Below are 115,343 nucleotides of genomic sequence, written 5' to 3'. Positions count from 1 at the left end.
ACACTTCTCGGGTGAGTGGAAGTTGTCCCTTGGCGCCACTGAGTAACGAAACTTTGTGGCCAATGTAGGATACGGCGTTACTCTTACGAACAATGCCTACGTTATCGTCCGTGGGGACGGCAGGGCAATCACAGTCTTCTTTGTGGCGACAGGTTTTCATCTGTTTTCCGTAGGTCGCCTCCGCTTCAACATGCGTTGTATCGGCGACCAAGGTATCCTCAACCTCTAACACACCCTGCTTCAGGTTGAACGCAACGACCAGCCGTCGAGCCTTATCCCATAATCCGAAGTTTGTCATGATTTCGTCGAAGCGGGCAAACGAGCGGTAACTGGGGAGTTTGCCTGTAAACCCGCAAGCTTCAGCAAACAACGGGTTGGAGCGAACCTGTAGGTAGACACTCTCAGCCATGCTCTCAACGTATAGCAATCGGGCCAACTCGAACGCCCGCATCATAGGCATAAAGTCGTGAGGCTTGCGGCCTGAACGACTTCGCGTGACTGTCGACGTATTAACCGCCTGTTCCATTGGTGTGGGGAGTTCTAGCCCAAGAGCAGAGTTGGTGACGTTGCTGGTTCCGTCCGACCGATTTATCCGTTCCTCACGCAACGAGTCATATAGATGCCAGTAGTATTCCTGCTCAATATTTCGAAAGATGTCCCAAGGGAAAGTCAGTGCGGGGATAACAAACGGAACATCCATATACTGTTCCCATTGACGGGGAATCAAGGGGAAAGGAACCAAACCAGATTGCGCGTGTTGTGATATACTGGATTTCGCCATGGAGCTTCTCCTTTGTTGTGAATGGGTTTTGGTCGACTTAATTCTACCAAAAGAGGGTTCCGTGGCGTATTTATATCTAGCACCAACTCGACGATTTTCATCCACCATGATTTACCTTGTATAAACATTCAAATACTATCGATAAACATACAATTCACATGACTTGGATAGACCCATGGACTCTCTGAAACGCCTGTAATAAAGTTCTCTGATCATTCCGTTTTTCTTTGGCGAAATAAAGTGAGTCGTATCTTACATTCAAGATACCTGTTGTAACGGCAATTATTTAATTTTGGCACTGGCTCTTAGCAATTTAATTCAGCATGTTATGAAAAGCAGCTATACGTCTGACAGCTTCCTCCACGTCTTGCATTGAGACCGCATAAGAAAGGCGGATATTATTCGGGGCTCCAAAGGCTTCCCCTGGAACAGCTGCAACCAACTGTTTTTCCAGCAACAGTTCAGCATAGTCAACCGCTGTTTCAATGATCCGGTTTTCATACCGTTTGCCAAAAACTGCAGAGACGTTTGGGAAAACGTAAAATGCACCCTCCGGATTAAGGCAACTGAGTCCAGAGATCTGATTGAGCCCCTTTACTAAACAGTCACGGCGAGCATGGAACGCTTGAATCATAGTTGTGTCTAAGGATTGAAGTGCGGCGACTCCAGCCGCCTGAGACATGGTGGAGGGCGATCCAGTTCCATGGCTTTGCAGTGATGCAACAGCTTTAGCGAGATCGGGCGGGGCAGCTAAATATCCCAGCCTCCATCCAGTCATAGCGAAAGCTTTGGAAAAACCATTGACAAGCAGGGTACGATCGATGAGTTGTGGACAAGCTTCGGCAAAAGAAGTGAAAGCTACGTTGTAAACTAATTTTTCGTAAATTTCGTCTGAAACTATCCATGCAATGTGGTTCTCCAAAATTTCTCCAAGCAACGCTAATTCATTGCGGCTGTATACAGATCCAGTTGGATTGCAGGGAGAATTTAGCAAAACAGCTTTTGTTTTTTCGTTAAGCGCTGCCTGCAATTGCTGGGGTGTCATCTTAAAACCGCTCGATTCGTCTGTTTTTACAAAGACTGGGATACCACCAGCTAAGCGAATTTGCTCAGGATAAGAGACCCAGTAGGGAGTCGGAACTATCACTTCATCACCAGGATTGAGAATGGCCAAGAAGATGTTAAATAACGTATGTTTGGCGCCATTGGAAACAACAATTTGTTCGGGCGTATAGGTGAGATGGTTTTCTGTCTGTAATTTTTTGGCGATTGCTTGGCGTAATTCCGGCGTTCCAGCAGCAGCCGTATAGCGTGTTTTGCCATTAGCAATGGCACGAATGCCAGCTAAGGAAGCCGCGGTGGGTGTGTCAAAATCAGGTTCACCGACGCTCATATTGATAACAGGTTGGCCGGCTTGCAGCAAAGATTTTGTTTTAGCGTCGACACTCATGGTGGCGGATGGGGTTAATTGGCTGACGCGAAGGGATAGTCTATTCACCTCGGGCGGACTCCTCTCTATGAATTAGCGACATTTTAGCATAGAGAGGCGTCCTCGGGGTGAAAAGTGGTGGCTTGTATCTGAAAAGTAGAGAAAGTTCAGCCGCCGAACCAATGGCGCAGCCAAGGCAGCAGTCCTCTGGTTAGTTTTTGCACAGGTGTTTGCGGATGAGGATGCAATGGGCAAGATTCAACAGGCTCTGTGCCAGGCTGGAAATAATCCGTTTCTGTGCGACCACATTTATCCGTAGCTAATTTCCCCGAGAGGGGATCAATTTGGCGTGTAATAAGACCACTCGGCGGTGAGTACCAGGAGTAGGGCATATGCAATTGAGCCGTACTCATAAACTTGGCCCAGATCGGCGAGGCCAAGTGCGATTCCATCAGATTGAGCGGACGGTTGTCGTCGTATCCTACCCATACAGCACAGACTAAATTGGGGGTAAAGCCGACCATCCATGCGTCAGTGTCGGTTGTTCCTGTTTTTGCAGCAACTGGACCATTCAGATAATGGCTTACACTATAGCCAGTGCCGCCAGGCTGCATGACACTTCGCATCAAATCCGCCATTTGAAAAGCGACCTGTGGCGAGATGACTTGTTTGGCTGTCGGATTGGCGTGAATGTCTTCATTTTGCGTGGCTGAACGCACTTCTTCCACTGCGTAAGGTTCCACCCGTTTACCCCCGTTGGCAAGTGTAGCGTATGCAGTCGCCATTTGTAACGGACTGGTAGGGTATACACCGAGTGCAAGTGATGGCACGGAGCCCAAATAAGTGGTTATGCCCATACGGTGCGCTGTAGCCACAACTTGGCTGGGATTTACGGCAAGGTTGGTGCTGACAGCATAGATATTATCGCTTCGCGCTAAAGCCTCACGCAAAGTTAACGGCCGTCCAGCGTAAAAATCACCATAATCATGCACAGTATACAGGGCGTTTGCGCCTATCCCAGCAACAAAGGTTGTCAGTTCACTGTTGATTTGCCGGGCAGGTGACCAGTGCTGTTCAAGAGCCGTTGTGTAAAGCAATGGTTTAAAGGTCGATCCCGGTTGACGTTCGGCAAATACACGATTATACGGACTTGTCATGTACGATCTTCCACCAACCATGGCTCGAATCGCGCCAGTTTGCGGATCGAGAGCGACCAATGCGGCTTGTAAAGAGCTGTTTGCCGGCAAAGTGCTGCGAATGGCACGTTCAGCCGCCTGTTGCAGCAACGGATCGAGCGTCGTCATGACTTTGGTGCCGCCACGGTAGAGTTCATCGCTGGACAGGTGGTAGCGATGCGCCAACTCCTCCATGACGGTTGTTGTGAAGTAGGGAGCCTGATGCAGCGGTATATGGTGGGTGGCATAGTGCAATGGCTGGTTAAAAGCAGCGTTTGCTTGTTGCCAAGTGATATAGTGACAGGCCACCATCCGGTCGAGTACAATTCGCTGCCGTTCCTTGGCTGCGGCAGGATGTTCGATGGGAGAGAAGATGGCAGGTCCTCTTGGCAATCCTGCAATCATAGCAGATTCGGCAAGATTCAATTCTTCTACAGGTTTACCAAAATAGGTTTCAGCAGCTGCATCTACTCCGTAAGCCCCGTGACCGTAGTAAATGACGTTGAGATATTGGTTGAGGATGGTATCTTTCGATTCATGCATTTCTAGCTGAATTGCATACAACGCCTCACGAATTTTTCTGGAAAGTGTTCGCTGTTGTGATAAAAAAAGATTTTTAGCCAATTGCTGGGTTATGGTCGATCCGCCCTCAACGACATGTCCACTTTTAATATCAACAAGCAGGGCTCGTCCCAAGGAGGGCAAACTGAAGGCTCGGTGATGATAGAAATGAGCATCTTCTACGGCAAGTGTGGCTTCCTGAAGTGCTTTAGGTATTTCTGAAAGCGGCACATGTCTTTCAGTATTGGCAGTCCAACTCCAACTAGCGATGCGGGTACCGTCTGCCGCTTCAATTTCTGTCGGATCGGACAAACTGTCTTCTGGCAGGGGTGTGGCACGCAGTCCAAACAACAACAATGCGGTACCTGTAAAACCAGCCAGTAGTGGCCAAGCGACCATGAGAATTAGAGTTTTACGGTTTGGTTTACGCATTTTCGGCAGGCTGAATGAGTGCAACAACATGGATTGAGAAGCTCCTCTCTTCAAAAGCTGCAGTCAGCCGCAATGAATGGCGTGTAAGATTTACCAAATCTTCAACGGTATTATTTCCGCTTCAGGAAAAACTATGTAAGTTCTCTCGAGTGCCTCGGCAGGCGTATAGACAGCGCAGATGTTGGGTATCTTAAGAATCGTTCCCCCAAACTATCGAAGCGGGGTGGAGCAGTTGGCAGCTCGTCGGGCTCATAACCCGAAGGTCGCAGGTTCGAGTCCTGCCTCCGCAACCAAAGGGGTAAGAAAGCAAAAAACCGTCGACATTTGCTTAGAGTCGCAAAGTGTCGGCGGTTTTTTTGTGCGAAAATAGTCGCTTTTTCGCATAGGACATGCGGTTGATGAATACCGTCCAAATGTCGAATGGTGTAACATATCGTCATGTGGCTTCGTCTATATGGCAGCGACTGGTGAATGAGGAGAGATGTACAGTGCCACAACCCATAGAAGGAAAAAACCGCTATATGCCAGGACTGGATGGCCTGCGCGCCATATCGGTTCTCGCTGTTATGGCCTATCATTTGGGGATAGGTTTTGTTCCGGGCGGATTGTTGGGAGTAGGCGTTTTTTTTGTGCTCTCCGGCTATCTCATTACTGACTTGCTAATTGCAGAATGGGCTAGAAATGGGAAAATTGTCATGCGCCAGTTTTGGCTGCGGCGTGCCAAACGACTTTTACCTGCGCTTTTTACCCTGCTGGCTGCAGTATGGTTGTGGGAAATTTTTGTTACCCCTTCACAATTGTCATCTTTAGGTCAGGACACACTGGCCGCTCTCTTTTATGTCAGTAACTGGTGGTATATTTTTCACCATGTATCCTATTTTGCTAAATTTGGATCTCCTTCTCCTCTCACTCATCTATGGTCATTGGCTGTTGAAGAACAGTTTTATCTGATTTGGCCACTTTTGTTAGTGTTTGGATTGCGCAAAAAAAACCGGCGCAGTTGGCTCGTCTGGCTGACTGTGGTTTTGGCTACCGCTTCCGCGTTAGCTATGGCTCTTCTCTATCAACCAGGTTCTGATCCAAACCGGGTCTACTATGGAACGGATACCCGTGCTTTCTCTTTATTGATTGGAGCGTTGCTGGCTGTTATCTGGCCAAGTCGCAAACTCTCTTCAAAACTACCAAGTGCTTCCCGTTGGTTGCTGGATATTATAGGAGTTCTGGGATTAGCCGTGGTCATTTGGATGATGGTTGGCACGAATGAATATGAAACTTTTCTTTATCGCGGGGGTATGGTGCTTCTTTCGGTAGCTGCTGCTCTCGCTATTGCCGCCTTAGCTCATCCAGCGACGTTGCTCCATCGCCTGTTGGGAAGCAAACCATTGCGTTGGCTTGGTGTCCGTTCCTATGCTATCTACCTTTGGCATTATCCGATTATTGTCTTGACCACACCGAGTGTACAGACAGGCGGTTTTAATTATTGGCGAGCGGCTTTACAGGTTACAGCGAGCATCCTATTAGCGGCGCTCTCCTGGCGGTTTATTGAAGATCCGATTCGCCACGGGGCACTTGAACGAATGTGGAAGTCGTTCTTTGGCAAAGGAGGAGTCCATCGACGTGCTCATCCACATTCCCTGCGTCGCATTCTGACCGTGAGTAGCGTGGCACTCTTGTTGCTTGTCGGTGGCGTGTTTACTTCCTATCGACTGCGTGTGCATGCTGCTACTGCTCAGACAGAACTTCGCGATAGTCGACCCGTTCCAGTCAAAGTGACATCAAACCAAACCAAAGTGAAATCAAATCTCACAACCGCCGACGCGAATACTCAGAAGAAGAGTCTATCAGCAACCGACAGAACGAATTCAAAGACAGCTACCACAGCGTCCACAACATACAATCAAGGCGGTTCGTGGGTCATCGGATCGGGCGCTGGCGTCATTGCCGTTGGTGACTCGGTTATGGTAGACGCAAAACCTTATTTGGAAAAAATGTTGCCAGGCATTGTGGTTAACGGCAAAGTGGGTCGCCAGTTAATTGAAGCTGGACCTGTTGTGGATAAAATGCGAGCTGCAGGTGAAATTCAGAAAGCAGCTATTATTGAACTTGGTACCAATGGGCCATTCACCATGGGTCAGCTACAGGCCCTTTTGGCCGATCTCGGTCCTGTGTCCCACATTTTACTGGTCAACACTCGTGTACCTCGTCCCTGGCAGAACGTTGTCAATCAGATGCTGGCCTCGGAAGCTGCTGCCAATCCACGTGTCACACTGGTAAACTGGTATGCTGCAAGCCGTGGTGAAAACCAGTGGTTTTATCCGGATGGCGTGCACCTCAATCCGGTTGGAGCGTCCCATTATGCTGCTTTGATTGCCCACACTTTGCTCCATGTTGAACAGAGCGGTCATTGAAAGGTGTCCACTTCTCTTGCTTTTGGTATAATACGAGCGCATGAGAGGAGTGGGCATTATTGGCCAATTCAATGGAGCTTTGGTTTACAGAACTGCAAAACAGCAATCTGTCAATTGGTTTGCGTGTAAATCGGACTTTGCATAGCGAGCAGACAGAATTTCAGAGTCTCGACGTAGTAGAAACGGTACAGTACGGACGTATGTTGGTACTTGACGGTTGTGTCATGACAACTGACAAAGATGAGTTTGTCTATCATGAAATGCTTGCTCATGTCGGCCTGCATACGCATCCTGAGCCGAAAAATGTGCTAGTAGTGGGGGGAGGAGACGGTGGCGTCATTCGTGAAATCGTCAAGCATCCGGCTGTCGAACGAGCAGTGCTTGCAGAAATCGATGGACGAGTGATTGACATCTCTCGCGAGTACTTTCCACAGATTGCCCAAGGTTTAAACGATCCGCGTGTAGACGTTCAAGTTTGTGATGGCATCAAACATGTTCAAGAACACAAAGGAGAATATGATGTCATTTATGTGGACTCAACCGATCCCATTGGACCGGCTGTGGGTCTTTTTGCCAAGGATTTCTACCAGGCTGTCTATGACGCTCTTAAACCCGATGGATTGTTTGTAGCACAGACCGAATCACCTTTTGCCAATCAGGATCTCATTCGTCATGTTCACCGTGACGTACGAGATATTTTTCCCCACACCTATTTGTATCTAGCCCATATACCCACATATCCAACGGGAATGTGGAGTTTTACCATGGGCAGTAAGCAGTACAATCCGCTTGAGCCAGTGGCTTCGCGAGTGCGTGATACGAAATATTACACAACGGAAGTTCACAAAGCTGCGTTTGCCTTGCCGCCGTTTGTTCAGGAGTTGGTGCAAAAATGAGTGAATGGAATGTGCGTCAACCTTTGGATGCCGCGTACAGCGGCAATGTTTTTATCCAATCGTCTCCAGATTACAAAGCGGCTAAAGCAGTTCTCTATGGCATGCCTATGGATTGGACCGTATCATTTCGCGGCGGTACTCGCTTAGGGCCTGCTCGTATTCGTGAAGTTTCTGTGGGTCTTGAGGAATACAGTCCTTATCTCGATCGCGATTTGCGCGACATTACTTATTACGATGCGGGAGATTTGCCGTTACCCTTTGGCAATCCGCAGATGAGTGTGGAAATGATTTATGAGTACGTCTCGCGTCTATACGAGGATGGCAAATTTCCGCTTGGTCTTGGCGGGGAGCACTTAGTTTCTTGGGGTGCGATGCGTGCTGCCTGGGAAAAATATCCCGATTTGCGCGTCATCCATCTCGATGCCCATACGGATTTAAGAGATACTTATGAAGGCCAACCCTATTCGCATGCCACGGTGATTAAAAAAGTATGCGACGCGATTGGTCCAGAACGTGTGTATCAGTTTGGTATTCGCTCTGGCACGCGTGAAGAATTTCAGTATGCACGGCAACATACGCGTTTCTTTCCCTTTGAAGTAGCTGATCCGTTAGAATCTGTTTTGTCGGAGCTGATGGGTCATCCGGTCTATGTGACTTGGGATATTGACGTTTTTGATCCGGCTCATGCTCCCGGTACGGGAACTGCAGAGCATGGTGGTATTCATCCGCGCGAAGCATTTCGTATATTTCCTATGCTTTCTCAGTTGCGTGTCGTTGGCTTTGATTTGGTGGAGGTTTCTCCGGTCCTGGATACGAGTGAACAGACGCAAATTTTAGCTGCCAAATTGGTTCGTGAGGCTCTCTTGGCCTGTGTTTCACCATGAGCAGTTTTTATCTCGGCAGTCCATTAAAGAATGTTGTCCCATTGGTTTGGAGTCGCGGCGATGGCCAAAATTTAGAATCCTCTCCCGTACTGTCCGCTACTTGGGATTTTCGTTCCAATGCGCATTATTTGCGTTACTTTGAAGAAGCTCAAACGGAAGAGAGGAGCACTTTCGTGATACGTCAAGACGCCGTGACGGTGATTCGTCGCGGCGCTTATCTATGGAATTGCACTTTTGTGTCCGGACAAAAACAGTCTTCTACACTTTATCTCGGTGGCGAACCGTATTCGGTCGAAGTCAGGACTCGTCAATTGCTGGTAGATGTGAATGCTACTGGCGGGCAAGTTCAACTGTACTATTCCTGGGATTTTTCGGGAGAGGACAGCGAGATTTATCTACAGATATGTTTTGGGTCATGTGTGGTAAGGAGGAAGCAGCATGGATCAACATCGTGATCAGCAAGAATGGTTTAACGCAGTTCTTGATACGATGGATGAAGGCATCCATGTAGTGGACGCGCGAGGAGTGACGGTGGTATACAATCGGGCCGCCAGTCAATTAGATGGAGTGTCTGTAGGAGACGTGCTTGGTCGACATGTGCTCGATTCCTTTCCTTCTCTTGGTGAGGAAGGAAGTACGCTTTTACAGGTATTGAAAACGGGTCAAGCTCTGTTTCATAGAGCTCAGACGTTTACAAATATTCGCGGTGTTCAAGTACATACGGTCAATACCACATTGCCGATCCGAAGAGAAGGTAAAATTGTAGGCGCCTTAGAAATCAGTAAAGATTTTACTTATGTTAAACATTTGACAGACCAACTTTCTGCTTTACAAGAGAAGATGATTGGACGAAAACCTAAAAAACAGCAAACGGTAGGAGCACAATATCGTTTTTCAGATATAGTCACGACGGATGGACAAATGTTGCAAACGATTCGCCGGGCAGAACGGGCAGCGCGTAGCCAGTCCCCAATTCTTGTGTATGGTGAGACGGGCACGGGTAAAGAATTGTTGGTTCAATCCATTCATAATGCCAGTCGCCAAACAGGGGCGTTTTTAGCCGTCAATTGTGCAGCTTTGCCGCCATCCTTGTTAGAGTCTTTGCTTTTTGGAACGATACGAGGTTCGTTTACAGGTGCCGAAAATCGGGCAGGGTGGTTTGAACTGGCAGATAACGGTACTCTGTTTCTTGATGAGGTGCAATCATTGCCGCTTGATGTACAGGCAAAACTGTTGCGTGTTTTACAATCAGGAGAGTTCTCTAGGGTAGGAGATGCTCGACTTTTGCATACCAACGCACGAATTGTCGCTGCTATGAATGAATCGCCGGAAGGAGAGTTGGCAAAAGGTTCGCTGCGCAAAGATCTGTATTATCGATTGAATGTAGTGCGGCTTGATTTGCCTCCCTTACGCGAACGCGGTGAGGATATTCTGTTATTGGCTAGGCATTTTCTTGAAAAATGGAATCAACAGTTAGGGACCCGGGTGAAACGTTTATCAGAAGATACACTTGCTTTCTTTCAAACCTATCCATGGCCTGGCAATGTTCGCGAGCTTGAACACGTCATAGAGGCTGCGTTGAATTTGATGGATGGTGAAGTGCTGACACTCGCCGATTTGCCGCTTCAAATGCAGGAATCAGCTAGACAGTATGGATTTAGCATTCGAAAGGCCGAACGTCAGAAAGAAGAGTTAGCTGAATTTTCTTCTGCCGAAAAATCAGCAATAGACAAAGGGAGGCGTCTTTCGTCGTTTTCTTTTGCCGAAAAATCGGCAAGCCATGTAGAGCCGAGAACGACAGGGATAGAAAATGTATGGTCGCAATCAGGGTTTGAACAACTGTGGACTGCTTTGAACGAATCGGTGGTATTAGATGACGCACCTTCTCCTGCACTTCCAGAAGTTTTGCAATCGATTGAAAAAATCGTCCTCGAACGCGCGCTAGCCAGTTGCAACGGCAACGTTTTATCCACGGCTAAAAAACTTGGCCTTCCACGACAAACGCTTCAATATAAATTGCAAAAATTAGGACTTTCACACTGAGCGTAATCAGTTTTCAAGACTTTATCCCTATGTGATGTTAATCTTGGCACAGAAATTGCTTAATCATTCTATTGAGAAATTCGATAGCGCTTTCATATCTTGTCCATTCTGAAGGTTTAAGGAAGCGTGACGCGGGACCGTCTCCAGCGAGATGGTATAGGCCCGCAAGAGGAGGTGTTTGCCGTGGCTGATTCTCATCCCTTTGGATTGCATCGAGTGCTTGAGCCACAGGGAGTTATGCCTCAAGCAGCTTGGAAACTGGATAATCGAATGGAATGTGGGGTCAATGAGTTGCTGATTGATGTAGAGCGACTCAATATTGATTCCGCATCTTTCCGACAAATCTATGAGGAAGTTGGAAAAAATGAGCAAGCGATAGCTGCCAAGATGAAAGAAATTGTGGCCGAACGCGGCAAGCATCACAATCCCGTAACCGGATCGGGCGGAATGTTGATTGGCAGGGTGCGGGAAATAGGTTCCATGCATCCAGCGCGTCAGGAGCTTTCAGTAGGTGACAGGATTGCGACTTTGGTGTCATTGACATTAACCCCGCTTGCGCTGGAGGAAATTCTACAAATTGATGTGGCGAATGCTCAGGTCACCATTCGCGGTCAAGCGATTCTGTTTGCGACAGGTCTCTACGCCAAAATGCCGGACGATATTGAAGAACAGTTGGCCTTGGCACTTTTTGACGTTTGCGGGGCGCCAGCCCAAACAGCTCGCCTTGTACAGCCTGGTCAGACGGTTGTTGTTCTGGGAGCTGGCGGAAAATCTGGATTAACTGTCCTTGCGGCGGCCCGGCGAAGTGTACGAGACGGTATCGTTGTGGCAATGGATTATGGTCAACTCGCTTGCGAGCGAATACAGGCTCTTGGTAAAGCAGATATCGTGTTGGATGTGAGTGCGCAGGATGCGGTAGCTTGTTTAGCCAGTTTGGAACAGGCCTGGAATCAGCGATTTGGGCAAGCATTTAGCGGAGCTGATGTGGTTATCAACTGTGTCAATGTTCCTGGCACAGAAATGGCCTCTATTCTACCCTGCAAGGATGGCGGAACAGTCTACTTTTTCTCCATGGCCACGTCCTTTACAGCCGCTGCACTAGGTGCAGAGGGAATAGGCAAAGACATTCAGATGATGATTGGCAATGGGTATTGCAAAAATCATGCTGATTACGCTTTGAATTTGCTGCGTGCTGAACCTGTATTGCAACAAATTTTTCGTCAGAAGTTTGCGGTACACAGTCATTAATCGTTTCTCTCAACAAAAGTTCCAGTCGGATTGACTGCAAAATTTAAAATAGGGAGTGTTTTGAATGAGTGTTCTCGAACCCGTCAGTGCATATCGATATGGCAAGAAACAGCGTCATTATAAAGAGATTGAATTGTGGAAAGATGTGACGGAAGAACAATGGAATGATTGGAAGTGGCAATTGACACATACCGTCAATACCATGGAAGACCTGGCGAAAGTGATTCATTTGACCGAAGAAGAGATGGAGGGCGTGCGCCATGTCAAAGAGACAATCCCTCTGCGCATTACGCCGTACTATGCAATGATGATGGATCCGGATGATCCTAATTGTCCCATTCGTCTTCAAGCTGTGCCGCTTTCCAACGAAATGCAGCGTTCTCCATGGGATATGGAAGATCCCCTCGATGAGGATACGGACGCACCTGTGCTTGGATTGACGCATCGTTATCCCGATCGCGTTCTGTTCCTCATTACCAATCAGTGCTCGATGTATTGCCGTCATTGTACGCGTCGTCGTTTTTCAGGCGCTGTGGGTCATGCAGTGCCCAAACCACAATTGGATGCAGCCATCAATTATATTCGTAACCATCCGGAAGTGCGCGATGTTCTGCTCTCCGGCGGCGATGGCCTGCTTGTGAATGATCGTATCCTGGAATACATTATCTCCAGCTTGCGCGATATTCCGCATGTGGAAATTATCCGAATTGGCACGCGGGCTCCAGTTGTATTCCCGCAACGGATTACAGACAACCTTTGTAATATTCTAAAAAAATACCACCCAGTGTGGTTGAATACACATTTCAACCACCCGGACGAAATTACACCAGAGGCAGCCGAAGCCTGTAAAAAGCTAGCCGATGCAGGAGTGCCAGTAGGTAATCAGACAGTCCTCATGCGCGGAGTTAATGATTGTGTGCACATTATGAAAAAGTTGCTCCACGATTTGGTAAAAATTCGCGTTCGTCCCTATTATCTCTATCAATGTGATTTGTCAGAGGGCATTTCGCATTTTCGCACTACCGTTTCTAAAGGCATTGAAATTATGGAACAGTTGCGCGGACACACTTCTGGTTACGCGATTCCTACTTATGTGGTAGATGCTCCGGGAGGCGGCGGTAAGATACCTGTTCAACCGCAGTACATTATTTCACAAGGACATGGAAAAGTGATTCTGCGCAATTTTGAAGGAGTCATTACCACTTATCACGAACCGGTTTATGAAGATCAAGGCTGTCCGCCTACTTGTACGCACGATCACGCTAAAGACAATGATGAGTTGATTGGTGTGGCTCGCTTGCTCAATGATGTGCAACTCGCACTTGAACCTAAAGGACTCAAACGAGCGGAACGAAATCAGCACGGACATTGAGGGATGGCCAGTGGAAATCTACGACCGTGCTGTAGCTCACGGCTGGAATCGGATTGCTTTCATGGGAGCCAGTAAACATGCTGGTAAGACGACTGCCTTCAATGCTTTTTTGCAACAGGCAGCAGTCGCTGGCCGGGTTGTCGGACTTTGTAGTATCGGTGTGGATGGAGAACGCCAGGATGCGCTGATGGGTATAGATAAACCGCCTATTTTTGCCCCGCAGGGGGCGCTCCTGGCTACTGCTGAACGCGCACTTTTTGAAACTCAGTCGCTCGAATGGTTGGAGTCTACGGGCATTCGTTCTCCGCTGGGTGAGGTCGTCATAGTTCGAGCAGCAGAGACCACACAGGTGCTTTTGGCGGGAGTCCGTTCCCGGCAGCATATCAGCCGTGTGCTAGAGGGGTTTGCACGCTACCAGGTTGACATGGTACTGGTGGATGGTGCGCTGAATCGAATAGCGGCAGCATCGCCAGAACTGGTGGATGCTGTGGTATTAGCAGTCAGTCCCGTATCGGGATCGACACCTGATGCAGTTGCACAGGTGGCACTTGAACTTTCACACCGGTTTTTCTTGCCAGAAGTGCCTTTGGCATGGCGCAACGTATTGGATTCCGCTCATCAGCGAAGACAAGTGGCGCTCTATTTTACCACGGGAGAGTATCGAGAGTTTTCCGCAGATGCTGCAACTTTACACCCGGAGCAGCTTTTGGCTGATGCGAGGCTGGTTGCGCCTCTTCAGGCGCTTTATGTGCCTGGCGCTGTGCAGGATAAATTAATGGAAACCATTTTGCTTCAAAGACAAGAACCGATGACACTAATTGCTGCTCATCCTGCGCAGGTTTGGGTAAGTCGGCAAGTCTTGTTACCGTTTTATCGGGCAGGTCATCAACTCATGGTGATGCGAAAGCTGCCTCTTTTAGGCGTAGCCGTGAATCCTCACCATGTTTCCGGAGCAGACCTGCCGTTGGATGAGATGTTGCAGGCTGTATCTGCTGCATTGCCGGAAGTGCCTGTGTATCATGCCGCCTTGTCCATGGAGAGGAATGCGTGATGAATGAAAATATAATCTGGCGTTCTGTATCTCGTTCCTTTTTGGACGAGAAAACAGCTGAGAAAATCGGTTGGAAAGAAGTGTTTGCGGCGTGGCAGCCAGTGACAGCTGGCGGGGTGCGGTTTAAAGAAAATTTGCGGCCTTATTTACCGGGGAATGAAGTTGATCTACTCCATGTTCATGAGCTTTTGGCACTGGATTTGCAACGCATTTCGCCAGAAGAGTTGAGACGATGGAGAGAATGGCTCCGCCAGTTGCCCGATATTCAGCCACTGCTTGCTTCGCTTGCCTTAGATACGCTCGAATTGACGCCGAAAACGGCGCTTTGGTTGAAGCAAACTGTACAGTCAACGCTTCACCTGTTAAAAGAGTCGCAAATTCCGCCAGGATTGGACTATCTGACCATAAGCGACATGGAATCCTTGCTCAAACCATTTGGTCACCCGGAATTAAGTCATTTTGCTGTACAGCATTTGGCGGACTCCTTTTATCTGGAAGCGCAACACGAAGAGCGAGAGATTAAAAAAAAGTTGACCCAGTATCAAACGGAATGGTTGAAAACTCTTCAAAAACAAGGCTGGCCACTCTACCAACGGCCGGATAGCACGCTGATGCTCAGCTTGCCAGTTCATCGTGATCTGCTCGAACTCGTCAAATCTACTCCAAACTTGCGTGTATTGCGTGAAACACCGTTTGAAATCATCTTGCAAAGAGTGCCTGATGAGGTGGAGTCAGAGTTGCTTGTCGCTTGGGAGAATGCTTTCGCCAAGCTTCAACAAGAGACTGATCGACTGTTGGCCCAACTGACCGAACAGGTACAGAGGCAACTGCAAAGCTGGAACAGGTTAGCAGATGCCCTTCAGGAGATGGATATTCGTCTATCAAAAGTTGCATTGGCTCGAGTATGGCAGGGAGTCGTACCTAGTGTCAGCGAAAGATGGTCGCTTCGGGAAGCTCGCCATCCTCTTCTGGCTGAGCAACTTCAACAACAGGGGCGTTCTTTTGTAGCTATTGATTTACCGAATGTGGGAACTCTTAATGTGATAACGGGATCGAACATGGGCGGTAAGTCAGTAACGCTATGTGTCATTGCACTGATGCAGTGTCTGTTGCAGTATGGATTGCCAGTTCCGGCCGTATCCTTCACAGCTCCTCTATTGACGGGTGTGCGTTTGCTCTTTGCGGCTGGAACGCAGATGGAGCATGGCCTTTCAGCGTTTGGGCAGGAAGTTGTAGGATGGGGAAGTGTACTGGAAGAAGCGGAACATCAAGCGCTTTTGTTACTTTTTGACGAGCCCGGGTGTACCACAAATCCCCAGGAGGGGGAAGCGCTGGTGCACGGGTTACTTCATAAACTTTCCGGACTGCAGGACAGCATCGTTTTTCTGGCTTCACACTACGCTTCCGTGGCAGCTTATCAAGGAGCTGCGCATTGGCGTGTACGGGGGTTATCCTCGGTGCTGCACCAAGATATGCAAAATGCTACCTTAGCAGAGCGATTGCGATTTCTTGCCGCCGCAATGGATTACCGTTTGGAGCGGCGCCAGCCTGGCCAAGGCGTACAGGAAGCGCTGGAAGTGGCTAAATGGCTGGGGTTGCCTGATTCTCTGTTACAGGTGGCCCGGCGATATCAAGAAACTGAAGGACGGATGAACATATGACAGGAAAACTTCATTTGAATGAAGCCGAAATTCAAAGGGCCCGGCAGGCATCCAGTCAAATAGCTGATGATGTTACCGCTCAAGTCATGGAGCGTACCACGGTTGCTATTGAAAGAACAGTTCTGCGGCTGTTTGGTGTAGATGGAGTGGATGCCGAAGGCGTACCGCTTGCCAATGTGGTGGTCGATCACGCTCTATCCCGAGATCTCCTGGCGGGGGGTATTGCCTACCCATTTGTCGGTGCAATGATGGTGCATGGGATGACGGCGCAAGAACTTGCTGAAGCGATAGGCGCAGGAATGGTTCAATTAGGAACGGAAGATTTGCCCAATCGAGTTGATATTCAGGTCAAAGCAAGAGAGATGGCGCAATACGCATTGGATGGTATTGCTGCTAACCGTGAGAAACGCAATCAGTATCTTGGCCGTTTGGGAGAAGGGAAACAGCCATACATCTATGTCATTGTAGCTACAGGAAATATTTATGAGGATGTAGTTCAAGCCAAGTCTGCTGCCCGTCAGGGAGCGGACATCATTGCTGTCATTCGCAGTACAGGGCAGAGTCTGATTGACTACGTACCGTATGGGCCGACAACGGAAGGTTTTGGGGGAACTTATGCCACGCAGGCTAACTTTCGCATCATGCGGCAGGCACTTGATGAAGTGAGTGAGGAAGTAGGTCGTTATATACGGCTGTGTAACTATTGTTCAGGACTTTGTATGCCTGAGATAGCCGCTATGGGTGCTTTGGAACGCTTGGATGTTATGCTGAATGACGCTTTGTACGGAATTCTTTTTCGAGATATTAACATGCAACGAACGTTGTGTGATCAGGCTTTTTCTCGAATGATTAACGCTTATGCTGGAGTGATTATTAATACAGGCGAAGACAATTATCTGACCACTGCAGATGCAGTAGAGTCAGCTCATACTGTACTTGCTTCGCAATTTATCAATGAACAGTTAGCTCTACGGAGTGGCCTTCCCGAAGCGCAGATGGGGCTTGGGCATGCTTTTGAGATGAATCCCATGTTAGAGGACGGTTTTTTGTACGAATTGGCACAGGCGCAGATGGCTAGAGAAATTTTCCCTAATGCCCCGCTCAAATACATGCCGCCTACCAAACATATGACAGGAAACATCTTTCGTGGTCATGTCCAAGACGCTCTTTTCAATATGGTTGGTATTATGACACAGCAAGGAATTCAACTGCTGGGCATGATGACGGAACAGATTCATACTCCGCTTATCTACGATCGGCATCTGGCGATTGAGAGTGCAAAATATATTTTTAATAATGCAAGACATCTAGGAGAAGAAATTAATTTTAAAGAAGATGGAATCATTGTCCGGCGGGCTCATCAGGTTTTAGCAGAAGCGGTACAGCTACTGGAAAACATTGTGGATGTGGGACTTTATCAAGCATTGGCTTCAGGCATGTTTGCTGATGTCAAACGGACTGCCACTGGTGGTAAAGGATTATCCGGCGTACTGATGAAATCTGCAGACTATTTCAATCCATTTGCTGATGAATTGCGCGTGCGCTTAGGGATTACTGGGACTGTACAGCAAGAGGAGGTTCGGCGCGGATGATGGAGCAACTCGACTATCGAACGCAGATTGCGAAGCCAGACTATACGGCAATTCGTCCTTACGGGGACACGATGAATGACGGCAAAGTCCAGTTGAGTTTCTCTTTGCCCGTTCCGGACGGTCCTGAAGCTGTTGAAGCAGCCCGCCTGCTTGCTCTTAAAATGGGAATTGTCAATCCGAGTGTGGTTCATCACGAAGATATCGGAGAGAACTTTACTTTTATCGTTCTATATGGGAACTGTGTACACAGTGTCGACTATGCCCACATACAAGTTCCCAAAGTCGAGACGGAAGTGATGAATTTTTATGAAATTAATGAGTTTATCCGAACAAAAATTGGTCGTAAAATCACCATACTTGGAGCGTGTACAGGAACAGACGCACATACAGTGGGAATAGACGCAATTATGAATATGAAAGGTTACAACGGTGAGTACGGGCTCGAACGCTATCCGGAAATCCAAGCTTACAATCTTGGCAGTCAAGTAGAAAATGAGGAACTGGTTCGTAAAGCGATTGAACTGAAGGCAGATGCGCTGCTTGTTTCGCAAGTTGTCACGCAGAAGGATGTGCATCTTCACAATTTGAGCGCTTTAGTTGACCTTCTTGAAGCTGAAGGATTACGAGATAAACTGATTTTGGTTGCCGGTGGTCCGCGAATTACTCATGAATTGGCACTTGAATTGGGCTATGATGCTGGATTTGGTCCTGGCACTTTAGCGCCTGATGTAGCTTCTTTTGTAGTTCAGGAAATGGTTGCTCGTCATTTGCAGTAAAGTTTTTGTTCAGTCATGCATGCTGGGGTGGGAAATCGCTCATACTTTGAGTGCTGTTGAGTTGTTGGTCAGGCCAACACGCCGTCCGATTCAGTAGAGGGAAGAAGGCTATGTTATAGCGTTCAATTCTCAAAACTTGCCGAGGCGTCATCAAGAAGAGAGGTTCCTGAGTTGACCCATTCCCAGCTGATCTTATGGATCATGTTTATTTCCTCATGGTTGACAGTTTTGCTTTTTATGGATCGCGCGTCTTTAAAACGCTATATGCCAGTGACTCTATTCACCTGCTTTGTGATGAGCAATATTTTCATTATTGCTTTTCATTATCATTGGTGGAGTATACAACAATCGATTGTCCCATGGGGATATGTTATCAATGTCAGTTTTGCTTATGGATTATTCCCGGTGACGGTCTTGTGGATATATTATTTTACTTCGCACCGATTTTGGCAATATGTCGGTGTCAACCTAGTGATAGATTGGATTTATGTATATCTTATTTTTGATCGCGTTTTACCGTGGTTAAAAATTGCTAAATTTCGCTTGATGCAACCTTGGCAGTATTATCTCATTGTATTTGGATTATCGCTTCTCATTTATCTCTATGACGCATGGCAAAAACAAATTATGTTGTCTCCTCATCAAACGGTTTCCAAAGATTCTCGGATGCACAAGCCTGTTTTCCCCATTTTCATAGGGTTCAAGAGCAAATCACCTATAGAATAATGTTTTTAAGACAGCGTATCAAAAAAGTATTGTGATCGACAAAATTAGATATTGAAGCCGCTTTCATTAATTGATAGGATAAATATTAAGAAATTGTGCAATCGTTTGCATAAACATTGAGCATATTCTGCAAACGTTGCACTTAAACATGATGAACCATTTGTGGTTAGGGCGAGGGTAAAATGAGGATGAGGGAGAGAGTCACATTGAAATGGAAAAATTCCATGAGTTTGGCAGCTACGGTTGTCATGACGGCTGCGTTACCGCTCGTTGCTTCTGCCGGTACAGTCTATGCTAGTACAAGTAGCAATTCTGCGAGTGGCGGAGGTCAAACAACGCAATCCTCTAGCAGTGGAACTAGCTATGCCAGTAATCTTTCGAATAGTGGCACAAGTACACAGGCTACTACGTATGGAAGTACATACAGTACGAGTGCAACGGTACAAATTGTGTCAGGAAACGATTTTACTGCTGGTAAGGCAGCCACTGTCCAGCTTGATGTCTCTGGTATAGACTTGAGTGCATCGAATGTTCAGGTCACACTCGAGAATAGTGTCAATGGTACAATCAACGTGACGAATGACGCTACCGTAACTGGCCCCAATAGCATACTTTTACAACTTCCTGAAGGGGACGCAGGTGTAGGTGCGGGAACTTACACGATTACTGTGCAAAGCGGCAGTAGTGTTGCAAACACAACTCCAGGAAATGGTTTGCAAGTGTTGCCATATACGGATGCAAGTACTGTACAGTGGGACGGTATCTATACATCCGACAGTTCAAATTATGTATCTAATCCCAATCCTGCTGCGGGTCAGTCGGTGACCATCAGTATGCGAGCATACAGTGGAAACCTCAGCAAAGTGGTTCTCAATTGCTGGGACACAGCCGCCAACAAAGGTTTTCAAGTGGATATGACACCTGGGAAAACGTTTGGACCCTATCAACTTTGGTCTGCCACCATTCCTGCTTCCAATGGTGGAACCATCTACTATCGATTCGATATTTATGACGGAAGCAGTTTTGCCTGCCTTTCAGGTGACGGATTGCACACCTATGACGATACGAATCAAAACTTTCCTCTGCCGGTTGGTTCAGTTTCACTGTCTGAAATGGATGCCAACCCTGGAGACACATTGACAGCGAACGATCCGGTAGGCGATTTTTCAGGGAGTTCCAGTCAACCGAATCAGACGATGGTCAGTTTTATCAATGCAGATGGTCAGACAGTTGCAACCAGTCAAGGTTTTAATGCCGGATGGAGCAGTGTGCAATTTACTGTCCCGCAGAATTTACCAGATGGATTATATACGGTAGATTTAGATACAGTAGCGCAAGATGCGGATAGAGTTGTGAATGTTTCCTTAAACCGTTCAGCTACACTGCTTGTGGGACCACTTCCAGCTTGGATGAAGGCGTATTACCATGATTCGTTTAACACGTTTTATCGGTCGCCATTTGGTGCTGTTGCGGCTGGTACACCGATTACGCTTCGATTGCGCGGACCTGTCGATTTAAAAAGTGCTACACTCCGCCTTTGGGGTGCGACGGGCCAATCGGGTGAATTAGATCTGCCTATGCAACCTTTGCAAATGCCTGCTAGTCAAATTGAGCAGGAAGCTGGAGTCAGCCAAGCTACAGATTATAGCTGGTGGACGGTGACCATCCCTGCTTCCGATGTTCAAACACCAGGAACCATGTGGTATCAATTTGTTACCCAAACATCTAGTGGACAGACCCTATATTATGATGATAACGGATCGCAATTAGAGGGGCCCGGTGCGGTTGGTTTTTCATCGAATGGTCCAAGTTACCAAATTAGCGTGTTTGAAAAGGGATTTGAAACACCTGATTGGTTGAAGCACGCAGTCATTTATGAAATCATGCCTGATCGGTTCTATAACGGAAATATTGCTACAGATGAAAATCCCAAGACTCAAAAAGGGATTTATGTGAATGCAAATGGACAGGAGTCTTTAGGACCCATTGAGTTTCATCAACATTGGAGCAGTCCTCCTGATGATCCCAATATTCCGCCCTCCTCTAATCCAAGTATTGAGAAATTACGTGGTAACGGGCAGTGGAATATTGACTTCTTTGGCGGAGATCTTCAAGGTATTCAAGATAAGCTGGATTACCTGAAGAGCCTCGGTGTCAATACGCTCTATTTGATGCCTGTTTTTGAGGCTGAATCCAACCATAAATATGATACGGCAGATTTTATGAAGATTGATCCCGGTTTTGGTACACAGCAGGATTGGCTGAATTTGGTCAAAGCCGCTCATGCGAAAGGTTTTCATATCATTTTGGATGGCGTCTTTGAAGACACAGGTAGCGACAGCATTTATTTCAATAAATTTGGCAATTTTAAAACAACAGGAGCATGGCAGGCGTATCAAAGCAACCAACCCTCGTCGTCTCCCTACTATTCTTGGTATGAATGGACAGGTAATCCACAAAATCCGTACAACGGATGGTTTAATATTGATACGTTGCCAGAAACGAATACTTCTAACCCTGCATATCAGAAATTTATATACAGTGGGAAGAATTCAGTGGCAAAATACTGGATTGAGCAAGGTGCTAGTGGTTGGAGATTAGATTCAGCGGACAACAGTAACTTCAACACAGCTTGGTGGAGCGGTTTTCGCGATGCCGTCAAGTCTATCGATCCTAATGCTGCTATTATAGGTGAGATTTGGAATAATGCGACTAATGATAATGGCACAGACTGGCTGACCGGATCGACCTTTGACAGTGTCATGAATTATCAGTTCCGAAATGCAGTGATAGACTTTTTCCGCGGTAATTACAACGATGGCAATGAACAGCATCATGCAGTTGACGCAGCAGGGTTTAATCAACGTCTGATGCGCCTGTATAGCGAATATCCCAAGCAATCTTTCTATGCCATGATGAATCTGGTGGATTCGCAAGATACGATGCGTATTTTGACGATTCTTGAAAATGCACCACAACCAAGCGATATTTCCGCTTTGCAACAGGATTTGTATCAACCATCCGCTGCAGATGAACAAATCGGCATAGAGAAGCTAAAACTGGTTTCCGATCTTCAATTTGGTTTCCCAGGTGATCCGACCATCTGGTATGGAGATGAGGCTGGCCTGACTGGATACAAAGATCCACTTAGCCGTCGAACCTATCCGTGGAATCATCAAAACCTCACTCTTCTCAACCACTATCGCAAATTAGGTGCAATTCGCAAGGCAAACCCTGTGTTGCAGACAGGTGACTTCCAGCCACTCTATACGCAGGGCATGGTCTATGCTTTTGCTCGTACCATACGTGATGGACATGATGTGTTTGGCGATCCGGCTAATGACGCTTCTGCAATTGTAGCGCTAAATAATCAAAATCAATCTACCACAGTCAGCCTTCCTACCAAAGGTACGGTCGCTGATGGTACTCGCTTGCTCGACGAGCTGAATAACCAGTGGTATACAGTGGAGAATGGTCAAGTCACGTTGACCTTACAACCTTATCAGGGGGCTATTTTAGTAACACCTACACGTGTTCCGGTCGCTTATTTACAAGAGTCAGGTAATCAGAATCAAATTGCCTGGACACCTGTAGAAGGTGCAACAGGCTATCGGGTCTTTCGTAAAAATAGAGCGGGTCAGTGGCAACCCGTTGGTGGGCCGTTGTCTGCTAGCACACTCTATTTACCTGTAGAACGAGGGGCATATGCTCAAACATTCGCTGTAGAAGCGTTGTTTGGCCCTGGCCCATTGGCGGGACCACCAGTAGCACCGCCGGCTGGACCCAATGTTTCGGCAAGCATGCTTTCGTCTACAGTTGATTTGCCAGCTTTGCGCTTAACTGCGCCAGTAGTAAAGGGTACCCTGTTACGAGGGCAAGCGATTCTGAACATCAACTCGGTTCCCGGAGCTACTCAGTATGTGGTTTATGAAGAACAAGCAGATGGCTCATACATTCCTGTGCAAACTGTATCTGTGCCGGGGATTTCTCAGCAGCCGGGTCAACCGTCAATTCATCCGGGTGGTCCCTTGCAACCGGTTCAACCATCTATGAGTCCGGGTAATTCTATCTATCCGCCTGGCATTATGCCCAATCAACCACCCATCCGAGTGAATTTGGAAGTTCCTTCTGGGACTACTTCGGTCACTTATCGTGTGGCAGCTCAAAACGAAGATGGCCAGGCAGTAACGCAGCCATTTACCTTGACAAACCAATGATTTGGCAGATGCCTTGATGGATATTCCTTACGTGGCGCGGATTGATAGGCTTTCATCCATAGTTTGAGGGATTGATAAGTCACGAATCTCTCCTTTACCAAAAGATACTACTTGGCAGTCAAAAGTCGATTTCATTCTTCCACGGCCTCTCGTTGCATCGTGTCGGTCACATGTGCATACGCATCTGCAGTCATCGTGATGGAAGCGTGACCCAGGTGTTCAGATACAACTTTCAGGGGCACCTTTTCCATCAGCAAAAGCATTGCATGGGTGTGACGAAGGCCGTGGAAGGCAACAGGTGGTAAATTCCTCTTCAGCGCCGTTATATCATGTGTCCATCGTTGCTTGCAAACATGAGATTTGCGCGATTGTGGTGAACCGGTGGATAAGCCTCCTCTACAAGAATGGTGGGTTTTTGACTGGGAAAACAGGAACCGGATCGACGAATATCATGACTGAAGAATATCCACTGGAGTCATTTCATCGAGTGCTAAAGGATAACAGACTATCCACATGGGAGTTTGCGACATACGCAAGGCGTGCAAGACTGTGGACACCTACATGACAAAAGAGATAATCCAAATTCCCTCATAAAAAATCTTTAAGGTTTATCAATGTTTTGACAAAGAAGATACCTCACCGGACATAAAATTTACAACCTCATCTACTTTTTGAATCGGAGAAATAAAAAGAAGCACTTCGTCATCTTTTTGAAACACTGTTTTTCCATGAGGTACAAGCAGATTATTTTGTCGTTTAATTGAAACGATGACGGCTTCAGAAGGAAATCGCACATCTGCTAAGGATAGCCCAATCACTGGACTATTTTCTTTTAATCTGAGATTTGTGAATTGGCCTGAATTTTGATGAAGATCTTGAAGTTGTCTAATTTTCGCGTTCGATTCGGTTGAATAAATGGTATAAGCGTTATAAGCACGCACCACATCGCGTTCTGTGAGCATGCCAATGACTGAATGGTTGGTTTCGTCCATAACAGGTAAGAGTGGGAGATCGTAAAGTGAGAATAACCTCATAGCCTCTTCAAGACTTTGATGTTTTTGAATTGTGGGAGTTTGGTGGGTACTTAAATCATGTAAGGTAGCATTGGGTTTGTGTTGCTCAATGAGCGGACGAAGTGTTTCTAAGGTAACAATACCAGTTAGCTGATTTTTTTCGTTCAAAAGAACAGCTGCATGGTGACGAGAGGAGGTCAGCAGATGATAAGCGTGATCGACCGTATCTTGCTCAAACAAAATTAAAGCAACAGGTTCCATAGCTTGTGTAACTGAAATTTGTTCGGTGGGTCGTACTTCGTTACCACGCAGGATACGAATACCACGTCGGGCTAATTTTACCGTATACATGGAATCTCGCGTTAAAAGCCCATGTACTAAATAAGCCATAATGCAAGCAGCAATCACAACGGGTGTCAATTGATAATCTCCAGTTACTTCAAGTAAAATAGTGATAGCAACAAAAGGTGCTTGTGCCGCCGCTGCAAAAATAGCACCCATACCTGCAATTGCGTAAATTTCTGGATGAGGAATCCAATAGGGAAAAATGATTTTCAAAAAGTCCCCATACGAAGCACCGAGCATAGCACCAAGAAATAGGGAGGGTGCAAATACGCCACCCGAACCTCCTGAGCCAACAGTTGTGAGCGTAGCAATATATTTGAAAATCATCAGAAGAATGAGTGTACCCAGAGAAAGCTTGCCCGTTAGTGCTGAAAGAATACTCGGGTAACCAACTCCAAGAACTTGTGGCAGCATAAAGCCAATTAATCCAATTGTAAGCCCCCCTACAATGTTTTTCATCCAGAAAGGGACTTTCCATTTAGCAATCCAGTCTTCCGAGATAGTCAATCCTTTGGAGTAGAGAAGCCCAAATCCTCCTGCCAAAACGCCAAGAATAATCATAAATAATAGTGCAATTGGGTGAATGATAGGGTAGTGTGCGGTTGGCAGTACCGGATGATTCCCCATAAATACGTCAAATGTGGTTGCACCTGTGACAGATGCTAGAAAGACAGGCATGATGGCGCCAAAGGCGTAACTGCCAAGAATCACTTCCAGCCCGAAAAAACCACCAGCAATCGGTGCATTGAAAGTGGCGGAAATACCCGCAGCTGCTCCACAAGCCAGTAACAAGGAAATGTATTTATCTGTAAGCTTTAACGCTTGGCCGAGCACAGAGCCAAAAGCTCCGCCAATCAGTGCAATAGGCCCCTCTCGTCCGACAGATCCGCCACTACCTATAGTGATGGCGGGGGCGAGGATACCAAAAAAAGCTATTCGTGGACGAATTCTGCCGCCTCGTAATGCCAGAGATTCGAGTATTTGTGGTACGCCATGCCCCTTCACTTCACGCGCAAAATAGTTTGTAATGAATCCAACTAAGAGCAACCCTATCGCTGGAATGATTATGCGCAGAGGGGAATGGGTGACTTCAGGGGACACATGAAATAAAAGAAAAAACCAGTGAATCATAGCGCGAAACAAAATAGCGCCTAGACCCCCAATTATACCTACGAAAATGGAGAGAAGAAGTAAAAGCAAAGGTTCCCTATAGGGCTTGTTGAGCCAGCGAGAGATAATAGGGTCTTTTGCACTCACTGTTACAAACTGGTTATGCATGGGTTGATCATACACCTTCTTCTCATTTATGTTATGGAATTCTTTTTCTGATTTTTTTTGCATCACAATGTATCTTCAGAGTACAAATGTCAGTATATCAGAATCATTCAAGTTTCGCGTTCTTAGGCAGCCAGTTTCTCTTGATAGAACTGGGTAAATGAGTCATAAACTGCAGAATTACCATATCGATTCCGGTGTCGTATGTACGTTCCTGTAACTCCTTCGCCAGCCGGAGGTCAGACTTGCTCGCCTTGAAAAAGGACTCAATATCCCAACGCTTGTCATAGATGCGAATGACTTCATCGTCCAACAGACTTATATCCGTGGATAGCAGAGCCAGCCACTGACAAGAGAGATTCCTGTCTCGCACGAACACGATTTTTGCAGGAACGGGGTTCCCCTTTGCATCCTGTTCAATCGTGTCATCATGATGGAGTTAAGAATCTTTGCCCATTCACGGCCCTGTCAGCATCAGTTGTAAAATCTCCACTAGGAACCTGACATTCTCCCTGAGGGGGAGAGAATCTCGGGCGGGATCGAAAGACCATACGTGGATGGCTTTTTCAGTAGGAACCTGGAGCTTATCATCACATATCTACTAAAACTGTTGTCGAACCCTATACGGAATTTATCCGAAAACAGATGCGGGATGGTTGTGTGAATGCAGTTATCTTGTTGGATGAGATTCGGTAACAAGGATATATCGGGGGTGTGACGACGCTACGCAACTTTATGCGTCCATCTTTAGGCATGGGGGAGGATGTCAACTTTGTAAATTTGAAGGTCATTGGTATCAGTGATATGTGTGATTGTTGCTTGGACTTTCTGTGTATTTACAATATATATGTTTAAGGTGTACGTACACTCCAATAACTCTAAACATAAAAACAATCCATACATCGTTATCCTCTTATGAAATAAAATTAAGTCTTTTTTGGTCATAACTGCCGGATAGCGACGGAACCTAGCAGTGATTCGTCATCGCCGATTTTATCCTACACAGTGTTTGATATCCAATGAAATTTCCAATACGATTATGGAAACTGATTCGTACATATGTCCAGAAAAAACCGCTTACTTACCGCACGACAACTCGTGAAGGCCACAGGGAGTACAAATCTGATCCAGCAATTTGCAAGACAAGTCCTCTTCTGGCTCTGTGTACTTGGTCCCGCAACCAGCAAAAAGTTTTGGTACGACACGTATGGGAGGACAGCAAAGAGAGGGTCCAAGAGTACCGATTTAGTAAATCTGGGAAACGCCTATACAGACTCCGCATGCAAACCATTGAACGAGGTTTGCAGATGCAAAACAGCTTCATAGATACAGATATACGAGGTGCCGAGGCAGGGACAAAATGTTCAAATAGGCACTGATGACCGCTGTCTTTGAGAATATGAAAAAATCTCCTTTTACCTAGCAAAACGAGTTGGATAAAGGGAGATTCACATTTCTTATATATACAATTCTGTATAGATAAAACCACAAATATATTGCTTTAATTGAAAAAGACCAATCACAGTGGTCTTTTTCTACAGCCTGATTAACTATCTTATAGTTAATTTATTCTCGTCTTCGTACATATATGACTTTAACTACAATTGCTATAATTAATACGTTCACTAGGATCCATATTCCTGTAATAAAAATTCCCAGCAATTCATGTTGCAGATGTTTATATTCGTTAGTAACTAGCATTATATAATTAAATTGCATTAGTAAAGCAATCATTGCAATATATCTAGATATCCTAAGTTTTTTTCTGTTATTTGTTACTTTAAATGAAATTTTCAATATATTACCTCCATCGCCTATATGTAAACACATAACAGTTCACTTATATGTAGAATTGATTGACAATACCCTATTTTTCGAAAATTAATATTAACCTCTAAGAGTTGTTGTGGGATTTTTTAACTTTCTTAGAAAAATGCAGGTCTAAAATATGAATTACATATGAGAAACTAGTAATATCTAATAAAAGAGTACTATATACTATAGCTCTTGCCAATATAAGTATAAATGTAATTTGAATACTATTCAATATTGTTGCAAACGTAATGTGTTCTCTTAAGCCCCAGAATTGGATTTGAGTCTTTATCCCTTATCCACTAACCTGATTACAAGTCGTGGAGGGGATATTTTTATGCAGCGAAAGAGATACACGATGGATTTTAAACAGCAGGTTTAGCAGGAGGCAGCTGAAGTGGGAAACTCCTCCCAAGTTGCACGTCGTCACGGGCTTACTTCGAAGACGGTCTACGATTGAATGACACAGTCGAAGCATGCAGATTGGAAGAATACTGGAACTGAGTCGAAGAAGGTATCTGCTTATACCCATCGTCAAACGAGTTTAAAGAACTTGAGAACGAGAATGACAAGCTAAAGAAGATACTTGGCGAAAAGGACTTAGAAATTGAGATTCTGCGTGACCTGTAAAAAAAGCAATGAGTTTTTCACCAGCTTTTCCAGGGAAACTTCCTGTAGGAATGGTTTTGAATGGGACTAATGCAATCAACATAGATTCACATGGATCGGCCAATGCATTGCAAGTTAGATTATTCAATAAGTTGAGTGAAGGAAATGTTATGGTATATGAAATACATGGAGATGCTCGTATTATTGCCCCAAATGAAAAAATGGGGATAGACTTTAGGTGTGAAGTAATTTTGGCAAGTTGGAATACACTGTTAGCTCATTACGATCTAATCTTGTTTACTCTGATAGGATCACCATACAAATCGTATCTCAAAACAGTTTCTCTCCATATGTTGAAAATTTATTAAGCATCATTAAAAGATAGTTCGTCTGAAATTAGCAACTGCGGTGGTTAATTCATAATACTGCCGCAGTTGGTTGATCTCAATCGCTCATTAAGAGTAATTGCGTAGACACTCACGCTTATTGCAAGTGAAACGGTCCATTTTATAAAAAATAGTAGCCATTGGATATGATACAACAATTTAAATGTGTAAAGAATTCCATGAATCTATAAAAATATGTAAATAAAATACATTAGAAATCATGTAAACTGCGATTTAGCATCATAGTATAATGCATGTCATATCGATATACAGTTTAAAAGGAAAGGATGAACTATTTTGGAGAAAATAAAATCAAGGGTTCTAACTCGATTAATAGTTGTTTTTTCTCTGGTGAGCATGTTTGCCATCTCGGGATGTGGCACTCAAACATCGAATAAGAATGGTGATACTGGAGCATCTTCAACACAAAATACAAGCCATATTACACCAAAGACACAGGATGGACTAAGAGGCCTAGAAAATAAAGTTAATTTTCATGTGATTAGGCCAGATGTGAAGAGTGGATGGAGTGTTATGTCAGCAGTGATTACGCACGACCCAGGAAATGAGAAAGTAAATCAATTGTCGTTTTTTCTGCATAATAATTTAAATCATCAGACATTCAATGTTATTGAAATGGGCGGGTCGATTCATTTGGGAGATGGGACAAATATTAAAAAAGTAAATATCGATCATTATGAAATCAGAGAAATAACCAATAAGCATGGTGCTCTAATATCCGCTCAATTCATGGTTGATGGGACAACAGTGCAAGTGATGGAAATCGGCCAGAACTCACAAATCAATTCTCAAGAATCCATCTTATCTGCAATAAAGCTGTTTCTTCCGCAGAACCATTGACTTAGCACCAAAGTAACACCTAAATCCGTGACAAGTGCAACTGACTCTTTTGTTCGTAGTGAATGAACGGTATTTTGACCAGAACGACAGAATTACAGTCGTACGATTTCGTTTGAGGGCGATTCAAATCACTCCCGGTAATGCTCTCTTTAGGATATTGAAAACAGTTCTGGATGGCGGACGTATCATAGAAGAAGGTGCACGGAAGCACTTCTAGCAATCTGCGGCTGGTTCAGCTCGCGCTACACCATGGAGATGGAGCGAGGAACAGTTCAGTCAATACATATGTAAAGTTATCTAAGTTTGAAGGATAGTCGATATACTTGAACCGCTGCAATATCTGACTGAAAAGGAGTTAGAGAGATGGTAATGCTTCTAGAAACCCACAACTTGACAAAGCGTTTCAAACAACATGAGGCAGTGATGGACGTAAATCTCCGTATACCCCAAGGGTGCGTATACGGGCTACTAGGACAAAACGGCGCGGGAAAGACAACACTCTTGAAGATGCTCTTCGGTTTGTTGCATCCGACATCCGGGGACATCACTTTGTTTGAGGAACCTTGGAAGCGAGCCAGCCTTTCGAATATAGGCGCCCTGATTGAAACCCCAAGCTTGTACGGGCACTTAACCGGAAGGGAAAATCTCGAAATCCATCGCCGACTGCTCGGGCTATTTCGTGAGCGTGCGGATGAGGTCCTACGAATAGTGGGGCTCCATGATGTAGACGGCAAGAAAAAAACGGCGGCGTACTCCCTTGGAATGAAACAACGTTTGGGATTGCCATTGCTCTCTTAAATCGTCCGCGGTTGCTCATTCTGGACGAACCGACGAACGGGTTGGATCCCATCGGTATTCGTGAGATGAGGAACTTGATTCTTTCGTTTTTGGATGAGGGGATCACGGTCATCCTTTCAAGCCATATCTTATCTGAAGTGGCACAGATTGTAACAGATGTTGGGATTTTAAGCAATGGTCGCCTGCGATATCAGGGCCCTCTTGAAACACTCATGAAAGAGGGGGATACGCAGGGTACCCTAGAGGACATCTTCTTGCGGTACGTCTCAGGGGGTGGGGTAAAGTGAATGCAGCGTTTACAGCAGAATGGATAAAGTATCGCAGAACCCTCACGCCATGGATTATCGTGTGCTGGCCCCTTTTGTTGGTCTTAACCGAGACAGTTCTAATGCCGCAAAGCCGGACATGGCATGAAACATTGATGAACACATTCAACTGGTGGTCTGTTTTTGGTTTGTGGTTATGCGCAACCATTCTGGCAGCTCTTTCGAACTCATATGAACGACGGGCAAACAGTTGGAGTGTGCTATGTACCCGTGTTGTATACCTGCGCGTTCTTTACATTTACAAATGGGTTGTACTGGCACTCCAACTGCTCGTCGCAACCGTCATTTATGCAGCGTTGGTAATCATCATTAACTATTTTCTCTGGAATCCGCATGGTTCCCCGGCTGTTGGTCAATTGATTGCCGGTATCGCACTGGTTTGGATCGCGGCGCTCCCGCAACTCGCCATCATTCTCTGGTGGCCTCTCGAATTGGGGTCGGAGTAACCGTCTGCATCGGGTTGGTGGGTCTTGTCGTCGGCGTGGTTGCTGCAGAAGCGCCCTATTGGGTGATGATTCCCTGGGCCTGGAGCGGGCGTATGCTAATGCCTATTTTGGGCTTCCACATTAATGGTTTGCCTCTTTCCCCGGGGAGCCCATTCTGGAACCACGATGTGATACCTATCGGTATCATCCTCTGCATCGTGGCGACAGCATTGTTCATGGCTCTTGGGGCAATCTGGTTCGAGCGTCGGGAGGTCAGGTAGGTCTATGATAAAGGCGCTATTCGCGGAATGGTTGAAGTATAGGAGAACAGCTGTTCCGTGGCTCGTACTCATATGTCCGGTGCTGGTGGTTTCCATCAGCAGCGTATATGTGGCACCTCATCGCATTCAGGCGACCGCTTGGCCAACCGTATTGAACATAGGTAACGAGGTCTGGTCTGGTTTGTGGATACCGATCGGTTGGGGGCTCATTGCAGGGCTCGCCGGAGAATTAGAGGCATCCGCGGGACGTTGGCGTTGGCTGCGCTCCATAGAGTTGGCCCCAGGCTTATTATATATCGCGAAGGCTTTTGTCCTGGCGTTCTTCACGTTTGTGGGTTGCGTGTGGTTGTGGGCCTTGTTGCTGATTGCCGGTGGAGTCCTACGTATCCCCTATCCAATGCCAATCGGCATATTTGTCGCATGTATGGCGGTCAACTGGCTGAGTGCTCTACCATGGCTATGGACTGCGCTGTGGCTGGCAGAAGGCAGTCATTGGGGTGTGCTGCTTGGAATTGGGGCGATCGGGACGATTGTCGCCTCCATTATAGGCGGAGCAACTGCTCTTGGCAACAATATCTGGCCGTTCATTCCCTGGACATGGCCAATGCGATTCGTCTACTTGATTTATGACATGCTTACACCAGAACTGCAAAGTGCTGCTCCACAAATTATCTTTTGGTCTGTTCTCATTGCCGCCGTGATCCTGAGCATTATCATGCTGCTCCTTGGTACATGGTGGTTCCATCGCCGGGATGTAGTCTGACAGTTCTTTCAAACTTACTCAAATCTACTCATAGGTAGGTTTAACGTTGAATGCCTGCTTCGTTGATGTCGCCCCTGTAATAGCAAGTCTTACATCATCTCCAGAGACTGTAATCGTGTAGTTAACGGCCCATTTCATGAGATTCTTTGCTGCGTTTGATCGCGATCACGATGCGTGTCGTATGTTGAGCATGCTCATTGTCGCACAGATAGCGATATATTTTTTTCGTTCCACACGTTGAGCAAATTTTACTGGAGGCAAACCACCTGTTTGCGATGATGAATAGTCCTCCGTGAATATCCTTCTTATACACTAATTTCTGTCTAAACTCGTGAAAGCCCATGTCGGCTACCGCTCTTGCCAGCTATCGTACATTGCAGGAATTCAGAAAATGGAAGACATCTCTTAAAACACTCGAAATCTTGCTCTTTTTTCAAGGAACACGGCTGTTTCAATCGTTGTTCTCATATTTTCTTGCGTATATTTATAATATATTCCTTTTTTAGCTTTTTATGTTGTCTAATACCGAAAGGCTATTGCCACCCATGCATCCAAAAGCTTCATGTATTAAAATTCTTGTCCACGCACTTTTGCAAATATCATAGTGTCACGTAGTTGTCCTGCTGTATTGCATCTTTCTTTTCGTAAGATACCTTCCAGAGTGAATCCGAGACGTTCAGCTATCCGTGCACTACGAGTATTTGTTGAATCACAACGGATTTCAATACGATTAGCTTGTAATACACAAACAGCAAAGTGCGTAATACCATGAACCGCTTCCGTCATGAGTCCTTTCCCGCTTTGTGATGTACGAATCCAGTATCCTATCTCAAACTTTTTGGATTCCCAATCAATGCGATGAAGACCGCTTCCACCTATAAATCGACCTGTTTGCTTACAAATAAGCTGAAATCTCAAATCAGACCGTTGTAGAAACTTAAGTCGTGCCATCCGAATGTTCTCCTCTGATTCATCTATCGTTGGAACGTTCTTCGCCCAAGGCATCAAAGGTCGCAGTTCCTCGATACTTTCTCTAATTGCTTCGTTTAGTGCTATACCATCACCCCATAATGGGGCACGGATAATGAGTCGTTCCGTCTCAAACTCCTCTGGAAATTCAATTAAAATTGGATTTGAACTCAATCTTCATCATCCCTCTTTTGACGTCTATTGTTTTTCATATATAACTAAGGGCTGTTGAATGATTTAGTACACGTAGCCCTATGACTTTGAATTAGAATACGTAAGATGAATATGTCCGAGGACTACAGTCCTAAAATCATCAGGAGTGCGTAAGAGATGAAATCTAGGCCATATGCTTTACAGAATCAACGGATTGAAAGCATTTCTAGTTCAACACCAATAGTCGAAATCGATATTGCGAAGGAAAAGCGTGTAGCTTAAGCAGCAAATTTTCTAGGAGTTACCTTGGCGAAACGAGCCATTCGAGCAATTGGTCAAGCCGTACCGGATTCAGGTATTTCAAACGTCGAATAGACAAAGGGGGATGATTGTGAACAGCGTTGTACAATATTACGAGATTATTGATGAAGCTTCGAGGTTCTCAAGAAACTCAAGAAAAATCGAATTTCTTACATCTACACATGTCATTAGCAGTCTTTTACCTTCACATGCGAAAATATTGGACGTTGGTGCTGGTCCTGGAGCCTATTCATTCTATTACGCAGAAAGGCATCACGATGTTACATCAATTGACCTTACCCCGAAACATATCGAACAAATCAATAAAGAATCTGAGGAAAAGCATTTGGCGTTGAACGCCTACGTTGGTAATGCAACGAATTTGAGTCGATTTGAAAGTGAAACATTCGACTTTGTCATGTGTTTTGGTCCACTATACCACATCATAGATAGTAATGAACGGGATAAATGTATAAAAGAGTGTTTAAGGGTACTAAAAAGTGGCGGACATCTGGCTATTGCATATTTAAGCAAATACGCGGTTATTCCAATGCTTGCTACTAGAGAAAAGACATTTATTCGAAATAGCGTGATTGACAAGGTGATTAACCAAGGAATAATTATCGATGGGGATCAAGACTGTTTTTGGACTGATGCATATTTTACATCTCCCGAAGACATCGAAACACTAATGATGAATTATGGCGTCAGCACTATTGACCATGTCGGAACTGACGGAATTAGTCATACAATACAGGAATATATTGATGCGCTTTCGGACGAAGAATTTCATTCTTGGATGGATTATCATTTTTTAACCTGCCGAGAAAAGAGCATATTGGGACTCAGCACACACGGACTCTACATTTGTAAAAAAACGAATGGTCATCAATAGTACGAAAAGGGGCTGTCGCTCACCAGAAGCCGACCTTACAAGAAGAACGACAACGCTCACGTGGAGCAAAAGAATCGATTCTTGGTCCGCGAAATCGTAGGTTACGAGCGTTTCGACACTCCAGAGCATGTGCAATGGCTCAACACGGTTTATGCGTGGCTTGACGTATATGCCAACGCCTGTCTGCCCATGCGCAAGGTCATTGAGAAAAAACGTAACGGCAGTCACGTGCAAAAGAAATACGACTCAGCAAAAACTCCTTTGCAACGGACGTTCGATGCTAGTGCCATCCCAACGAACAGCCAAAAGTACTGGAGTGAGTGGGCACAGTCCCTCAATCCACAACAGCTACACCGACAACTGGTGACACTGCTGGCACAGGGACTAGGCGGGGCGAACCTTGCTCTTGCTCCGCTGCCCGCACCGGTTTCCAGGGGGATCGACAACGACAAACGAAACGGCACTCGGGACTCCTATTGAGGCCAAAACATTCTGTCTGTGGATTTGATGGACAACTCTTCAAGTTGCCCACAAGCTCCACAGACACAACAAAAAGGGAAGCCGCTTCGCTCCTCCCTTTTGGCCTACGGCCATTCACCTTTCCCACTTCAACGGAATAGGGAATGGGTTAGATTTTTAAATGAGTTAGCCATCTCTCTTCGGTAAGATTTTTACGTGAGTTGACACGGTATAGGGTACTTTCTTGGCAAAGATTATAAAGGCAAAGGGATTATCACCACTAGTGTACGTGCACTGCTAGACTATATTTTTGACGTTTTGATTCTAAATAGAGTCGTTACTCAGTGTGCGGCAGAAAACATGAAAAGTCGCGCTATCCCAGACAGGTTGGGTTTTCAGCAGGAAGGGATAGCTCGAGATGGGCAATGGCTATACAACCGTTATGTGGATTTGGTCAATTACAGTTTGCTAAAACGTGATTGGTTACATCGCCACTAAGTTGATCTGTTGTTATCATTCACGTTAGTAAAACGTCAGGTATGTGCACACTATTTTTGACCATGTCTCAACCAAAGCGCGGTTCCCTCAAACACTTTGGTATCTAAATGGTGGCGGCTATATAGGCTGTATATAGATCTACAACAATGTTGGATGTGCTCAAGGGTGGTGTCATGCGTTGGTATGAGGAGTCATTTGGAGCCGGTTTGCCTGTTGTATTTCTTCCCGGAAGTGGGTGGGTCGCAAATACCGGAATGAACATCGCAGATGAGCTAAAATCGGATCATCAGGTTCGGTTGGTTGAATTACTAGGTATTGGGATATACGATGGGATACAGGAACGAGTTACGCTTAAGAAAATGGGTGAGTAGGTCAAGGAAAATCTCGATGATCGTGGGATTAGTCGCACCCATCTCATCGGTCACTCGTTAGGCGGAGCGATTTTATTTGCGTTCTCAGTTCAAAATCCACACCGGCTAAAGTCTCTGACGCTTCTGGACGTTGGATATGTCCAAGTACCTCGTTTTCCAATTCAGATAGGCAGTTTGGGATATTTAGCCCCAGTTGTTTCAGGGTTAGAGCGAGTATTCGTCCTGAAAATTTTGAAAAAAGTTATCGGATGAAAGTGTGGTAAAGGACATGGGGGCTTTTGTAAGGCAACATGATGAAACGGTGTAGACTGCAGGAATAATTAATCCGTAGGATGCCTGACTTATACAAGGAATGGAGAATACCTGTTGGAGAATGAACCAGCCCAGTTTTCATACTAACGATGCATTTACACTAAACAGGAAAACTGCCGCTAAAAATAGCACAATAAATATTCTGGAAATCACGAGCTGTTTTGATAGTTCTTTATGGATTGACATTCAGAATACAAACATCTTTGACAAAACTAATTGTGTTAGTTAAAATGCGAAGTATATTAGTTTTAATTGAATCTAGAAAGGCATAGGTGAATCTGTAATGCGAATGATTAAACAGAGAAATTTATATCAATTGACGTTTCTTCCGAGTGTTTTCCCCGTGAATTGTTATTTCGTGGAGGAAGAGGATGGATTGACACTGATTGATGCTGCGCTTCCGAACAGTGCAGATGGAATTGCCGCTGCCGCTAGGAAGGTGGAAAAAGCAATTCGCCGCATCGTTCTCACCCATGCTCACTCCGACCATATCGGGGCACTGGATAAATTAAAACAAATGTTTCCGGATGTTCCCGTCTATATCTCCCGCCGTGACGCTCGTTTATTGACCGGCGATTGTACGCTTGATCCGAGCGAACCAAGTACCCCTATTAGAGGAGGCGTTCCCAAGCCACATACCATCAAAACAACGCCAGACGTGCTTTTGGATGATGGAAGCAGGGTTGGATCGCTTCTTGCCATTTGGACACCTGGGCATACCCCTGGTTCAATGTCTTTCCTCGATACGCGAACTCAGTGTTTGATTGCCGGGGATGCTTTTCAAACGAGAGGTGGTTTTGCTGTCACAGGACAACTGAGACCCTTGTTTCCGTTTCCTGCTATGGCTACTTGGAACAAAGAGTTAGGAATGGAAAGCGCTCGCAAAATACGTGAATATCAACCTGAATTACTCGCCGTTGGACTTGGAAACATGATTGCTCAGCCAGTGGAACTCATGGATAGAGCCCTTGGACTTTAATATGGAGGAATCGACATGTCGCAACGAACAAGAATTGATTTGCCAACCATCCTGAAAGCTGCTACCGAGATTGTCGATTCTCAAGGTCTGGAATCCCTCGGCTTGTCGACTCTCGCTCAGAAGCTGGGGATCCGTTCGCCTTCCTTGTACAATCATATCGCTGGACTTCCTGGTTTACGCATTGAACTCGCCATACACGGATGTAATCTGCTGAATTCCGTAATATCGCGCACAGCGATTGGAAAATCCGGTGACAATGCCGTTTACGCTATAGCAGAAGAGTATTTGGCGTTCGCTCGATCTCATCCGGGGCTATATGAAGCGGTTCAGCGAGTCTCCGATCCGCAGGAAGGGAGATGGCAGCAAGCAGCGAGAAGGTTAGTCGAAACTGTCGTTCAAGTCTTTCAGCATTACGGGTTGGACGAATACACCTCCATTCATGCCGTACGCAGTTTTCGCAGTATGGTGCACGGATTCATCTCATTAGAACGAAATGAGGGGTTCAAAATGCCCATCAGTGTGGATGATAGCTACCATTTTCTCATCGACACATTTCTTCTGGGACTGCATTCGAAAATGCAAGCTGCACCGTGCACAGGTGAACTGGAATGAATATATGAGATCATCGTTGTGGTTGGAGTCGCTTGTGGTCGTTTTTGTTAGTATATGATTTTACCATAACCACCATTTCTCATAGGTAACATTTCTCGAATTGGTACTATTACCGGATTTGGCTATGTTGGGTTATTGTTTCGGCTCAAGAGTAGAGGCTCGATGCTACAATTTTTTTCACACATATATGTTCTCATGGTTATGTATTACCATTGGGTTCATGTTAGAGAATTCGATCTGGGTTATGCTTGGACTGATATGGACCGCGCACATAGCGATTGATCGCTCGATAGGATTTGGAAGGAGGTTAAAGATGAGGATTACTAATTTGACGTTACATTGCAACGACGTATCTAAAATGAAAGCGTTTTATAACGGGTTGTTCAACTTCCCTATATCTAAGAAAGGCGCAGATTATATAGGATTTTATGTTGGAACTACTGAATTGGTCTTTAATCAGAATACGGATGAGGACTCATTTTACCATTTTGCATTCAATATTCCTTCGAACCAAATTGAGCAGGCGGTTAAATGGTTAAAATATGTAGGCATAGATGTTTTACCGTATCGTGGCTTAGATGTCGTTCATTTTGGTTCTCCGATTGACGCGGACGCTTGCTATTTTCATGACCCAGAAGGGAACATCCTTGAATTTATTGCGCGATATAGACTCCTTGGTGAATATGACAAACCTTTTCATCCACTCAACGCTTACTGCATAAGCGAAATTGGTATCCCGACTTTCAACGTACTTGAAACTTCTAATAAACTTTGCGAATCGATGAATCTCAGTGTACTCGACGGCGAAAACAGTGACACGTTCACTGCTGTTGGTGATGATGAGGGTACATTTATTGTGGTGAAGGAAGGGCGTGGGTGGCTTCCAACAGGGCGAGAATCAAGACTTTATTCCGTAGAAGTTCATCTGGATAATCAAGCCAGTCTGCTTGTTGATCACCTTGGAAACTTCAATATTGCTTCTGGTTGATTAGTCCTTCTTAGCAGATTGGGGGGCGGAGGTCAAAGGAATCGACCGCATAACGCATCATGATTCAGGTAGCCAGCATGGCAGTTCTTGCGCATAAGGGTAGCGACTTGAAAGCGTCGGTTATCATGCGATGCAAATCCACCCATCCAGGACTGCGGATGCGAACCTGCCATGAAGTGGGAAAGCAGTAATGCGGCCTTGCGATAGCTCACGCGCCATGTAGCCGTGTTAGATAGAGCAAATTCGGCCAGAGTGCTGAATATGATCTTGACGATTGGATATTGCCAGAGGATAGATAAGTGCCGAAATGGGAGATATCACGACTGTTGTTACGAAGATGGTCTAAAAGGGATATTTTGTCCAGGTCACTTATAAACGGTGACCCTGGGGTCATGCCCTCTGTTGAAATTGATTGGCGGCTTGGTCGGTCGTTCTGGGGAAAAGGAAGTGCCACGGAAGCTGTAAAAGAGACTTTACGCTTCGGTTTTAAGAATTGTGGTCTCAATAAGATTATGAGTATTTGTCAGATAAGTAACATTGCATCTGAATGCGTTATGCAAAAACTTGGGATGTATTTTAAACGGGAAATCATAGATTCGTCATGAGGTCGCAGAGTGCAAGTATATGTAATCGGACGCCAAAATCTCTCTGTCTGACAGAAAAGAAAGTCCGGCGTTCTTGAAGAAAAGGTGGCGATTCTGAAACATCGCGGTCGCCTCTAACACTGCATGGAAATATACGGCAGTGCGACCATATTCCGTCGCGATCGGGCAGGTTTACGACAAAACAACAATGTTTTTGGAAGGGAATAGAATTGAAAAAACTGTATGGTTCTTAGGTAGAACAAATCAAGCAATAGTTACTTTGAATAAAGGACAGGCTGCACAATTTACTTTTTATGCACCAATTCAGAAAGTCATTAGTGATTCAAAACTGCTTGATTGCAACAATCCAGAAATTGATTTAAATGGATTGCGAAACAAGGAAATACAGAAACCCCATTTGAAATGGTTGGTGATTTCTGTCTGTATTTAATTCAGCATAATTAATCATTTGTGGGAACAGAAATTCTTGAACTATAGGGGTCTGATCTCGAAGAAGGATTCTTCCTCATGTTTGTATAAAGATCTAAACAGGGATTTTCTGGGATATGTCGTTATCTAGAATTATATCCTTATATTGGTTTTCTAATAAACATGATACATTTAGATAAATGGACTGAGGAGTTTGGTAAATATGGGATTTGAGGAGTTGTATCAAAAGGCTGTATCTGTGTTAAACCCTCGTGAACTATCCGAACATGCTCAAGCGGGAACAGTTGCAGCTGCAATCCTAACGGAAAGCGGGAACGTATATACGGGAGTTTGTATAGATACCGCATGTTCAATGGGATTTTGTGCGGAGCATGCCGCCGCAGCTGCTATGGTGACTCATGGAGAAAACCGTGTGCTGAAAATGATTGCTGTCGGAAGGCGGGGCAATATCATGCCACCTTGTGGGCGTTGTCGTGAATTCATCAGCCAACTTCATGCAGACAATTTAGAGTCCGAGGTTATGGTAGACAGGGATACGGTTGTTACGATAAAAGAGTTACTACCACATGATTGGCGCAAATAGTCAGGGTTTAAATGATTTATCCTGCGACAACGCAGTTGCATGGTCGTGAACCGATGCATAAATTTTCATCTCGTTTGTTAGAGTGATATAGCGCATATGGGCAGCATTGGTGAATAGTACACCGAGGAGTAGATTCTATCATGGGAATCAAGTTTCGAACTATAAATATTGAATTGGATAGTGATAATTTTATCAAATTTCGTAAAGATTCATTTCGTGTTAGCTTTGGTCACGAAGATGATTTTAATGAACAAGAGTACATTGATTTGATTCAAAAACGAACAAAGGAGCTTGAGACGGAGAACGATAAGCTCAATAAGATCTTGGGTGACAAGGATCTGGAGATTGCCATCCTGCGTGACCTGTTAAAAAAAAACGCTCATGACCCTTCGGGACACAGGCTATGATGAAAATGGTCATGGCTTTTTTGTTTGCTAAGAATCTCGCATAATGGAGACGAATCCGACCAGTTCGGTTCTGCTTTGTGGTGGTTTGACCCCGATAAAAAAACTGAATGGACAACCCTCGAAGCACAGGATATTGGACCGAGAGTCCGAGTAAAAAATCTTCAATGTCGGGTTGTCTTCGGATTCATCATTCTGTGGGATGGAGGTTGTCATTCATGATGGAAGCGGATTGACACCCGTAAGTTGGACATAGCTCTCTTTTTCTAGCGTTTTCTTAGACTTTCACATTTTCTTTCGGTTTTAATCCGGTATCACAATGCTTTTTGTGAAACTCGACCGGCGATAAGTAGTGCAGGCTGGAATGCATCCTTCTTTCATTGTAATATTCCATGAATGAAACTACTTCCCGATATGCCTGTGTATAACTCTCAAATTCAAAGCGAGAAAAACAGTCATCTTCCAGTATCCTGTGAAAAGATTCGATATGAGCATTCATATTTGGTGTCTTTGGCGGTATCCGCTCATGCTCCAGCCCAAGTTGTTCACATGTGGATTCAAACAGGTGACTGACAAACTGTGGCCCATTGTCGGAACGAATTACAGGCAACTCGGATTTCCCGTATAATTTTCGTTTCCAGAGCGCACTTTTCAGTGTATTTGCAGCATCTGTAGCCTCGCAGCGCAACCCAATATGGTAGTCCACAATTTGTCTGTCATACACATCAATATACGACAGCACGAAGAAGAATCGATCTTCACCCGTAATATAGCCATACTTAATATCCACTTCGAACAATTGATTCGGACCCGTGATATCTCGGTTTCTAGCCAATTTCCGAGGATGCTTTTCCTTCAATTTGCGTTGTGGCTTAAGGATCTTCAATTCCTTGCAAAGCCGATATACCTTTTTCTTGTTGATAACCAACTGGTACTTTCTCTTTAATAAATAGGTTAACTTGAGATATCCATAGGCAAAACCATCTCCTTCTATTTCATTCATAATCCATTCCTTGGCCTGCTCGTCACTTACCTTGCTGCCATCTTGTGTATAGGTATATTCGGTTACAGGACGCCCTCCAGCAGTCGTTCTCGGCTGTGGTTCATGTGTCTGCTGATAGTAATAGGTGGACCTAGAAACCCCCACGATGCGCAGCACGATGGTGACTGAATACCCGGCTGTGATCCACTTGTGTGCAATAGCTATTTTATCCGCAAGTGAGGGTTGGCTTTTTTTAACAGGTCACGCAAAATGTGATTTTCGAGTGCCTGATCAGCTAATGCCTTTCGTAATTTATCATTCTCAGAAGCCAACTCTGAACGCTCTTCAACGACCTGTTGGTAATCATCTGAAGTGACATGTGTTGGTATACCTTTTGATTTTCCAGGCGTTATACCTGTCTTCTTAAACTCACGAGTCCATCTACCAACCATATTGGCATTTAGATCGTGCTTCCTTGCCACAATAGTAGGACTACCAGTTTCCAGACATTCCTGGACGATCTGTTGCTTGAACTGTGATGAAAATTTCCGTCGTTCCATAAAGACAACCTCCTGTTGCTTCTAGTCTCCTATACTTTAGAGAGGTTGTCCAACCTGATTTCGGGGCTTAAGAGGAAGCCATTCTTGAGCGGTGTGCTGGGCTGGACGTACACCAGGAATCTGTAGTCGCCTGTGTGTTAACAGGCCCACTGGATCGCTCGCCCAAGTCTGAAATCCGGACGTTTGGCACGATGGTTGAGGATCTACTAGCGCTTGCAGATTGGCTCAACGAGAGTGGCTGTACGCATGTCGTTATGGAGAGCACGGGGGTCTACTGGAAGCCCGTCTGGAACGTGCTTGAAGCCTTTGATTTTGAATTGCTCCTCGCCAATGCGCACCACATCAAAAACCTCCCTGGACGTAAGACCGACATGAAAGATGCAGAGTGGATAGCCAAACTCCTTCGCTCTGGTCTCATTGAAGGTAGTTTCGTCCCTTCTCAAGAAACACGGGACCTGCGCGATCTGACTCGGTACCGGAAGAAGCTCGTACAGGATGCTACTTCCGAGAAAAACCGAATTCATCGACTCCTGCAGGATGCAAACATTAAACTGACTACGCATATGTCGGATATCTTCGGGGTATCCGGACGAATTCTGCTACAAAAGATTATGGACGGCGAAGTCATTACATTGGAGTTCCTGGAGTCGGAGATGAAGGGTGCACTACGGCATAAATCAGCCAAATTGCTGCAGTCACTGAACGGTCGCTTACGGAGACATCACCGAGATATGCTGCGATTTTCCTATGAACACCTGCAATTCATTGAGAAGGCCATTCTGGAAGTAGAGCAAGAGATACGCGCTCACATGGCGGATAAGCAGGAAGCTTTTGAACTCATTACGACCGTACCCGGAATTAATGCAAATGCGGCAGCAATCATCTTGGCTGAGATGGGTACCGACATGGAGCAGTTCGGCGGTGACAAACAATTGGCGGCATGGGCCGGACTCAGCCCAGGAAATCATGAGAGTGCAGGTAAAAAAAACGGGTTCGGTCCCGAAGCGGGAACAGTGCTCTAAAAGCAGTGCTTTGCGAATGTGCCTGGGCAGCAGCACGAACAAGAAATACCCGCCTGTCCGCCCGTTATTGGTTATGGGTCCGTAAGATGGGCGTCAAGAAGGCGCTTGTCGCTCTCGCTCATACTCTGCTTCGGATTGTGTACCACATCCTGCATCGTAAAGAACGGTATACAGAGCTTGGTCCAGATTATCTAGATAGTTTCAGGCAACGTAGTGAAGAACGTCGGGAAGCGGACATGATTCGTAGGTTGCAAGAGAAGGGATTCCAGGTATCTAAACCTTGATACCGATGCGAATATCCAGTCATTCCGCGAGACTGTAGTGACAGCCTCTATTTCCGTTCGTCCATATTCGATCGAGACTCTTCAGCTGATACGGACTCATTTTCGTAAAAAATACAATATTAAGTAATAAAATAATATTAAAAAACTATACAACGCGATTACTCAGCAGGATTGCCCCAAAGTCGATACGAACTTAGACGGGGTAAGAAAAAGAAAATCTTGCTGGCTTTGTTATTAAGTCAATAGACCGCCATGCCGCTGGAGTGACACCGGCAGAAGGATGAAAATGGGTTTTTGTCGAATGACACCTTGGTGGCAGGCGAGGGTAGGTAGTTCCATCCTGGTGCCATGAGCCCGCTCAATAGACTGACTACGAAGACCTCGTATATTAAAGTATGTTGCTTCCTTTAGGGAAGCACGCAGGATAGAATAATTTTTATGGTCGTTGCACCAGCCCTTCAATTATGTTATGAAAATTCATTTTAGACAGTTGTGCATATATAGACGCAATATGTGGTTGAACTCAATCTATACCACTTGACGGCACATTCACAATCAACGTTTTGTGGGTTGGTGACTAGTTTGTAAAATACAAAGTTACGATTTCGCTGTGTGAATTTAAAATGTACCATATAATGGGTTGCATACTATGTATTTAAATATTTAGGCTGTTCTCGTAAAGATTGTTGTTATTGACCGCACATAAGGGACTTACGAATCCCGCAACAGTTCAGGAGAGAAATCACGGTCCCTCAGTCGGGGGATTTAACACATGTTCTGCAAAGTCACTCGCCATGGGAACACCAGATTCAAGAATTTGTTTGGCGGCTTTCTGATAATCATATCTTGTTTCACGCAAATCCACTTCAGGACCAATCAACGCCCAACATGCTCCACGAGCCGCTCTTTGAAGTCCAACACTTCCTGCATTGACTATTCGTTTCCCAAATACGGTACGATCAAACTGGATGTGCGTGTGACCGCAAACAATCACAGGTTCCCTAACAGATGAAATCATCGGTTCAATCTCATCTTGAGGCGTATCTTTTCGAATGGCTTCCTCATCACTTCTCGGCGAACCGTGAACGAATAAGACTTCACCTAATCCATCGATGCTTATTGTGACTTTTTCTTGTTGATTATTAAGAAAATCAATCTGTTGCTCCGTAAGTTGATCAGAACACCATTGATTTATCTCTGCGATCCAATTGTTAAGTCCTTGTTCAACTCCATAGCGTTCCCCAACCTCTCTGTCTGCGTTCCCCTTTATGAAATGGATATTCCCACTAAGGGACATTACCCGCTCCATAACCAACTTCGGTTGCGGTCCCCAAGCCAAGTCACCACCGAATACAATCGTATCGACACCACATTTTTCTGCATCCGACAATACAGCATCCAACGCTGAGGCATTACCATGAACGTCATAAATCGCCGCAACTCTCTTTGCCATGACCTAACCTCCTGCTCATCTTCAATTATGTCATTCGGAAATTCAGTTTTGGGCGCTATTGTGGAATTCTGCTTGTTTTGTTAGATAGATCCAGTCAACTTACACTGCTCGTAGGTATCCCACCGTAACGCCACATGCTCGCTTTGACATATTCCTCAATATGGACCGTTTCGCCTCGTATGGCGTTATTTCCTTGTACCGTTCTAAAAAACGGAACCAGAACAGATAGTTATCCAGATACTTGGTGGCAACGCCCTGAAACCGCTCCATCCACTTTTTTAGCCGTCTGTGGTAAGCGTTGACGTGCTGGACGTGGTAGATGCCCTTACGGACATACACACCTTTATGGACGGTAATGACTTCGTGGTGCAGTCCCTTCATTTTTGCAAACGCCACATAATTCTTGGCTGAATCCTTACAAAGCAATGAACCTGGAGCAAGTCGTGTGCCCAACACGGCATCGATCTCCACGGCTGTAATGCGAACATTCCCTGCATTCTGCGAAACGATGTCTCCATTGCGATCCATTGCGACGAGTACACACACCTGTTCTTTTCTTATACCACGCTTCTTTGCCACGCCACCACGTTTCCTTGGTTTGCGAAAGGTCACACGCCTACGTCCTTTGTGAGACTCCAAAAAGAAGGTTTCGTCTGATTCTACGATGCCGTTCAGTGCGTCATGACCCAGCGAACGAAGGGCGTACAGCACCTTATGACGCCAGTAGAAAGCCGTGGAAACGTGGATATGAAGTCTGTTTGCAATTTTGGGCAACGTCATGCCGTCCAACATGTACTCTATGAACTTAAGCCATTTGTCAGGATAATGAGTACCCGCCAGTGGGCTTGATGTCAGGTCATTAAAGGTCTTTCCGCAGTCTTTGCAGAGGTATCTTTGGCGAGAGCGGTATTTGCCGTTGCGTTTAACCGTCTTGCTTCCACAATGAACACATGCCAATCCTGAACTGAATCGGCTGTCTCGAACTTCTTCGGCAACTTTGTCCACCTTGAGCCTTTGCTCAGGAAAAAGCGTATCCTTAATTGCCTCAAACAACTGTATTTTCTCGGCTTCGCTTAGGTCATCAAAGTCTTCGTAAACATGTAGCCAACTCACTCAAACCGCTCCTCGGGGCGTTTTTCCAATATTATACACCGCGTCCCCAGAAGCAACAATTTATGCGGAAACAGCTAATATTTATAACTAAAAAAGGAACGAACAACATGGTTAGGTTAGTATATTTTTTAATGTTGTTACCCATTCCTATCGCTGCCTTGGGATTAATGGAAGAAGGGAAATCGAATTATGTAATTTCATATCTATAGTTTTATCTTTCCTGACATATACAAGAAAAAAATCTATCAGAAAATAAAGTCAATCGTGAGGCGCAATCGTTGGCGTTGAATTGACTCACGTCGCTTGTAAATTGTGCTCTTTCATCGTGAACATGTTTCGAAATCAGACTTGTCACGGTATGAATCTGGGACATACATAGCGAGACGGCGGAAATTGATAGAGACTGGATGAGGTGAAGGAGTCCTAAATCGTATGAAAGGGTGAAGGGTTTATGCCGATACAAAAAAGAGGTTGGAATAGATTGCTTCTCGTTACCGGTTTCTTGATGTACCTCGGAGTCACATTGTGGCTATATCACGGCCCACTTTATACGCTTCTATTACCTACCGGAATGACGGACATCAGCGTTCTATGGAATTATGCTGTGTTCGTCATACTGGTGGGCGTCCTATTCCTCTTTCGTAACTTCATTCCCAATCGAGAAATACCGAAGTTACGAGCAACGTGGCAAAACTTTGGAATTTTGCTTGGGTCAATTGTTTTAACGTTCGGAGTGGCATACGTAGTATGGTTTCATATGGCGTCTTACATGGAATCCCTGATGCAGTCCAAGATTTTCCCTATGTTGTCCCTCGCTGCGAATGCGAGATTCATAAACGCTCTGCTCGGGATAGTCGTGGCGGCGATTTTTGTGAGTATTGCCGTATGGAAACTAAAGGGTTGGAGACTTCAATCCTTCTCTCTATCATGGGCCACTGGATTGTTGTCCTTGGTACTTGTGTTGGTCAGTACGCTCTTAGTTATCGTTCAAGATCGGTTGTTTTCAGTCAAAAACTTAGCGTTTCCGAATGGTAATCTTGTCGATGTGTTGGTTATTTTTGTGTCGCAGTTTTTTATCAATGGTTTGATGGAAGAAACTTATTTTAGAGGTTATATGTTTCCTCAACTGTTGGCGTGGGTTCGAAATCCATACTTGGCTGCATGGATCATGATAGGTTTCTTTGATGCTGCTCACATTCCTCAAAGCATCGTTGCTGGCCATGCCGTGCTTTCTTGGTGGCAATGGTTGTTATGTTGTATGTTTCCGTATATGCCTACTGGGTGGCTATTCTGGGCTATTTACTATCGTACGCGTTCTGTGCTGCCTGGGGCCTTGTTCCACACGTATATCACAAACTGGGCATTGGCTTTCCTGATAAACTGAAAATCGCTCTCGTTTGTCTACTTCTTTTGGCTCTCTGCGAAAAAAGCAAGTGCCTTTTTCAAAATATCATTTACCGCTTCCAGTTTCTATGTTTTCTTTTCTAACTCTTTTATTTCTGCAGTTTTTGGGTCCATACGTTGATATCCGCTACCTACAAATGCTAAGGAACCATGTTCTATGATCTGGCTTCTCCATGTGTGTGAACTGCGTAGCACAAATGGTCGCGCAGAAATAGCACTCGAAGACCAAGCGTTTATTCAGTGAGCGTTCAATAGCGTTACAGACAGAAAAACGAGGAGGGATAGTATGCACACTTGTTTGTTGAGGACGTTGGGAACAAAGCCGTACCTCCACTACTTTACCTTCATGGCGGTCCAGGAACTGGCTCATATGACTTCGTTGTGTTTCAAAAGGAGCTATTGGCTGACAAGGTGCGGTTAATTGCAGTTGACCAACGAGGCGTCCTTCGTTCTCCTCAAATTAAGGACAACAATGAGTTTGGTTTGCATGACCTGGTGACTGATATTGAAGAAATTAAACAGTCGTTAGGAATTTCTAGTTGGTCAGTTCTTGGACATTCGTTTGGCGGATACTTGGGCGCATTGTACGCCAATCTTTATCCATCATCAGTAGACAAATTGATTTTTGAAAATGCGACATTCCATTTGGGACTGTCTGAAAGGTCTCTTTTACAAGGGGCAACCATGGAATACAGCAAGTTGGGGAAGCGAGACATGGCAAAAGCATGTTTGGATTTGGCATTTTCCTCCCCAAGCAAATCAGCTTCCGAATTATGGCTTGAATTTACCGAGTTGACTAATGGACTCGATGAGCATAGGAACTCTCTATATGTTCATGCCATCGATAAGGATTTTTTTGAACAGCTTGTAGAGCAGTCTCCCTTATCGTCCGAAGAATGGAGCAAGGCAGGCACACATCAGCAAAAATTGTTTGATGAAGGAAAGGTGTTTGATTCTCTTTTAGGGAGTATACCAACCCAATCCACGTTACTCCTTAAAGGCAGATTTGATTATGTCATGAGTTTGGACCAGATTCATGCTTACATAACAGGAAATCCAAAGACAGATGTCATCGTGTTCGACAATAGCGGGCATTTTCCACATGCTGAGGAACCACAAAAATTCGCTTCAGAAGTTATTCGTTACGTACATGATGAGATGTAATTTTTTATTCACGAATGGGATATTTACCGAAATGAGTGACTTTGGTAACTATTGGAGCATGGGATGTACCCAAACTGCGATCTTTTTATAAGAGATTGGGTTGGAAAGAAACCGATTGGAGTTCGGATAACTACTCAGTGTTCAAAAACGCGGGCTGTATGTTTTCAATTTGGTCGATTGACGAGTTGTCCAAGGACGCAGAAACAACGATTCCTAGTGACCCTGGGTTTTTCAGGGGTGTTACATTGGCTATAAACTTAGAAACACGTGAACAAGTGGATGTTGTGCTGTCAGAAGCGGAGGCAGCAGGAGCTCACGTTAATCGTCCTGCAAGCGATAGATTTTGGGGTGAAAGAAGTGGTTGTTTCGTAGATCCTAAGAACAACGCATGGAAAGTAGCGTATAATCCGAACGCTACATTTGACGAAAAGGGTGCAATGTTGAAATGAAGGGCTAAAGGAGGTGAATGGATTTGGAAAGTTCGTCTCCGAAATTGCCTCTAACGTATGAAGAAAAAGTCCATTTACGGGGATCAAGAACTAAATTAAAGGACATTGAACGAGCTTACCCAACAGAACTCGCCAATGTTTTGGGTTCGACTCTTGAAAGAGCCCAATTGCTTTGCCCTTGCATCATTTCAAACCAATCTAATTATTGGTCCGAGGGCTGGACAGCGGGTGCTGGACTTAGTGTACTATTCCTAGCAAATGATTTCCTTGCTGCGTTAAAGGGGCAAGGACTGAAGAAGTTGGATGCCACGGTTCTTGCATGAAAATTCATTACTGTTGGGGACCCGCAAGGTCGCTATTGGGCAGATATACTGAACAGCGAATCTCATCAGCAAAATAGTATGATTTGTGGAATTAGTATGCCGTGTGTGTCGAGGAGGAATTGGGATCGAGAATTATGCATTACTGCATTGCGTACCTATTGGTGGACAAACTCCGCATCCAAAAAATGGACTATTCTTAGATGTGTTGCACCTGATATACATGGAATCATGGGGGTTCCCAAGGGTTTTACGCACTTTAAAGACCCGGATCCCGATGGAGTAAGTCACATAAACTACGTTCGGTTTTGCGATACGTATAGAGACTTCATGAAAGATCAGCCGTTTTACCTCGGTTATCGGAGCGGCGACGGCTATAGGATGTCAATCGAAGAAATGTACAATAAAGGTAATGGAAGAGCAGCTAAAGTCGAAGGGTGATACAGTGAAGTTTCGAATTACACGTGAGAACTACTGGTTTTCTTTTTTGGGGATTATGGTTGGCGAGTTTATATTCAGCGGTCTTTTTCGTAGAGGTCCTTGGTGGCTGGTTGTCATCATTGCCTTGTTATGGGTTGTGGCAGGCTGGTTTGTTGGTTCGTGGCTGTGGAATCGGCTCTTCCCGTGTTATCTCACTCTCACTGATACGGCTCTCTGGGTGGGAACAATTCACTATGCAATTGATTCAATAGAATCCATTTCAATGTCAATAAGGAAAAAGATAAGCATTGAGATTTATTTTAATTTTCCATTGAACCCTGTACGTATTAGACTCTGGAGGACGGAGCACTCTGCACTAAGGACTCAATTCAAACAGTGGGCAACCGTTCACGGGGTGACGTTTCAGGAATTTGCCTAAATGCATAACTATCCAACCTTCTGTGACAGAGGGATCTTCAGAGCCGATGCCAAAATTGCTTTCGTGGTCTAACGGAGCAACGAGAAGTAAACTCTAATCGTCCAAAATTAGAGGAAACTCACTGTGATTCTGCTCCATGACTGTGGATATGTTCGTCATTGGCAAAATGGACGCACGAAAACTGTGGATAAGGTCTGCCAATCAAGGTTTTTGTGATGGCTGTTGTCATTGAGCCCGCTTCAGTCGACTTCGTGTCCACCCGCGGTTTACTGTTCCAGTTTGAGTGTAGGCGCAGTATGCCATCACATGCATACAGAGCATGCACTGGTCAACGTGAGCCTCTACCGCCTTACGTCCACGTTTGTGCACACGCCGTAAACTGTATCCATCTTTCAGCATCCCAATAATTCGCTCAATCCCTGTACGGGCGTCATACAACGTATCGAATGTACGGCTGTGCTGTGGGAACTCAGGGTCAACCTGAGGTGTTGTCTCAAAATCAACCCGAAGCACCCGACCCTGGGTGGCACCGCTACAGCACTGGATGTGTTTGTGGTGCGGGCAGACAAGCCCTTTCTGTTTCGCCTGAGGATTGTGAACTGGACACGTGAATATGTACTGCTCCTTTTTGAGGTCGGATCCTTTTAACTCCATCTTGTGTCCAGCAATGCAATGTGGCACCCCGTAGCGGTCAATCATATCAATTCCACGGACATCGCTCGGTTTGTCCTGGCGACCCCTGGGATTAATGGGAGCAACCAGTTTTGCCCCAAGTACATCCCTTGTTGCCTGCTGGTTCCTTGGACTCTGGTAAATCCCATCGGCAAGTACATATTGCACAGACTGTACCTGTTCCTCAAACTCAGCTTTGAATCGCTCAAGTGTAGGTAGCAAGGTAAAGGCATCGTATTCCTCTCCCTTGCACACTTCTCGGGTGAGTGGAAGTTGTCCCTTGGCGCCACTGAGTAACGAAACTTTGTGGCCAATGTAGGATACGGCGTTACTCTTACGAACAATGCCTACGTTATCGTCCGTGGGGACGGCAGGGCAATCACAGTCTTCTTTGTGGCGACAGGTTTTCATCTGTTTTCCGTAGGTCGCCTCCGCTTCAACATGCGTTGTATCGGCGACCAAGGTATCCTCAACCTCTAACACACCCTGCTTCAGGTTGAACGCAACGACCAGCCGTCGAGCCTTATCCCATAATCCGAAGTTTGTCATGATTTCGTCGAAGCGGGCAAACGAGCGGTAACTGGGGAGTTTGCCTGTAAACCCGCAAGCTTCAGCAAACAACGGGTTGGAGCGAACCTGTAGGTAGACACTCTCAGCCATGCTCTCAACGTATAGCAATCGGGCCAACTCGAACGCCCGCATCATAGGCATAAAGTCGTGAGGCTTGCGGCCTGAACGACTTCGCGTGACTGTCGACGTATTAACCGCCTGTTCCATTGGTGTGGGGAGTTCTAGCCCAAGAGCAGAGTTGGTGACGTTGCTGGTTCCGTCCGACCGATTTATCCGTTCCTCACGCAACGAGTCATATAGATGCCAGTAGTATTCCTGCTCAATATTTCGGAAGATGTCCCAAGGGAAAGTCAGTGCGGGGATAACAAACGGAACATCCATATACTGTTCCCATTGACGGGGAATCAAGGGGAAAGGAACCAAACCAGATTGCGCGTGTTGTGATATACTGGATTTCGCCATGGAGCTTCTCCTTTGTTGTGAATGGGTTTTGGTCGACTTAATTCTACCAAAAGAGGGTTCCGTGGCGTATTTATATCTAGCACCAACTCGACGATTTTCATCCACCATGATTTACCTTGTATAAACATTCAAATACTATCGATAAACATACAATTCACATGACTTGGATAGACCCATGGACTCTCTGAAACGCCTGTAATAAAGTTCTCTGATCATTCCGTTTTTCTTTGGCGAAATAAAGTGAGTCGTATCTTACATTCAAGATACCTGTTGTAACGGCAATTATTTAATTTTGGCACTGGCTCTCAGGTAATGGGCAGGAAAACTCAAAATGAAATCAGGAGGAACCCTCATGGATATAGAACGAAAACTGCACGATGCGGCAGTTGAATTAATCAAGACAAGGTATCCGAATGGTTGGGGCGGTGCCGCAGCCATGTATACGAAGGGTGGGCGGATTCTAACAAGTGTCGCACCCGAAGTGCTTGTTGATGCAACCAACGTATGCATTGAGACTGGAGCAATTCTGGAGGCTCATAAATTTAATGATCCAGTGACCCATTCCATTTGCGTGGTTCGTGACGATGAAAATTCGAAGTTCAAGATTTTGACTCCGTGCGGTATTTGCCAGGAGAGGTTGTTCTACTGGGGAGAAGATGTGAAGGCAGCAATCTACACGGAAAACGGCGAGTTGATTTTTAAGACACTGAAAGAGATTCAACCATACCATTGGGCAAAGGCGTATCCTGATGAGATTTAGGGAGCGTGAAACATGCAAGTATTAAAGAGGTTATCAAATCGCATTCTATATCTGCCTCCAGTACAAGAAACAGACCGCCCAATCTTGGGTGCAATTAGCGGTTCGGAAAGAACACTTTTAATTGATGCTGGTAACTCGGTAAACCATGCTAAGCAATTTTGAGAACAGCTATCGGCTGTCGGCATCCAGGGTGATTGGTTAGCGTTGACGCATCATCACTGGGATCATGTATTTGGTATAAGTGAGGTCGGATTGCCCACCATTGCTCATCAGAAAACAAGAAATGAATTGAAAAACATGAAGCAGATTTCCTGGTACGATAGTGATTTAGAACGGGGACTCAAGGAAAGGACCATTAGTCAGTTTGCTGTCGATGCAATAAGAAAAGAATTTGGGAATGAACGAGATATTGAACTTTGTCTTCCTGAGATTACGTTTGAGACAAGACTTGAGCTGGATTTGGGTGGAATCACCTGCTTAATTGAACATGTGGGCGGAGATCATGCAGATGATTCCTGTGTCATTTACATCCCTGAAGAAAAGACTCTGTTTCTTGGTGATTGCATATGTGCCCTTATTGCTCCTGACGCTTTGAGTTACACGGTTGAGAAATCCCTGAATCTTGTGGATCGACTCGAAAAATTTGATGCAGAATTTATCTTTTATTCTCACCATGATGTCCCATTAAGCAAACAGGAGTTTAACTATGAGTTAGATGTTGTCAAGAATGTGGCGCTCCTTACGAAGGAGTTTAAGAGTGACGAATCGTCAATTATAAAAGAGTTATCTAACCGTTTTGAACGTGAACTGTCTGATGACGAAGTAGAGACCATCTCGTTTTTTATAAATGGGTTGGGTCACGGAGAAGATTTATACTAATTTTCACTAAATGACTAAGTGGATCGTTATTGACCTTATGGGGGCTGATTTCGAAGAAGGATTCGTCCCTGTCACTATATAAATATACACTAAGGGATTCTCTGGGTTCTGGCGTTCTCGGGCAGGAAACTGCATTGGACACACATTAGAGGACCAAATCCAAGGTCAAATTGACGCTGGGTTTGTAATAACGGGTCTTTATGAAGACGATTTTGGCGGCAGCAGACCGTTGGACAAGTATATCAAATGTTTTATTGCAACGAGAGCCGTGAAAAGAACACTGATCTGGTTCTTCTGTCGCATACGGAGAGCGAAACTGCAGGAGTCATCGTTGAACGGCTGGTGTATTATTATACAGACAGCCAGCTCTGCAGTTCTTGCGCAATCGAAGCAGGAATGTCTAATAATAAGAATTCACTTCGATGCGTTATGAATGAGGGGTACAGATAGATGACACCCCAAAGAACGAATCCAAAGATTGATGCCTATTTAAGTGAAGGATGTATGCGTTGCAGGCTGGGCGGTACTCCCAACTGCAAAGTCCATAGTTGGCAGGAAGAATTGAAGAAACTTAGAGCGATTCTTTTAGATTGTGGACTGACTGAAGAATTGAAGTGGTCTCAACCTTGTTACACGTATCAGAAACGGAACGTTCTTATAATGGCTGCATTTAAAGACTACTGCGCAATAAACTTTTTCAAAGGTTCTTTGTTGAAAGATACCAACGGTATTTTAATCGAACATACACAGGCGGGTCGGCAGATTCGGTTCACAAACATTCGAGATATAGTTGAGATGGAGCCTATCTTGAAAGCTTACGTTTACGAAGCTATTGAAGTTGAAAAATCTGGCTTGAAACCGCATGTTGAAAAGAATCCAGAACCAATTCCTGAAGAGTTCCAAAAGAAACTCGATGAAATCCCTGCCTTGAAAACTGCTTTTGAAGCATTGACACCAGGAAGGCAGCGGGCATACATCATCTATTTTTCAGCCCCCAAACAATCCAAAACTAGGGAGTCAAGAATTGAAAAATACATGCAACAAATTCTCGACGGAAAGCCATTTTATAAATGATTGATTTATTCTTGCGAATTCACGGGGCGTACCTCTCACAATAGATTCCGCCCAAATCTGCATGTATTTGCATCGGGCGACACACAAAGCTTGTTGCAAAATAGGGCAGAAGAGTGCAGCACCGGTTGTATAGAGTTTGTCCTATGGATGATGGCGTAAATGAAGAGATAAGCATGCCAAGAGACATGAAAGCGGGTGGTCGGATTTGAAAAACGTGTTATGGGTTCTATTGGGATTCGTACTAGGCGTCGGTGGTTTTTGGTTCGCTACTTATACTCCTGGGTCGAGTGTAGTAAAGCCAACTAGCCCAACCAACGTCGCAATATTGTTCAGTCAGGCAGTGAACGATAACAGCCTTTACAGCGTAAAGGAACTAATGACTCCGGAGACCAAGAATGGCTTTACCCCTGCTGAAATGAAGGCAATCAGAAAATATGTGAGGGCAGGTACGAAGGCAGAAAGTGTTGGGGAAGGATTTAGAACTTACGAGGTAGTAACATTCGGAAAGCAAAGCACACCCATTACACTGTTGCTTGCCCCACCACTCACCACTATAAAGAGCCACATGTGGGCGATACAGGGAATAACGACAGGTGCATTCTCTTCTAAATGAACACTTTAGAGGCAATGTAGAACAAGGGCAACAAACGCTGATTACATGGATATGCAGCGGTCGGGATTGCCCAGTTCCTGCGCTATGGGGCAGAAAGGTTTAATATGGATGAAATCGCATTCATTAATATATAACATGCTGCTGTGCCAGGGGGTGGAGGAGTTGCATAATCGATACATTACCACACTGGGAGTGGTTCTAATTGTTTCAAGTGGTTTTTTTGTTCCAGGTAGTTCAACGCAAACACCCCAAACCAAGCATGAAGCGACACCGTCATCTGCTTCGATAAATCTACTGAACTTAAAGCCAGTTGGAAAGCCAACTGTAGCCGAAAAACGGGCGGTATTCAACCGAGTTTGGAAATTGTTTAGTGTGCACTATCCTAGCTTCTCCTTTAAGGTCGTAAACTGGAAGAAGGAGAAGACCATTTATGAGCCAAAAGCACTGCGTGCTAACACATGGAGCAAGTTTTTTGGAGAAATAAATGAGATGATACTCACCTTACATGATTATCACAGTGGTCTTGTCAATGCACCTTCTACTCCCTATTATTCTCCAGCAATCCTCACCCAATATGTAGACAACCAACTGGTTGTAGTAGCGGCTCCTCAGGCGTCAAAAATCCGACCTGGGATGGTTGTTTTAGGAACGAACGGGGTATCAATTAATAACTTCATGGACGGCATCGGTGTTCCGTCCACTCAGGTGCCTGATTTCTTTCGACCACTAGGATTTCAAATTAGAGATGTATTTCTAGAGAACTCTGATAGACCAGAGGAAATTACCGTATATAACCCGAAGAGCGGCAACGTATTATCTGAGACGTTGCCTGTATACGATCATTCGCATCTACAAGCAATATGGAATCATTTTGCTAAGCAACATCCGGTTGTAATGAGTCAGTTTGGAAATTCTCCAGCATTCAATATTCGTAGCCTGGGTGGTGGGATTACATACTTAAAAATCTCTAGCATGGACAGCAATTTATGGCAGCAACTTGAAAGTCACATGAATGAAATTGTCCACTCTAAGGGACTTATTATTGATTTGCGAAACAACGGCGGTGGCAATTCCGCTCCCGGAAGTTGGTTTGCGCAGCATTTCTATTCAAAACCGACGACGGCCCTAGAACGTCGACCAAGTGCGAATGTTCCTTGGATCCCAGAGATTCTGCAACCGTTATTACCTCGTATATCAGTTCCCACTGCGGTTCTAATCAACGGCGAAGATTGGTCATCCGCCGAGATGTTTATTGCACAACTGGAAGCGGCACCGAATGTGGAGACATTTGGATCGAGAACTATGGGCGCTGACGGAAACCCAGTGTTTTATCCTGTGATGAATGGAGTAGAGGTTAAAATTTCTTCATGGCAGGAAAGGGTCACGAGTACAGGGTTACCAATAGAGCAATTTGGGATTACTCCTGAAAAAGAAGTTCAGGAATCATATACCAATTTTCTTAAAGAACTAAGTCTGTCCTACGATAATAAGGGATCAGCACAATATGATGATGTGCTTCAGAAGGCAAATGTTTGGGTCAGATCTAAGATTCAATCTTCTGACTGAATCGGGACTATAGTTGAATAAAGACTTGATTTTGCCCGTCTTTTACCCATGCCCACAATTCTGTTGTGCTTGTAGCGCGTAGGGATAGTTGCCGTCATGATGGACCAGTGTCGCGGTCCTCTAAGTCTTGCTAAACGTTCGTTGGTTGACTCAACGACGATTACGGGCCGGTGTTTGCACCGATTCACGACCAGATCTATTAAAAGTTTAGGTTGGGTTCATCCGATTGCTATTGCAGTAACGGGCAGTATGACAGAAGAACAACTCATATAGAATTTTGAGATTCAAATTAAAATCATTGAGAGGGACAATGTAGTAACGTGGTCCAACCCGTCTCGCGTTATCCGTTGTCTACATCCTTACATGGAGGACCTAATGACGCAGAATCAATCAAACAATGCGGAATTATTATTACAAATAATAGATAGTGACTGCCGACTTCCTACTGGCTCGGACCCGTTGGCGTTCTGTCTGGCATTGGTCGAAAATTTTCGTTCAACTGACGCTCGCTTACGAGATAGACTGTCCTACTCTCTGTTGGCACGTTTGCTGACGGAATATCATGTCTTAAGCGTCCTGGACCGTCAGACGCTATTAAAGGTGGCACTGGATGACCAACACCTGTTCTATCGAATTGGTGAATCCGGAACCGATTCAGTCTTTATACGAGCCTTCTCCATTCTTGTTGTCCCGCTAATTCTTAATCCTGACATAGAACATCAGCAATTGAGTGAGGACTTCGTGCACGATACCATTCGCAGTGTGTTGTCCTATGCGCGAGAGGAACGCGACCGTCGCGGCTACATCGACGGTAAAGGTTGGGCTCATACCATTGCACATACCGCGGATGCACTAGACAGTTGCGCTCAGCACCCATTTGCCACCGAGAGCGAGCGGTTGGACGTGCTCCACCGTGTGGCAGATTTGGCAACAGTCGCAAATCCTATCTATTTCCAAGAAGACGACAGACTGGCGTTTACAGCAAGTCGAATCATCGAAAAGGGATGGGTCACCGCCAACGCATTGGAGGATTGGATGGGGCGGTTTATAAAGCCAGAAGGACCTGAACCGGACGACACCATCCGACTCACGAATTTAGAACACTTTCTTCGCAGCCTATATTTTCTTTTGAAGTGGAAACAAGTCGATAGTGGATTGATTGAAAAAGTCGATGAACGGTTGCGCGCGCTCAGTTGGTACGTCCAAGCGAACGTGCTCTAATTCATAGAGTAGGAGAGAAGGTTTTTGGGCTAATCGAATTGGGTCGACTATCATGCATAAATACCCATTTTGTGTGAACAGCAGTTAGTGAACTCAAGGGCAGAAGCGTCGAATACCATTTATTATATTATAAGCAAAAGACCCTAAGGAGTTAATAAATGGGAGATCAGACCGATCGAGTTATTGGGACAAAGAGTTAAAATTTTTCCTATGGAAACTAAGCACACCGAAGAACTGTTTGCGGCGGGTGGTAGTCTCGATATATGGACGTATATGCCAATGGTGGTGCAAACGTTCAGAGATATGGAACGACTTGTAAACGACGCATTAAAAGAACGAGAACAAGGGACTCAGTTTCCGTTCGTAATTTTTGATAAGGACGCCAGCAAGCTTGTTGGAAGTACTCGCTTTCTGGATATATCCGCCACGAATAGAAGCCTCGAAATAGGCTGGACGTGGCTGTCTCCAAGCGTTTGGAGAACAAAAGTGAATACAGAATGTAAATATCTGTTGTTCAAACACTGCTTTGAAACACTTGGCACAATCCGTGTTCAGCTAAAAACAGATTCTCGTAATCTTCGTTCACAAAAGGCTATTGAAAGGCTGGGTGGCGTAAAGGAAGGAGTAATTCGTAATCATCGGATTTTAAGCGATGGGTACCGTAGGCATTCCGTTTACTATAGCATGATCGACGAAGAGTGGTTAGGGGTCAAAGAAAAACTGGAAGGTTTCTTGGACGAATGAAGTGACACCTCCGGAGTTAAACGTCTCAAAGATGGGACCTTTGCCATATAGGGCATGCCCTCATTATTCCGCACAAGGGCGTGAAACTACGAGAGTCCCTATCTCTCGGCTGGTGTATTATCACACAAAGCGCAAGCATTGTAGGTCTTACGCATTCGGGGCGAAACCGCCATAGTCATCGAGAAGCCGGTGTGTATGATTATTCAAGTGCCTGTCGAACGAGGTCCTGCAGTTTCGGGCCGGTTTGCGACAGAATGATTCCCTGTGTAAGTGCGGTACGGAACAAAGGGAGACAACCGATGGATGAACTCACAGACTATGACAAATTTGAGCAAGTTGTTACCAGGTTAGATCCTGGGTCCAGATTGCTCCATATGTGGATGTTGAAAGGTGGTATCTCAGCGCAAGTAAGCGCACTAGAGATCCTATGTTCTAATGGTAAAACAAAAAGGGTAGTCGTGCGCCAGTATGGAGACATGGATGTCAACCAAAACCCACAAGTTGCGTCCAACGAATTCAAACTTTTGCAATTACTCAGGTCTGCGGGATTACCTACTCCGAAATCGTATTTTTTCGACGAATCGAGCGAGATCTTTGCCAAGCCATACGTAGTTATTGAATTTATGGAGGGGCAGAATGGAATCGACTACATACCACCCGATGTACCCACTATGATGTCTAAGTTAGCAGAGTGTCTTTCGAAAATTCACAAAGTCCAGTACCTAAAACAACATGAATCATTCCTACGTAAACAAATAGATGTGTTAGGAAAACTTCTTGCTGGGAGACCCGTAATCCTTGATGAAACCATGGAAGAAGGGCGAATTAGGGATACTTTGGAATTGTGTTGGACGAGTCTCCAGAAAAACCAAGAAGTTGTATTGCATGGAGACTTTTGGATAGGGAATACATTATGGAGAGAGGGCGAACTGGTTGCTGTAATCGATTGGGAAGATGCTGCTTTTGGCGATCCGCTTGCTGACCTCGCTAACGGACGACTTGAAGTTTTATGGGCATTTGGAACTGATGCCATGCATGAATTTACACGGCAGTATCAATTCAGAATGCCAAGTATTGATTTCACAAACCTTCCTTATTGGGATCTCTGCGCTGCTTTAAGACCCATCGCAAAGCTCTCAGACTGGGGCTTGGACGAGATGAGAGAAAAACAAATGCGTGATAGGCTAAGATGGTTCGTCTCACAAGCATTCCATACACTGTCCCTTTTGAACTAAAGGGGGCAAAAATTCAAGTTCCCTGAGTTCACCTGTTGTATGATTATACGGTGGCGTACACTTTCGGAATCTTGCGCATTTGGGCAGCATTCCTGTAATCAATCAAAATCGGGTTTGAGGCAATAAAAAACTCCTGATAGTGTTGATGTTGTCCAAACACACCACTCATCAGGATGTAGATCTACACCATGAGTATAACCCAGAATAGCAAGATTCGCAGGATTTCAGATTCAACCTTGGTTGTCGGTGCAGACATTGCCAAAAAGGTTCACGTGGCTCGCGCTGCTGATGTACGGGGCGTGGAGATCGGGAAGCCGCTGACGTTCGAGAACACCAGGCAGGGATTTGGAAGGCTTCTCACATGGATTCAATCGCTCATAATTGACCATAGCTGTGACAACGTCGTGTTCGGCGTCGAGCCGACGGGGCACTATTGGATGAACTTGGCTCAATTCCTACGCCGAGAAGGGATTCAGGTTGTGCTGGTGAATCCTCACCACATCAACAAGAGAAAAAAGTTAGAGGATAACTTGCCTCTTGTGAAAGACGACAAAAAACATCGAGCCTAAAATCCCAACTTGTTTTTATACGGATTTACGGATTCTCATGAATTTTAGGGAGTGAACCTAGGAAAGCCAAACGGAGCATACAAAACAGGCTTGACAAGTGATTTCCAGAATATACAGAGGTCAGATCTGTTCTAGAATTGGTCGGCCCTATCGAGAAGGGGATGGAAGAGAGACCAGGACGATTCTCTTTTGGCTACCATTATTCTAGATTTAAGAATTTTCTGACTACACTAAAATGATACTGTTCCAAAAAATTATTTTGAATATATATTTAGAGGAATTTTGAATTTAATATAGAATATGTAAAATTAGTTGGTTTTTTTCAACAGGGTCAGAGTACTGGACACTCTCTCCAGTGTTAAAGCGCAGGGGCTCCTTTCAAAAAGTTTCGTAAGAATGTCGACATTGAGCTTTCGGTATTCGGCACCACTGATTACTGGAATCATTTACGGAATCTTACGTAAACTTTCCTATCTTAATCTGACTATCGCAGTATAAAACGCTAAAACGTGATTTCAGGTAGGAATTTGGGGTTCTTGTCTCTGTCACCTGATTTAACCAACAGGTATGTTCATTCATAGTAATTCTCCCATTGGAGGTGTCTGAAAATGATAGGTGAAATCAGTTCAATCATATTGCTTACAAATGACGTCGAATCATTGGCGGAATTTTATCATCGAGTCCTCGGGTTCGAACTCAACTCCATGGTGAGTACCAAGGATTACAAGGAACTTGATGGAGAAAGTATTGCTATCAGCATTGCTGCTGCGCAATCCGAAGTGGTTGCTGGCTCCTCGCTGGCCATTGGGATAGACGTAAAAAATATGCCAAAGGCTATAGCTGCTTTAGAAAAGGCGGGGGTTGAAATAACTCATCAGACTGACGGTCCATATGTCAGCATCCGGTCGTTTCGGGATCCCGCGGGGAATTTGGTGAGTCTCATTGAACGCCACTACTAAATATCAATGAACTCTTCCTCATTCGTGGTGTTTGGCGGTGATTTGGTCTATGGCTGACGTCATCAACGGTCTGCAAGGAGCCATTCCTGTAATGAATTAATTTCGGGTTTGAAACAAAAAGAGCGCCTCCTGTATGCTGGGTTCCGAATGCAGGACATTCATTCCCTAATTGAGGAGGACGCTCAACGTGAAGTATAAGATGCAACAGAAGCAAAATCAACGAATCCAACAAATTACCGACGCTACCATCATTGTGGGAGCGGACATTGCGAAGCAAACGCATGTAGCGAGAGCCATTGATTTTCGTGGAATTGAGCTCGGTAGAGAGTGCGTTTTTAGCAATGACGATGAGGGTCTGACGAAACTCGTAACGTGGATGACGGAGTTGCAACGGCTGCACGGCAAGACGGATGTCGTCTTTGGCGTTGAGCCGACCGGACACTACTGGTTCCCGTTAGGTGCCTTCATTCAAGACTTGAACGTTCGATTCGTGCTCGTGAATCCGCATCACGTCAACAAGAGCAAAGAGTTGGAGGATAACTCGCCGACGAAGAACGACTACAAGGATGCTAAGGTCATTGCGAATCTCGTGAAGGACGGCAAGTACACCGAGCCCAAACTCCCAACAGGTGTCTATGCGGATTTACGAATCCTCATGAACCTGAGGGAAAAGGTTATGGTGAATCTAGGTCAGGTGCAGCGGCGGATACAGAACTGGCTCGACCGGTTCTTTCCGGAATACACCCAGGTGTTCAAGGATTGGGAAGGCAAGGCATCTCTCATTACACTGCGTGAGTCTCCGTTTCCACAGGACCTCGTCTTACTAGGCGCCAGTGAGATTGTGAACCAGTGGAAAAGTGGCGGTGTGAAACGGGCTGTCGGTATAAAGCGAGCAAAATGGCTCGTAACAGCCGCTGAAAAGTCCATTGGTCTGAAAGAGGGACTCAAGGCTGCTCGGTTGGAACTGACGGCTCTACTGGAGCAATACGACATGTTCACTCGGCAACGTGACGAAATCATGGCTCAGGTGGAGCAACTGCTCAACCAGATTCCAGGCACTGACGAGATGCTGAGTGTACCAGGGATGGGTGTAACGACACTTGCTGGCTTCCTGGCTGAAGTCGGTGACCTTCAGGGATATGACCATGGGCAGCAGATCATTCGGCTTGCTGGACTCAATTTGAAAGAAAACAGCTCTGGCAAGAGAAAAGGGAAAACTGGCATCTCTAAACGTGGACGCTCACGGCTGAGGGCACTTCTATTCCGAGCGATATTACCGATGGTAGCTACGAATCCAGAGTTCAAGGCTTTGCACCATTACTATACGACACGAACATGCAATCCCTTGAAGAAGAAACAGTCGCTCATTGCGCTGTGTGGAAAGCTCATTCGTGTCCTGCACACATTGGGGACAAAGCAAGTACCGTACAACTCTGAAGATTTACTGGGACCGCTTCGGAAGTCCCAACTACAGATGGCTGCTTAACTGATTCAAACTCGTACTTCAACTTACTCGCTTGTGAGACACGATGAAAGACCAAGACAAACGAAAGCACGGATAAGCCGTAGTAACTATTCCATAAGGGCAACGACCCAGCAAAGGAGCAAGAAACGGCATCCACCCCTTGAGAGGTAGAACGAAGGAATGTGAGGGCATAGACCCAGTGTGACATGGGAGGGTAAACCGCAAGGGAACGTGTGGACATCCAAAGGTGCGAACATCATTATGTTCCATGTATTGGTAAATTAACGCCAATCTCTGTTCCTGCCACGGAGTATCCGTTTGAAAATTGGCACATCTAGCATTCTGGCAATCCCTCTCAAATTGTCAAGGTGCGTAATCGTGAGAATGAGAGAGTAAATAGAAGAAAACATTAATTTATAGTGGGAGGGAATCGGAGCGGCTTGTCGCCCCGCTCTTAATGTGGCGGCTTACAAAGCTGTCATGGAGGTCTTCAAGGCTATATCCCAGAACGACAACGTCTCGGTACGCCTGTTGTCGAAGATGTGCATACGTTCGTCGATCACGCAGAAATGTACGTAAATTTCATCTAAAACGAAGGACAGTAATTTTTCTGGACAGGGTCTATAATCAAGCTTATCATCTCTTTCCTTTCCGGGGGAGGTATGCAATCCTTGGCTGTTTGGGAAATAGCATTAAACATGGATGGTCTTGATCGAGGGATATATCGCTTGTTTGAAAATAAAATCCTTAAAGTGAATACGGTTCCGGACCATTCTGTAATTCAACAAGTGGAAGGGTTTGAAATCAATCAGTCGATGGTTGATGTGCCTGACTGCCCTGTTTGCGGCGTTCCCAGCACATCTGGGGTGAGCGCATGACTTTAGTGCGCAACCTTCTAATCGCTACCTATGCCGAATCTGCCGCAGGGATTCTGTATTCCCTTTCAATTACCTGGCTGGTTTATCTCATAACTCATAGTCCTTGGGCTCTTGGACTGTCCTTAGGTGTATATCTTGTGCCTAAGACATTCGGAGCCATGGTTGTCGGCCATGTTATGGACAACAAGTTTCGTCGCGTTTACATCATGGGCACGAATATTGTTCGTGCGCTTGTGGCTCTTGTGATTCCTATCGCGTGGGTGTTCTCTATTCGGACATTTTGGCTTATCCTCCTTGTGACGTTTTTTGAGGCCATCCTCGGATCTTACATCCATCTCGCCTACCAAGTCATGGCCAAGCATGGTGTCATATCGCGAGATTTGTTGCGGTTCAATGCGTTAATAGCATCTGGTACGGGGATCGTGGAAGTAGTGATACTTATTGCCATGAGTCTTTTTCTGCTGGGCCAGCCTTCAAACCGCCTCTTGCTGATAGTTTCCACTTTGATATGTATAAGCGCCATTGCCGTCGGACTCATTCCCGCCGAATCGTATCCCCAAGTTGCTGTGAATCCAGAAAGCATTTCTTGGCGGAATTTCAGAAAGGCCTTAGATTTTATAAAATCGGATTCCCGAGTTACGGTAATTTTGATTTCGGGGTTTGGTATTAATTTAGCGCTTGCACCGATTTTGTCGCAACTACCAGTGCTCGTGCGAATGCACTTTCATGCCCAATCGTCGTTTTATTCTATGCTGTTGGCCTGTATGTCGCTCGGAGTAGTAGTAGTCAGCTTGGTTATGGCCTATGCACGAGTGACTATTCGTCGACCCAAAGTCGCTTTGAATCTGGTTTTGACCGTAGAACTTGTCTTCGCTGGCATCATCGCGGCTGCAGGGGATGTCCGATCCCGGTTTATCGAACTCGTCTTATTTGCTCTCCTTGGAGCGGCGCAGAGTACGATTAACACCTTTGAAATTAGTTTGTTGCAGATGATTATTCCGCACAGGCTGGTTGCGAGGGTTCTCTCGGTGATTGTGACCGTCAGTGGCACGGGGGCCGTCATCGGTCTCGCATTGGCCGCATGGGGCATGAATATTGTGGGCCTTGTTTGGACATTTCTTTTGTTTGCTTTGTTTGCGTTAATTGCGGTGGCAATGTCATTCTTCTGGCTCTTTCAACTGCGGCGCAACGAGGAGGTTAAACTTGGAGAGGATTAAAATGAGTGTTCTGTTGAATGTTCCAGATACAACGGAATTTATGGTCATTGCTCAAAAGACTTTTTATCAGACCATTTGAGAAAAACTTAATTCACTATTCGTGGTTGTTAACCAGCGGTTCGGATGCCTTTGGACCTTTTCAAATACTAAATCCTGATGCTCGAGGCGTCCAATACGTCATTGGAAAAATGTTTTGTGAACGAAATGATAGATTTCAATGTCCCATTTTCTCTGAACTAAAGATGAGGACGCAGAAGCATGGGTGACGTCACAGAGAATGGATGGTGATAAGTTTGAAAGTGCACGTGAATAGAAAAGTTTGGATTCGATCTATAGCTGTCATTCTTTATTGTATGATCGCAATATGGGTGAACATTCGATTTCTTGGTGTGTTCCTGGGAAATGTGAATGTGGATAAATCAATTATCTGGAATTATGCGGTGGGTCTCTTTCTTTGCTTGATGGTTATTCTGATGACTCGTGGGCAACGGTCTCGTCCACTGCCAGTCTTTCCACACAAAATACGAGAGATAGGCTTTGCAGTTGCTATTTTACTCATTAATGCTGGAATACTGTTGTTAGTATGGACACATTTACACTTCATAATGAGAGCCATCGCGCTACTTGGCCATAAGTTGGGTCTCTCCAATCCTGAGGTCGTTTTAAAGTTGGGTAATGCCTTGTTCGTACTGCCCATATCCTTGTTTATTTTTTTCATGTGCTTTTGGCGGCTGAAAAGTAATCGAAAGACACTGGTCTCCATGACATGGAAAGATGGCATCATTGTTATCGTATTTCTTGGCTTGACGACGGCGATTGCTTTCCTAAGAAATCAAATATTTGGTCTTCCCAACACAAATTTGTTTCCCCCTCTTTCCTTGGCCAGTATTCTTGTTTTTGTTTTTCAGTTCTTTATTAATGGATGGCAAGAAGAAACTTTATATAGAGGTTATTTGGTCCCACTAATGCTTTCTTTTTTACAATCTCCTTTTCTCAGTCTTTGGTTTGCGAGTATCTTTTTTGATGCAAGTCACATTCCATTATGGATTTATGGAATTCATTTTAGCTCTATCGCTTGGTGGCAATATATCCTGTTCTGCATATTTCCTTTTCAACCGACGGGCTGGGTATTCGGAGTTCTGTATTATAGGACTCGCAGAGTGTTACCGGTTGCCCTTTACCATACTTACCTGTTATGGGGTTTTCCCTTTATTATGTGATCTGGTATTAGGCTGAACTAGTGGGCACAGCAAATCGAGACCCCTTATAAAACAAGAGTTTTCTGGAATTGTTGATACAATCTGATACATAGGATTATTGTCTTGACAAATAGTGGCGTGACTTCGTAGACTAAATAAAGTCTAAGCAAGGATATTCAGCAAAAATGACTGACATATCTACTCCTTATTTGCATAGACTGGATTAACCATTGAGTGATATCGGTGATGGAGCTCACCAGAAAGCCTCTACAAGAGGATGATGGCTCCTGCAAAAGCTAAATGCTTTTGCAGGAGCCTGTTTGTTTTTATCCAACTTCCACGCAGATTTTCTAGGGAAGGTTTTTAGGATTGAGGTTTATGAAGAGAGGGGGACATGTCATGAAATTAGGAGCGATTGTAACAGGTGCGATTATTGGAGGGGTATTGCGGTTTTGTCTCAGTGTCTGGATTCCAACGCCAGAAGGGTTTCCGCTCGGAATATTGTTCATTAACTTGTCTGGCTCCTTGCTTCTAGGAGCTTTTCAGGCTTATGTCGCCCAGAAATCGTTGCCGGAGTGGCTCATTCTCGGCTTGAGTACGGGATGTATAGGTACATATACGACATTTTCTTCCTATTGTTTAGGTGTTCAACAATTAGCCATTCACCATTTGGGATGGGCTGTCTTTTACGCGCTAGGAAGTTTGATAGCAGGACCTCTCACAGCCTTTTTCGGTGAATGGATGGTAAACCTCAGTGTGCGCAAGTTGCATGCCGTGAAGGAGTTGTCGGTATGAATGCCATGATGTTATTGCTGGTCAGTATCGGATCGGCCTTAGGAGCTTTGGCGCGTTATTGGGTAGGTAAGCGAACCATCAGTCTTGGAACAGATGTTTTTCCCTGGAATACATGGCTGTTGAATAGTACAGGAACATTTTTGCTGGGGATTTTTTTTCAAGAATTTAGTGTCCTTCATCATTGGATTGCTCTTTGGATATTGCTCGGTGAGGGATTTTGTGGGGGCTTTACTACTTTTTCAACATTATCTGTGGAAGTTGTCCGATTGATGAGGAGGAAGCGAATGCTTGCTCTCGTTTATTTGAGCAGTTCGCTCAGTTGTGGATGGTTGCTAGCCTGGCTGACTCATTGGTGGCTGTGACAACCCCTCCAATCGTTGTACAATGAAGGGAAATGAATTTGCAGGTGAAGAGGAGAAACTGCGATGAGGGCATTGATGATCGTTCCAGCCTTCAATGAAGGAAGCAATATTGAAAAAGTGCTGATTTCATTAAAAAAGGAACAGCCGTTTCATTCCATTGTAGTCATCAATGATGGTTCCATAGATGATACCGCTGAGCGCGCTGCCTTGATGGGAGTAGAGGTGCTTTCTCATTCATGTAATTTAGGGTACGGCGCAGCTTTGCAGACGGGATATCGATACGCTGCTCGCCACTCGTATGATTGCGTGGTGCAGATAGACGCAGATGGACAACATAGTCCGCAAGATGTTACGACGCTTCTGGCCGCTCTCTCTGAAGGGGACGCCGATATCGTGATTGGCTCTCGTTACAAAGGGGATGCCAGTTTTCAGCCTGGTCTAGCCAAAGGTTTTGTCATTCGGTTTTTTCGAAAAATCATCTTCTGGATTGGCAAACAATATGTGTCTGATCCAACTTCTGGTTTACGGGCGCTGAATCGGGCCGCTTTTTCTTATTACAGTCAATCCGCACAGTTTCCAGCGGATTATCCAGATGCCGATTTTTTAATCGATGCTTGCTTAAGAGGTTGGAAAATCAAAGAAGTGGGGATAAGCAATCAAAAAAGAACCTCTGGCAGAAGTATGCATTCAGGTCTCCGTCCCTTTGTCTATCTTTTGAAAGTCAGCATGAGTATTATGGTCAATCTTCTCGTTTATCTATTGGATGTCAAGCAGTCTGTACAGTCTGTGAGTGACTGTTCAGAATCGAAATCAAAGTGAGGAGAAATCCAAGAATTCATGGTTCGAGAACGCATTTCTAACCTACATCGTTTCGCAGTCTACTATGGGCGAGGATCACTGCAGGATTTAGCTGAGTACGATATGGTGATTCTGGAACCCGCTCACTATCAAGAAGAAGAAATTCAATATCTTAAAAGCAGACAGACACTGGTGATGGCCTATGCAAGCGTTATCGAGGTGCCTGAGTATCACCCGCTCTATCCTTTACTGAGAGAGGATGACTTTCTTCGTAAAAAGGGTGAAAAAATAGTGCAGCCAGTTTATGGAGGATTTTATGCCGATCTCGCTTCCCCCCATTGGCAGACCCTTCTCCACCGTCATATTGGTCAGTTGTTGGTTCATTCTCATTACGATGGTGTTTTTTTAGATACTATCGGTAATGTGGAGTGGCCGGAACTGCCAGATAAAACAAATCAATTGAATGCTGCCATGCAAATTGTCGCGAGTTTACGCAAATGGTTTCCACAGCACGGAATTTTGCAAAATAATGGATTAGAGACACTGGCTAACCATACGGCTCCGTTTCTGGACGCCATTATTTGGGAAAACGTTCCGCTCGGTGACTCGGCAAGTGCAGCTTGGATAGAAATCGTCAATCAACGGCTGCGCAACCTTCAACAAAAATACGCTGTACGTACTTTGCTGCTTTTTGACAGACTGGAAAAGATGACGCGACAAGAAATATTGCGGCGGCGTCAGTTTGCTGATTTAAATCAATATCCAGTCTACTTCGCAGAGACTTATTTTCAGGGAAAAGTTACTCCCGTAAACCGTCATATATAACCCAAAAGCGTTTTTTAACGAATTCTTTTTGCAATCACAAATAAATAAGGTGAAAAAAATCGATTAGGATAATTTTCTAATCCTAGGGTGGTCGTCAATGAACGAAGACCAAGAAATAGTTTTCTGCGTAGAGAGTGTTTCACTAATTCAGCATTGTCTGGATTGAAATAGAGAAAGCAGGATTTATAGTATCCACTAAAAACAATTTCAAAATTGTTGGATTCTTTGATAGGTGCTTGCAAGGCTTGCAGATTCATCGCCTTTGGATTGTGGATGGCTAACAATGACGGATTCAATATACGGTAGAGAAGAAAATTAAAATAGCGAATATTGGGAACTTCTATGACCAACCATCCCTGAGGCGCCACCAATTGCATATGTCGTTCTATGACCTCTTGAGTATTTTGAAAATGTTCTACAAAACCAAACGATGCAACGACATCGTATTGACGTTTAGGAGTATACGAAAAAAAATCCTCACCTGAGAGTTCCTCTGGGACAATGCCATGATGCTTTAAAAGCTTTCCCACCTGTTCAATATTCGAGTAGTCGATTCCTGAAACGCGGTAACCAAATTGGTTAGCAAAATAGATGAGATTAGTGCCTGGTGCACAGCCGATTTCGAAGTAACTTGCGTTCTTTGGCAGGTAATGTTGGAATATATCCGAAAATATATGCTTTTGAAAATCACTCCTAGTTTCTTGTTGCCAATAAGCATCCCAAAACTTCTTCTCAGACAAGCGTTCCATGACTTTGACTCCTCTTTTGCAGTCTGGTTCTCTATATTGAGTGTGGGAAACACCTTCGCTGAATGCTTGTATTTATCCATAAGTGAGATACACTTGAAATGAAAATAGCCCTGTATTTGGAGGCGTGGGCCCATCGTTGACTACGGCTCGTTCTTTAATCAGCTTTTTCATCTATTTCATTTTGCCATTGCATTGGTTGTTTTTTTTCTATTGTTTCCTCGCTGGCTGTTTCGACAAGTTGATGGCTCCAGAAGTGACCGGTTTTGGTCTTCTTATCTACGCATGAATTGTCTATTGATGATTATTGGTTATGTATTAGTAGTTTTCAAAATTTTTGCCGGCATCAGCGTGTTGGCTTGTCTGTTTGGAATCCTGGTATTTCGTTTGCGCCGGGCACCTCACAGGACACGTTTAGCGGCCCTTGGGGGAGCGTTTTTTTACAGCAGCTTGGAAAGTCAAAGTTGGTGGGTTCACCTAAGACAAAAGTTGAGAAAACGCTGGGCAATAATTTATCGTGATTTGCGTCGTTGGCATTTTAGCCATCGGACAATAGAAATTTTTACTTTTTGGGTCGTTTTTGTCCTGTCCGTCTATATTCGCTCTTATGATGCATTGGTCCATGCGGCACCTAGTATGTCAGATGGGTACACCACATTGACATGGGCCAAATATATTGACATGAACCAATTATTTCATGATGGAATTTATCCTCAAGGTTTTTATATATACATTGCTCTTATCGGTAAATTAGCACTTGTGAATTTATTATATATTTTGAAGTATAGTGGGGCTTTTAACAACAGCCTTGTGGTTTGGAGTATCTACTACACTCTAAAAAATTTAACAGGCAAGGCCAATGGCGCGCTTGTTGGCATGGCTCTGTATGGCGTTTTTGGATATCTAATCTTGCAAGACGATTGGAGTCGCGTAGGAGCCAGTCTTTCGCAAGAATTCAGTTTTGTTTTTGCCTTGCCAGTGCTAGTCTTTGCCTATAAATATTTAAAGAGTGGCAGACCAGAAGAAGGATATACCGTTTTCTTTGGTCTATCGGCAGCCGGTTTAACACATCCATTTGGTTATGCACTGGCACTTCTTTGTGCCGGATCGCCACTTTTGGCTGAATGGCTGGTTCAACATTTGCGTTGGAATCGAAAAATGACATGGATGACTGGTGCCATATTGGCTTCTTTATTTGTCACTTTATGGCCGCTTGCTGTGGGTCGATTGCTAGGCCATGCAGTGAATGCTGCTTCGGTTACTTTCATTCATGCTCATCAGGCGATTTCATTTCCTCAACTCACTTGGCTGGATATCCTAGGAGCCGCATGCAGCTTGTTTCTCTGTGTGATAGGTGTCCTTCATGTATTGCGAGGCGACTCTCTCACTTTATCCATAGCTTTGGCAGGTTTGCTCATGTTTACACTTTATGAATGGTTGGCTCCTCTTTCCCAGAGCGTCGCGTTGTCGTCACGGGCGATTGATATGTGGGCCATTATAGAAGCGCTGGTCATAGGATACACAGTCTATCTGCTTCTTTTGTTTTTTCCCGTACGGGCGTGGTGGCAATGGACACAGGCGGTGGGCATTTATGCGCTGTTCCAAGGAGCTGTTGCTTTCTGCGGTGTCAATCCAATTATTCCTTATAAATTGTTGTCCAATCACAATGTCGAACAGTATTTACAAATAGTCAAACAACAAACAAATGGAAGCTATTTGTTGGTAGCTCCTGATCAATATTATTCTCTGGTGCTCGATACAGGTTATTTGATGCATGTCAACGCGTTTGTGCATGAATTTAATCCAAAGGCAAGGATACCGTTGACAGCGTATGGAGCCGGGAAACCTTCCTTAGCCATTCCGCATGACGTGTATATCATTTATCCAAAACATCTGTACGAAATTAATTCAAGTCTGAGTATTTATCCAATTGAGAAAAAGATATATCAGCAGGATGAACTCGCATACCGGAATCTGGCTCATTGGTTGCGACAGTATCAAAGTGCGGGTCATTCTTTACAAATTGAATATGATGGACCTAATACTACGGTTTATCTGATTTATAACAATAAATAAATACCATAAAATTAAAAACGCAATATGTTATTTAAAGTAAATTAAAATAGAATGGAACTATGTCTATCATTTTGCTCGAAGATACCTTATAGTGTATGGTTAGAATAAAGGATAAAAAACCATAGAAAAGATATATTCTTGCAAGCTGTACACGGTAGGTGGTGTATGGGGTGAATGATGTACTGCGGCTTACGGTGTTCTGTCTAGGATTCATTTTTGCCTTGACGAACGGTTATTTGCTCATAAAACGAAAATTAACAGAGCGTTTTAGCATTTTGTGGTTGTTTATTTTCGTGTTGATTATGCTCATTTCTATTTTTCCAACGGTCCTCAATCAAGTAGCATACCTTCTTGGTGTCACTTATCCGCCCTCCTTATTGTATCTAATGGCTATTTTAGGCATGCTGTCCATCATGATTTATCAGTCCATTCAACTTACTGTACTTGACCAAAAAGTGCGCACCATGAGTCAGACGCTTGCCATCCTGGAAAATGAATTAACAGCTTTACGGCATCAGGGATGGGAGTTAAGGCCCGAGACAGCGGCAACTGAAGAAGGTGTGCAGTGAGATTGAGTATGGATTTTTCGCATCTTACTATGACATTATTTTGGTTCATTCTTCTAATCGTTTTTATAATCATTGTCATCCTTGGCAGTTTGCTCTTTAGGCAGGTCCGCTGGCGAAAACATTACGAAACAGAAATGAATCGTATGGAACGAATGGCACAAGAAATTCGTCCAACGGCGAGAATAGAAGAAAATCTGGCTGCCGTGTTACGGATTCTTTCCAGTATGCATGAAGCGCCTAATTATGCAGCATATGTTCTCGACAAGCGGAGCCAACGATATATACTCAAAGCAACATTGCACCCATTTGACAAGTTTTCTAATACAGGTCCATCCTATAGCGGCTTGGCTGTCGACAGTCGAGAAAAGTATTTGCCGCCTATGGTTTTGGAAGCGGATGCCACCCGTGCATCAGTTCAGGTTATATATGAAGGTGAAGTTCCCTTGCTCTCTATGCAGACGGAGGGGAAATTGGTTCTTTTTCGCATTGGTCCAGTATATCGAGTGGCTAAGCCAATCCGAATGGAGATGCGAAAATTTCTTCATCAATATAGTAAGTTAATCGAAGATGTAGTCGCTTTGGAAACAGCCCGTCTCCAACAGGAAATTGCGAGTTTGGGGGAAGATGCTGTTAAAAAGGTGGCCAGACTTTCAACGGACGAATCGTCCGCTTTGGAACTTATTGTGCAATCTTTTACAGGATTTTCAGGCTATTGCGGTGGCGCATTTTTTCGCGCTGCGGAGAATGAAGAGCAAGCGGTAATCGCTGTAGGGGCTTTGCGAGGCTTGAGATCAAGACTCAAGCAGGACCAGGAACTTCAGGATATGCTGAAGACATGGATAGAAGGCCGCCCTTATTGCTTCATAGGACGCCAATCACAAGAATTTTATCAATTACCGGGTTATCTTACAGTTAGCGATGTAGGTGCCGTGTTGATCGTGCAGATTCCTCAGCAGGGTATCTTGCTGATTTGTTTTGGGGCAGATCTGGACAACAAAAATGCCCTGCGCCCTAATGAGAGCCAAATTCAGTTACTTGTCGATCAAATGGTACAAATTTCTAGTTTTTCTTCTCTTCATCGTAGACTGGGGCGTTCTTATTCCTATATGCTGTGGAATCTTTCCAATATGGTAGATGACTTTAATCCTTACACGGTGGGTTATTCTGAAATGATGGCGCGCTATTCGTTGGTCGTCGGAAAGCGAATGGGTATGACAGAAGAAGAACTGCGGGATTTAGCGCTAGCGGCACATTTGAGCAATATTGGCGTGATCGGACTCAATATGGAGCTGCTCAGTAAAGAAGGTGTCTTTAATGATGCGGAATATGAGTCCATTAAATTGCATGTTCAAATAGGAGCTTCCATGATTCTGATTGCTTCTGGAAATGAGCGCGCTGCTCAATACGTACTCTATCATCATGAACGTATAGATGGGTTAGGCTTTCCGGAAGGATTAAAAGGGGAGGACATCCCGCTAGGGGCAAGAATTATTCATGTTATACAAGTCTTTCTCGCCAAAATTAATGGAAGAGCATGGAGAACTCCCCTTTCTTTCGAAAAAGCGCTAGAAACTTTACAACAAGCAGCAGGGACACAGTTGGATGGCCGTGTGGTCAACGCGTTTGTAGACTGGTGGAAAGAACGTGCCCAAATGCCGGAAGTAAACAATCGCACGCTGGCTCCCTGTTATGAGTTGTGTTGTACGCCCAAGCATATCTGTCAGGCTTGTCCGGTCTACCAGTCTGCAGCACCGCGTTGCTGGGAAGTTGGCAATCATCTTTGTAAAGCGCATGGACGGGAATGCAAAACTTGTTTTGTGCGTACAGAATTTCTCTATCGCAATAAAGAATTCGTACATTAAATGTCGGTCTTGGCGATCACGCTGCAGTTTCCTGTGTAAGCTAGGTGGAATAGGAAGGAGGCTCCCCCTGATGGAGGATAAAATCTCAGTTTTGTTAGTTACAGAGGGTACTTATCCATTCAGTCAGGGTGGGGTTAGCCAGTGGTGCGACATTCTGATGAAACGTCTCACAGCAGTTGATTATAAAGTGTTCAGTATTGTCATGGACCCGTTTGTGACTCAAAAATTTGATATTGGTGAACGGAATGAATTGATTCGTGTGCCGCTTTGGGGAACAGAAGAACCGAGTGAACATCTGGATACTCCCTTTAGTTCTACTTATCTGGCTAAGCAAAGAACAACCGATGAAGTCATACAGCAGATGTTTATTCCGCTATTTTTGGATTTAGTCGGCGAATTGCTTACCGAAGAAAAAAATAGCTATGTTTTTGCTGAAACGATTGTCGCATTGTACGATTTTTTTGTGCAGTACGATTACAAAGTTTGTTTTAAATCAGAATTGACTTGGCGTGCTTATCGGAGTTATTTGCTGGAGTTGGAGAAAGAAGCTCAATTTTTTCGTGCCGAACCGGATATTTATTGTACCTTGCAAAGTTTGGGATGGATTTATCGCTTTTTCAATATCATCAACACGCCAGTTCCCAAAACCACAATTACCCACGCTTCTGCTGCTTCTTTTTGTGGCTTACCTTGCGTGGTTTCAAAATTAAAATATGGAACACCTTTTCTGCTTACAGAACATGGAATATATTTGCGTGAACAATATCTGTCCCTCTCCAAGCGCGGGTATCCATCGTTTCTGAATACTTTTTTAATCCGCATGATTCAATCAGTGACCGATTTATGTTATGCATTCGCGGATCAAATTTCACCAGTTTGCGCTTACAACATGCGCTGGGAAAAGCGTTTGACAGATAGACACGAACGGATTCAAGTCATTTACAACGGTGTCGACCATACTCTGTTTTCCAATATGCAGGATGTAGCGCATGATAGTCCAACGGTAATTACGGTTGCGCGCGTGGATCCTATTAAAGATTTGCAGTCTTTGCAAAGGGCTGCGCTTATAGTCAAACAACACATTCCAAATGTGCAATTTTTGATCTATGGTTCCATCAGTGTGCCTGAGTACTACGATGAATGCTTGGCGTTGAATGAGAAACTGGGTCTGCAGGAAACAGTCCATTTTCTTGGTCATACCTCGGATATAGTCAAAGCTTACGAAAGCGGTGACATTGTCGTACAAACCAGTGTTTCCGAGGCGTTTCCCTATTCCATTGTGGAAGCCATGTTTGCAGGTAAGCCGATAGTCTCTACAGATGTTGGCGGTATCTCTGAGGCTTTGGGCGATCACGGTATATTGGTTACACCCGGAGATGTGCAGGGACTGGCGGAAGGTATCATTCGTTTGCTGGAGCAGCCTCAATTGGCTAGCGAGATGGCGAGTGAGGCAAGGCAGCGAGCCATGAGCATGTTTACACTGGAAAAAAATCTAGAACAATATTTGAAATCCTATATCAAGCTGGCTCTAGTACGCCAAGTTGCGGAAACTCAGACTGCGGAATGGAGAGAAAATGTTCCGTCAATTGAACCATTCATTGAACCTGAAAATCAATATAATGAGGGTAGGATTAGAACTGAACAACTGTTGGCAGAACGTGGTTATGCGTTAAAAGATATTGGACATATACAATTGGCCATTGAGCATTTTGAGAAGGCCATTCAACTGACTCGCCATCCGTCGATCATTTCCATACTTTGGACAGAAATCTCACTTTTATATATGAGCCTGGGTGATACAGTTCAAGCACAACGAGCGTTGATGGAGTCTCAGCGAATAGAGGAGCGACTTCATCGCCGGCGCCAGCTTCAGGCGGCAGAACGTGCTTATGCACTGCGCGATTTGAAAATGTATCCGCAAGCTATCAAACTGTTGGAGCAAGCGCTGAAAGAAGATCCGAATCAATTAGCGGCACCTATATTTTTGTTGGATTTAGTTGAATTATATTCTTCCGTTGGGCAAGAGGAGAAAGCGAAAGAGTATTTGCGTAAATTTGAGATGATTCAATACATCATGGATTTCGCAGGTTAAAAAGACAGCTGGAATCGTACTGTGAAAGCGAGAGAATATTATGGAGAGTTTATGGTCAGAAATTGAATCCTATCTCAAATTTTGGACAGAAGAGAGTGAAGGCAGGCCGCATATCACATTTGCATATCCCTTTTCAATGGAGATGCCGAAGGAACAACAGATTCAGGAAATGAGGGTTACGTTGCAGCCAGTCAAAGAGGCATTTGACTCTAGCCTTCAAACTTCCACGACAGTATCTTCTGCTTCGGCAAACACCGTCGAAAAAACACAAGAAGAAAAGTTTTCCCTGCCTGCTTCCATGCCCAAAACTACGTTTCTGCCGAGTGAAGTAGTAGAACAGCATGAAAATCTGAAAATGCGTTATATCGTCGGTAAAAAGGCGGGGAGTGATCTGTTTACACGTTTTGGGAAACGTATCATTGCTCGAGGTGAAACGATTACCAAAGAGATAGTCGAAGAAGCGGATCGGGAAGGGAAACTGGTGGAATTGATTTTAAATATGGTTATTGATGAGCTGGATAAGACATGAGCTTTCCTCCAGATAAGATCAATCCTTCATTCGATTTATATGAAAAATTGCTGTTGGAAGTACTGGAACGGCACATTCAACCAGAAAATGAATGGGAAATTGCAGCCATATTAGAGTCTTTTGGATGGACAGATAAAAGGGTTGAGCAAGAACTGGGCTTACATGATGTTTTTCAGCTTGCCCGTATTCTCTGGCCCATGACGCATCGCAATATTGCCACTGCAGCTAACAGCTATCGCCAGCAGACGTCTTATGTGAAACGCTGGATAAGCGTTATCAAGCGTTTTATACGAGGAACTTTTTTTGCCTTGCCTATGTTGATTGGCATTGCATCCATGCTATTTTTTCGCTTTTCTCTGTGGTCTTATGAACAAGCGTCTGTCAAGACGGCAACCGCTATTGCAATAGGCACGGTACTGAGTTTCTTGACAGCAGGCGGCTTTATGCAGACAATTTCTCGTCGGGGCTTTTTCTATCTTCTTCAGGGTTACTATCGAATGGCAGGCATCATATCGCTGCGTATTGTTCGAACTAGCCTGCTTTTTTCGTTAGCAGTCAGTTTTGCTTTAGCCCTGTTCAATGTACTGTTTCCCATACTTCCGTGGCACATGTTTGTCATTACAATTTCCTTTTACATGGCTTTAAACGCTATTTGGATGGCTGTAACCTCCCTGTATCTACTTCAACAAGAACTGGTTTTTTCCGGCCTGTTGATATTAGGGATAGGGTTTGTCTATATTGGGTTTCATTATTTTCGTCTAAATATATTAATTTCCCAGTTATTGGCCATTGTAGCTATTTCGATAATAGGGGCTCTACTTGTCACCTATTTTTTTCGTCGTGCAGTTGCTCGCGGGGAGCGGGGGATTAATCCTTCTCTACCGAAGACGACGGTGACAGTCTATTCTGTAGCACCTTATTTTCTCTATGGATTTTTATATTATTTATTGCTATTTATGGATAGATTAATGGCTTGGACAGCAACGGGGCAATCGCTGCTTCCGCTGGCAATTTGGTTTCGGGGAGATTACGAAGTAGCTCTTGACTTTGCGCTCATTATGCTTGTTGTTCCGATGGGATTGATGGAAGTAAGTGTCTATCGTTTAATTGTCGAGGCAATTGAAAGTCAACAACAATACACTCTTTCGATGGCTGAAGAATTGAGCAACATCATCAGGCGCAAATATTTGCGCAGTCTGTTGCTCATGCTCGGAGTTTCGCTGATAAGCGCGTGTACAGATTATGTAGTCTTTCGCTTTGTGTTGGCTGAATATATTGTGCATTCATTGCATGAGCCCATCTTTACAGGCTATACCATAAAAGTATTTCTCCTTGCGCTGATTGGCTATACCTTGCTGTCAATCGCTTTAATGAATGCAATTTTAATGTTTTCTCTATCTCGGCCTGACGGTGTGATTCGTCCCTTGCTATGGTCCATTGCTTTAGACGCGCTAATCGGTTTTCTGCTCAGTCGCTGGTTTGGTTATCCTGACGCGGTCTTTGGATTGATGGCAGGGGCGCTGTTATTTTCCACTTTAACGACGATAAATGTTTTTCGTATCCTGACGAACGTTGATTATCATCTCTATTTACTTTCCTAAATCCTGCCCTCCCAACAATTTCAGGCAAGTGCCGTGGACCCTTGTCTATTTCGACTCAGTATGTCTTGAACATACGCTGTGGAGACATAGGAAGGTGTCTGCACATGTTGCTCGGAATGGTAGGTGTGAGTGCCTCTGTAGGTTTTTTGGGTGCTGGTTTAACCACGCTGGAGCAAGAGGATTTTGTGGCAGGTCATCCTCAAAAATCTAGATGGTTGGGATGGCGAAACAAGTTAGCCGTGATTTCGCTATGGTTTTGCCTTTTGGGAGGATCGACGGCTGAAAAAATCATTACAGAAGAAAATTTTTTCCATTTTACTTGGCTGGGTTCAGTCATACTCATAAGCATGGGTTTGTGGATTTTAATAGAGATTGATCGCGATTTCATACAAGACATCCATGATGAAAAGGTATCCGTTCTGATTCATGAAAAAATGATGCTGGCACTTGCCTTTTCACTCGAAAATCTATCCATTGGGCTCAGTCTTGGATTTTTGCATGAGTTTATCAGTTGGGCTGTGATAGCAGGCTTTTTATTAGCGTTATTTTTAGTCTCGGGCTCTAGGATATTCCAATCGAGCAGAAAACCATCAGCAACTCATTCTGAACATTCCACAATATTTTTCAACAGGTGGATGAGAATAGCGATTTCCATTGCCGTTTCCTCGCTCTATTTGGGATTAGGCATCTACCATCTATTTTGAACCATCCAGGTTATGGGGCGTTCTGTCGTTTTTGAAAAAAGAAACGCAATCCCAATCCAATGGATAAAATGGCTGCCGTCATCAGGCTTTGCAAGGTTGTTTGCGGGGCATCATCAAGTGACAAAATCCATGCATGGATAACGGGTGTTTCCATGCATAGCGCTGCAGCTGCCCAGGCCATCATGCCAGCACCCAGAGGGAGTATCCACTGCTGTTTTTCCGCCTGTTGAGAAAGGAAATAGGCAACCAGAAAAAAGATAGGTAATGTGATAGCGGTTGTAAAAAGCAATCCTATACGATTTCCTTTTGTCATCATGCCAAGCCATAAGATATTATCCAGATTTCCGATTGCCGTAAAACTGAAGATTTTTAGCGTTGTAGGAATGCTATACCATGGTCGGCGGGCAGAAATGCGGCTCAAGGTCTGGATGCTCATCCAACTCAACAAGAGAATCGCCAAAAAGCGGAATACAACCGCCTGTAGCAAATAATCCATACTGCTGACCATTGCAATTTGCCATAAACTAAGTAAAATTCCAGTTTGAATCAGAGCGTTGCGCCGTTCTTGCGGCATAAATCCGGTAGGTAATAGAATTCCAGCCAATAAGGCGTTGTCTATACTTGTGATGAGCGAGACCAAAAACAGCTGCAATGTGGAAGACATGTTTCACCTCAAAACCAAAAAAGTACCCCTACTGTCTGTGAATGAAACGAGAACAGTAGGGGCCATTAGCCAGTTCATTCCGGCAGTTCACGGTGAGCTCCATCACCGGATTCAATTGTCCAATTCTTATGAATGAATGGAGCAGAACATGACAAACCTTGGACTTTCTGTTAAGACGAAATTCTTTTTGTAACCGGATCGGCAAAAAATCTGAGAATGCGCTATACATACCAACCAGTCGGTAGGTATAATATGTGCTAGCGATGTTCGTGCCGGCTGCTATACAAAATGTGACCGCGCACGTTTATACTAGTCATGAACGCACGGAGGAGGGGCGCCTATGTGGTATATCATTCAGGGAATTGTGTTTGTCCTCGTTTTTGGGACAGCGCTTTACCTGTTTGGCACAGCTGTCAGACAACGTTACTTGTATTTGAAATTGGCAGCGCCTGACCCCACACGTTTTGACAAACCGGGGCAAAGATTGAAAAGCTTCGTAGTCAATGTGTTGGGACAACGGAAGGTTTTAGCCGAACCGTCCGGGTTAGGACATTTTTTTATCTTTTGGGGCTTTCTATTTCTAGTATTTGGCGATCTCGATTTTATTGTTTATCACATCCTTCGTTTTCATCTGCCTTGGGCAACTTCTCCTGTCTATCTGTTTATTGAGGAGATGTTCTCTTGGTTTGTGCTGGTGGCCATCATTGTGGCGGCTATTCGCCGCTATGTGTTGCGTCCTATGCGCGTGGAGCAGACTTTCGAAGGCGGCTTTATTCTCTTTTTGATTGGGACAATTGTTGTCACTTACTTTATTGCCACAGGTGCGGATATGGCCTTGGCGGGAAGTTACGGTGGATGGTATTCGCCGGGTGTTTCGCTGATCGCGCGTTGGTTGGCGCCTCTTTCAAAGAGTGGGTTGCTGGCAATTAGCGAAATTTGTTTTTGGCTGCATATTCTTGCAATCTCCACATTTCTCTATTTTATTCCTCGTTCGAAACATATGCATATGATTGGCGCACTCTTTAACTGGTACTTCAAGAAGTACGAGCCTGCTGGCAAGCTTCGCAAGCTCGATTTGGAAGACGAGTCTATTGAGGAATTTGGTGTAGGACAAATACAGCAATTTACCTGGAAACAGTTATTAGACGGCTATGCCTGTACGGAGTGTGGGCGTTGTCACATCAATTGTCCAGCAACCTTGTCAGGAAAACCGCTCTCTCCTAAGCATCTGATTTTGAAGATGAAAGAGGCTATTGTTGCTGAAGGTCCTCAGTTATTGCAACAAAAAGCGGCTGGAGCAGAAACTCTCAGTACACATCCGGTTTTTGAAGGAGTATTTACTGACGAGGAAGTTTGGGCTTGCACAACTTGCCGTGCTTGTGAAGAAGCCTGTCCGGTAGCGAACGAACATGTTCAAGACATTATCGATCTGCGTAGGTATTTGGTGTTGACAGAAGGAAAAACATCGCCGGAAGTTACCAAGGTTTTTAGTAATTTAGAGAGACAGTCCAATGAATGGGGTATTAGTAAACGTGAACGTGCGGCTTGGGTTGGAGACTTGCCTGTCAAAACCATGGAGGAAGTGGAAGGGAAGGCCGAGTATCTGTTTTTTGTCGGTACAGCCGCTTCTTATGATCAGCGCAATCAGAAAATTGCCCAAGCGTTTGCGCGTATTCTTCTGGCGGCAGGCGTTGATTTTGCGATTCTCGGTACAGAAGAAGAAAGTGATGGCGATTCTGCACGCCGTTTAGGCAACGAGTTTTTATATCAGGAGTTTGTGCAGCGCAACATTGAAATTTTCCAAACATACGGCGTGAAAAAAATTATTACGACCGATCCGCATGCGTTTAATACTTTCAAAAACGAATACCCTGATTTTGGGTTTGAGGCGGAAGTCTATCATAGTACGCAATTTGCGGCAAAATTGATTCAAGAAGGAAAACTGAAGCCAACCCACCGGATCGAAAAGAGAATTACCTACCATGATTCCTGCTATTTGGGCCGATATAATGACATCTATGATGCGCCTCGTTTTATCCTGGAAGCTATTCCGGGGCTGGAGCTTGTAGAAATGGAGCGTAGTCGGAACAAGAGCATGTGCTGTGGCGCTGGCGGCGGTGGTATGTTTAAAGAAGAGGGCGGTGCTTCCCGTATCAATGTAATGCGGGCTAAACAGGCTCTGGATACTGGGGCTGAAGTGGTTGGCACAGCCTGTCCATATTGCATGACCATGCTGATTGATGGTACAAAAGCGAATGGAGCAGAGGAAAGATTGGAAACGTTTGATGTCATCGAACTGCTCGCACAGTCCATTGCTTGAGGAATAAGGGATGAGGGGCATAAAAGTGGGTTTATCCAAAACTCTCAGCTTCTCTGTTACGCATGGAGTATATTTTCATGGGAATTTTGAAATGAATAAGCAACTATCGGAGCTGTCCAACGATTCTTGGGCAGCTTCCCGATTGTCTGCAGAAGTTTGCAAATCATGTTGTGTCCATTTGAAAATGACCAGGCTTTCCCTTTGGTTCTTGTCGCTATCTCGGCTATCATAATGACAGAAAGTGAAAAGAGCGGGAATTTTGCTTGCTGAAAACCATCATCAGTCTAACAGGAGGCGGACGAGATGAGAAAATCGGTGATTGTCAGCGCGGCACGCACACCGTTTGGCAAATTTCAAGGTGCTTTGTCCAATATGAAAGCGGTTGAGTTAGGTGGTATAGCCATTCGCTCCGCACTTGAAAGAGCGAATCTACCGGCCGGTCAGGTGGATTCGGTTATTATGGGAATGGTACTACAGGGCGGTGCTGGACAAATTCCTGCTCGACAGGCTGCGAGACTGGCTGGATTGCCGTGGGAAGTGCCAAGCTTAACCATTAATAAAGTTTGTGCGTCCGGTTTGCGAGCAGTCACGTTAGCAGACGCGCTGATTCGCGCGGGTGATATTGAGGTAGCTGTGGCGGGAGGAATGGAGAGTATGTCCAATGCTCCCTACGCGTTACCTGCGGCGCGAGGCGGCAATAAAATGGGCGATGTACCTCTTGTCGATTTGATGGTTCATGATGGATTAACATGCGCATTTCATCAAGTTCATATGGCGGTTCATGGCAGTGATGTGGCGGCAGAGCTGGGTATTACACGTGAAGAACAAGATCGGTTTGCCTTGTTGAGCCACGAGAAAGCAATAGCCGCAGCAAGAGAAGGAAGGTTGCGGGATGAGATAGTTCCCGTATCAGTGCCCACACGCAAAGGAGACTTGCTGGTGGAGGCTGACGAATGTCCGCGAAGTGATACGTCGCTTGAAAAACTGGCAGCTTTACCCCCGGTGTTTCAGGAAAATGGTTCGATCACGGCAGGAAACGCACCGGGAGTGAACGATGGAGCGGGAGCGCTTGTGCTCATGTCTGAAGAACGAGCCGCGTTACTAGGTCAAAAACCTCTGGCGTTCATCCATGGATATGCAGAAGCAGCACTTGAAGCAAAATATATTGCCCTGACTCCAGCGCTCGCGATATCTCGACTTTTGGATAAAACGGGTTATCGCCTAAAAGACATTGATTTATTTGAGGTCAACGAAGCGTTTGCTGCGGTTGCTTTAGCTACGGGCAACAAACTGGCTTGGGATACTGAAAAAGTCAATGTGAATGGCGGAGCCATCGCTTTTGGACATCCTATTGGAGCAAGTGGAGCGCGTATATTGATGACTTTAATCTATGAACTGCGTCGTCGTGGCGGTGGTCTCGGCATAGCGGCAATTTGCAGTGGGGCGGCACAGGGGGATGCAGTATTGGTGGAAGTGCCGCGAAATTAAGCTTGCCTGAGTTACAAAGAAGATGTAAGAAAGTTCACGTTCATCATTTGAGACAATGGGGAGTGTTATCGACTAATGGCAGAGATACGTAAAGTGATGGTTATAGGTGCAGGTCAAATGGGGAGTGGTATTGCACAGGTAGCTGCAGAGGCGGGACTTCAAGTTGTTTTGAATGATATTCAAGACGAATTTATCCAACGTGGTTTGGCTGTCATACGTAAGAATTTGCAACGCGCAGTAGATAAAGGGCGCATGGGACAGGAAGAAATGGCTGCTGTGTTGGGACGGATTGAGACGAGTTGCCAGCTTGATGCAGGTTCTGACGCAGATATAGCGATTGAAGCAGCCACAGAAAATATGGATATCAAATTGGGGATATTTCGCAAATTGGATGAGTTGATGAAGGGTGACGCTATCTTAGCTTCCAATACATCCTCTTTGCCAATAACAGAGATTGCTGCTGTCACTCGTCGTCCTGAACAAGTCATTGGTATGCATTTTATGAATCCAGTACCTGTGATGAAATTGGTGGAAGTTATTCGCGGTTTAGCCACGAGTGATGCGGTTTATACAGCTGTGCATGAATTGGCAGAGAAAATGGGTAAAACGGCAGTGGAGGTCAACGATTTCCCGGGTTTTGTCTCCAACCGTGTTCTATTGCCTATGATTAACGAAGCGATTTACTGTGTCTATGAAGGAGTGGCTACACCGGAAGCGATAGACGAAGTGATGAAACTTGGCATGAATCATCCGATGGGACCGCTTACCTTAGCTGATTTTATAGGACTTGACACGTGTTTGGCGATTATGGAAGTGCTCTATGAAGGTTTTCGTGATTCCAAATATCGCCCTTGTCCCTTGTTGCGCAAGTATGTGAAAGCAGGGTGGCTTGGGAAAAAATCAGGTCGTGGTTTTTACGTGTATAACGATTAAAGCTTTTGTAAGCAGTGAAAATATACAATTGACAAGTGAGGGAAATGTGAATGTCTGAAGAGTATGTAAAGCTTGTGGTTGAAGGTACGACAGCAAAATTAATCTTGCAGCGTCCGAAGCAGTTGAATGCTCTCAATCAAGAAGTTATCCGTCAATTGGACGCTCATTTAACTCAACTGGAGAAACAAAAAGATGTGCGTTCCGTCATTCTTTGTGGAGAAGGCAGAGCTTTTGCGGCTGGCGCAGATATTGCCGAGATGGTTGATATAGATAGCCTCCAAGCTGCTGAATTTTCACGTCTTGGTCAAAAGGTGTTTGCCAAACTTGAGGCACTTCCTCAACCTACCATTGCGCTCATTCAAGGTTACGCTTTAGGTGGTGGACTGGAGGTGGCCCTGGCTTGCGATATTCGTATTGCGGCAGAAGGTGCTAAATTGGGGCAGCCGGAAGTGAGTATTGGTGTATTGCCTGGATTTGGTGGAAGTCAACGGTTACCACGAATCATAGGTCAGGGACGAGCCTTGCATATGCTTTTGACCGGTGAGCCAATTGATGCTCAAACGGCATTGGCTTATGGACTCGTTACGGCTGTGGTCAAAGAAGAAGAATTGATGGAAGAGGGCATTAAGCTTGCCAACAAGTTTGCCAAGTTGCCTGCTAAAGCTCTCCATTTTATCAAGAGAGCGGTTTATGAAGGGGCAGAGACCGATCTCGAACGAGGTACTGCTCAGGAAGCAGCCTTTTTTGCTCTTGCTTTCTCAACAAATGATCGCAAAGAGGGTATGCAGGCTTTTCTCGAACGCCGTAAACCGGAATTTCGTGGAGAATAAATTGGTTATGCATCTTTAAAATAAATCATGAAATTCGGGAAGATACGAAGAAACCTGGATAAAGGTGTCGATGGGTCATGAATTTCGAATTCACATCTGAACAACAAGAAATTCGTAAAATGGTGCGCGATTTTGCCCGAGAGGTCATTCTGCCCAAAGCGGCCGAGATTGACGAAAAAGACGAATTTCCAAGAGAAATCATACGACAGATGGGCAATCTCGGAATGATGGGTCTGCCTATTCCAGAAGAATGGGGTGGGGTAGGCGCTGATTTTGTCTCTTATATTTTGGCTATTGAAGAGATTTCTTACGCGTGTGCAGCTATTGGCGTCATACTCGCTGTTCATACTTCAGTGGGTACATTTCCGATTCTATACTTTGGCACAGAAGAACAAAAACAAAAGTATATTCCCAAATTGGCACAGGGGGAATGGATTGGCGCCTTTGCCCTGACGGAACCTGGAGCCGGATCGGACGCATCTTCCATTCGTACACGTGCCGTGCGTGATGGGGATTCGTATGTGCTGAATGGCAGCAAAATGTTTATTACCAATGGCGGCGAGGCGGATGTCTACTGTGTTTTTGCGGTGACCAGGCCAGAAAAAGGAAGTCGTGGTATCACAGCATTTTTGGTAGAGAAAGATACTCCGGGTTTTCGCATAGGCCGCAAAGAGCGGAAAATGGGGTTACATGGCTCTTCTACTGTAGAATTGCTATTTGAGGATGCTCGTGTACCTGTCGCCAATCGTCTGGGAGAAGAAGGCGCAGGCTTTAGTATTGCCATGCGCTTGCTCGATACAGGTCGAATTGGGATTGCCGCCCAAGCTCAGGGCATAGCACGGGCAGCGTTTGATGCAGCGAATCAGTACGTCCGCGGTCGCAAGCAGTTTAACCAGTCGCTTTTTGACTTTCAAGCCGTACAGTTTATGTTGGCAGATATGGCGACCAAAATTGAGGCATCGCATTGGCTGATTTACAATGCGGCCAATCGTAAAATGCGCAATTTGCCATGTGCGAAAGAGGCCTCCATGGCAAAAGTATTCGCTTCAGACGCCGCCATGCAAATCACGACGGATGCAGTCCAATTGTTTGGAGGGTACGGATATATAGCGGACTATCATGTTGAGCGGCTGATGCGCGACGCCAAAGTCACACAGATTTATGAAGGAACGAACCAAATTCAACGCATTGTCATAGCCCGTCATATTTAAATCAAGAGAATCCCGCGTAAAGGTTTCTTCATCGGGTTCTAAAGCCTTCTGCCCGACATGTGTTTGCACAAGATAACAGAGAGGATGAAAGATACTTATGAAATTTACTTTGGACAAGGAACATGAACAGCTTCGCCAGTTAGTTCGTGAATTTGCTGAGAATGAGGTTAAGCCAGGGGTGGCGGAACGGGACGAAAAGGAGTATTTTGACCGAACAATCTTTGATAAGATGGCTCAGTTGGGGATTACAGGAATTCCTTGGCCGGAAGAATACGGCGGCGCAGGCATGGATTATCTCGGCTACGTGATTGCTGTAGAAGAATTATCACGAGTGGATGCATCTGCAGGGGTTGTGCTTTCAGCACACACATCATTGGCCGGTTATCCGATATATCGATTTGGGACAGAAGAGCAGAAAAAGAAATATTTGGAACCTATGGCGTTAGGTGAAAAGCTCGGGGCATACGGTCTGACGGAACCGGGAAGCGGATCGGACGCTGGTGGAATGCGTACTACAGCGGTTCGCGATGGGGATAGCTATATCTTGAATGGCAACAAAGTATTTATCACAAACGGTGACGCTGCGGAGACTTACGTTGTCTTTGCTTCGACCGATCGCGCTCAAAAAACACGTGGTGTGACTGCCTTTATTGTCGAAAAGGGGACACCTGGATTTCGCATTGGCAAACATGAGAAGAAGATGGGTATTCGCGGTTCAACAACGGTTGAGCTGATCTTTGAAGATTGTCGCGTTCCGCTGGCCAATCGTCTTGGTGAAGAAGGATTTGGCTTTAAAATCGCCATGATGACACTGGATGGTGGGAGAAACGGAATTGCTGCGCAAGCGGTTGGCATTGCCCAAGGAGCGTTTGAAGCAGCGCGCGACTATGCGCAATCCCGTGAGCAGTTTGGCGCTCCAATTGCCAATTTGCAGGCGATTCAGTTTAAGCTAGCAGATATGGCCACCAAAATTGAAGCAGCGCGTTTGCTAACCTATCAAGCAGCATGGCTGGAATCAGAAGGGTTGCCCTATGGACAGGCGTCTGCAATGAGTAAAGTGTTTGCTTCCGATGTAGCCATGGAAGTGACCACAGAGGCTGTGCAAATTTTTGGTGGTTATGGATTTATTCGTGAATATCCAGTAGAACGCATGATGCGGGATGCTAAAATTACTCAGATTTATGAAGGTACAAACGAAATTCAACGATTGGTTATTGCTCGTCATGTTTTAAACAGTCAGCGCTGACAGATGTTGTTATCCATCGTCACCCTTAGAAAGGAGAATGAGCGTGCATCCCCTCGTGGAAAAACTTTGTCAGGGCGACATCCGCGCAGCAGCTCGCGCACTGACTGTGGTCGAGTCTGATGATGAAAATCGTCGGCAGTTGCTGGAAAGTCTCTATCCCATGACGGGACGCGCTCATATTATTGGGTTTACAGGTCCGCCGGGAGCAGGAAAAAGCACACTCGTAGATGCTATGATAGGATTTTTGCGCCAACGTTCATTGAAAGTCGGTGTGTTGGCGGTTGATCCGTCTAGTCCATTCAGTGGCGGGGCGTTGCTCGGCGATCGTATTCGCATGATCCGACATAGCGAAGATTCAGGTGTATTTATTCGCAGTGTAGGCACACGCGGAGATTTAGGTGGACTGTCTGCAGCTACGGGCGATATGGTTCATGTTCTGGATGCCTTTGGCTGTAACGTGATTTTTTTAGAGACCGTGGGAGTAGGTCAATCAGAATTGGACGTGTTAACTCGCGCTGATTCTGTTGTGTTGGTCTTGACACCTGGCACGGGTGACCATATTCAGGCGGCTAAAGCAGGAATTATGGAAATTGCCGACATCTTTGTGGTCAACAAAGACGATTTGCCGGGAAGCGACACTTTGATTCGAGAAATTCAATGGATGTTGCATGAGAAAAGGCAATTTCGTGAAAATTGGCAGCCTCCTGTACTGCGTACTCAAGCGGTTGCCGAGCAAGGAATCGAAGAGCTTTGGCAGACGCTCGTTGGTCATCGCCAACATTTAGCTTCTAGCGGATTTGGCGAAAAGCGTCGTTGTCGACGGTTGGAAGTGGACGTAGAACGCTTGTTACAGCTCAAATTTCGCAACTATTTACAGTATCAAGTGTTTTCTTCGCAAAAGTGGAGAGAATTGTTGCAATCTAATGTTCGCGATCCTTACCAAGCTGCAGAGATGATTCAAGAGCATTTTCCTGGATTGGCTCTGTAAACCTATTGGCGATTATGTTATAATCCACACATTTGAAGTGTAGATGGAGACGGGCAGCCCGCGCTGGTCAAATGGCGCGGCTTTGCCCTTTGCCCTTGAGGAGGGAAAGAGCGTTGGCGACGCTGCTGAGCAAGGGGAAAGAGGAAATCCAGCAAATGCCGCTCGTGGAGTTGGCATACGAAATTCTCAAAGAGCGCAAGGAACCTCTGTATTTCCGTGAAATCATGCGTCAAATTCAAGAATTGCGCGGTATGACGGATGAAGAAGTCAATGAGGTCATTGCGCGTCTTTACACAGAAATCAATATTGATGGTCGCTTTACTTGCATCGGCCAAAATATTTGGGGTCTGATTCGTTGGTATCCTGTGGATAAAGTTGGCGGTAGCAGCGGCAACAAGAAATTTGTTCGTCGCAGCGGCGATGCCTTTAGCGATGAAGACGAAGAAGATGTTTACGAAGATGAGGAAGAAGTACTTGAAGAAGTTGAAGAAGATGGCGATTTGTTTGACACTGTCGTAGAAGATGGTGAGGACGAAGTTTTGCCGGATGATGATCTCGATGATACAGAAGAAGTTGAGGATGAAGTAGAAGAGCCATTTGAAGAAGAACCTCTTCTCGAAGACGATGAAGACGAAGAGGATGAGGAAGACTGATTCTTCATGTTGCCTAACGAGATCGCCCTAAACGAAAGGCATATTCGTTAGAATGCGCGGCAAACAAGGTGCGTTCTGGTGGAGCAAAGAACCAGGACGCACACTTTTTGGTGTCAGGTGCTCATGTGTAAACAGGATGGACAATCTTTGGGAGGATATAGCATGGAAACGAAATTTATCTTTGTTACAGGCGGCGTGGTTTCTGGCCTGGGCAAAGGAATAACAGCAGCATCGCTGGGTAGATTGCTGAAAAATCGAGGTTTGTCCGTAACTATACAAAAATTTGACCCCTATATTAATGTTGACCCTGGTACCATGTCTCCCTATCAACATGGAGAAGTATTTGTCACCGAAGATGGGGCAGAAACCGATCTTGACCTGGGACATTATGAACGATTTATTGATATCAACTTGACTCATGCCAATAACGTAACAAGCGGAAAAATTTACTGGTCTGTAATCACCAAAGAGCGTCGGGGTGATTACTTGGGTGGCACAGTGCAAGTGATTCCGCATGTTACGAATGAGATAAAAGAACGTATTATGAAAGCTGCTACACCGGGAACGGATATTGTTATCACCGAAATTGGCGGAACTGTGGGGGATATTGAATCGCTCCCATTTCTAGAAGCGATTAGGGAAATGAAGAGAGAAGTTGGAAGACAAAATACCCTATACCTGCATGTCACGCTAATCCCCTATTTGCGAATGGCCAGTGAAGTGAAGACGAAGCCAACTCAGCACAGTGTTGCAGAACTGCGTTCCATTGGCATCACGCCAAACGTCATTGTCTGCCGAACAGAAGTGCCGTTGTCACTCGATGTCAAAAAGAAAATCGCTCTATTCTGCGATACGGATGAAGAATCGGTCATTGAAAATCGCGATGCGGAAAATCTTTATGAAGTTCCCTTACTGATGCAGCAAGAGGGCCTTGACAGCATTGTTCTTCGTCACTTTGGGATTGAAGCTCCTGAACCCGACATGAGTGAATGGCATCAGATGGTGGAAAAAATCTCTAATCTTCATCGACTTGTGAAAATTGCTGTGGTAGGAAAATATGTAGCTTTACCTGACGCATATGCGAGTGTACAGGCAGCACTTCAGCATGGTGGATACGCTCATGACGCCCAGGTGCAGGTGGTCTGGGTTCAATCTGAAGATGTGACGGAAGAGAATGTTGAGCAACTGCTGGGTGACGTAGACGGTATATTGGTACCAGGAGGATTTGGCGACCGCGGTATCGAAGGAAAAATTGTCGCAGCTCAATTTGCGCGTGAACGGAATATACCTTATTTCGGGATATGCTTGGGTATGCAGATAGCTGTAATTGAGTTTGCGCGTCATGCAGCCGGACTGGAAGCTGCGCACAGCAGCGAAATTCAGCCCTCTACACCTTATCCTGTCATTGATTTGCTTCCGGAGCAGAAAGAAGTTGAGGAGAAGGGCGGAACCATGCGCCTAGGCGCCTATCCTTGCAAATTGGTCGCTGATACGCATTCCTACCGCGCGTATGGTGGAGAATGGGCCAGTGAACGGCATCGTCATCGCTACGAATTTAACAACGCTTACCGCGAGATATTGGAAAAGGCGGGATTGGTCGTGGCAGGAACATCTCCGGACGGACGATTAGTCGAAATTATCGAGATACCGAGTCATCGTTGGTTTGTAGGAGTTCAATTTCATCCAGAATTTACATCGCGGCCCAACCGTGCCCAACCGCTATTCCGTGATTTTATAGGAGCAGCGTTGGCGTACGGGGAGGAGCGCTGAGGAGAGGGTCCTCTTTGTCACATAAAGTATTGGTAGTGGACGATCAATTTGGGATTCGCGTATTGCTCCAAGAGGTTTTGGAACGAGAGGGATATCAGACATTTTTGGCTCACAATGGGACTACGGCACTGGATATTGTTGAGGAAGAGAATCCTGACTTGGTACTTCTTGATATGAAAATACCGGGAATGGACGGCTTGGAAATCCTACGTAACTTGCGTAAACGAGATCGACAAACAAAGGTCATTATGATGACAGCTTACGGAGAACTTGATTTGATTCAAGAAGCGATGGAGATGGGAGCATTGTCACATTTCACCAAACCGTTTGACATTGATGAATTGCGGCATGCAGTAAACGCCCAATTGCGGGGGTGACTCACTTGGAAGAGAATACCTGGGAAAGTGTCATTCGCTTGCGAATGGGCGAGCACGATGCCCATTATGGGGGCCGACTTGTTGATGGTGCACGGATGTTGGCGCTCTTTGGGGATGTGGCTACTGAACTTTTAATACGCCATGATGGGGACGAAGGGTTGTTTGTCGCATACGATTGCGTGGAGTTTCGGGCGCCTGTTTATGCGGGTGATTATATTGAGGCGCGCGGTCGTATTACAAAGGTAGGCAAGACCTCCCGTAAGATGGAGTTTACGGCGCTAAAAGTGATTGAAGCCAATATCGATTCACTTTGTCCGTCGGCAGCGCGGCCGCTTTCACCGCCGCAAATCGTGACTTACGCTACAGGAACTTGTGTCGTGCCGCTTGACAAGCAAAGAAATCGTTCGTGATGGCGGCGCCAAGGCAATGCGGGGTAAAGTAGTCACACCAGCATCATCCCGCTATTCTAGCGACGCTCTTTCTCCTTTATGTGAAGAAAACATAGAGGAGAGGGCGTTTTTTTATCCATGGATTGAAGTCGAATGGTAGGAGGGTTTTGGTTGCAACCATTAATCATAACGGCAGCTATGGTTGGAGCGGAAGTTACGCGGGAAGATCAACCTCATTTACCGATTACTGCTGAGGAAATTGCCACAGCGGCCGCCGCGTGTCGGGATGCTGGAGCGAGTATTGTGCATTTACATGTTCGCAATGAAGACGGAACGCCTACGCAGAGCAGAGAGAAATTTGCTGAAGCCATAGAAGCGATTCGAGCCAAGACTGATGTGATTATTCAAGTTTCTACCGGTGGCGCTGTAGGTATGACAGCTGATGAACGTTTACAGCCGGTTTCACTTCGGCCAGAAATGGCAACACTGACCTGTGGAACAGTTAATTTTGGGCAGCAAGTGTTTATGAATGCTCCAGCAGATCTGATTCGTTTTGCTCAAGAATTGCAGATGTACAATGTGCGCCCAGAATTTGAAATTTTTGATGCTGGAATGATTCAAAATGCTATGCAGCTTGCGAAAGCGGGCTTAGTTACGCCTCCTTTTCATTTTGATTTTGTGCTGGGTGTACCGGGTGCTCTACCTGCAAGTGCCAAAAACCTCCTGTTCTTGACTGAATTGTTGCCGGCAGGAGCGAGTTGGAGCGTAGCAGGTATGGGACGCCATCAATTGTCATTGGGGGCGTTAGCCATAGTTCTTGGTGGACATGTACGAGTTGGTTTTGAAGATAACATTTATTATCGCAAAGGCGAGTTGGCGGAGAGCAATGCACAATTGGTAGAGCGTATGGCGCGCATTGCTGCGGAGTTGGAGCGTCCCTTGGCAACGCCAGACGAGGCGAGGCAAATACTTGGTATTGCCATGCGTTAATCTCTGATGAATGGATGGCTATTTTTTACCATCGGTGAAAGCTTGATTGCCTGCGGTAGGAGGGCGAATTCGTGGAATTTTGGCTTGATTCAGTCAACGAGTGGGAAGTGAGGACAGCCGCGTCGTGGGGTGTTCTTTCCGCGCTCTCGCTCAATCCTGTCAAACTTCAGCAAATGGGTATGCGGGCGACTGACCTATGGCAATCGTTGTCTGGACAATTCGTTGGGAAATGGGTTGTTTCTACCACTCATCTGGATGCAGAAAGTATTTTGGAAGAGATGTTACCGCTGAGTGAACAAATTCCACAATTATTGGTCAAGCTCCCTATGTCGTTAGAAGGACTTAAAGCTGTTGAGCGTTTTTGCCAGCTGGGTGTGGAAACAGAAGTTACGCTGGTTTACAGTGAAGCACAAGCGTTGCTTGCTGCCCGAGCTGGTGCGACCTATGTCTCTGTATTGCTCGGTCGTATGGAGGATATAGGAATGGACGGGGTTCGTTTGTTAGGCAGTATTACAGAACTTTTCCAGAAACAACAACTTCATGCACGCGTATTGGCCAGCAGTGTTCGGCATCCACGCCACGTTATCCATGCTGTGGCGGCAGGTGCTAAGGCTGTTCTCTGTTCTTTTGAAGTACTGCAAAAAATGGCTTATCACCCTTTGACAGAGGGAGAAATAGAAAGATTTTTGATAGAGTGGAGTACAGTCAGTAAAATATGATGGAGGTTGATAATGTGAGTGATAGTTACTTGCAAAATTTATTTGCAGATCGAATAGGTGGCAAAAATTTTGGGAAAGACACGGTGATTTACAAGTTTGAGCGCATCAAGAGAGCGAAGGCGGCAGCTCTGGAGGCGCATCCGGAGCGAGCGATGATTGACATGGGTGTAGGTGAACCGGATGAACCAGCGCATCGTGAAATTATACAGGCGCTTTATGAGGCGGCGCAAAATCCGGCGAACCGCTTTTATGCTGACAACGGAATTGAACAATATAAAGAGGCAGCTGCAGACTATTTGCAACGTGTGTACGGTGTGACCGGATTGAATCCCCACACTCAAATCAACCACAGTATCGGTTCGAAGCCTGCGCTTGCAATGCTTCCTATGGCGTTTATCAATCCTGGCGATGTGGTGCTGCAAACAGTTCCTGGTTATCCAGTCATGGCGACAATTGCGACATGGCTTGGCGGAGGAAGTTACAATATGCCGATTGGCCCGGAAAATGATTTTTTGCCCAATCTGGAAAGTGTGCCACTCGACGTTAGAAAAAAAGCAAAAATGCTCTATTTAAACTATCCAAACAATCCTACCGGAGCTGTTGCGTCCAGAGAATTTTTTGAACGAGTCGTATCGTTTGCGCGTGAAAATGAATTGGTGGTCGTGCACGACAATGCCTACGGTGCGCTTACGTTTGACGGGCAACAACCGCTCTCATTCTTGAGTGTTCCGGGTGCAATTGATGTGGGCGTAGAAGTGCACTCCATGTCCAAAGCATTTAACATGACAGGTTGGCGCCTCGGTTTTGTGGCCGGCAACGAACAAATTGTCAAAGCTTTTGCTACTGTGAAAGATAACCAGGATTCCGGACAATTTCGCGCCATTCAGGTAGCATCTGCTCAAGCCTTGAAACATCCAGAATGGACAGAAGCTACAGCGGCGAAATACTCACGTCGACATGATAAATTGGTCAAAGTTTTACAGTCACTTGGGTTTCCCGCCAAGAAGCCGAAAGGTTCATTTTTCTTGTACGTTCAGGCACCAAAAGGGTTAGAAGACGGAAGAACGTTTGAAAATGCAGCTGCTTTTTCAGAATTTCTCATTAAGGAATACTCTATTTCCACAGTTCCATGGGACGATCACGGTCACTTTGTGAGATTTTCTGTTACTTACGAAGCAGCAGATGAAGCAACAGAGGATGCGGTGATGGAAGAGCTTGTTCGTCGTATGTCCTCTGCTCGCTTTATTTTCTAAATGAGAGAAAGACTGAATGTTTTCTGATTTGCTATGTATGGGAAATCATTACAAAAGAAAAAATGGGTAGAATAACATTGTTTTCTTGCATTATCAACCGTATACTGACGCTATGAAAAATGACAAACATCTTTCAACCAATCGTCCCAGTGTAACGGCAGCCGTGATGGTTGCAACTTTTTTGACTGCGATGGACAGTACAGTGGTAAGTACGGCTATGCCCACTATTATCAGTGATTTGGGCGGTATTCGTCTCATCAGTTGGGTATTTGCAGTCTATCTACTGACTTCCGCAGTGACAACACCCATTTGGGGTAAACTGTCTGATTTGTGGGGCCGCAAATGGATGTTTACCATTGGCACGTTGCTCTTTATGGTTGGGTCTATGCTCTCTGGTGCTTCGCACACCATGACCCAACTCATTATTTTTCGAGCGTTCCAAGGCATAGGCGCAGGCGCGGTACTGCCTATCACTCTCACGATTGTCGGAGATCTTTATCCATACGAACAGCGGGCCAAAATGCAAGGACTTTTTAGTGCAATATGGGGGATTGCTGGAGTCCTGGGACCGCTTGTGGGAGGTTTTTTTGTCGACGTTTTGAGTTGGCGATGGATTTTTTATATCAATCTTCCAATAGGCGTCATTTCCATTGTTCTGCTCATTTTGTATTTGCATGAACCGTTTGAACGTAAAAAGCGAAAGATTGATTTTCTTGGTGCTGTGGTTTTCAGTATGGCAATTACGGCATTTCTTTACGCATTATTGGCAGGGGGGCAAACCTTTGCTTGGTCGTCAATGGTCATTGTGGGTCTGTTTATTTTTTCAGCGATATGGCTGGCGCTTTTTGTATTCCTGGAATGGCGCAGCAGTGAACCCATGGTTCCTCTCAAACTGTTTAGCCATCGCACGATTCTAGTCTCGAATATTGCTAGTTTTTTTATTAGCGCTGTCTTGATTGGGTTGACTACTTATCTGCCATTTTGGATACAAGGCTTACTTGGTCACAGTGCAACCAACGCCGGTTTGACATTGACACCGATGTCGATTGGCTGGCCCATTGGCGCGACATTAGGTGGAAGATTGCTTATCTCTCTTGGTCCTAAAAAAACTTCTGGCATTGGCGTACTGGCACTTTTGGCAGGAGGTATTTGGCTGGCAACAGCTTCACTTGCAACTCCGCAATGGGTTTTGATTGCGATTATGCTGATCATGGGGTTTGGTTTTGGATTTGCTACCACTGCTTATACCGTAGTTGTACAGTCTTCTGTAGGTTGGTCCATGCGCGGATCAGCCACAGCTTCAAATCAATTTGTTCGAACGTTAGGTCAGACTGTTGGCATTGCAGTGTTTGGTTCCTGGTTTAATCAAAAAATTCTATTATATACAAAATTGCATCCGACACTCGGAGGAAAGTATGCCAATAGCGCCCTGAACGCTTTGCTCAATCCGGCTACAGCAGTGCGGCTTCCCAGTCATATAGCAGACTTCTTTCGTCACGCGCTGGTGTATGGTTTGCACTCGGTCTATCTGATCATGCTGTGGGTTGTCATATTGAGTTTAATCGCTACTGTATGGGTGCCCAATCGTCGTCCGGAAATTATGGCGGAAGAATAAATATATACAATTCGCCGACAATAAATTTTGAAAATATAAATCAAACTAAAAAGAAATTTATTTTATGGATTTCTTTTCGAATATTCCTTTTGACACGACCCAGGGGAAGTCACTATACTATAGGTACGTGTGATGCAGTGACGGTGAAACTGCTCCCTCTACAATATTCTGCTCTCTGGGTCATTTTCTTTTTCTGATTGCCTTCCTTCCATGTATGGCTCCAAAAATCAATGAAAATACATTTTGGCATTGCGGCTGTTTTTTAAAGGTGCGTATGCTGTTTCCATTGCTTCTTTCCAACATTGGAAACGTAAACAGTGCGTCGTGCGTATGAAGAGGTGCATGAATTCTATGGAGAGAGAACTCGCGCTGGAGATTGTTCGGGTTACAGAAATGGCTGCGCTTGAATGCGCGCGATGGATGGGGCGCGGTCGGAAAAATGAGGCAGATGCGGCAGCTACCAATGCTATGCGTGCCATGTTTGATACTATTCAGATGGATGGAACAGTTGTAATTGGTGAAGGCGAAATGGATGAAGCTCCTATGCTTTACATTGGTGAACGTCTGGGTACGGGCACACCGCCAGAATTAGATGTAGCGGTCGATCCGTTGGAAGGTACCAATATTGTCGCTAAAGGACAATGGAACGCTATGGCTGTGGTTGCTGTAGCTCCAAAAGGAACTCTTTTACACGCTCCTGATATGTACATGGACAAAATTGCAGTTGGACCCAGAGCTAGAGGAAAAGTGCATTTGGATGCTTCGGTCAAAGAGAATTTGAACGCTGTCGCAAAAGCAACCAATAAAGATATTTCTGATGTAGTCGTAGTAATTATGGATCGTCCTCGACACGAAAAATTGATAGAAGAAGTGCGAGATGCAGGCGCAAGAATCAAGCTTATCCAGGATGGAGACGTAGCAGCTGCACTCAATACAGCTTTTGAAGGTACAGGTGTGGATATGTTACTTGGAATGGGTGGTGCACCTGAAGGTGTTTTAGCTGCTGCGGCCCTGAAATGTCTGGGTGGAGATTTTATGGGACGTCTGATGCCGGAAAATAAGGAGCAGGAAGAACGCTGTCATAAAATGGGTGTCCACGATGTTCGGAAGACTTTGATGTTAGATGATTTAGTCAGTGGAGATGACGCGATTTTTGCCGCTTCCGGAGTGACGGATGGTGAGTTGTTGCGGGGTGTACGATTTTTAACACGAGATCGGGCAAGTACTCATTCGGTTGTCATGCGGGCGCGTACAGGCACTGTAAGGTTTATTGATGCTGTGCACGATTTAAGCAGGAAGCCGATTTTCCCTACCATTCATCATTGAATAAAGAAATCATTTCTTTGCGGAAGTAAGAATAGCATCAGATAACCAAGCTTTCAACCATTGTGAAAGTAAATGAGATTTGAAGCAAGGAAGAATGAATGAAACAAGCTATATTGGATGGATAAGGGGTTACCCCCTTGAAAGAATGTGAGGGAATGGCTTGGATATAAGAGAACTGGAAGAAAAGAAACTTACTGAACTGTATAAGTTTGCTAAGGAGTTTCAAATTCCTTATTATGGAAATATGAAAAAACGAGAATTGATTTTTGCGATTCTCAAAGCGCAAGCGGAAAAAGATGGACTGATGTTTGCTGAAGGCGTACTTGAAATAATGCAGGATGGTTATGGTTTCTTAAGGCCTATTGGTTATTTGCCTTCTTCAGAAGACATATACGTAGCAGCGTCACAAATTCGGCGTTTTGACCTGCGCACAGGAGATTTAGTTTCAGGTAAAGTACGTGCCCCCAAAGAGAGTGAACGTTATTTTGGATTACTTCACGTGGAGGCTGTCAATGGCTTCAGTCCTGAACAAGCTGCTGAAAGACTTCATTTTGCTGCGCTGACGCCCCTTTTCCCCAAAACTCGGATACAATTGGAAACTACTCCTGACCATATTGCAACGAGAGTCATTGACTTGTTTGCTCCTGTTGGATTCGGCCAACGCGGTCTAATTGTTGCACCTCCCAAAGCTGGTAAAACACTGCTTCTTAAAGAAATTGCCCATAGCATCTCTACAAATTATCCAAATGCACATTTGTTTGTCTTGCTCATTGATGAACGGCCTGAAGAAGTTACCGATATGCAGCGTTCCGTGAAAGGTGAAGTCGTAGCGTCTACGTTTGACGAGGTTCCGGAAAATCATATTAAAGTAGCAGAATTGGTTCTTGAAAGAGCTATTCGATTGGTCGAGCATAAACAGGATGTTGTCATTTTGTTGGACAGTATTACTCGCTTGGCACGAGCTTACAATCTTGTCGTACCTCCCAGTGGTCGAACATTATCTGGTGGAATAGATCCAGCAGCCTTCCATCGACCCAAACGTTTTTTTGGCGCAGCCCGAAATGTGGAAGAAGGAGGAAGTTTGACTATTCTTGCCACAGCTTTGGTGGAAACGGGATCGCGTATGGACGATGTCATTTATGAAGAATTTAAAGGCACAGGAAATTTGGAACTCCATCTGGACAGGAAATTAGCAGAAAAACGTGTGTTTCCTGCCTTTGACATTCGTCGCTCCGGAACTCGTCGTGAAGAAATGCTCATACCGAAAACTGAGCTTGAAAAAGTATGGGCTATTCGTAAGTCTATGGGAGATAATCAAGATTTTACAGAAATGTTCTTGCGTAAATTCAGGCATTATAAGACGAATAATGACTTTTTGGATTCCCTATCGTTACAACGGGAAAAGAGAGCACCTGCAGTGAAGAACAATGACCAAGAACAGCCGCAATCTCAATCTGGTGGGCAAACCTCCCATTCAACGCCAGCCACTTCTACTGTTGCACCTGTAAGTTCTTAAGATTTGGATGCTGTATTTTCATCAATCATTTGGGTAGGATGAATATGTGAGTTTATAATGATGGAATGAAGAAGTGGGTTATTTTGTGAATAACCAGAAAACAGTTGACATTAGTTGCGCATTTACGCGAAACAAGATTGGCTAAGAACTGTGAGGCACAGAAAATCATGTCTACGAAATTACCCAAGCTTCTCTATGCAAATAGTCATGGAGAAGTGATGGAGCATCCAGAGTTTCTTGCTGTTGGACGTACAGCGGATTGGATAACGACAATTGAATCGGAAGAATGGATTCCCTTGCCGGAAGGTGCGGAGTTATCCTGGCTACCCGGCACTTATGCGGTTGGACGTCATCCAAAGACGGACGAGATGTTGCGTCTACCGAACGATGTCTTTGCGGTAGGGGCACTTTTGCCACAAGGTTATACTCGGTTACTGCTACCTGGCTATAGCAAAAGAAAAAATGAACAAGTTACTCTCCCTCTTTTTGGTTATACAGCAGTAGGGTGGATGGATGGACAGTTCTATGTAGCTGCCCATCCAACAGATGATCCAACTGAATGGAATCCTGCGACTATAAATGAAAAAGAGTTGCATCAACTGGTTGAAGATACTCTTGCACAATATCCGGAAAATCGATTGTTTCAGCATTTGTCTCACTGTGCCCTCGAATATGGATGTATGACGGCGCGCAATACATTTTTATCCAAATCTGAGGGAGCCGTACCTGCTTCCATGGTTTGCAATGCCGCATGTGTGGGGTGTATTTCTGAGCAACCGGATGACTCTCCTTTTCCGGCTCCGCAAACGCGTTTACAATTTCGCCCTACAGCCGATGAAATGGCTCAGGTTATGCTTGTTCATATTCAGAAAAATCCAGATGCAATTGTTTCTTTTGGACAGGGCTGTGAAGGTGAACCTTCTACGCGATTCATGGATATCGCAAATGCTATTCGCAAGCTAAGACAAAAAACAAACAATGGATATATCAATATAAATACAAATGCTGGTTTCGTAAGAGGAATACAGAAAATTGTCGATGCCGGCCTCGACTTAATGCGAGTTTCTATCATTAGTGCAATTCCGGAACATTATCAGGCCTATTATTTGCCGCGTAATTACAGTTTGGATGATGTTGCCACTTCGTTGTGTTATGCATCTGAACAGGGTGTCTATACTTCTATTAACTATTTGGTATTTCCAGGCATCTCTGACCGCGAAGAAGAAGTGGAAGCGATGATTCAGTTTTTGCGACGTACAAAAGTTAAACTAGTACAAATGCGCAACTTAAACATCGATCCAGATTATTATTTGCAACGCATTCCTGAACCAGGGGGGGGATGGCTGGGTATGCTTGGTATGATGGAAGCATTGCGGTCAGAGTGCCCTGGTCTGGAGATAGGCTCTTTTACACACCGCCCACCTCAACGGCGAATATTGCAACACTAAAATTGTAAAATTTCTGCTTAAAAACGAGTAAGGTTTCTCAGTAAACAAATTTCAATTTTCAAATCAAGGTGCCACTGCTGACTCGCTCATGAAAGCCTGCCTTGGGTGGAATGATAACTTCATCATAATAGGGTGGCTTTCCAGTATAGTTGGGTTGACTTGTCACCTTTGTGACTTCGTCATAATAAGGCGGTTTAGTGGCGTAATTAGGTTGCATGGCGTGTGCCAAAAGTGGTCCTCCAAATGAAAGAAATCCTAATGTAGCGCCAGCGATGGTCCAGAGTGTTTTGTGTTTCATGGTATCATTCTCTCCTTTGATAAAGTGTGGTCGATAGTAGGTGGTTCGACCTGAGATAAGCGTAAAAAAGATGAAGCTTTCTAACAATTATTAGGAGTGAAAAATGATTTCTCTTTGTATGATTTCTTGAAATATTTTAATGCTTGTGTGTAACGAAGTATCAGCGCTTATGCAAGTTTTATTCGTTCTTTGATCCTTTGAAATATCCATCTGTACCGTTTGGTAAGTATGTCATTTTTTCAAACCTTGAAATGACGTGACAGAAGGCAGACAACGTGATATACTACTCCACAGTGCTATTTTGCGGAATGTGAAAGAGGTGAAACGCATGAAAGCAGAAGGACATCCAGTTTATCATAAAGCTGTTGTAACGTGTGCCTGTGGTGAAACATTTGAAACAGGTTCTGTGAAGGAAAATCTTCGAGTTGAAATCTGTTCCAAATGCCATCCTTTCTTTACCGGTAAGCAAAAGCTGGTAGATGCCGGCGGTCGTGTAGATCGCTTTAATAAAAAATACGGAATGAAGAACGCTCAATAGTTTGCCTTTTGAAAAGGGCCAGTTACGCCTGCTAACCGCAGGGTCGCTTTTTTATGCGTTTATTTTGCATAAGGGCGGGCGTAATTTGGCTCTTTTCCGCTATTTAGAGAACAGGTTAATGACAACGATGCGAGAAAAGAAGGTGAGTTTATGTTTGAGAAACTTGAATCTATGGAACGGCGTTATCAACAATTAAGTGATTGGTTGTGTGACCCTAATATATCGTCCGATCCAGAAAAGTTGCGCAAATACGCTAAAGAGCAGTCTGATTTACAAGAAACTGTAGAAATTTATCGCGCCTATCGGGAAGCACAAGAGCAATTTAAAAGTGCGAAGGCTATGCTTGATGAGAAATTGGATGATGAAATGCGAGAACTTGTCAAGCTTGAACTCGATGATTTGCAAAATAAGATAGATGACTATCAAGCTAAATTACAGATTTTACTACTTCCCAAAGACCCAAATGACGATAAAAATGTCTTTCTCGAAGTTCGGGCAGCGGCTGGTGGCGAAGAGGCGGCGTTGTTTGCGGGAGATTTGTTACGTATGTATACACGCTATGCTGAAAATTGCGGTTGGAAGGTAGAACTCATCGATGCTAGTTATACGGATATAGGAGGATTTCGTGAAGCAACGCTTTCTGTGCAAGGTAAGGGAGCATACAGCAAGCTGAAATATGAAAGTGGAACACATCGTGTACAACGTGTACCAACCACAGAATCGGGTGGTCGTATTCATACTTCCACAGCTACAGTGGCTGTTTTGCCGGAAGTTGAAGATGTACAAGTGGAAATTCATGAAAAAGATTTGCGCATTGACACGTTTTGTTCAACCGGACCAGGTGGACAAAGTGTCAATACCACTCAGTCGGCAGTACGAATTACCCATTTGCCGACAGGGTTAGTCGTCTCGTGCCAGGATGAAAAATCACAGTTGAAGAATCGAGATAAAGCCATGAGAGTCCTGCGTGCACGACTGTATGAAAAATATTTAGAAGAACAACAGCAAGAGCAGGCAGCTAATCGCAAAAATCAAGTAGGTACGGGCGATCGCAGTGAAAGGATACGAACATACAACTTTCCACAAAGTCGCGTGACGGATCACCGGATCGGCCTGACCCTGCATCGTTTAGAAAGTGTTTTGGCGGGAGATTTGGAAGAGATTATTCAACATCTAATTATTGCTGAACAAAGCGCTAAATTGAATGAGGCATTAGAGGCATGATTCGCACAGTGACAACATGCTGGAGCGAGGCAAGGAATCAATTGCTCAAACAGCCACTGTTTCAAAAGTGGCAGCCAGACGATGCATTTCATCAATGCCATCATGAAGCGGCAGAACTTCTAGCCGCCGCATCAGGATGGAAGGTGGAAGAATTGTGGCGTCACTTGTCAGATCCGATTGAGGAGAAAGTTTGGCTTCAAATGCAGTCATTTCTTGAACGTCGCCAGCAAGGTGAGCCACTAGCCTACATTCTGGGGCATGCTTTTTTTGCGGGTAGAAAATTTGTGGTTGACGAGCGTTGCTTAATTCCTCGTCCTGATACAGAAAGTCTTTTAGAGATTTCTCTGGCATTTTTGCAGGAAAGTGGCAGACACACAGGTTGTTTGCTCGATCTCGGTACCGGCAGCGGTGCCTTGGCAGTCTCTGTGGCTCTGGAGTATCCAGCCTGGCAAGTTTGGGCAGTGGATATCTCCCCTGAGGCGTTGGAAGTGGCACGTCAAAATCAGATGCTTCACCAGGCAGCCGTCCGCTTTATTCGAGCAGACGGTTTGCGTCTTTTAGCTAAGATCAATAAGCGTAATGGGAAAAAACCTCACATCATTCTATCTAATCCACCCTATATTGCGGAATCAGATCCGTATCGCCTTGTGGATGAAGAGGTTGTTCGATTTGAACCCCATCTTGCCCTGTTTGCTGGAAAAGACGGCCTCGATTTTTATCGAGAACTTGCCCGATTAGGGCCGGGAATACTTGCAGACGAAGAGGCTGTGGGTCTTTTTTTAGAAGTGGGTATGGGACAGGCGAAGCAAGTACAGCAACTTTTTTCAACCAAGCCTTGGCATTCTTTTGCAACGCAATTACATTGCGATTTGCGGGGCGTTCATCGTGTGGTAGCTGTCATTCGCCACCATAGAAGCTGACCTTTTAGTACGGCAATGAATTTATGGGGGATGGTTTAAACCTATCTTTTTCTGGGCAGACTTTTGCTAGAGAAGATAGGGAGGCGAATAAGAATGTGGCGTAGAATGATGGTATTGGCAACAATTGTGGGTGGTATCTGTGTAGCTGGACATCTTTTGGAAACGAGCACAGCTTCGACGAACAGCGCTGTAACCGATATGTCAACAGCGAAGATTCAATCCATTGATTTTGCCGTGCCTCATGATGCACCCATTCCTAAAGAGGCGCTCCGTTTAAGAATTATTGCAAACAGCGATAGTCCTCAAGATCAACAATTGAAACGGGAAGTGCGCAATGCTATAGTCCTGCAAGTAGGAAAATGGTTAAAAGGTGTTACGAGTTCTGCAGAGGCTCGGCGTATCTTGGAAGAACACGAAGCAGATATTGAGCAAATTGCCTTAAAGGTGACTCGTGAGCATGGCTTTACATACGGTGTGCAAACCAATATAGGCAAAGTTCCTTTCCCTACTAAAATTTATGGGAATCAAATTTATCCAGCCGGTAATTATGAAGCGTTACGCATTATCCTCGGAAAGGGACAAGGTGCCAATTGGTGGTGCGTCCTTTTCCCGCCTCTCTGTTTTGTCGATATTGCTGAGGGTGACGCGGTTCCGAATACAGGGAGTTTTCCGGATTTACCTCCTCTTGAGGTACTCAATATGATGGGTCCCAACGGCAAAGAAGAGAAGGTTCAGGTACGGCTGGCTGTAGTTGACTATGGAGAAGAGCTATGGCATACATTGGTTCACCAGTGGTCCATCTAAAAAACATGTGCAAGCCGGATAAAATCACTCGCTGGGAAACAAACCCCATCGTAAAGGAGGTAGCAGAGTGTGCAGCGCATCCAAGTAAGTGTAAGTATGGCGCGAGAGAACAAAACCCAGGCAATCAGGCTGTTATCTCCTGCTGCTGCCGCTCTGAGACAGGGCGGCTTAGTTGCCTTCCCTACAGAGACGGTCTACGGATTGGGCGCGAATGCCAATCTGGAGGAAGCTATTCTGCGTATTTTTCAAGCCAAAGGGAGACCGGCTGACAATCCGCTCATTGTCCATCTACCCAATGTTGAAGCCATCTCGTCAGCTGTTGATATAGCACGTATTCGCCCGCACGAAAAACGACTGATAGAATCCTTTTGGCCCGGACCGCTCACTTTGCTGTTACCGCCAGCAAAGACTATTGCGAGAAGCGTTTATCCTGGCCAGACCTTGATTGGTGTTCGTGTACCCAATCATCCTGTTGCGCAACTTCTGCTCAGTCTGTCTGGAGTGCCAGTAGCTGCTCCGAGTGCTAACCGTTCTGGCTTGCCGAGTCCTACCACATCAGAAACTGTCCTGCTTGATTTGGCGGATCATCTTGATGTGTTGGTGGAAGGTGGATCTTGTGAGTGGGGAATTGAATCTACCGTAGCAGCGGTGCAGGAAGAGAGCATACATATTTATCGTCCAGGAGCGATTACGGCCGCCATGCTAGAGGATGCCACAGGGTTGCCAGTAACGGTTTCTACAGGTTTCCAAGAAGGTGGAACGCCACTGGCTCCGGGTATGAAATATCGACACTATGCGCCACATACACCAGTCAGCGCTTGGTGGGGCAATGTAGAGTCCGTTCAATCAGCTATGCAACAGGCGTTATTGCAGTCATCCATTCAACGATTTGGCCTCATCGCGCCCCGGAATTTTCAAACATTAGCAGACTTGCTGCAACCTTCTCCTGTTTGGACCTGCTGGATAGAAGGAGAGGAAGAGAGCTATGCGCCTTCTTTTGCAGCCAAGCTATACAGCAGTATGCGTGAAGCGGATACAGCTCATTTGGAAGCACTTTATGTGTTTGCCCCAAGTGCATTTCATCCTCTCGGAACAGCTATCCATAATCGACTCTTGAAGGCAACGGAAGGCCGATTATGGCACGCTGAATCATCCTAAGCCATCTCTTTGCCGACATGATTCATCATGTTTGTCCGGATAGGTGCATACTCTCCTTACAAGGAAGCAGTTCATAGAAACATTCTCTGCTCGAGCCATGCTTCTGGGCAGAGATGTTCTTTTGTTGCCTGAGGAGGGTGCATGTGCCTTTTTCCATGAGAGATTTGCTCAATATTGCCATGATGTCGATCGCGCTTGGAATGGATTCTTTTTCACTATCCATCGGCATGGGCTTAAACGGGATCAATCGCAAGCGGGCGATTCAGATGTGCATATGCATCGGTCTCTTTCATATTGTTTTTGCTCTCCTGGGTCTTTGGGTAGGATTTTGGGTAGAAGCAAAAGTTGGACAAATTGCAAAAGGGTTTGGAGCATTTTTGTTAATTGGTCTAGGAATCCACATGCTTTTTGAGAGTTTTCATAAAAAAAGAGAAACTGTCAGAAGAAGAGGCAACAGTTTGCTTTCTCTCTTGCTTTTTTCATCGGGAGTATCCATTGATGCTTTGTCCGTTGGCTTTACGCTTGGCTTGCGTTCGGCCACATACGGTATAGTTTCGGCGTTTGCGTTTGGCGTAGCGGGTGCGGTCATGACAGGAGCAGGTTTATATTTAGGGGAAAAAAGCTTCAGGCTGGTCAGGCTGGCTTGGAGAGTTGTTTGGTTCGCTTTTGCTGATTTTTCTTGGCTTGCGATTTTTATTTGAGTAAGTTTATAGAAAGAGGATACAATGGCAAGAAGATGGAGTGCGACATGCACTCCTTTTCACCATCTAACTTACCAGGCAATTCGTCGCCCCTAAGCGATGATTGTGCGAGGTGTCTATAGCCAATGAATCTGCTGTTTATTTGTACAGGGAATACATGTCGAAGTCCGATGGCCCAATGGTTAGCTCGTCATGAGATAGCCAAACGGGGACTTCACCATACGGTTCGTTCAGCAGGATTGTATGCATTTCCAGGTCAACTGATGTCGCGATCGGCAGTAGATGCGTTGTTGCGTCGCCAAGTGGTGGTCGGACATCACGCTTCTCAGCCTGTGGAGGATGCCATGGTTAAGGAAGCGGATCTCATTTTTACCATGACAGAAGCCCATAAACAAGCGATGCTTGAAAAATTTCCAGATGCTGCGGAGAAAATTTATACTTTATCGGAATTTGTGAAAAAGGTCGATCGCGATGGCTCTGGGTATGATATTGTAGATCCGTTCGGACAGTGTGACGAGGCGTATGAGGCGTGCGCTGCCCAATTGGAAGAATTGATCAGGGAAATGATCCGCCTTTTGCCGCAATCTTCAGAGGAGGGCGGTGAAGATGGAAAGAATGCTGCCAACAGAGAGTGATTCTTGTGACCATCCATCTCCACAAGTCGTGGACAGACAACAGCAAAATTTAAATATTGCAGAACCGTTGCGCGCCATTTTGGACGAGTTTCAACAACTGGCTTGCTTGGGAACTGGGCAAGTCTTGGTGGTAGGAGCTTCAAGCAGTGAGGTGGCAGGTCAACGAATTGGGACGGCAACCTCAATGGCCATTGGTCAGCAGATAGTTGATATTTTCCTGCAATGGTCGTCGGAAACAGGCTGCCAACTCGCCTTTCAATGCTGTGAGCATCTGAACCGGGCGCTGGTCGTCAACCGCCAATTGGCGATGACGCATGGTTGGCAGGAGGTTTCTGCTATACCCGTGCCGGGTGCGGGGGGTGCGGTAGCAGCTGCAGCCTATCGTAAAATGAGCGATGCCTGTCTGGTGTCTGCCATTGCGGCCGATGCGGGTGTGGACATTGGTGACACTTTAATCGGTATGCATTTGAAACCAGTCGCGGTTCCTGTACGTGTTTCTGTCCAGTCCATTGGTCATGCGCATTTGGTGCTGGCTAGGACAAGGCCGCCGTTGATTGGTGGCATGCGCGCTGTTTACAGTAGGGAAGAAGCTGAAAAACGTTGGTTGGCAAAATAGGTAGCCAGCATAAAGGAGAGAGACGGACGAATGAACTTGAGCCAGTATGATGCTGAGTTGGCTGCGGCTATGCAGCAAGAGTTAAACCGTCAACGCAACAACATTGAATTGATTGCTTCTGAAAATTTTGTCAGTCCGGCTGTTATGGAAGCTATGGGAAGTCCGCTAACGAATAAGTACGCCGAAGGATATCCAGGACGTCGCTATTATGGTGGTTGTGAATATGTTGATATCGTCGAGAATATCGCTCGCGATCGCGCCAAGCAATTGTTTGGTGCGGAGCACGTCAATGTGCAGCCTCACTCCGGAGCGCAGGCCAATATGGCGGTTTATTTTGCTGTGCTCAAGCCAGGAGATAAAGTGCTCGGCATGAATCTCTCGCATGGCGGACATTTGACGCACGGTAGTCCAGTTAATTTCTCAGGACAACTTTACGAGTTTATTTCCTATGGTGTAGACGAAAAGACGCAACGTATTGACTATGAAGAATTACGCAGATTGGCTCAAGAACACCGTCCCAGAATGTTGGTGGCTGGTGCGAGCGCCTATCCGCGAATCATAGACTTTGCTAAAATGCGCGAAATTGCGGATGAAGTGGGAGCCTACTTGATGGTTGACATGGCTCATATTGCCGGTCTTGTGGCAACAGGATTGCATCCGTCTCCTGTACCGCACGCGCAGTTTGTGACCACAACTACGCACAAAACATTGCGTGGTCCGCGCGGCGGCATGATTCTTTGCAAGGAGGAATTCGCCAAAGCCATAGACAAATCCATCTTTCCTGGTATACAAGGCGGCCCGCTGATGCATGTGATAGCCGCGAAAGCCGTTGCTTTTGGTGAAGCGTTGAAACCAGAATTCAAAACGTATTCCGAGCAAGTTGTCAAGAATGCCAAAACTTTAGCTGAAGCTCTCCTTCAGGAAGGATTTCAACTGGTCTCTGGTGGCACTGACAATCATTTGGTGCTCATTGACTTGCGAAGCCGTGAATTGAGCGGTAAAGAAGCAGAAAAACGGCTCGATCAAGTGGGCATTACAGTGAATAAGAATACTATTCCTTTCGATCCGGCGAGTCCCATGGTTACAAGCGGTATTCGTGTCGGCACTCCGGCTGTCACATCGCGTGGCATGGACGAGCAAGCAATGCGTGAGATTGCATCAGTTTTCTCGCTCGTTTTGCAAAAAGATTGGACAGAAGCTGGCGAAGCAGAAGCGAAAAGTCGCGTGAGCGCCTTGACATCCCGCTTCCCGCTTTATCCAGATCTCACCATTTAAAAACAGATACCACAGCCAAGGCTGTGGCATCTAGAGGTTCTTTCAAATAGGAAAGACATAGATTCTAAAAGGTACTGCGTTGGCGGTGGCGAATGGATTCTCTGCCACCGTCTTTTTTCTGTAAAGGTACAAAGATGTAGAGTAAACAAATTAAAAGAATAACACTCCCAGCCACCCAAAAGGGGGCTTCTGGAGAGAGAGTTTGCCAAACCAATCCACCCACATAAGGACCGACGGCCGATCCGATTCCTTCTACAGTCATAAAAATTCCCCAGAGCGTAGCCTTCTTATCGGGATCGATATGCGTATCCACAGTTTTATTCCAGCTTGGCAGAACAAATCCATAGGCGATGCCAATAAAGGCGACGACTAGATATGTGGCCAGACGCGAATGGTAAAACGAGAAAACAATCAGAGCAAAAGCAGCCGTTCCAAAGCCGAAAATGAGAAAGTATCGCGCCCCGAAACGATCGACCAATTTACCTGCAGGAATGAGTGTCAGTGCTGTCAAGGCGCCGCCTGAGACAAGAATTCCTGTATAGTAGATGGGTGACAAGTGCAGTTCTAGCTTTGCGTACAAAGAGAGAATCGGTACCAGAGATGTAATGGCAAAGGTCTGGGCAAACATTCCCGGGAATAAATAAGAAGCCTCGCGTACATTGGTCAAAATGCTTTGAATGCGGTTTTGCCAGCTGTATTTGTTGGATATGCGCACTGAGTCATGTGCACGGTATTGTCGATTATGAACAAAGAGTAGAACCACCAACAAGCCTAGACCATCTGCCAAGCCAAGAGCAAGAAACGCAGCTGGATAAGATCGAGCAATCAACAAATTGGCCAGCACTGGACCAAGCCCGGTGCCGCATAACCAAAATAAGTATAAATAACCAACATAAGAGGCACGCTCTTGAGGCTCAATACGATGAGCGATGGCTGACATGGCAGCAGGCCACATGGGCGAAACACCAAAGCCAAAGAGCATAGCGGCCAGCAACAGCATAGCGCCCGTTCTGGCTTGAAACATGAAAATAACAGCACAAAGTGCAGCCACAAAGCCTGCCATGAGCGGGTAGCGAGGCCCAATGCGATCGATCATCCAACCGAAAGGTGTACGGAACAACGTATCCATCAGGTAGTGCAGTGAAATAGCGAGTGCTGTGATTTCCACAGGCAAGCCGAGGACGCCGCTGCCATAGGTTGGCAGGACGGAAAAAGTCAATGCGCCTCGCACCAACTCTGAGAGTGAGAGGGCAGAAAAAATGCTGACGAGCGCCAGCGGAAAATCACGAGGAATAATGTTCAGCCAGCGCCTTTGCGATTTTTCCTGTGTACTCACCGGACAACACCTGTTGAATTGGCAGACATAGTTGCAAATTTCGGTGTGGGATAGACGATTCGACCGTTGGCCAAAGCCATTAAACGTTGGGCAATCACCTCTGCAGCGTTAACGTGTCGGATAGCCAAAGCTCGTTGACGCATTTTGCGAATTTCCTCTGGATTGTCAATCAGCAATCGAAGCGAGATGTCTACAATTTCCTGTTGGTTACGAGCTAAACAGGCTGTGCCAGCCTTGGTAAGATAGTGGCAGTTCTGAATTTCCTGGCCAGGGATAGGTCGATAAATAATCAACGGCAGGCCCAGAGCCATGGATTCACTGACGGTCAAACCGCCAGCTTTGGTCAGCATCAGGTCGGAAGCAGCCATCAGGCGATAGACATCACGCACAAATCCGAATATCTTGACACCCGCTTCAGCTAGTTCTGGCATACCGCAAAGCTGCTGGTACAGGCGTTCGTTCTTTCCAGCAACGACAATTAACTGTAATTGATTGCTGTACTTGGCAAGCTGCAAAGCTACTTGACCGAGATCGCCCAGAACTCCATAAGCGCCGCCCATCAAGAGCAATATCGGTTTCTCTTCAGACAGTTCAAGTTCTCGACGCAGTTCAGCTTTATTCCATGGGCGACAAAAAGCTTCACGCACAGGAATGCCTGTTACTTCAACGCGATCGGGCGAAGTGCCCCGTTCCATTAAACCTTCGCGGACGTAGTCGGATGGCGCGAAATATAAGTCAGTCTGCGGGTGAATCCACTGGCTGTGAATAGCATGGTCAGTAATCAGTGTCGTCAGCGGAATGTTGGTACGGCCTTGCTGTTTCAGCATAGAAACCACGCCTGCTGGTGTGGGAAAAGTGGCTAGAACAATATTGGGTCGAAAATTGTGAAGTGTAGCAGCCAGTGTTTCGATGCCCAAGGAATTCAATTGCCGCTGAATGAGTGATTGTGGAGTCAACTGGCTGGTACTCTGATAGAACCATTTATAAAGAGTGGGTGCATATTTGACACTTTGCAGGTAAAAGTATTTGGCCATGGCGTCCAATCTTGGATGGACATCATGCAAATAATCGAGAATTTGTACATCCGCTTCTGGACAGAGTGTTGTAACGGCCGCCTCAACGGCGCGCGCGGCTTGCTGATGGCCTTCTCCGTATGCAGCGGAAAGGATAAGGAGTCGCGACAATCGCGCCATGGAATCGCACCTCTCGCGAATAGTTTCATCTCCCAGTGGAGGGAGGAAGATGCTACCTCCATTTTCGACATTCTGGGCAACCTGTAAACCTTTCTCCAAAAAATAATCGGCTGATCATATCTTTTCTTCGACCGTTGAGGAGATTCTGCTATAATGGGCGGGACAATAAGACAGTTTCAACAAATGAGCGGATGGGTTGGTGCAAAACGCTTGCCATAGAAAGAGGGTAGAGTTGGTGGGAACAATCCATGTCATGGAGCATCCGTTAATCGAACATAAACTGACGCTCATGCGTGATAAACGTACAGGCACAAAAGAATTTCGTGCGCTTCTTCAGGAAGTGGCTATGTTGATGGCCTACGAATTGACACGTTCTTTGCCATTGGCGGAGGTTACCATAGAAACCCCGGTAACGAATGCCCAATTCCGGGTGATTGCCGGCAAGACACTGGCGCTTGTGCCAGTTTTACGGGCAGGGCTCGGTATGTTGGATGGCATCTTGAACCTTATCCCAGCTGCCAAGGTAGGTCATGTTGGGCTGTATCGCGATCACAATACACTTCAGCCTGTTGAATATTACTGCAAACTCCCCAGTAACTTGCAGGAGCGCGACGTGATTGTGGTGGATCCTATGCTTGCTACGGGAGGGTCCGCATCTGCTGCGCTAACGGTCGTCAAACGACATGGTGCTGTACATCCTAAATTAATGGTATTGGTAGCTGTACCGGAGGGCATAAAAAAAATCCAAACAGACCATCCGGACGTAGACATATATACGGCAGCTATTGACGAAGGTTTGAATGAGAAAGGTTATATTGTTCCTGGGCTTGGCGATGCAGGAGATCGTCTGTACGGCACATTTTGATGAACAGCGAGAGGAGTGGAAGAGTGGAGAAAATACGTGTCATGACGGTCTTTGGGACGCGGCCGGAAGCTGTCAAGATGGCTCCGCTCGTCAAGGCGTTGGAGTCAGAGCCACTGGTGGAGAGCATCGTATGCGTGACCGCTCAGCATCGCGAAATGCTCGATCAAGTTTTGAATGTGTTTGCGGTTGAGCCTGATGACGATCTGGATATTATGGAACCTCAGCAGACACTGGGTACGATTACACGCAAGGCGTTGGAAGGTATTGAACAAGTCATTGCCAAGCGGCGTCCGCACATTGTTCTTGTGCATGGAGACACCACAACCACGTTTGCTGCTGCTCTGGCTGCTTTCTATCAACAGGTAGCCATTGGTCATGTGGAAGCGGGCTTGCGTACATACGACAAATACAGTCCCTTTCCAGAGGAAATGAATCGTCAACTGGCCGATGTGCTCAGCGACCTTTTCTTTGCGCCAACCGATTTGGCGGCTGAACAGTTGCGGCGAGAAGGGAAGCCTGATGAGGCTATTTATGTGACTGGCAATACAGCCATTGATGCAATGAAGACAACCGTCTATTCAACCTATCGTCACCCGATTCTCGAACAATTACCTCCCCATAGTCAATTGGTTTATATGACATCGCATCGTAGAGAGAATCTGGGTGAACCGTTGCGTAACATTTGTTCGGCAGTGCTTCGTTTAGTGGAGTCCCACACCGATGTTCAACTGATTTATCCGGTGCATCTCAACCCCAGTGTACGGGATACGGTATTTACCATGTTGGGCGGTCATCCACGTATCCATTTAATTGATCCGCTCGGCATTGTGGATAATCACAACTTTATGGCGAGAGCCAAATTGATTCTGACAGATTCAGGCGGGATTCAGGAAGAGGCGCCGTCGCTGGGCATTCCTGTTCTCGTTCTGCGTGATACAACAGAACGTCCGGAAGGCATTGAAGCAGGCACGTTAAAGCTTGTGGGGACGAATGAAAAGGAAATCTATGAAACTGCCAGTCGTTTGTTGACGGATCAAGAATTTTACAAGGATATGGCTGGGCGCAAAAACCCATATGGTGATGGAAAAGCGTCAGAGCGAATCGTCGAAGCGATTTTGCATTACTTTGGGCATCGTGATCGACCTAAGGCATTTGTCTATAATGAAAATCATGAACAGGCATAGGGCGGATGTATTTCCGCCTTTTATTCAACAAATTTCGCTGAGTGAGAAGTGAAGAATGGATGGAAACTTGCTTTCCTATTCATGTGGATGCGCTTACAATAATAGATGAAAGAGAATAGGTATTTGAGTTTGGTTTGGAAGAAGGGATGGAATCCAAATGGGTCGTGAAGTAGTTTTGTCAGGAGCCGTGCGAACTCCGATTGGTAATTTTATGGGGGCTTTGGCGCCGCTTTCTGCGGTCGATCTCGGTGCTTTAGTGTTGCGAGAGACTGTTCGACTTACGGGGTTGCCTCTGGATGCAGTTGAAGAGGTGTTGATGGGCAATGTTTTGCAGGCGGGATTGGGACAAAATCCGGCTCGGCAAGCTTCGATTCGCTCGGGCCTTGGCGATAGTATACCAGCCATGACCATCAACAAAGTATGTGGGAGTGGATTGCAAGCGGTGATGTTAGCCGCGCAAGCCATTCGGGCTGAAGATGCGGATGTGCTTCTGGCTGGCGGGATGGAGAGCATGTCCAATGCTCCATATTTGCTCGAAGGTGTACGTAAAGGCTATCGAATGGGTGATAGTAACGTAGTCGACAGCATGATTCGAGATGGGCTTTGGTGCGCGTTTTGTGATGTTCATATGGGGATCACGGCGGAAAATATCGCTTCTCGCTATGGCCTTACGCGTGAAGAACAGGATGCGTTTGCCGTCCAGAGCCAGCAGCGTGCAGCTGCAGCTTTGGCAGCCGGGCGATTTGCGGATGAGATAGTAGAGGTGGCTGTGCCGCAAAAACGAGGAATGACGCTTACTGTATCGGAAGATGAATTTATTCGCCCGGATACAACGATTGAGGGATTGGCTAAATTGCGTCCGGCTTTTCGTAAAGAAGGTACGGTTACTGCTGGGAATGCAAGCGGTATCAATGATGGAGCGGCAGCTTTAGTTGTCTCTAGTGAGAGTGCTGCCAAGCTGCATGGATTAGAGCCCATGGCTCGAGTTGTCAGCTACGCGTCAGCAGGCGTGCAGCCAGAAGTGATGGGTCTTGGACCGATTGAAGCTACGCAAAGAGCACTTCGTAAAGCGGGCTTGTCCATAGATGAAATCGATCTCATTGAAGCGAATGAAGCATTTGCTGCCCAATCTCTTGCTGTAGCAAGAGACTTACAGTTTCCCATGGATAGGGTGAATGTGAACGGTGGTGCAATTGCCCTGGGACATCCGATTGGCGCAAGTGGAGCGAGAATTCTTGTTACACTGTTGCATGAGCTGAAACGTCGGCAAGCTCGCTATGGTTTGGCAACACTTTGTATTGGTGGCGGACAGGGAGTCGCTATGGTGGTTGAGCGACTATAAGTGAGTAAATCAAAGAAAAGTCGGATTTTTTGTGAACAAAACGCTATTTTTGGCTGAAAACGCCGGAATTTCGGGTTTTTGCGTTGACACTTGTTTTTTTTCTAGTGTACTATAGGCGAGGGTTCGGGCATCCCACCATAGAGAAAGGGAAAAATACGCAAGC

Annotated in this window: 107 protein-coding genes, 1 tRNA gene, 4 pseudogenes and 2 riboswitches (1 of these 114 only partly in view); of the genes and pseudogenes, 94 read left to right on the top strand and 18 right to left on the bottom strand. The window is 45.4% G+C overall.

All coding sequences use genetic code 11. From position 1 onward, the window contains the following. From ACOJUR_RS00900 to ACOJUR_RS00890, 3 genes are all read right to left on the bottom strand, one after another. On the bottom strand, positions 1-781 hold the 5' portion of the coding sequence (locus ACOJUR_RS00900; protein WP_420948996.1) for a transposase. It extends 698 nt beyond the left edge of the window; the window shows 781 of its 1,479 coding nt (coding positions 1-781); its start codon is at positions 779-781; its stop codon lies beyond the left edge, outside the window. Positions 782-1,094: 313 nt separating this feature from the next. Next, positions 1,095-2,231, bottom strand: a complete 1,137-nt coding sequence (locus tag ACOJUR_RS00895; RefSeq protein ID WP_420950477.1) for a pyridoxal phosphate-dependent aminotransferase — start codon at positions 2,229-2,231, stop codon at positions 1,095-1,097. A gap of 146 nt (positions 2,232-2,377) precedes the next feature. Then, positions 2,378-4,408 (bottom strand): transglycosylase domain-containing protein, encoded by a 2,031-nt coding sequence (locus ACOJUR_RS00890; RefSeq protein ID WP_420949023.1) that lies wholly within the window; start codon positions 4,406-4,408, stop codon positions 2,378-2,380. Positions 4,409-4,595: 187 nt separating this feature from the next. On the opposite strand from ACOJUR_RS00890, the gene ACOJUR_RS00885 reads away from it, so the two are divergent. The 14 genes from ACOJUR_RS00885 to ACOJUR_RS00820 all read left to right on the top strand — a co-directional run bounded on the left by ACOJUR_RS00885 (position 4,596) and on the right by ACOJUR_RS00820 (position 23,252). Next, positions 4,596-4,671, top strand: a tRNA-Met gene (locus ACOJUR_RS00885). A gap of 105 nt (positions 4,672-4,776) precedes the next feature. After that, the gene (locus ACOJUR_RS00880) at positions 4,777-6,786 is read left to right on the top strand and encodes an acyltransferase family protein (protein ID WP_420949022.1); all 2,010 of its coding nucleotides are present in this window, start codon (positions 4,777-4,779) and stop codon (positions 6,784-6,786) included. Positions 6,787-6,857: 71 nt separating this feature from the next. Beyond that, complete coding sequence (speE, locus tag ACOJUR_RS00875) at positions 6,858-7,682, top strand: polyamine aminopropyltransferase (protein ID WP_072874411.1); 825 nt, start codon at positions 6,858-6,860, stop codon at positions 7,680-7,682. After that, complete coding sequence (speB, locus tag ACOJUR_RS00870; RefSeq protein ID WP_072874360.1) at positions 7,679-8,566, top strand: agmatinase; 888 nt, start codon at positions 7,679-7,681, stop codon at positions 8,564-8,566. Before speE ends, speB begins: the two co-directional genes overlap by 4 nt. Next, a complete protein-coding gene (locus ACOJUR_RS00865; protein WP_306953407.1) occupies positions 8,563-9,021 on the top strand; it encodes a YwiB family protein in 459 nt (152 codons plus the stop codon). The genes speB and ACOJUR_RS00865 overlap by 4 nt, the downstream gene beginning before the upstream one ends. Then, positions 9,005-10,609, top strand: coding sequence for a sigma-54 interaction domain-containing protein (locus tag ACOJUR_RS00860; protein ID WP_072874358.1), 1,605 nt, complete (start codon positions 9,005-9,007; stop codon positions 10,607-10,609). The genes ACOJUR_RS00865 and ACOJUR_RS00860 overlap by 17 nt, the downstream gene beginning before the upstream one ends. 183 nt (positions 10,610-10,792) lie before the next feature. Next, complete coding sequence (gene kdd / locus ACOJUR_RS00855) at positions 10,793-11,857, top strand: L-erythro-3,5-diaminohexanoate dehydrogenase (protein ID WP_420949021.1); 1,065 nt, start codon at positions 10,793-10,795, stop codon at positions 11,855-11,857. A gap of 64 nt (positions 11,858-11,921) precedes the next feature. Continuing rightward, complete coding sequence (gene kamA / locus ACOJUR_RS00850) at positions 11,922-13,229, top strand: lysine 2,3-aminomutase (protein ID WP_072874357.1); 1,308 nt, start codon at positions 11,922-11,924, stop codon at positions 13,227-13,229. A 10-nt stretch (positions 13,230-13,239) separates the two neighbouring features. Further along, a complete protein-coding gene (kamB, locus tag ACOJUR_RS00845; protein WP_072874356.1) occupies positions 13,240-14,280 on the top strand; it encodes a lysine 5,6-aminomutase reactivase subunit KamB in 1,041 nt (346 codons plus the stop codon). After that, entirely contained in the window at positions 14,280-15,941 is a 1,662-nt protein-coding gene (locus tag ACOJUR_RS00840; protein WP_420949020.1) for a MutS-related protein, read from the top strand. The genes kamB and ACOJUR_RS00840 overlap by 1 nt, the downstream gene beginning before the upstream one ends. Next, positions 15,938-17,533, top strand: a complete 1,596-nt coding sequence (gene kamD / locus ACOJUR_RS00835) for a lysine 5,6-aminomutase subunit alpha (protein WP_420949019.1) — start codon at positions 15,938-15,940, stop codon at positions 17,531-17,533. The genes ACOJUR_RS00840 and kamD overlap by 4 nt, the downstream gene beginning before the upstream one ends. Next, positions 17,530-18,309, top strand: coding sequence for a lysine 5,6-aminomutase subunit beta (gene kamE / locus ACOJUR_RS00830; protein ID WP_072874353.1), 780 nt, complete (start codon positions 17,530-17,532; stop codon positions 18,307-18,309). Before kamD ends, kamE begins: the two co-directional genes overlap by 4 nt. Before the next feature lie 201 nt (positions 18,310-18,510). Then, the gene (locus tag ACOJUR_RS00825) at positions 18,511-19,035 is read left to right on the top strand and encodes a hypothetical protein (protein WP_420949018.1); all 525 of its coding nucleotides are present in this window, start codon (positions 18,511-18,513) and stop codon (positions 19,033-19,035) included. A gap of 206 nt (positions 19,036-19,241) precedes the next feature. Continuing rightward, on the top strand, positions 19,242-23,252 hold the full coding sequence (locus ACOJUR_RS00820) for an alpha-amylase family glycosyl hydrolase (RefSeq protein WP_420949017.1): 4,011 nt from the start codon (positions 19,242-19,244) through the stop codon (positions 23,250-23,252). 131 nt (positions 23,253-23,383) lie between these two features. Here ACOJUR_RS00820 and ACOJUR_RS00815 read toward each other — a convergent pair whose 3' ends face one another. From ACOJUR_RS00815 to ACOJUR_RS00805, 3 genes and pseudogenes are all read right to left on the bottom strand, one after another. Continuing rightward, entirely contained in the window at positions 23,384-23,683 is a 300-nt protein-coding gene (locus ACOJUR_RS00815; protein ID WP_420950476.1) for a tyrosine-type recombinase/integrase, read from the bottom strand. 180 nt (positions 23,684-23,863) lie between these two features. After that, the gene (locus ACOJUR_RS00810; RefSeq protein WP_306953391.1) at positions 23,864-25,888 is read right to left on the bottom strand and encodes a chloride channel protein; all 2,025 of its coding nucleotides are present in this window, start codon (positions 25,886-25,888) and stop codon (positions 23,864-23,866) included. A gap of 196 nt (positions 25,889-26,084) precedes the next feature. Further along, positions 26,085-26,309, bottom strand: a pseudogene (locus ACOJUR_RS00805) (IS4 family transposase); the annotation flags it as partial. Positions 26,310-26,904: 595 nt separating this feature from the next. Between ACOJUR_RS00805 and ACOJUR_RS00800 the strand changes: the two are divergent. The 5 genes and pseudogenes from ACOJUR_RS00800 (at position 26,905) to ACOJUR_RS00780 (ending at position 32,146) form a co-directional block, all read left to right on the top strand. Beyond that, entirely contained in the window at positions 26,905-27,264 is a 360-nt protein-coding gene (locus tag ACOJUR_RS00800) for a transposase (RefSeq protein WP_420949016.1), read from the top strand. A gap of 1,725 nt (positions 27,265-28,989) precedes the next feature. Further along, on the top strand, positions 28,990-29,553 hold the full coding sequence (locus ACOJUR_RS00795; protein WP_420949015.1) for a hypothetical protein: 564 nt from the start codon (positions 28,990-28,992) through the stop codon (positions 29,551-29,553). A gap of 363 nt (positions 29,554-29,916) precedes the next feature. Beyond that, positions 29,917-30,638: pseudogene (locus ACOJUR_RS00790) on the top strand (ATP-binding cassette domain-containing protein). Beyond that, positions 30,635-31,123, top strand: a complete 489-nt coding sequence (locus ACOJUR_RS00785) for a lantibiotic immunity ABC transporter MutE/EpiE family permease subunit (RefSeq protein WP_420949014.1) — start codon at positions 30,635-30,637, stop codon at positions 31,121-31,123. Before ACOJUR_RS00790 ends, ACOJUR_RS00785 begins: the two are co-directional and overlap by 4 nt. A gap of 291 nt (positions 31,124-31,414) precedes the next feature. Continuing rightward, positions 31,415-32,146 (top strand): lantibiotic immunity ABC transporter MutE/EpiE family permease subunit, encoded by a 732-nt coding sequence (locus tag ACOJUR_RS00780; RefSeq protein WP_420949013.1) that lies wholly within the window; start codon positions 31,415-31,417, stop codon positions 32,144-32,146. A gap of 121 nt (positions 32,147-32,267) precedes the next feature. On the opposite strand, the gene ACOJUR_RS00775 is transcribed toward ACOJUR_RS00780, so the two are convergent. Together ACOJUR_RS00775 and ACOJUR_RS00770 are read right to left on the bottom strand one after the other, a co-directional pair. Next, positions 32,268-32,489: a zinc ribbon domain-containing protein gene (locus ACOJUR_RS00775; RefSeq protein ID WP_072875335.1), complete on the bottom strand. Its 222-nt coding sequence runs from the start codon at positions 32,487-32,489 to the stop codon at positions 32,268-32,270. Positions 32,490-32,713: 224 nt separating this feature from the next. Continuing rightward, positions 32,714-33,289 (bottom strand): GNAT family N-acetyltransferase, encoded by a 576-nt coding sequence (locus tag ACOJUR_RS00770; RefSeq protein ID WP_420949012.1) that lies wholly within the window; start codon positions 33,287-33,289, stop codon positions 32,714-32,716. 370 nt (positions 33,290-33,659) lie between these two features. On the opposite strand from ACOJUR_RS00770, the gene ACOJUR_RS00765 reads away from it, so the two are divergent. The 9 genes and pseudogenes from ACOJUR_RS00765 (at position 33,660) to ACOJUR_RS00725 (ending at position 38,682) form a co-directional block, all read left to right on the top strand. Beyond that, on the top strand, positions 33,660-34,463 hold the full coding sequence (locus ACOJUR_RS00765) for a class I SAM-dependent methyltransferase (protein ID WP_420949011.1): 804 nt from the start codon (positions 33,660-33,662) through the stop codon (positions 34,461-34,463). 81 nt (positions 34,464-34,544) lie between these two features. Next, positions 34,545-34,943 (top strand): hypothetical protein, encoded by a 399-nt coding sequence (locus tag ACOJUR_RS00760; RefSeq protein WP_420949010.1) that lies wholly within the window; start codon positions 34,545-34,547, stop codon positions 34,941-34,943. 210 nt (positions 34,944-35,153) lie between these two features. Then, entirely contained in the window at positions 35,154-35,420 is a 267-nt protein-coding gene (locus ACOJUR_RS00755; RefSeq protein ID WP_420950475.1) for a GNAT family N-acetyltransferase, read from the top strand. 146 nt (positions 35,421-35,566) lie between these two features. After that, positions 35,567-35,791 (top strand): hypothetical protein, encoded by a 225-nt coding sequence (locus ACOJUR_RS00750; protein WP_420949009.1) that lies wholly within the window; start codon positions 35,567-35,569, stop codon positions 35,789-35,791. A 27-nt stretch (positions 35,792-35,818) separates the two neighbouring features. After that, positions 35,819-36,043 (top strand): alpha/beta fold hydrolase, encoded by a 225-nt coding sequence (locus tag ACOJUR_RS00745; protein ID WP_420950474.1) that lies wholly within the window; start codon positions 35,819-35,821, stop codon positions 36,041-36,043. 343 nt (positions 36,044-36,386) lie between these two features. Then, complete coding sequence (locus tag ACOJUR_RS00740) at positions 36,387-37,082, top strand: MBL fold metallo-hydrolase (protein WP_420949008.1); 696 nt, start codon at positions 36,387-36,389, stop codon at positions 37,080-37,082. A 15-nt stretch (positions 37,083-37,097) separates the two neighbouring features. Beyond that, positions 37,098-37,694 (top strand): TetR/AcrR family transcriptional regulator, encoded by a 597-nt coding sequence (locus ACOJUR_RS00735; protein ID WP_420949007.1) that lies wholly within the window; start codon positions 37,098-37,100, stop codon positions 37,692-37,694. Positions 37,695-37,794: 100 nt separating this feature from the next. Next, positions 37,795-37,995, top strand: a pseudogene (locus ACOJUR_RS00730) (DUF4260 family protein); the annotation flags it as partial. A gap of 12 nt (positions 37,996-38,007) precedes the next feature. Further along, the gene (locus ACOJUR_RS00725; RefSeq protein ID WP_420950473.1) at positions 38,008-38,682 is read left to right on the top strand and encodes a VOC family protein; all 675 of its coding nucleotides are present in this window, start codon (positions 38,008-38,010) and stop codon (positions 38,680-38,682) included. Positions 38,683-38,714: 32 nt separating this feature from the next. Here ACOJUR_RS00725 and ACOJUR_RS00720 read toward each other — a convergent pair whose 3' ends face one another. Beyond that, complete coding sequence (locus ACOJUR_RS00720) at positions 38,715-38,894, bottom strand: hypothetical protein (RefSeq protein ID WP_129583686.1); 180 nt, start codon at positions 38,892-38,894, stop codon at positions 38,715-38,717. A 180-nt stretch (positions 38,895-39,074) separates the two neighbouring features. Between ACOJUR_RS00720 and ACOJUR_RS00715 the strand changes: the two genes are divergently transcribed. From ACOJUR_RS00715 to ACOJUR_RS00700, 4 genes are all read left to right on the top strand, one after another. Continuing rightward, positions 39,075-39,287 (top strand): GNAT family N-acetyltransferase, encoded by a 213-nt coding sequence (locus ACOJUR_RS00715; protein WP_083574408.1) that lies wholly within the window; start codon positions 39,075-39,077, stop codon positions 39,285-39,287. 187 nt (positions 39,288-39,474) lie between these two features. Beyond that, positions 39,475-39,717 (top strand): hypothetical protein, encoded by a 243-nt coding sequence (locus tag ACOJUR_RS00710; RefSeq protein ID WP_420949006.1) that lies wholly within the window; start codon positions 39,475-39,477, stop codon positions 39,715-39,717. Between the two features lie 201 nt (positions 39,718-39,918). Further along, positions 39,919-40,299 (top strand): cytidine deaminase family protein, encoded by a 381-nt coding sequence (locus ACOJUR_RS00705; protein WP_072875345.1) that lies wholly within the window; start codon positions 39,919-39,921, stop codon positions 40,297-40,299. A gap of 140 nt (positions 40,300-40,439) precedes the next feature. After that, a complete protein-coding gene (locus ACOJUR_RS00700; RefSeq protein ID WP_420949005.1) occupies positions 40,440-40,706 on the top strand; it encodes a hypothetical protein in 267 nt (88 codons plus the stop codon). Positions 40,707-40,980: 274 nt separating this feature from the next. Here the strand turns inward: ACOJUR_RS00700 and ACOJUR_RS00695 are convergent. Further along, positions 40,981-42,245, bottom strand: a protein-coding gene (locus tag ACOJUR_RS00695) for an IS3 family transposase (RefSeq protein ID WP_420949004.1) whose coding sequence is annotated in 2 segments (ribosomal slippage) — positions 40,981-41,924 and positions 41,924-42,245 — 1,266 coding nt in all. Because the reading frame shifts where the segments join, the coding sequence is not laid out codon by codon here. Between the two features lie 134 nt (positions 42,246-42,379). On the opposite strand from ACOJUR_RS00695, the gene ACOJUR_RS00690 reads away from it, so the two are divergent. Together ACOJUR_RS00690 and ACOJUR_RS00685 are read left to right on the top strand one after the other, a co-directional pair. After that, the gene (locus tag ACOJUR_RS00690; RefSeq protein ID WP_420949003.1) at positions 42,380-43,267 is read left to right on the top strand and encodes an IS110 family RNA-guided transposase; all 888 of its coding nucleotides are present in this window, start codon (positions 42,380-42,382) and stop codon (positions 43,265-43,267) included. Between the two features lie 86 nt (positions 43,268-43,353). Beyond that, on the top strand, positions 43,354-43,551 hold the full coding sequence (locus ACOJUR_RS00685) for a hypothetical protein (RefSeq protein WP_306955528.1): 198 nt from the start codon (positions 43,354-43,356) through the stop codon (positions 43,549-43,551). 742 nt (positions 43,552-44,293) lie between these two features. Here the strand turns inward: ACOJUR_RS00685 and ACOJUR_RS00680 are convergent. Together ACOJUR_RS00680 and ACOJUR_RS00675 are read right to left on the bottom strand one after the other, a co-directional pair. After that, positions 44,294-45,004 carry a metallophosphoesterase family protein gene (locus ACOJUR_RS00680; RefSeq protein ID WP_420949002.1) on the bottom strand — a complete coding sequence of 237 codons (711 nt, stop codon included), beginning with the start codon at positions 45,002-45,004 and terminating at the stop codon, positions 44,294-44,296. Between the two features lie 99 nt (positions 45,005-45,103). After that, positions 45,104-46,117 carry an IS1595 family transposase gene (locus ACOJUR_RS00675; RefSeq protein WP_420949001.1) on the bottom strand — a complete coding sequence of 338 codons (1,014 nt, stop codon included), beginning with the start codon at positions 46,115-46,117 and terminating at the stop codon, positions 45,104-45,106. 451 nt (positions 46,118-46,568) lie between these two features. Between ACOJUR_RS00675 and ACOJUR_RS00670 the strand changes: the two genes are divergently transcribed. From ACOJUR_RS00670 to ACOJUR_RS00655, 4 genes are all read left to right on the top strand, one after another. Further along, complete coding sequence (locus ACOJUR_RS00670) at positions 46,569-47,501, top strand: CPBP family glutamic-type intramembrane protease (RefSeq protein ID WP_420949000.1); 933 nt, start codon at positions 46,569-46,571, stop codon at positions 47,499-47,501. A 314-nt stretch (positions 47,502-47,815) separates the two neighbouring features. Then, positions 47,816-48,685, top strand: a complete 870-nt coding sequence (locus ACOJUR_RS00665; protein WP_420948999.1) for an alpha/beta fold hydrolase — start codon at positions 47,816-47,818, stop codon at positions 48,683-48,685. 35 nt (positions 48,686-48,720) lie between these two features. Next, positions 48,721-49,134, top strand: coding sequence for a VOC family protein (locus ACOJUR_RS00660; RefSeq protein WP_420948998.1), 414 nt, complete (start codon positions 48,721-48,723; stop codon positions 49,132-49,134). Positions 49,135-49,157: 23 nt separating this feature from the next. Then, complete coding sequence (locus ACOJUR_RS00655) at positions 49,158-49,457, top strand: hypothetical protein (RefSeq protein ID WP_420948997.1); 300 nt, start codon at positions 49,158-49,160, stop codon at positions 49,455-49,457. 1,081 nt (positions 49,458-50,538) lie between these two features. Here ACOJUR_RS00655 and ACOJUR_RS00650 read toward each other — a convergent pair. Then, positions 50,539-52,017: a transposase gene (locus ACOJUR_RS00650; RefSeq protein WP_420948996.1), complete on the bottom strand. Its 1,479-nt coding sequence runs from the start codon at positions 52,015-52,017 to the stop codon at positions 50,539-50,541. A 352-nt stretch (positions 52,018-52,369) separates the two neighbouring features. On the opposite strand from ACOJUR_RS00650, the gene ACOJUR_RS00645 reads away from it, so the two are divergent. From ACOJUR_RS00645 to ACOJUR_RS00555, 19 genes and pseudogenes are all read left to right on the top strand, one after another. Next, on the top strand, positions 52,370-52,777 hold the full coding sequence (locus ACOJUR_RS00645) for a cytidine deaminase (RefSeq protein WP_420948995.1): 408 nt from the start codon (positions 52,370-52,372) through the stop codon (positions 52,775-52,777). Between the two features lie 204 nt (positions 52,778-52,981). After that, the gene (locus tag ACOJUR_RS00640; protein ID WP_420948994.1) at positions 52,982-53,656 is read left to right on the top strand and encodes an MBL fold metallo-hydrolase; all 675 of its coding nucleotides are present in this window, start codon (positions 52,982-52,984) and stop codon (positions 53,654-53,656) included. Between the two features lie 139 nt (positions 53,657-53,795). Next, a pseudogene (locus tag ACOJUR_RS00635) lies at positions 53,796-53,930 on the top strand (SAM-dependent methyltransferase); the annotation flags it as partial. A gap of 176 nt (positions 53,931-54,106) precedes the next feature. Further along, on the top strand, positions 54,107-54,730 hold the full coding sequence (locus ACOJUR_RS00630) for a YdeI/OmpD-associated family protein (RefSeq protein ID WP_420948993.1): 624 nt from the start codon (positions 54,107-54,109) through the stop codon (positions 54,728-54,730). A 205-nt stretch (positions 54,731-54,935) separates the two neighbouring features. Beyond that, on the top strand, positions 54,936-55,343 hold the full coding sequence (locus tag ACOJUR_RS00625) for a hypothetical protein (RefSeq protein ID WP_420948992.1): 408 nt from the start codon (positions 54,936-54,938) through the stop codon (positions 55,341-55,343). 162 nt (positions 55,344-55,505) lie between these two features. Continuing rightward, on the top strand, positions 55,506-56,909 hold the full coding sequence (locus tag ACOJUR_RS00620; protein WP_420948991.1) for a S41 family peptidase: 1,404 nt from the start codon (positions 55,506-55,508) through the stop codon (positions 56,907-56,909). A 375-nt stretch (positions 56,910-57,284) separates the two neighbouring features. Beyond that, positions 57,285-58,130, top strand: coding sequence for a DUF2785 domain-containing protein (locus ACOJUR_RS00615; RefSeq protein WP_420948990.1), 846 nt, complete (start codon positions 57,285-57,287; stop codon positions 58,128-58,130). A gap of 165 nt (positions 58,131-58,295) precedes the next feature. Further along, complete coding sequence (locus tag ACOJUR_RS00610) at positions 58,296-58,874, top strand: GNAT family N-acetyltransferase (protein WP_420950472.1); 579 nt, start codon at positions 58,296-58,298, stop codon at positions 58,872-58,874. Between the two features lie 299 nt (positions 58,875-59,173). Then, a complete protein-coding gene (locus tag ACOJUR_RS00605) occupies positions 59,174-60,109 on the top strand; it encodes a phosphotransferase family protein (RefSeq protein WP_420948989.1) in 936 nt (311 codons plus the stop codon). Positions 60,110-60,297: 188 nt separating this feature from the next. Further along, positions 60,298-60,678, top strand: a complete 381-nt coding sequence (locus tag ACOJUR_RS00600; RefSeq protein ID WP_420948988.1) for an IS110 family transposase — start codon at positions 60,298-60,300, stop codon at positions 60,676-60,678. A gap of 608 nt (positions 60,679-61,286) precedes the next feature. Continuing rightward, on the top strand, positions 61,287-61,637 hold the full coding sequence (locus ACOJUR_RS00595; RefSeq protein WP_306953364.1) for a VOC family protein: 351 nt from the start codon (positions 61,287-61,289) through the stop codon (positions 61,635-61,637). Between the two features lie 199 nt (positions 61,638-61,836). Next, positions 61,837-63,123 (top strand): IS110 family RNA-guided transposase, encoded by a 1,287-nt coding sequence (locus tag ACOJUR_RS00590; RefSeq protein ID WP_420950471.1) that lies wholly within the window; start codon positions 61,837-61,839, stop codon positions 63,121-63,123. A gap of 650 nt (positions 63,124-63,773) precedes the next feature. After that, a complete protein-coding gene (locus ACOJUR_RS00585) occupies positions 63,774-63,980 on the top strand; it encodes a hypothetical protein (protein WP_420948987.1) in 207 nt (68 codons plus the stop codon). After that, positions 63,977-65,197 carry an MFS transporter gene (locus ACOJUR_RS00580; protein WP_420948986.1) on the top strand — a complete coding sequence of 407 codons (1,221 nt, stop codon included), beginning with the start codon at positions 63,977-63,979 and terminating at the stop codon, positions 65,195-65,197. Before ACOJUR_RS00585 ends, ACOJUR_RS00580 begins: the two co-directional genes overlap by 4 nt. A 305-nt stretch (positions 65,198-65,502) precedes the next feature. After that, positions 65,503-66,417: a CPBP family intramembrane glutamic endopeptidase gene (locus tag ACOJUR_RS00575; protein WP_420948985.1), complete on the top strand. Its 915-nt coding sequence runs from the start codon at positions 65,503-65,505 to the stop codon at positions 66,415-66,417. A 212-nt stretch (positions 66,418-66,629) separates the two neighbouring features. Continuing rightward, positions 66,630-66,693: riboswitch (Fluoride riboswitch) on the top strand. 102 nt (positions 66,694-66,795) lie between these two features. Then, a complete protein-coding gene (locus tag ACOJUR_RS00570; RefSeq protein WP_165612016.1) occupies positions 66,796-67,191 on the top strand; it encodes a fluoride efflux transporter FluC in 396 nt (131 codons plus the stop codon). Continuing rightward, positions 67,188-67,553, top strand: a complete 366-nt coding sequence (locus ACOJUR_RS00565) for a fluoride efflux transporter FluC (protein ID WP_238413583.1) — start codon at positions 67,188-67,190, stop codon at positions 67,551-67,553. The genes ACOJUR_RS00570 and ACOJUR_RS00565 overlap by 4 nt, the downstream gene beginning before the upstream one ends. Positions 67,554-67,616: 63 nt before the next feature. After that, complete coding sequence (locus ACOJUR_RS00560; protein ID WP_420948984.1) at positions 67,617-68,372, top strand: glycosyltransferase family 2 protein; 756 nt, start codon at positions 67,617-67,619, stop codon at positions 68,370-68,372. Between the two features lie 18 nt (positions 68,373-68,390). Further along, positions 68,391-69,176: an endo alpha-1,4 polygalactosaminidase gene (locus tag ACOJUR_RS00555; protein WP_203114844.1), complete on the top strand. Its 786-nt coding sequence runs from the start codon at positions 68,391-68,393 to the stop codon at positions 69,174-69,176. Between the two features lie 14 nt (positions 69,177-69,190). Here the strand turns inward: ACOJUR_RS00555 and ACOJUR_RS00550 are convergent, their stop codons facing one another. Then, complete coding sequence (locus ACOJUR_RS00550; protein WP_420948983.1) at positions 69,191-69,925, bottom strand: class I SAM-dependent methyltransferase; 735 nt, start codon at positions 69,923-69,925, stop codon at positions 69,191-69,193. Between the two features lie 282 nt (positions 69,926-70,207). Here ACOJUR_RS00550 and ACOJUR_RS00545 point away from each other — a divergent pair, with 282 nt between their 5' ends. The 7 genes from ACOJUR_RS00545 (at position 70,208) to ACOJUR_RS00515 (ending at position 79,355) form a co-directional block, all read left to right on the top strand. After that, complete coding sequence (locus ACOJUR_RS00545) at positions 70,208-71,998, top strand: hypothetical protein (protein WP_420948982.1); 1,791 nt, start codon at positions 70,208-70,210, stop codon at positions 71,996-71,998. A 170-nt stretch (positions 71,999-72,168) separates the two neighbouring features. Continuing rightward, positions 72,169-72,567 carry a DUF2304 domain-containing protein gene (locus ACOJUR_RS00540; protein ID WP_072874954.1) on the top strand — a complete coding sequence of 133 codons (399 nt, stop codon included), beginning with the start codon at positions 72,169-72,171 and terminating at the stop codon, positions 72,565-72,567. Between the two features lie 29 nt (positions 72,568-72,596). Continuing rightward, the gene (locus ACOJUR_RS00535) at positions 72,597-74,429 is read left to right on the top strand and encodes an HD-GYP domain-containing protein (RefSeq protein ID WP_420948981.1); all 1,833 of its coding nucleotides are present in this window, start codon (positions 72,597-72,599) and stop codon (positions 74,427-74,429) included. Between the two features lie 70 nt (positions 74,430-74,499). Further along, a complete protein-coding gene (gene pelF / locus ACOJUR_RS00530) occupies positions 74,500-76,521 on the top strand; it encodes a GT4 family glycosyltransferase PelF (protein ID WP_420948980.1) in 2,022 nt (673 codons plus the stop codon). Positions 76,522-76,663: 142 nt separating this feature from the next. Further along, positions 76,664-77,050, top strand: a complete 387-nt coding sequence (locus ACOJUR_RS00525; protein ID WP_129583637.1) for a hypothetical protein — start codon at positions 76,664-76,666, stop codon at positions 77,048-77,050. Further along, the gene (locus ACOJUR_RS00520; RefSeq protein ID WP_420948979.1) at positions 77,047-78,651 is read left to right on the top strand and encodes a hypothetical protein; all 1,605 of its coding nucleotides are present in this window, start codon (positions 77,047-77,049) and stop codon (positions 78,649-78,651) included. The genes ACOJUR_RS00525 and ACOJUR_RS00520 overlap by 4 nt, the downstream gene beginning before the upstream one ends. Before the next feature lie 104 nt (positions 78,652-78,755). Next, positions 78,756-79,355, top strand: a complete 600-nt coding sequence (locus ACOJUR_RS00515) for an MntP/YtaF family protein (protein WP_420948978.1) — start codon at positions 78,756-78,758, stop codon at positions 79,353-79,355. Positions 79,356-79,365: 10 nt separating this feature from the next. Here ACOJUR_RS00515 and ACOJUR_RS00510 read toward each other — a convergent pair whose 3' ends face one another. Continuing rightward, entirely contained in the window at positions 79,366-80,019 is a 654-nt protein-coding gene (locus ACOJUR_RS00510) for a hypothetical protein (protein WP_420948977.1), read from the bottom strand. Positions 80,020-80,068: 49 nt separating this feature from the next. After that, positions 80,069-80,135, bottom strand: a riboswitch (Fluoride riboswitch). A gap of 224 nt (positions 80,136-80,359) precedes the next feature. On the opposite strand from ACOJUR_RS00510, the gene ACOJUR_RS00505 reads away from it, so the two are divergent. The 18 genes from ACOJUR_RS00505 to ACOJUR_RS00420 all read left to right on the top strand — a co-directional run bounded on the left by ACOJUR_RS00505 (position 80,360) and on the right by ACOJUR_RS00420 (position 101,091). Further along, a complete protein-coding gene (locus ACOJUR_RS00505; RefSeq protein WP_072874947.1) occupies positions 80,360-82,339 on the top strand; it encodes a heterodisulfide reductase-related iron-sulfur binding cluster in 1,980 nt (659 codons plus the stop codon). A 303-nt stretch (positions 82,340-82,642) separates the two neighbouring features. Further along, positions 82,643-83,827 carry an acetyl-CoA C-acetyltransferase gene (locus ACOJUR_RS00500; protein ID WP_306953334.1) on the top strand — a complete coding sequence of 395 codons (1,185 nt, stop codon included), beginning with the start codon at positions 82,643-82,645 and terminating at the stop codon, positions 83,825-83,827. Positions 83,828-83,902: 75 nt separating this feature from the next. After that, positions 83,903-84,760, top strand: coding sequence for a 3-hydroxybutyryl-CoA dehydrogenase (locus tag ACOJUR_RS00495; protein ID WP_306953332.1), 858 nt, complete (start codon positions 83,903-83,905; stop codon positions 84,758-84,760). Between the two features lie 50 nt (positions 84,761-84,810). Next, positions 84,811-85,590 (top strand): enoyl-CoA hydratase/isomerase family protein, encoded by a 780-nt coding sequence (locus tag ACOJUR_RS00490; protein WP_072874944.1) that lies wholly within the window; start codon positions 84,811-84,813, stop codon positions 85,588-85,590. A 77-nt stretch (positions 85,591-85,667) separates the two neighbouring features. Beyond that, entirely contained in the window at positions 85,668-86,801 is a 1,134-nt protein-coding gene (locus tag ACOJUR_RS00485) for an acyl-CoA dehydrogenase (RefSeq protein ID WP_072874943.1), read from the top strand. Between the two features lie 97 nt (positions 86,802-86,898). Next, the gene (locus ACOJUR_RS00480) at positions 86,899-88,047 is read left to right on the top strand and encodes an acyl-CoA dehydrogenase (protein ID WP_420948976.1); all 1,149 of its coding nucleotides are present in this window, start codon (positions 86,899-86,901) and stop codon (positions 88,045-88,047) included. 43 nt (positions 88,048-88,090) lie between these two features. Beyond that, positions 88,091-89,035: a methylmalonyl Co-A mutase-associated GTPase MeaB gene (gene meaB, locus ACOJUR_RS00475; protein ID WP_420948975.1), complete on the top strand. Its 945-nt coding sequence runs from the start codon at positions 88,091-88,093 to the stop codon at positions 89,033-89,035. Positions 89,036-89,148: 113 nt separating this feature from the next. Continuing rightward, entirely contained in the window at positions 89,149-89,688 is a 540-nt protein-coding gene (rpoE, locus tag ACOJUR_RS00470) for a DNA-directed RNA polymerase subunit delta (RefSeq protein WP_072874940.1), read from the top strand. Positions 89,689-89,850: 162 nt separating this feature from the next. Continuing rightward, positions 89,851-91,458 carry a CTP synthase gene (locus ACOJUR_RS00465; RefSeq protein ID WP_420948974.1) on the top strand — a complete coding sequence of 536 codons (1,608 nt, stop codon included), beginning with the start codon at positions 89,851-89,853 and terminating at the stop codon, positions 91,456-91,458. A 14-nt stretch (positions 91,459-91,472) separates the two neighbouring features. Continuing rightward, on the top strand, positions 91,473-91,835 hold the full coding sequence (locus ACOJUR_RS00460; protein WP_072874938.1) for a response regulator: 363 nt from the start codon (positions 91,473-91,475) through the stop codon (positions 91,833-91,835). Positions 91,836-91,840: 5 nt separating this feature from the next. After that, on the top strand, positions 91,841-92,245 hold the full coding sequence (kal, locus tag ACOJUR_RS00455; RefSeq protein ID WP_238413580.1) for a 3-aminobutyryl-CoA ammonia lyase: 405 nt from the start codon (positions 91,841-91,843) through the stop codon (positions 92,243-92,245). A gap of 150 nt (positions 92,246-92,395) precedes the next feature. Continuing rightward, positions 92,396-93,214, top strand: a complete 819-nt coding sequence (gene kce, locus ACOJUR_RS00450) for a 3-keto-5-aminohexanoate cleavage enzyme (protein ID WP_072874937.1) — start codon at positions 92,396-92,398, stop codon at positions 93,212-93,214. Positions 93,215-93,285: 71 nt separating this feature from the next. Continuing rightward, positions 93,286-93,933 carry a transaldolase family protein gene (locus ACOJUR_RS00445; protein ID WP_072874936.1) on the top strand — a complete coding sequence of 216 codons (648 nt, stop codon included), beginning with the start codon at positions 93,286-93,288 and terminating at the stop codon, positions 93,931-93,933. Next, positions 93,933-95,186, top strand: a complete 1,254-nt coding sequence (locus ACOJUR_RS00440; protein WP_072874978.1) for an LL-diaminopimelate aminotransferase — start codon at positions 93,933-93,935, stop codon at positions 95,184-95,186. The genes ACOJUR_RS00445 and ACOJUR_RS00440 overlap by 1 nt, the downstream gene beginning before the upstream one ends. Before the next feature lie 85 nt (positions 95,187-95,271). Further along, the gene (locus ACOJUR_RS00435) at positions 95,272-96,801 is read left to right on the top strand and encodes an MDR family MFS transporter (protein WP_420948973.1); all 1,530 of its coding nucleotides are present in this window, start codon (positions 95,272-95,274) and stop codon (positions 96,799-96,801) included. 351 nt (positions 96,802-97,152) lie between these two features. Further along, the gene (gene glpX / locus ACOJUR_RS00430) at positions 97,153-98,127 is read left to right on the top strand and encodes a class II fructose-bisphosphatase (RefSeq protein WP_072874935.1); all 975 of its coding nucleotides are present in this window, start codon (positions 97,153-97,155) and stop codon (positions 98,125-98,127) included. A gap of 160 nt (positions 98,128-98,287) precedes the next feature. Further along, the gene (rho, locus tag ACOJUR_RS00425) at positions 98,288-99,643 is read left to right on the top strand and encodes a transcription termination factor Rho (protein WP_420948972.1); all 1,356 of its coding nucleotides are present in this window, start codon (positions 98,288-98,290) and stop codon (positions 99,641-99,643) included. A 167-nt stretch (positions 99,644-99,810) separates the two neighbouring features. Next, positions 99,811-101,091 (top strand): radical SAM family protein, encoded by a 1,281-nt coding sequence (locus tag ACOJUR_RS00420; protein ID WP_420948971.1) that lies wholly within the window; start codon positions 99,811-99,813, stop codon positions 101,089-101,091. 58 nt (positions 101,092-101,149) lie between these two features. Here the strand turns inward: ACOJUR_RS00420 and ACOJUR_RS00415 are convergent, their stop codons facing one another. Next, positions 101,150-101,389 carry a hypothetical protein gene (locus tag ACOJUR_RS00415; protein WP_420948970.1) on the bottom strand — a complete coding sequence of 80 codons (240 nt, stop codon included), beginning with the start codon at positions 101,387-101,389 and terminating at the stop codon, positions 101,150-101,152. 328 nt (positions 101,390-101,717) lie between these two features. On the opposite strand from ACOJUR_RS00415, the gene rpmE reads away from it, so the two are divergent. The 9 genes from rpmE to ACOJUR_RS00370 all read left to right on the top strand — a co-directional run bounded on the left by rpmE (position 101,718) and on the right by ACOJUR_RS00370 (position 109,260). Further along, on the top strand, positions 101,718-101,927 hold the full coding sequence (rpmE, locus tag ACOJUR_RS00410; RefSeq protein ID WP_072874422.1) for a 50S ribosomal protein L31: 210 nt from the start codon (positions 101,718-101,720) through the stop codon (positions 101,925-101,927). Between the two features lie 150 nt (positions 101,928-102,077). After that, complete coding sequence (prfA, locus tag ACOJUR_RS00405; RefSeq protein ID WP_072874423.1) at positions 102,078-103,151, top strand: peptide chain release factor 1; 1,074 nt, start codon at positions 102,078-102,080, stop codon at positions 103,149-103,151. Then, complete coding sequence (gene prmC, locus ACOJUR_RS00400; RefSeq protein WP_420948969.1) at positions 103,148-104,071, top strand: peptide chain release factor N(5)-glutamine methyltransferase; 924 nt, start codon at positions 103,148-103,150, stop codon at positions 104,069-104,071. Before prfA ends, prmC begins: the two co-directional genes overlap by 4 nt. Positions 104,072-104,164: 93 nt before the next feature. Further along, positions 104,165-104,875 carry a stage II sporulation protein R gene (gene spoIIR / locus ACOJUR_RS00395; protein ID WP_072874425.1) on the top strand — a complete coding sequence of 237 codons (711 nt, stop codon included), beginning with the start codon at positions 104,165-104,167 and terminating at the stop codon, positions 104,873-104,875. A 69-nt stretch (positions 104,876-104,944) separates the two neighbouring features. Next, positions 104,945-106,033: an L-threonylcarbamoyladenylate synthase gene (locus tag ACOJUR_RS00390; RefSeq protein ID WP_420948968.1), complete on the top strand. Its 1,089-nt coding sequence runs from the start codon at positions 104,945-104,947 to the stop codon at positions 106,031-106,033. A 143-nt stretch (positions 106,034-106,176) separates the two neighbouring features. After that, positions 106,177-106,734 carry a manganese efflux pump MntP gene (locus ACOJUR_RS00385; protein WP_420948967.1) on the top strand — a complete coding sequence of 186 codons (558 nt, stop codon included), beginning with the start codon at positions 106,177-106,179 and terminating at the stop codon, positions 106,732-106,734. Positions 106,735-106,859: 125 nt separating this feature from the next. Beyond that, positions 106,860-107,369 (top strand): low molecular weight protein arginine phosphatase, encoded by a 510-nt coding sequence (locus ACOJUR_RS00380; RefSeq protein ID WP_420948966.1) that lies wholly within the window; start codon positions 106,860-106,862, stop codon positions 107,367-107,369. After that, positions 107,341-107,985, top strand: a complete 645-nt coding sequence (locus tag ACOJUR_RS00375; protein ID WP_420948965.1) for a TIGR01440 family protein — start codon at positions 107,341-107,343, stop codon at positions 107,983-107,985. The genes ACOJUR_RS00380 and ACOJUR_RS00375 overlap by 29 nt, the downstream gene beginning before the upstream one ends. Positions 107,986-108,015: 30 nt before the next feature. Then, a complete protein-coding gene (locus tag ACOJUR_RS00370; protein ID WP_203114821.1) occupies positions 108,016-109,260 on the top strand; it encodes a serine hydroxymethyltransferase in 1,245 nt (414 codons plus the stop codon). Between the two features lie 64 nt (positions 109,261-109,324). Here the strand turns inward: ACOJUR_RS00370 and ACOJUR_RS00365 are convergent, their stop codons facing one another. After that, on the bottom strand, positions 109,325-110,596 hold the full coding sequence (locus ACOJUR_RS00365) for an MFS transporter (protein ID WP_072874429.1): 1,272 nt from the start codon (positions 110,594-110,596) through the stop codon (positions 109,325-109,327). After that, positions 110,593-111,789 carry an MGDG synthase family glycosyltransferase gene (locus tag ACOJUR_RS00360; protein ID WP_420948964.1) on the bottom strand — a complete coding sequence of 399 codons (1,197 nt, stop codon included), beginning with the start codon at positions 111,787-111,789 and terminating at the stop codon, positions 110,593-110,595. The genes ACOJUR_RS00365 and ACOJUR_RS00360 overlap by 4 nt, the downstream gene beginning before the upstream one ends. Before the next feature lie 253 nt (positions 111,790-112,042). Here ACOJUR_RS00360 and upp point away from each other — a divergent pair, with 253 nt between their 5' ends. The 3 genes from upp to ACOJUR_RS00345 all read left to right on the top strand — a co-directional run bounded on the left by upp (position 112,043) and on the right by ACOJUR_RS00345 (position 115,180). Next, entirely contained in the window at positions 112,043-112,654 is a 612-nt protein-coding gene (gene upp / locus ACOJUR_RS00355) for a uracil phosphoribosyltransferase (protein WP_420950470.1), read from the top strand. A gap of 23 nt (positions 112,655-112,677) precedes the next feature. Further along, a complete protein-coding gene (wecB, locus tag ACOJUR_RS00350; RefSeq protein ID WP_072874432.1) occupies positions 112,678-113,838 on the top strand; it encodes a non-hydrolyzing UDP-N-acetylglucosamine 2-epimerase in 1,161 nt (386 codons plus the stop codon). Between the two features lie 157 nt (positions 113,839-113,995). Beyond that, complete coding sequence (locus ACOJUR_RS00345) at positions 113,996-115,180, top strand: acetyl-CoA C-acetyltransferase (protein ID WP_420948963.1); 1,185 nt, start codon at positions 113,996-113,998, stop codon at positions 115,178-115,180. The last annotated feature ends 163 nt before the right edge of the window (positions 115,181-115,343 follow it).

Origin of the sequence: Alicyclobacillus tolerans (genome assembly GCF_048984885.1) — a bacterium.
In the GTDB taxonomy this organism is placed as follows: Bacteria; Bacillota; Bacilli; order Alicyclobacillales; family Alicyclobacillaceae; genus Alicyclobacillus_I; species Alicyclobacillus_I tolerans.
The sequence above is the reverse complement of the archived record's forward strand: the minus strand, read 5'-3'. Positions and strand labels throughout refer to the sequence as shown.

Bases quoted from the DNA above. Each gene is read 5' to 3' on its own strand.
- ACOJUR_RS00895 (WP_420950477.1), bottom strand. From the start codon at position 2,231: ATGAGTGTCGACGCTAAAACAAAATCTTTGCTGCAAGCCGGCCAACCT.
- ACOJUR_RS00890 (WP_420949023.1), bottom strand. From the start codon at position 4,408: ATGTTGTTGCACTCATTCAGCCTGCCGAAAATGCGTAAACCAAACCGT.
- ACOJUR_RS00880 (WP_420949022.1), top strand. From the start codon at position 4,777: ATGAATACCGTCCAAATGTCGAATGGTGTAACATATCGTCATGTGGCT.
- speE (WP_072874411.1), top strand. From the start codon at position 6,858: ATGGAGCTTTGGTTTACAGAACTGCAAAACAGCAATCTGTCAATTGGT.
- speB (WP_072874360.1), top strand. From the start codon at position 7,679: ATGAGTGAATGGAATGTGCGTCAACCTTTGGATGCCGCGTACAGCGGC.
- ACOJUR_RS00865 (WP_306953407.1), top strand. From the start codon at position 8,563: ATGAGCAGTTTTTATCTCGGCAGTCCATTAAAGAATGTTGTCCCATTG.
- ACOJUR_RS00860 (WP_072874358.1), top strand. From the start codon at position 9,005: ATGGATCAACATCGTGATCAGCAAGAATGGTTTAACGCAGTTCTTGAT.
- kamA (WP_072874357.1), top strand. From the start codon at position 11,922: ATGAGTGTTCTCGAACCCGTCAGTGCATATCGATATGGCAAGAAACAG.
- ACOJUR_RS00840 (WP_420949020.1), top strand. From the start codon at position 14,280: ATGAATGAAAATATAATCTGGCGTTCTGTATCTCGTTCCTTTTTGGAC.
- kamD (WP_420949019.1), top strand. From the start codon at position 15,938: ATGACAGGAAAACTTCATTTGAATGAAGCCGAAATTCAAAGGGCCCGG.
- kamE (WP_072874353.1), top strand. From the start codon at position 17,530: ATGATGGAGCAACTCGACTATCGAACGCAGATTGCGAAGCCAGACTAT.
- ACOJUR_RS00825 (WP_420949018.1), top strand. From the start codon at position 18,511: ATGTTTATTTCCTCATGGTTGACAGTTTTGCTTTTTATGGATCGCGCG.
- ACOJUR_RS00810 (WP_306953391.1), bottom strand. From the start codon at position 25,888: ATGCATAACCAGTTTGTAACAGTGAGTGCAAAAGACCCTATTATCTCT.
- ACOJUR_RS00800 (WP_420949016.1), top strand. From the start codon at position 26,905: ATGAAATTTCCAATACGATTATGGAAACTGATTCGTACATATGTCCAG.
- ACOJUR_RS00775 (WP_072875335.1), bottom strand. From the start codon at position 32,489: ATGGGCTTTCACGAGTTTAGACAGAAATTAGTGTATAAGAAGGATATT.
- ACOJUR_RS00750 (WP_420949009.1), top strand. From the start codon at position 35,567: ATGTTGGATGTGCTCAAGGGTGGTGTCATGCGTTGGTATGAGGAGTCA.
- ACOJUR_RS00740 (WP_420949008.1), top strand. From the start codon at position 36,387: ATGCGAATGATTAAACAGAGAAATTTATATCAATTGACGTTTCTTCCG.
- ACOJUR_RS00735 (WP_420949007.1), top strand. From the start codon at position 37,098: ATGTCGCAACGAACAAGAATTGATTTGCCAACCATCCTGAAAGCTGCT.
- ACOJUR_RS00725 (WP_420950473.1), top strand. From the start codon at position 38,008: ATGAGGATTACTAATTTGACGTTACATTGCAACGACGTATCTAAAATG.
- ACOJUR_RS00715 (WP_083574408.1), top strand. From the start codon at position 39,075: ATGCCCTCTGTTGAAATTGATTGGCGGCTTGGTCGGTCGTTCTGGGGA.
- ACOJUR_RS00710 (WP_420949006.1), top strand. From the start codon at position 39,475: ATGTTTTTGGAAGGGAATAGAATTGAAAAAACTGTATGGTTCTTAGGT.
- ACOJUR_RS00705 (WP_072875345.1), top strand. From the start codon at position 39,919: ATGGGATTTGAGGAGTTGTATCAAAAGGCTGTATCTGTGTTAAACCCT.
- ACOJUR_RS00700 (WP_420949005.1), top strand. From the start codon at position 40,440: ATGGGAATCAAGTTTCGAACTATAAATATTGAATTGGATAGTGATAAT.
- ACOJUR_RS00685 (WP_306955528.1), top strand. From the start codon at position 43,354: ATGGGCGTCAAGAAGGCGCTTGTCGCTCTCGCTCATACTCTGCTTCGG.
- ACOJUR_RS00680 (WP_420949002.1), bottom strand. From the start codon at position 45,004: ATGGCAAAGAGAGTTGCGGCGATTTATGACGTTCATGGTAATGCCTCA.
- ACOJUR_RS00670 (WP_420949000.1), top strand. From the start codon at position 46,569: ATGCCGATACAAAAAAGAGGTTGGAATAGATTGCTTCTCGTTACCGGT.
- ACOJUR_RS00650 (WP_420948996.1), bottom strand. From the start codon at position 52,017: ATGGCGAAATCCAGTATATCACAACACGCGCAATCTGGTTTGGTTCCT.
- ACOJUR_RS00645 (WP_420948995.1), top strand. From the start codon at position 52,370: ATGGATATAGAACGAAAACTGCACGATGCGGCAGTTGAATTAATCAAG.
- ACOJUR_RS00630 (WP_420948993.1), top strand. From the start codon at position 54,107: ATGACACCCCAAAGAACGAATCCAAAGATTGATGCCTATTTAAGTGAA.
- ACOJUR_RS00615 (WP_420948990.1), top strand. From the start codon at position 57,285: ATGACGCAGAATCAATCAAACAATGCGGAATTATTATTACAAATAATA.
- ACOJUR_RS00605 (WP_420948989.1), top strand. From the start codon at position 59,174: ATGGATGAACTCACAGACTATGACAAATTTGAGCAAGTTGTTACCAGG.
- ACOJUR_RS00600 (WP_420948988.1), top strand. From the start codon at position 60,298: ATGAGTATAACCCAGAATAGCAAGATTCGCAGGATTTCAGATTCAACC.
- ACOJUR_RS00595 (WP_306953364.1), top strand. From the start codon at position 61,287: ATGATAGGTGAAATCAGTTCAATCATATTGCTTACAAATGACGTCGAA.
- ACOJUR_RS00590 (WP_420950471.1), top strand. From the start codon at position 61,837: ATGCAACAGAAGCAAAATCAACGAATCCAACAAATTACCGACGCTACC.
- ACOJUR_RS00580 (WP_420948986.1), top strand. From the start codon at position 63,977: ATGACTTTAGTGCGCAACCTTCTAATCGCTACCTATGCCGAATCTGCC.
- ACOJUR_RS00570 (WP_165612016.1), top strand. From the start codon at position 66,796: ATGAAATTAGGAGCGATTGTAACAGGTGCGATTATTGGAGGGGTATTG.
- ACOJUR_RS00565 (WP_238413583.1), top strand. From the start codon at position 67,188: ATGAATGCCATGATGTTATTGCTGGTCAGTATCGGATCGGCCTTAGGA.
- ACOJUR_RS00560 (WP_420948984.1), top strand. From the start codon at position 67,617: ATGAGGGCATTGATGATCGTTCCAGCCTTCAATGAAGGAAGCAATATT.
- ACOJUR_RS00555 (WP_203114844.1), top strand. From the start codon at position 68,391: ATGGTTCGAGAACGCATTTCTAACCTACATCGTTTCGCAGTCTACTAT.
- ACOJUR_RS00550 (WP_420948983.1), bottom strand. From the start codon at position 69,925: ATGGAACGCTTGTCTGAGAAGAAGTTTTGGGATGCTTATTGGCAACAA.
- ACOJUR_RS00545 (WP_420948982.1), top strand. From the start codon at position 70,208: ATGAATTGTCTATTGATGATTATTGGTTATGTATTAGTAGTTTTCAAA.
- ACOJUR_RS00535 (WP_420948981.1), top strand. From the start codon at position 72,597: ATGACATTATTTTGGTTCATTCTTCTAATCGTTTTTATAATCATTGTC.
- pelF (WP_420948980.1), top strand. From the start codon at position 74,500: ATGGAGGATAAAATCTCAGTTTTGTTAGTTACAGAGGGTACTTATCCA.
- ACOJUR_RS00525 (WP_129583637.1), top strand. From the start codon at position 76,664: ATGCCGAAGGAACAACAGATTCAGGAAATGAGGGTTACGTTGCAGCCA.
- ACOJUR_RS00520 (WP_420948979.1), top strand. From the start codon at position 77,047: ATGAGCTTTCCTCCAGATAAGATCAATCCTTCATTCGATTTATATGAA.
- ACOJUR_RS00515 (WP_420948978.1), top strand. From the start codon at position 78,756: ATGTTGCTCGGAATGGTAGGTGTGAGTGCCTCTGTAGGTTTTTTGGGT.
- ACOJUR_RS00510 (WP_420948977.1), bottom strand. From the start codon at position 80,019: ATGTCTTCCACATTGCAGCTGTTTTTGGTCTCGCTCATCACAAGTATA.
- ACOJUR_RS00505 (WP_072874947.1), top strand. From the start codon at position 80,360: ATGTGGTATATCATTCAGGGAATTGTGTTTGTCCTCGTTTTTGGGACA.
- ACOJUR_RS00500 (WP_306953334.1), top strand. From the start codon at position 82,643: ATGAGAAAATCGGTGATTGTCAGCGCGGCACGCACACCGTTTGGCAAA.
- ACOJUR_RS00495 (WP_306953332.1), top strand. From the start codon at position 83,903: ATGGCAGAGATACGTAAAGTGATGGTTATAGGTGCAGGTCAAATGGGG.
- ACOJUR_RS00490 (WP_072874944.1), top strand. From the start codon at position 84,811: ATGTCTGAAGAGTATGTAAAGCTTGTGGTTGAAGGTACGACAGCAAAA.
- ACOJUR_RS00485 (WP_072874943.1), top strand. From the start codon at position 85,668: ATGAATTTCGAATTCACATCTGAACAACAAGAAATTCGTAAAATGGTG.
- ACOJUR_RS00480 (WP_420948976.1), top strand. From the start codon at position 86,899: ATGAAATTTACTTTGGACAAGGAACATGAACAGCTTCGCCAGTTAGTT.
- ACOJUR_RS00465 (WP_420948974.1), top strand. From the start codon at position 89,851: ATGGAAACGAAATTTATCTTTGTTACAGGCGGCGTGGTTTCTGGCCTG.
- ACOJUR_RS00440 (WP_072874978.1), top strand. From the start codon at position 93,933: ATGGAGGTTGATAATGTGAGTGATAGTTACTTGCAAAATTTATTTGCA.
- glpX (WP_072874935.1), top strand. From the start codon at position 97,153: ATGGAGAGAGAACTCGCGCTGGAGATTGTTCGGGTTACAGAAATGGCT.
- ACOJUR_RS00420 (WP_420948971.1), top strand. From the start codon at position 99,811: ATGTCTACGAAATTACCCAAGCTTCTCTATGCAAATAGTCATGGAGAA.
- ACOJUR_RS00415 (WP_420948970.1), bottom strand. From the start codon at position 101,389: ATGAAACACAAAACACTCTGGACCATCGCTGGCGCTACATTAGGATTT.
- rpmE (WP_072874422.1), top strand. From the start codon at position 101,718: ATGAAAGCAGAAGGACATCCAGTTTATCATAAAGCTGTTGTAACGTGT.
- prfA (WP_072874423.1), top strand. From the start codon at position 102,078: ATGTTTGAGAAACTTGAATCTATGGAACGGCGTTATCAACAATTAAGT.
- prmC (WP_420948969.1), top strand. From the start codon at position 103,148: ATGATTCGCACAGTGACAACATGCTGGAGCGAGGCAAGGAATCAATTG.
- spoIIR (WP_072874425.1), top strand. From the start codon at position 104,165: ATGTGGCGTAGAATGATGGTATTGGCAACAATTGTGGGTGGTATCTGT.
- ACOJUR_RS00380 (WP_420948966.1), top strand. From the start codon at position 106,860: ATGAATCTGCTGTTTATTTGTACAGGGAATACATGTCGAAGTCCGATG.
- ACOJUR_RS00375 (WP_420948965.1), top strand. From the start codon at position 107,341: ATGGAAAGAATGCTGCCAACAGAGAGTGATTCTTGTGACCATCCATCT.
- ACOJUR_RS00370 (WP_203114821.1), top strand. From the start codon at position 108,016: ATGAACTTGAGCCAGTATGATGCTGAGTTGGCTGCGGCTATGCAGCAA.
- ACOJUR_RS00360 (WP_420948964.1), bottom strand. From the start codon at position 111,789: ATGGCGCGATTGTCGCGACTCCTTATCCTTTCCGCTGCATACGGAGAA.
- upp (WP_420950470.1), top strand. From the start codon at position 112,043: ATGGAGCATCCGTTAATCGAACATAAACTGACGCTCATGCGTGATAAA.
- ACOJUR_RS00345 (WP_420948963.1), top strand. From the start codon at position 113,996: ATGGGTCGTGAAGTAGTTTTGTCAGGAGCCGTGCGAACTCCGATTGGT.